The 110,020-nt window shown below is 48.2% G+C and carries 126 protein-coding genes, 1 pseudogene and 2 riboswitches (1 of these 129 only partly in view); of the genes and pseudogenes, 42 read left to right on the top strand and 85 right to left on the bottom strand.

The features are described from left to right. The 3 genes from ACTRXH_RS03820 to ACTRXH_RS03810 all read right to left on the bottom strand — a co-directional run. Positions 1-184: the beginning of a universal stress protein gene (locus ACTRXH_RS03820; RefSeq protein ID WP_474280655.1), read on the bottom strand. The gene continues 701 nt to the left of window position 1, outside the view; the window shows 184 of its 885 coding nt (coding positions 1-184); it begins with the start codon at positions 182-184; the stop codon falls past the left edge of the window. A 46-nt stretch (positions 185-230) separates the two neighbouring features. Beyond that, the gene (locus ACTRXH_RS03815) at positions 231-557 is read right to left on the bottom strand and encodes a hypothetical protein (protein ID WP_474280653.1); all 327 of its coding nucleotides are present in this window, start codon (positions 555-557) and stop codon (positions 231-233) included. 64 nt (positions 558-621) lie between these two features. Next, positions 622-1,077 carry a hypothetical protein gene (locus ACTRXH_RS03810; protein ID WP_474260798.1) on the bottom strand — a complete coding sequence of 152 codons (456 nt, stop codon included), beginning with the start codon at positions 1,075-1,077 and terminating at the stop codon, positions 622-624. Between the two features lie 185 nt (positions 1,078-1,262). Here ACTRXH_RS03810 and ACTRXH_RS03805 point away from each other — a divergent pair, with 185 nt between their 5' ends. Together ACTRXH_RS03805 and ACTRXH_RS03800 are read left to right on the top strand one after the other, a co-directional pair. Further along, entirely contained in the window at positions 1,263-2,156 is an 894-nt protein-coding gene (locus ACTRXH_RS03805) for a universal stress protein (RefSeq protein WP_474280651.1), read from the top strand. Between the two features lie 278 nt (positions 2,157-2,434). Further along, entirely contained in the window at positions 2,435-3,433 is a 999-nt protein-coding gene (locus ACTRXH_RS03800) for a thermonuclease family protein (protein ID WP_474280649.1), read from the top strand. Between the two features lie 72 nt (positions 3,434-3,505). On the opposite strand, the gene ACTRXH_RS03795 is transcribed toward ACTRXH_RS03800, so the two are convergent. The 3 genes from ACTRXH_RS03795 to ACTRXH_RS03785 form a co-directional block, all read right to left on the bottom strand. Beyond that, positions 3,506-4,150 (bottom strand): C40 family peptidase, encoded by a 645-nt coding sequence (locus ACTRXH_RS03795; protein WP_474280647.1) that lies wholly within the window; start codon positions 4,148-4,150, stop codon positions 3,506-3,508. Between the two features lie 148 nt (positions 4,151-4,298). Beyond that, a complete protein-coding gene (locus ACTRXH_RS03790; RefSeq protein ID WP_079476428.1) occupies positions 4,299-4,505 on the bottom strand; it encodes a hypothetical protein in 207 nt (68 codons plus the stop codon). 92 nt (positions 4,506-4,597) lie between these two features. Continuing rightward, positions 4,598-4,804, bottom strand: coding sequence for a hypothetical protein (locus ACTRXH_RS03785; protein WP_474280645.1), 207 nt, complete (start codon positions 4,802-4,804; stop codon positions 4,598-4,600). Between the two features lie 302 nt (positions 4,805-5,106). Here ACTRXH_RS03785 and ACTRXH_RS03780 point away from each other — a divergent pair, with 302 nt between their 5' ends. Then, a complete protein-coding gene (locus tag ACTRXH_RS03780) occupies positions 5,107-5,418 on the top strand; it encodes a hypothetical protein (protein WP_474280643.1) in 312 nt (103 codons plus the stop codon). 37 nt (positions 5,419-5,455) lie between these two features. Further along, positions 5,456-6,367: a hypothetical protein gene (locus ACTRXH_RS03775; RefSeq protein ID WP_474280641.1), complete on the top strand. Its 912-nt coding sequence runs from the start codon at positions 5,456-5,458 to the stop codon at positions 6,365-6,367. A gap of 373 nt (positions 6,368-6,740) precedes the next feature. Here the strand turns inward: ACTRXH_RS03775 and ACTRXH_RS03770 are convergent, their stop codons facing one another. Together ACTRXH_RS03770 and ACTRXH_RS03765 are read right to left on the bottom strand one after the other, a co-directional pair. Then, the gene (locus tag ACTRXH_RS03770) at positions 6,741-7,157 is read right to left on the bottom strand and encodes a hypothetical protein (RefSeq protein ID WP_474280639.1); all 417 of its coding nucleotides are present in this window, start codon (positions 7,155-7,157) and stop codon (positions 6,741-6,743) included. Positions 7,158-7,349: 192 nt separating this feature from the next. Beyond that, positions 7,350-7,523, bottom strand: coding sequence for a hypothetical protein (locus ACTRXH_RS03765; RefSeq protein WP_474260790.1), 174 nt, complete (start codon positions 7,521-7,523; stop codon positions 7,350-7,352). 292 nt (positions 7,524-7,815) lie between these two features. Between ACTRXH_RS03765 and ACTRXH_RS03760 the strand changes: the two genes are divergently transcribed. Both ACTRXH_RS03760 and ACTRXH_RS03755 read left to right on the top strand, forming a co-directional pair. Beyond that, positions 7,816-8,370: a hypothetical protein gene (locus ACTRXH_RS03760; protein ID WP_474280637.1), complete on the top strand. Its 555-nt coding sequence runs from the start codon at positions 7,816-7,818 to the stop codon at positions 8,368-8,370. A 187-nt stretch (positions 8,371-8,557) separates the two neighbouring features. After that, positions 8,558-9,109 (top strand): DUF4352 domain-containing protein, encoded by a 552-nt coding sequence (locus ACTRXH_RS03755; protein WP_474280635.1) that lies wholly within the window; start codon positions 8,558-8,560, stop codon positions 9,107-9,109. Positions 9,110-9,235: 126 nt separating this feature from the next. Here the strand turns inward: ACTRXH_RS03755 and ACTRXH_RS03750 are convergent, their stop codons facing one another. From ACTRXH_RS03750 to hflX, 14 genes are all read right to left on the bottom strand, one after another. Then, complete coding sequence (locus ACTRXH_RS03750; RefSeq protein ID WP_474280633.1) at positions 9,236-9,385, bottom strand: hypothetical protein; 150 nt, start codon at positions 9,383-9,385, stop codon at positions 9,236-9,238. Next, complete coding sequence (locus ACTRXH_RS03745; protein ID WP_474280631.1) at positions 9,386-10,258, bottom strand: DnaA ATPase domain-containing protein; 873 nt, start codon at positions 10,256-10,258, stop codon at positions 9,386-9,388. Then, positions 10,146-10,991 (bottom strand): DnaD domain-containing protein, encoded by an 846-nt coding sequence (locus tag ACTRXH_RS03740; RefSeq protein WP_474280629.1) that lies wholly within the window; start codon positions 10,989-10,991, stop codon positions 10,146-10,148. Before ACTRXH_RS03740 ends, ACTRXH_RS03745 begins: the two co-directional genes overlap by 113 nt. 174 nt (positions 10,992-11,165) lie before the next feature. After that, positions 11,166-11,405: a hypothetical protein gene (locus ACTRXH_RS03735; protein WP_474280627.1), complete on the bottom strand. Its 240-nt coding sequence runs from the start codon at positions 11,403-11,405 to the stop codon at positions 11,166-11,168. Positions 11,406-11,460: 55 nt separating this feature from the next. Continuing rightward, a complete protein-coding gene (locus ACTRXH_RS03730; protein ID WP_022794716.1) occupies positions 11,461-11,598 on the bottom strand; it encodes a hypothetical protein in 138 nt (45 codons plus the stop codon). Between the two features lie 505 nt (positions 11,599-12,103). Further along, positions 12,104-12,619, bottom strand: a complete 516-nt coding sequence (locus tag ACTRXH_RS03725) for a hypothetical protein (protein ID WP_474280624.1) — start codon at positions 12,617-12,619, stop codon at positions 12,104-12,106. Between the two features lie 24 nt (positions 12,620-12,643). After that, positions 12,644-13,630, bottom strand: a complete 987-nt coding sequence (locus ACTRXH_RS03720; RefSeq protein ID WP_474280622.1) for a DUF6731 family protein — start codon at positions 13,628-13,630, stop codon at positions 12,644-12,646. 722 nt (positions 13,631-14,352) lie between these two features. Beyond that, a complete protein-coding gene (locus ACTRXH_RS03715) occupies positions 14,353-15,540 on the bottom strand; it encodes a spr1629 family repressor/antitoxin (protein WP_474280620.1) in 1,188 nt (395 codons plus the stop codon). 28 nt (positions 15,541-15,568) lie between these two features. Continuing rightward, positions 15,569-16,354, bottom strand: coding sequence for a spr1630 family ClpXP-sensitive toxin (locus tag ACTRXH_RS03710; protein ID WP_474280618.1), 786 nt, complete (start codon positions 16,352-16,354; stop codon positions 15,569-15,571). A gap of 567 nt (positions 16,355-16,921) precedes the next feature. Beyond that, positions 16,922-17,470, bottom strand: a complete 549-nt coding sequence (locus ACTRXH_RS03705; protein ID WP_474280616.1) for a hypothetical protein — start codon at positions 17,468-17,470, stop codon at positions 16,922-16,924. A 213-nt stretch (positions 17,471-17,683) separates the two neighbouring features. Beyond that, positions 17,684-19,030, bottom strand: a complete 1,347-nt coding sequence (gene glnA, locus ACTRXH_RS03700) for a type I glutamate--ammonia ligase (protein ID WP_322524915.1) — start codon at positions 19,028-19,030, stop codon at positions 17,684-17,686. 88 nt (positions 19,031-19,118) lie between these two features. Continuing rightward, the gene (locus tag ACTRXH_RS03695; RefSeq protein ID WP_322524914.1) at positions 19,119-19,514 is read right to left on the bottom strand and encodes a MerR family transcriptional regulator; all 396 of its coding nucleotides are present in this window, start codon (positions 19,512-19,514) and stop codon (positions 19,119-19,121) included. Positions 19,515-19,699: 185 nt separating this feature from the next. Next, on the bottom strand, positions 19,700-20,932 hold the full coding sequence (locus tag ACTRXH_RS03690) for a methionine gamma-lyase family protein (protein WP_474280614.1): 1,233 nt from the start codon (positions 20,930-20,932) through the stop codon (positions 19,700-19,702). Further along, on the bottom strand, positions 20,929-22,218 hold the full coding sequence (gene hflX / locus ACTRXH_RS03685; protein WP_474280612.1) for a GTPase HflX: 1,290 nt from the start codon (positions 22,216-22,218) through the stop codon (positions 20,929-20,931). Before hflX ends, ACTRXH_RS03690 begins: the two co-directional genes overlap by 4 nt. 109 nt (positions 22,219-22,327) lie before the next feature. On the opposite strand from hflX, the gene ACTRXH_RS03680 reads away from it, so the two are divergent. Next, positions 22,328-23,287, top strand: a complete 960-nt coding sequence (locus tag ACTRXH_RS03680; RefSeq protein ID WP_474260778.1) for a tyrosine-type recombinase/integrase — start codon at positions 22,328-22,330, stop codon at positions 23,285-23,287. A gap of 21 nt (positions 23,288-23,308) precedes the next feature. On the opposite strand, the gene ACTRXH_RS03675 is transcribed toward ACTRXH_RS03680, so the two are convergent. Then, on the bottom strand, positions 23,309-24,589 hold the full coding sequence (locus tag ACTRXH_RS03675) for a hypothetical protein (protein ID WP_474280610.1): 1,281 nt from the start codon (positions 24,587-24,589) through the stop codon (positions 23,309-23,311). A 359-nt stretch (positions 24,590-24,948) separates the two neighbouring features. Between ACTRXH_RS03675 and ACTRXH_RS03670 the strand changes: the two genes are divergently transcribed. Then, positions 24,949-25,281 (top strand): YrhK family protein, encoded by a 333-nt coding sequence (locus ACTRXH_RS03670; RefSeq protein ID WP_474277717.1) that lies wholly within the window; start codon positions 24,949-24,951, stop codon positions 25,279-25,281. Between the two features lie 106 nt (positions 25,282-25,387). Here the strand turns inward: ACTRXH_RS03670 and ACTRXH_RS03665 are convergent, their stop codons facing one another. Further along, positions 25,388-25,510, bottom strand: coding sequence for a hypothetical protein (locus tag ACTRXH_RS03665; protein ID WP_474277674.1), 123 nt, complete (start codon positions 25,508-25,510; stop codon positions 25,388-25,390). Positions 25,511-26,066: 556 nt separating this feature from the next. On the opposite strand from ACTRXH_RS03665, the gene ACTRXH_RS03660 reads away from it, so the two are divergent. The 6 genes from ACTRXH_RS03660 (at position 26,067) to ACTRXH_RS03635 (ending at position 30,981) form a co-directional block, all read left to right on the top strand. Beyond that, positions 26,067-26,390 carry a hypothetical protein gene (locus ACTRXH_RS03660; protein WP_474277672.1) on the top strand — a complete coding sequence of 108 codons (324 nt, stop codon included), beginning with the start codon at positions 26,067-26,069 and terminating at the stop codon, positions 26,388-26,390. 48 nt (positions 26,391-26,438) lie between these two features. Continuing rightward, entirely contained in the window at positions 26,439-26,666 is a 228-nt protein-coding gene (locus ACTRXH_RS03655) for a hypothetical protein (RefSeq protein ID WP_474260772.1), read from the top strand. A 53-nt stretch (positions 26,667-26,719) separates the two neighbouring features. Continuing rightward, positions 26,720-27,622 carry a universal stress protein gene (locus ACTRXH_RS03650; RefSeq protein ID WP_474277670.1) on the top strand — a complete coding sequence of 301 codons (903 nt, stop codon included), beginning with the start codon at positions 26,720-26,722 and terminating at the stop codon, positions 27,620-27,622. Positions 27,623-27,831: 209 nt separating this feature from the next. Then, positions 27,832-29,028, top strand: coding sequence for a GTP-binding protein (locus ACTRXH_RS03645; protein WP_474280608.1), 1,197 nt, complete (start codon positions 27,832-27,834; stop codon positions 29,026-29,028). A gap of 63 nt (positions 29,029-29,091) precedes the next feature. Next, entirely contained in the window at positions 29,092-29,877 is a 786-nt protein-coding gene (locus ACTRXH_RS03640; RefSeq protein WP_474280606.1) for a ZinT family metal-binding protein, read from the top strand. Positions 29,878-29,922: 45 nt separating this feature from the next. Beyond that, on the top strand, positions 29,923-30,981 hold the full coding sequence (locus ACTRXH_RS03635; RefSeq protein WP_474280604.1) for a metal ABC transporter solute-binding protein, Zn/Mn family: 1,059 nt from the start codon (positions 29,923-29,925) through the stop codon (positions 30,979-30,981). 55 nt (positions 30,982-31,036) lie between these two features. Here ACTRXH_RS03635 and ACTRXH_RS03630 read toward each other — a convergent pair whose 3' ends face one another. Then, on the bottom strand, positions 31,037-33,586 hold the full coding sequence (locus tag ACTRXH_RS03630; RefSeq protein ID WP_474280602.1) for a heavy metal translocating P-type ATPase: 2,550 nt from the start codon (positions 33,584-33,586) through the stop codon (positions 31,037-31,039). Beyond that, entirely contained in the window at positions 33,576-33,947 is a 372-nt protein-coding gene (locus ACTRXH_RS03625; protein WP_474280600.1) for an ArsR/SmtB family transcription factor, read from the bottom strand. The genes ACTRXH_RS03630 and ACTRXH_RS03625 overlap by 11 nt, the downstream gene beginning before the upstream one ends. Positions 33,948-34,187: 240 nt before the next feature. Here ACTRXH_RS03625 and ACTRXH_RS03620 point away from each other — a divergent pair, with 240 nt between their 5' ends. Further along, positions 34,188-35,525 (top strand): alkaline phosphatase, encoded by a 1,338-nt coding sequence (locus tag ACTRXH_RS03620; RefSeq protein WP_474280598.1) that lies wholly within the window; start codon positions 34,188-34,190, stop codon positions 35,523-35,525. Between the two features lie 131 nt (positions 35,526-35,656). Here ACTRXH_RS03620 and ACTRXH_RS03615 read toward each other — a convergent pair whose 3' ends face one another. From ACTRXH_RS03615 to ACTRXH_RS03605, 3 genes are all read right to left on the bottom strand, one after another. Further along, complete coding sequence (locus ACTRXH_RS03615; RefSeq protein ID WP_474260764.1) at positions 35,657-35,941, bottom strand: hypothetical protein; 285 nt, start codon at positions 35,939-35,941, stop codon at positions 35,657-35,659. Positions 35,942-36,508: 567 nt separating this feature from the next. After that, positions 36,509-36,721: a hypothetical protein gene (locus ACTRXH_RS03610; RefSeq protein WP_474280596.1), complete on the bottom strand. Its 213-nt coding sequence runs from the start codon at positions 36,719-36,721 to the stop codon at positions 36,509-36,511. A gap of 54 nt (positions 36,722-36,775) precedes the next feature. Beyond that, positions 36,776-37,207, bottom strand: coding sequence for a hypothetical protein (locus ACTRXH_RS03605; protein WP_474280594.1), 432 nt, complete (start codon positions 37,205-37,207; stop codon positions 36,776-36,778). Positions 37,208-37,399: 192 nt separating this feature from the next. Between ACTRXH_RS03605 and ACTRXH_RS03600 the strand changes: the two genes are divergently transcribed. The 4 genes and pseudogenes from ACTRXH_RS03600 to ACTRXH_RS03585 all read left to right on the top strand — a co-directional run bounded on the left by ACTRXH_RS03600 (position 37,400) and on the right by ACTRXH_RS03585 (position 40,873). Beyond that, a complete protein-coding gene (locus ACTRXH_RS03600; protein WP_474280592.1) occupies positions 37,400-38,554 on the top strand; it encodes a DUF418 domain-containing protein in 1,155 nt (384 codons plus the stop codon). Positions 38,555-38,816: 262 nt separating this feature from the next. After that, a pseudogene (locus ACTRXH_RS03595) lies at positions 38,817-39,131 on the top strand (peptidoglycan-binding domain-containing protein); the annotation flags it as partial. A gap of 3 nt (positions 39,132-39,134) precedes the next feature. Beyond that, positions 39,135-39,899 carry a DUF1541 domain-containing protein gene (locus tag ACTRXH_RS03590; protein ID WP_474280753.1) on the top strand — a complete coding sequence of 255 codons (765 nt, stop codon included), beginning with the start codon at positions 39,135-39,137 and terminating at the stop codon, positions 39,897-39,899. Between the two features lie 131 nt (positions 39,900-40,030). Continuing rightward, entirely contained in the window at positions 40,031-40,873 is an 843-nt protein-coding gene (locus tag ACTRXH_RS03585; RefSeq protein ID WP_474280590.1) for an HD-GYP domain-containing protein, read from the top strand. A gap of 26 nt (positions 40,874-40,899) precedes the next feature. Here the strand turns inward: ACTRXH_RS03585 and ACTRXH_RS03580 are convergent, their stop codons facing one another. From ACTRXH_RS03580 to ACTRXH_RS03520, 13 genes are all read right to left on the bottom strand, one after another. Next, a complete protein-coding gene (locus tag ACTRXH_RS03580; protein ID WP_474260758.1) occupies positions 40,900-41,094 on the bottom strand; it encodes a hypothetical protein in 195 nt (64 codons plus the stop codon). 45 nt (positions 41,095-41,139) lie between these two features. Continuing rightward, a complete protein-coding gene (locus ACTRXH_RS03575; protein ID WP_474280588.1) occupies positions 41,140-41,844 on the bottom strand; it encodes a response regulator transcription factor in 705 nt (234 codons plus the stop codon). 100 nt (positions 41,845-41,944) lie between these two features. Then, positions 41,945-42,280: a four-helix bundle copper-binding protein gene (locus ACTRXH_RS03570; RefSeq protein WP_474277715.1), complete on the bottom strand. Its 336-nt coding sequence runs from the start codon at positions 42,278-42,280 to the stop codon at positions 41,945-41,947. A 90-nt stretch (positions 42,281-42,370) separates the two neighbouring features. Next, positions 42,371-43,771 carry a sensor histidine kinase gene (locus ACTRXH_RS03565; RefSeq protein ID WP_474280586.1) on the bottom strand — a complete coding sequence of 467 codons (1,401 nt, stop codon included), beginning with the start codon at positions 43,769-43,771 and terminating at the stop codon, positions 42,371-42,373. A 134-nt stretch (positions 43,772-43,905) separates the two neighbouring features. Then, positions 43,906-44,133: an SHOCT domain-containing protein gene (locus tag ACTRXH_RS03560; RefSeq protein WP_474260753.1), complete on the bottom strand. Its 228-nt coding sequence runs from the start codon at positions 44,131-44,133 to the stop codon at positions 43,906-43,908. Positions 44,134-44,511: 378 nt separating this feature from the next. Continuing rightward, positions 44,512-45,546 (bottom strand): zinc-binding dehydrogenase, encoded by a 1,035-nt coding sequence (locus ACTRXH_RS03555; protein ID WP_474260752.1) that lies wholly within the window; start codon positions 45,544-45,546, stop codon positions 44,512-44,514. Between the two features lie 246 nt (positions 45,547-45,792). Further along, positions 45,793-47,523: a PrpR N-terminal domain-containing protein gene (locus ACTRXH_RS03550; RefSeq protein WP_474280584.1), complete on the bottom strand. Its 1,731-nt coding sequence runs from the start codon at positions 47,521-47,523 to the stop codon at positions 45,793-45,795. Between the two features lie 65 nt (positions 47,524-47,588). Continuing rightward, the gene (gene pdxA / locus ACTRXH_RS03545) at positions 47,589-48,584 is read right to left on the bottom strand and encodes a 4-hydroxythreonine-4-phosphate dehydrogenase PdxA (RefSeq protein WP_474260750.1); all 996 of its coding nucleotides are present in this window, start codon (positions 48,582-48,584) and stop codon (positions 47,589-47,591) included. Then, the gene (locus ACTRXH_RS03540) at positions 48,581-49,870 is read right to left on the bottom strand and encodes a four-carbon acid sugar kinase family protein (RefSeq protein ID WP_474280582.1); all 1,290 of its coding nucleotides are present in this window, start codon (positions 49,868-49,870) and stop codon (positions 48,581-48,583) included. Before ACTRXH_RS03540 ends, pdxA begins: the two co-directional genes overlap by 4 nt. Before the next feature lie 71 nt (positions 49,871-49,941). Beyond that, positions 49,942-50,916: a 2-keto-3-deoxygluconate permease gene (locus ACTRXH_RS03535; protein ID WP_474280580.1), complete on the bottom strand. Its 975-nt coding sequence runs from the start codon at positions 50,914-50,916 to the stop codon at positions 49,942-49,944. Positions 50,917-51,253: 337 nt separating this feature from the next. Further along, a complete protein-coding gene (locus tag ACTRXH_RS03530; RefSeq protein ID WP_474280578.1) occupies positions 51,254-51,526 on the bottom strand; it encodes a hypothetical protein in 273 nt (90 codons plus the stop codon). A gap of 80 nt (positions 51,527-51,606) precedes the next feature. Then, on the bottom strand, positions 51,607-52,356 hold the full coding sequence (locus ACTRXH_RS03525) for a helix-turn-helix transcriptional regulator (protein ID WP_474277653.1): 750 nt from the start codon (positions 52,354-52,356) through the stop codon (positions 51,607-51,609). Between the two features lie 240 nt (positions 52,357-52,596). Continuing rightward, on the bottom strand, positions 52,597-53,670 hold the full coding sequence (locus ACTRXH_RS03520) for an aldo/keto reductase (RefSeq protein ID WP_474277651.1): 1,074 nt from the start codon (positions 53,668-53,670) through the stop codon (positions 52,597-52,599). Positions 53,671-53,918: 248 nt separating this feature from the next. On the opposite strand from ACTRXH_RS03520, the gene ACTRXH_RS03515 reads away from it, so the two are divergent. Continuing rightward, complete coding sequence (locus tag ACTRXH_RS03515; RefSeq protein ID WP_474277649.1) at positions 53,919-54,461, top strand: GNAT family N-acetyltransferase; 543 nt, start codon at positions 53,919-53,921, stop codon at positions 54,459-54,461. Between the two features lie 243 nt (positions 54,462-54,704). Continuing rightward, complete coding sequence (locus ACTRXH_RS03510) at positions 54,705-54,995, top strand: hypothetical protein (RefSeq protein ID WP_474277646.1); 291 nt, start codon at positions 54,705-54,707, stop codon at positions 54,993-54,995. A gap of 79 nt (positions 54,996-55,074) precedes the next feature. Here ACTRXH_RS03510 and ACTRXH_RS03505 read toward each other — a convergent pair whose 3' ends face one another. The 5 genes from ACTRXH_RS03505 to ACTRXH_RS03485 all read right to left on the bottom strand — a co-directional run bounded on the left by ACTRXH_RS03505 (position 55,075) and on the right by ACTRXH_RS03485 (position 60,672). Beyond that, entirely contained in the window at positions 55,075-56,718 is a 1,644-nt protein-coding gene (locus ACTRXH_RS03505; RefSeq protein WP_474277643.1) for a catalase, read from the bottom strand. A 192-nt stretch (positions 56,719-56,910) separates the two neighbouring features. Further along, the gene (locus ACTRXH_RS03500) at positions 56,911-58,644 is read right to left on the bottom strand and encodes a SulP family inorganic anion transporter (protein WP_474277641.1); all 1,734 of its coding nucleotides are present in this window, start codon (positions 58,642-58,644) and stop codon (positions 56,911-56,913) included. 368 nt (positions 58,645-59,012) lie between these two features. Further along, on the bottom strand, positions 59,013-59,579 hold the full coding sequence (locus tag ACTRXH_RS03495; RefSeq protein ID WP_474277637.1) for a hypothetical protein: 567 nt from the start codon (positions 59,577-59,579) through the stop codon (positions 59,013-59,015). 47 nt (positions 59,580-59,626) lie between these two features. Then, a complete protein-coding gene (locus ACTRXH_RS03490) occupies positions 59,627-60,046 on the bottom strand; it encodes an RDD family protein (protein ID WP_474277634.1) in 420 nt (139 codons plus the stop codon). A 113-nt stretch (positions 60,047-60,159) separates the two neighbouring features. Continuing rightward, on the bottom strand, positions 60,160-60,672 hold the full coding sequence (locus tag ACTRXH_RS03485) for a GNAT family N-acetyltransferase (protein ID WP_474277631.1): 513 nt from the start codon (positions 60,670-60,672) through the stop codon (positions 60,160-60,162). 155 nt (positions 60,673-60,827) lie between these two features. Then, positions 60,828-60,932: riboswitch (glycine riboswitch) on the top strand. A 3-nt stretch (positions 60,933-60,935) separates the two neighbouring features. Continuing rightward, positions 60,936-61,013, top strand: a riboswitch (glycine riboswitch). 78 nt (positions 61,014-61,091) lie between these two features. On the opposite strand from ACTRXH_RS03485, the gene ACTRXH_RS03480 reads away from it, so the two are divergent. From ACTRXH_RS03480 to ACTRXH_RS03470, 3 genes are read left to right on the top strand one after another with little or no spacing between them, the layout of a single operon-like run. After that, complete coding sequence (locus ACTRXH_RS03480) at positions 61,092-61,589, top strand: serine dehydratase beta chain (RefSeq protein WP_474277629.1); 498 nt, start codon at positions 61,092-61,094, stop codon at positions 61,587-61,589. Further along, entirely contained in the window at positions 61,586-62,470 is an 885-nt protein-coding gene (gene sdaAA, locus ACTRXH_RS03475; RefSeq protein ID WP_474277627.1) for an L-serine ammonia-lyase, iron-sulfur-dependent, subunit alpha, read from the top strand. The genes ACTRXH_RS03480 and sdaAA overlap by 4 nt, the downstream gene beginning before the upstream one ends. A 36-nt stretch (positions 62,471-62,506) precedes the next feature. After that, entirely contained in the window at positions 62,507-62,647 is a 141-nt protein-coding gene (locus ACTRXH_RS03470; RefSeq protein WP_474277625.1) for a hypothetical protein, read from the top strand. Between the two features lie 441 nt (positions 62,648-63,088). On the opposite strand, the gene ACTRXH_RS03465 is transcribed toward ACTRXH_RS03470, so the two are convergent. After that, positions 63,089-63,571: a universal stress protein gene (locus ACTRXH_RS03465; RefSeq protein WP_474260727.1), complete on the bottom strand. Its 483-nt coding sequence runs from the start codon at positions 63,569-63,571 to the stop codon at positions 63,089-63,091. Between the two features lie 271 nt (positions 63,572-63,842). Here ACTRXH_RS03465 and ACTRXH_RS03460 point away from each other — a divergent pair, with 271 nt between their 5' ends. Continuing rightward, positions 63,843-63,980: a hypothetical protein gene (locus ACTRXH_RS03460; protein ID WP_474260726.1), complete on the top strand. Its 138-nt coding sequence runs from the start codon at positions 63,843-63,845 to the stop codon at positions 63,978-63,980. A gap of 51 nt (positions 63,981-64,031) precedes the next feature. Here the strand turns inward: ACTRXH_RS03460 and ACTRXH_RS03455 are convergent, their stop codons facing one another. From ACTRXH_RS03455 to ACTRXH_RS03440, 4 genes are all read right to left on the bottom strand, one after another. Beyond that, positions 64,032-64,604 (bottom strand): nitroreductase family protein, encoded by a 573-nt coding sequence (locus ACTRXH_RS03455; RefSeq protein ID WP_474277623.1) that lies wholly within the window; start codon positions 64,602-64,604, stop codon positions 64,032-64,034. A gap of 41 nt (positions 64,605-64,645) precedes the next feature. Next, positions 64,646-65,512, bottom strand: a complete 867-nt coding sequence (locus ACTRXH_RS03450; protein WP_474280576.1) for a pirin family protein — start codon at positions 65,510-65,512, stop codon at positions 64,646-64,648. Between the two features lie 131 nt (positions 65,513-65,643). Further along, a complete protein-coding gene (locus tag ACTRXH_RS03445; protein ID WP_474260723.1) occupies positions 65,644-66,081 on the bottom strand; it encodes a MarR family winged helix-turn-helix transcriptional regulator in 438 nt (145 codons plus the stop codon). Between the two features lie 68 nt (positions 66,082-66,149). Next, positions 66,150-66,605, bottom strand: coding sequence for an Lrp/AsnC family transcriptional regulator (locus tag ACTRXH_RS03440; RefSeq protein ID WP_474280574.1), 456 nt, complete (start codon positions 66,603-66,605; stop codon positions 66,150-66,152). Positions 66,606-66,790: 185 nt separating this feature from the next. On the opposite strand from ACTRXH_RS03440, the gene ACTRXH_RS03435 reads away from it, so the two are divergent. Then, positions 66,791-67,693, top strand: coding sequence for a DMT family transporter (locus ACTRXH_RS03435; RefSeq protein ID WP_474280572.1), 903 nt, complete (start codon positions 66,791-66,793; stop codon positions 67,691-67,693). Positions 67,694-67,706: 13 nt separating this feature from the next. Here the strand turns inward: ACTRXH_RS03435 and ACTRXH_RS03430 are convergent, their stop codons facing one another. From ACTRXH_RS03430 to ACTRXH_RS03380, 11 genes are all read right to left on the bottom strand, one after another. Then, positions 67,707-68,579: an SDR family oxidoreductase gene (locus ACTRXH_RS03430; protein WP_474280570.1), complete on the bottom strand. Its 873-nt coding sequence runs from the start codon at positions 68,577-68,579 to the stop codon at positions 67,707-67,709. Positions 68,580-68,668: 89 nt separating this feature from the next. Further along, on the bottom strand, positions 68,669-68,812 hold the full coding sequence (locus tag ACTRXH_RS03425; protein ID WP_474277607.1) for a hypothetical protein: 144 nt from the start codon (positions 68,810-68,812) through the stop codon (positions 68,669-68,671). A 46-nt stretch (positions 68,813-68,858) separates the two neighbouring features. After that, positions 68,859-69,365, bottom strand: a complete 507-nt coding sequence (locus ACTRXH_RS03420; RefSeq protein WP_474277605.1) for a GNAT family N-acetyltransferase — start codon at positions 69,363-69,365, stop codon at positions 68,859-68,861. Between the two features lie 186 nt (positions 69,366-69,551). Beyond that, positions 69,552-70,568 carry a hypothetical protein gene (locus ACTRXH_RS03415; protein WP_474277603.1) on the bottom strand — a complete coding sequence of 339 codons (1,017 nt, stop codon included), beginning with the start codon at positions 70,566-70,568 and terminating at the stop codon, positions 69,552-69,554. Continuing rightward, complete coding sequence (locus tag ACTRXH_RS03410; protein WP_474277601.1) at positions 70,565-71,794, bottom strand: glycosyltransferase family 2 protein; 1,230 nt, start codon at positions 71,792-71,794, stop codon at positions 70,565-70,567. The genes ACTRXH_RS03415 and ACTRXH_RS03410 overlap by 4 nt, the downstream gene beginning before the upstream one ends. 1 nt (position 71,795) lies before the next feature. Then, on the bottom strand, positions 71,796-72,572 hold the full coding sequence (locus ACTRXH_RS03405) for a hypothetical protein (RefSeq protein ID WP_474277599.1): 777 nt from the start codon (positions 72,570-72,572) through the stop codon (positions 71,796-71,798). Between the two features lies 1 nt (position 72,573). Continuing rightward, positions 72,574-73,707: a non-hydrolyzing UDP-N-acetylglucosamine 2-epimerase gene (wecB, locus tag ACTRXH_RS03400; protein ID WP_474277597.1), complete on the bottom strand. Its 1,134-nt coding sequence runs from the start codon at positions 73,705-73,707 to the stop codon at positions 72,574-72,576. Between the two features lie 141 nt (positions 73,708-73,848). Continuing rightward, entirely contained in the window at positions 73,849-74,517 is a 669-nt protein-coding gene (locus ACTRXH_RS03395; RefSeq protein WP_474277595.1) for a 3D domain-containing protein, read from the bottom strand. 469 nt (positions 74,518-74,986) lie between these two features. Beyond that, a complete protein-coding gene (locus ACTRXH_RS03390) occupies positions 74,987-75,424 on the bottom strand; it encodes an Hsp20/alpha crystallin family protein (protein WP_474260708.1) in 438 nt (145 codons plus the stop codon). 139 nt (positions 75,425-75,563) lie between these two features. Further along, positions 75,564-75,845 (bottom strand): hypothetical protein, encoded by a 282-nt coding sequence (locus tag ACTRXH_RS03385; RefSeq protein WP_474277593.1) that lies wholly within the window; start codon positions 75,843-75,845, stop codon positions 75,564-75,566. 655 nt (positions 75,846-76,500) lie between these two features. Beyond that, complete coding sequence (locus tag ACTRXH_RS03380; RefSeq protein WP_474277585.1) at positions 76,501-77,136, bottom strand: FMN-dependent NADH-azoreductase; 636 nt, start codon at positions 77,134-77,136, stop codon at positions 76,501-76,503. Positions 77,137-77,384: 248 nt separating this feature from the next. On the opposite strand from ACTRXH_RS03380, the gene ACTRXH_RS03375 reads away from it, so the two are divergent. Then, a complete protein-coding gene (locus tag ACTRXH_RS03375; RefSeq protein ID WP_474277583.1) occupies positions 77,385-77,744 on the top strand; it encodes a winged helix-turn-helix transcriptional regulator in 360 nt (119 codons plus the stop codon). A gap of 57 nt (positions 77,745-77,801) precedes the next feature. Here ACTRXH_RS03375 and ACTRXH_RS03370 read toward each other — a convergent pair whose 3' ends face one another. Next, the gene (locus ACTRXH_RS03370) at positions 77,802-78,689 is read right to left on the bottom strand and encodes an SDR family oxidoreductase (RefSeq protein ID WP_474277580.1); all 888 of its coding nucleotides are present in this window, start codon (positions 78,687-78,689) and stop codon (positions 77,802-77,804) included. Between the two features lie 184 nt (positions 78,690-78,873). Between ACTRXH_RS03370 and ACTRXH_RS03365 the strand changes: the two genes are divergently transcribed. Then, the gene (locus tag ACTRXH_RS03365; protein WP_474277578.1) at positions 78,874-79,425 is read left to right on the top strand and encodes a DUF7010 family protein; all 552 of its coding nucleotides are present in this window, start codon (positions 78,874-78,876) and stop codon (positions 79,423-79,425) included. A gap of 104 nt (positions 79,426-79,529) precedes the next feature. Here ACTRXH_RS03365 and ACTRXH_RS03360 read toward each other — a convergent pair whose 3' ends face one another. Beyond that, the gene (locus ACTRXH_RS03360; protein WP_474277576.1) at positions 79,530-79,841 is read right to left on the bottom strand and encodes a hypothetical protein; all 312 of its coding nucleotides are present in this window, start codon (positions 79,839-79,841) and stop codon (positions 79,530-79,532) included. A gap of 284 nt (positions 79,842-80,125) precedes the next feature. On the opposite strand from ACTRXH_RS03360, the gene ACTRXH_RS03355 reads away from it, so the two are divergent. Then, positions 80,126-80,560: a VOC family protein gene (locus tag ACTRXH_RS03355; RefSeq protein ID WP_474277574.1), complete on the top strand. Its 435-nt coding sequence runs from the start codon at positions 80,126-80,128 to the stop codon at positions 80,558-80,560. 118 nt (positions 80,561-80,678) lie between these two features. Here ACTRXH_RS03355 and ACTRXH_RS03350 read toward each other — a convergent pair whose 3' ends face one another. From ACTRXH_RS03350 to uxaC, 11 genes are all read right to left on the bottom strand, one after another. Next, on the bottom strand, positions 80,679-80,975 hold the full coding sequence (locus tag ACTRXH_RS03350; RefSeq protein ID WP_474277572.1) for a DUF4282 domain-containing protein: 297 nt from the start codon (positions 80,973-80,975) through the stop codon (positions 80,679-80,681). Positions 80,976-81,161: 186 nt separating this feature from the next. After that, positions 81,162-82,490 carry a TrkH family potassium uptake protein gene (locus tag ACTRXH_RS03345; protein ID WP_474277570.1) on the bottom strand — a complete coding sequence of 443 codons (1,329 nt, stop codon included), beginning with the start codon at positions 82,488-82,490 and terminating at the stop codon, positions 81,162-81,164. A gap of 286 nt (positions 82,491-82,776) precedes the next feature. Next, positions 82,777-83,406 (bottom strand): class F sortase, encoded by a 630-nt coding sequence (locus ACTRXH_RS03340; protein WP_474277568.1) that lies wholly within the window; start codon positions 83,404-83,406, stop codon positions 82,777-82,779. After that, positions 83,375-84,211, bottom strand: coding sequence for a DUF4397 domain-containing protein (locus ACTRXH_RS03335; RefSeq protein ID WP_474277565.1), 837 nt, complete (start codon positions 84,209-84,211; stop codon positions 83,375-83,377). The genes ACTRXH_RS03340 and ACTRXH_RS03335 overlap by 32 nt, the downstream gene beginning before the upstream one ends. A gap of 238 nt (positions 84,212-84,449) precedes the next feature. Further along, positions 84,450-86,402 carry a fructose-specific PTS transporter subunit EIIC gene (locus ACTRXH_RS03330; RefSeq protein WP_474280568.1) on the bottom strand — a complete coding sequence of 651 codons (1,953 nt, stop codon included), beginning with the start codon at positions 86,400-86,402 and terminating at the stop codon, positions 84,450-84,452. Positions 86,403-86,460: 58 nt separating this feature from the next. Beyond that, the gene (locus ACTRXH_RS03325) at positions 86,461-88,407 is read right to left on the bottom strand and encodes a BglG family transcription antiterminator (protein WP_474277563.1); all 1,947 of its coding nucleotides are present in this window, start codon (positions 88,405-88,407) and stop codon (positions 86,461-86,463) included. Positions 88,408-88,744: 337 nt separating this feature from the next. Beyond that, positions 88,745-89,749, bottom strand: coding sequence for a sugar kinase (locus tag ACTRXH_RS03320; RefSeq protein WP_474277561.1), 1,005 nt, complete (start codon positions 89,747-89,749; stop codon positions 88,745-88,747). A gap of 3 nt (positions 89,750-89,752) precedes the next feature. After that, entirely contained in the window at positions 89,753-90,382 is a 630-nt protein-coding gene (locus ACTRXH_RS03315; RefSeq protein ID WP_474277559.1) for a bifunctional 2-keto-4-hydroxyglutarate aldolase/2-keto-3-deoxy-6-phosphogluconate aldolase, read from the bottom strand. A gap of 11 nt (positions 90,383-90,393) precedes the next feature. Next, positions 90,394-91,239 carry an SDR family oxidoreductase gene (locus ACTRXH_RS03310; protein ID WP_474277556.1) on the bottom strand — a complete coding sequence of 282 codons (846 nt, stop codon included), beginning with the start codon at positions 91,237-91,239 and terminating at the stop codon, positions 90,394-90,396. Between the two features lie 3 nt (positions 91,240-91,242). Continuing rightward, positions 91,243-92,280, bottom strand: coding sequence for a mannonate dehydratase (gene uxuA, locus ACTRXH_RS03305; RefSeq protein WP_474277711.1), 1,038 nt, complete (start codon positions 92,278-92,280; stop codon positions 91,243-91,245). A 14-nt stretch (positions 92,281-92,294) separates the two neighbouring features. Further along, entirely contained in the window at positions 92,295-93,692 is a 1,398-nt protein-coding gene (uxaC, locus tag ACTRXH_RS03300) for a glucuronate isomerase (protein WP_474280566.1), read from the bottom strand. A 113-nt stretch (positions 93,693-93,805) separates the two neighbouring features. On the opposite strand from uxaC, the gene ACTRXH_RS03295 reads away from it, so the two are divergent. Beyond that, positions 93,806-94,978: an ROK family transcriptional regulator gene (locus ACTRXH_RS03295; protein ID WP_474277550.1), complete on the top strand. Its 1,173-nt coding sequence runs from the start codon at positions 93,806-93,808 to the stop codon at positions 94,976-94,978. 8 nt (positions 94,979-94,986) lie between these two features. Here the strand turns inward: ACTRXH_RS03295 and ACTRXH_RS03290 are convergent, their stop codons facing one another. From ACTRXH_RS03290 to ACTRXH_RS03270, 5 genes are all read right to left on the bottom strand, one after another. Beyond that, positions 94,987-96,285, bottom strand: a complete 1,299-nt coding sequence (locus ACTRXH_RS03290) for a TRAP transporter large permease (RefSeq protein WP_474280564.1) — start codon at positions 96,283-96,285, stop codon at positions 94,987-94,989. Then, complete coding sequence (locus ACTRXH_RS03285; RefSeq protein WP_474277548.1) at positions 96,282-96,776, bottom strand: TRAP transporter small permease; 495 nt, start codon at positions 96,774-96,776, stop codon at positions 96,282-96,284. The genes ACTRXH_RS03290 and ACTRXH_RS03285 overlap by 4 nt, the downstream gene beginning before the upstream one ends. Position 96,777: 1 nt before the next feature. Next, a complete protein-coding gene (locus tag ACTRXH_RS03280) occupies positions 96,778-97,767 on the bottom strand; it encodes a TRAP transporter substrate-binding protein (RefSeq protein ID WP_474277546.1) in 990 nt (329 codons plus the stop codon). A gap of 36 nt (positions 97,768-97,803) precedes the next feature. After that, entirely contained in the window at positions 97,804-100,158 is a 2,355-nt protein-coding gene (locus tag ACTRXH_RS03275; protein WP_474277542.1) for a glycoside hydrolase family 31 protein, read from the bottom strand. A gap of 195 nt (positions 100,159-100,353) precedes the next feature. Continuing rightward, positions 100,354-100,545, bottom strand: coding sequence for a hypothetical protein (locus ACTRXH_RS03270; protein ID WP_474260682.1), 192 nt, complete (start codon positions 100,543-100,545; stop codon positions 100,354-100,356). Positions 100,546-100,731: 186 nt separating this feature from the next. Between ACTRXH_RS03270 and ACTRXH_RS03265 the strand changes: the two genes are divergently transcribed. From ACTRXH_RS03265 to ACTRXH_RS03245, 5 genes are read left to right on the top strand one after another with little or no spacing between them, the layout of a single operon-like run. Then, positions 100,732-101,532, top strand: a complete 801-nt coding sequence (locus tag ACTRXH_RS03265) for a hypothetical protein (protein ID WP_474277539.1) — start codon at positions 100,732-100,734, stop codon at positions 101,530-101,532. A gap of 4 nt (positions 101,533-101,536) precedes the next feature. After that, positions 101,537-101,917, top strand: a complete 381-nt coding sequence (locus tag ACTRXH_RS03260; protein WP_474277537.1) for a GntR family transcriptional regulator — start codon at positions 101,537-101,539, stop codon at positions 101,915-101,917. Next, positions 101,904-102,608: an ATP-binding cassette domain-containing protein gene (locus ACTRXH_RS03255; RefSeq protein WP_474277534.1), complete on the top strand. Its 705-nt coding sequence runs from the start codon at positions 101,904-101,906 to the stop codon at positions 102,606-102,608. The genes ACTRXH_RS03260 and ACTRXH_RS03255 overlap by 14 nt, the downstream gene beginning before the upstream one ends. A gap of 2 nt (positions 102,609-102,610) precedes the next feature. Continuing rightward, positions 102,611-103,534: an ABC transporter ATP-binding protein gene (locus ACTRXH_RS03250; RefSeq protein ID WP_474277531.1), complete on the top strand. Its 924-nt coding sequence runs from the start codon at positions 102,611-102,613 to the stop codon at positions 103,532-103,534. Between the two features lie 2 nt (positions 103,535-103,536). Next, positions 103,537-104,469, top strand: a complete 933-nt coding sequence (locus tag ACTRXH_RS03245) for an ABC transporter permease (protein WP_474277529.1) — start codon at positions 103,537-103,539, stop codon at positions 104,467-104,469. 88 nt (positions 104,470-104,557) lie between these two features. On the opposite strand, the gene ACTRXH_RS03240 is transcribed toward ACTRXH_RS03245, so the two are convergent. Both ACTRXH_RS03240 and ACTRXH_RS03235 read right to left on the bottom strand, forming a co-directional pair. Beyond that, on the bottom strand, positions 104,558-105,229 hold the full coding sequence (locus tag ACTRXH_RS03240; RefSeq protein ID WP_474277526.1) for a DUF1129 domain-containing protein: 672 nt from the start codon (positions 105,227-105,229) through the stop codon (positions 104,558-104,560). Further along, on the bottom strand, positions 105,230-105,556 hold the full coding sequence (locus ACTRXH_RS03235; RefSeq protein WP_474277523.1) for a PadR family transcriptional regulator: 327 nt from the start codon (positions 105,554-105,556) through the stop codon (positions 105,230-105,232). Positions 105,557-105,789: 233 nt separating this feature from the next. On the opposite strand from ACTRXH_RS03235, the gene ACTRXH_RS03230 reads away from it, so the two are divergent. The 6 genes from ACTRXH_RS03230 (at position 105,790) to ACTRXH_RS03205 (ending at position 107,904) form a co-directional block, all read left to right on the top strand. Beyond that, entirely contained in the window at positions 105,790-106,062 is a 273-nt protein-coding gene (locus tag ACTRXH_RS03230; protein WP_474277521.1) for a hypothetical protein, read from the top strand. Further along, on the top strand, positions 106,059-106,352 hold the full coding sequence (locus ACTRXH_RS03225) for a hypothetical protein (protein WP_474277518.1): 294 nt from the start codon (positions 106,059-106,061) through the stop codon (positions 106,350-106,352). The genes ACTRXH_RS03230 and ACTRXH_RS03225 overlap by 4 nt, the downstream gene beginning before the upstream one ends. A 34-nt stretch (positions 106,353-106,386) precedes the next feature. Beyond that, complete coding sequence (locus ACTRXH_RS03220; RefSeq protein WP_474277516.1) at positions 106,387-106,563, top strand: YqhR family membrane protein; 177 nt, start codon at positions 106,387-106,389, stop codon at positions 106,561-106,563. Between the two features lie 24 nt (positions 106,564-106,587). Further along, positions 106,588-106,944, top strand: a complete 357-nt coding sequence (locus ACTRXH_RS03215) for a hypothetical protein (RefSeq protein ID WP_474277513.1) — start codon at positions 106,588-106,590, stop codon at positions 106,942-106,944. A gap of 62 nt (positions 106,945-107,006) precedes the next feature. Beyond that, positions 107,007-107,201 carry a bacteriocin-like WGxF protein gene (locus tag ACTRXH_RS03210; RefSeq protein WP_474277509.1) on the top strand — a complete coding sequence of 65 codons (195 nt, stop codon included), beginning with the start codon at positions 107,007-107,009 and terminating at the stop codon, positions 107,199-107,201. Between the two features lie 115 nt (positions 107,202-107,316). Further along, entirely contained in the window at positions 107,317-107,904 is a 588-nt protein-coding gene (locus tag ACTRXH_RS03205) for a hypothetical protein (protein ID WP_474277505.1), read from the top strand. A gap of 31 nt (positions 107,905-107,935) precedes the next feature. Here ACTRXH_RS03205 and ACTRXH_RS03200 read toward each other — a convergent pair whose 3' ends face one another. Both ACTRXH_RS03200 and ACTRXH_RS03195 read right to left on the bottom strand, forming a co-directional pair. Then, positions 107,936-108,409, bottom strand: coding sequence for a peptide-methionine (S)-S-oxide reductase (locus ACTRXH_RS03200; protein ID WP_474277709.1), 474 nt, complete (start codon positions 108,407-108,409; stop codon positions 107,936-107,938). 523 nt (positions 108,410-108,932) lie between these two features. After that, on the bottom strand, positions 108,933-109,478 hold the full coding sequence (locus ACTRXH_RS03195) for a DUF1697 domain-containing protein (RefSeq protein ID WP_474277503.1): 546 nt from the start codon (positions 109,476-109,478) through the stop codon (positions 108,933-108,935). Positions 109,479-109,721: 243 nt separating this feature from the next. Between ACTRXH_RS03195 and ACTRXH_RS03190 the strand changes: the two genes are divergently transcribed. Further along, positions 109,722-109,847, top strand: coding sequence for a hypothetical protein (locus tag ACTRXH_RS03190; RefSeq protein ID WP_474277498.1), 126 nt, complete (start codon positions 109,722-109,724; stop codon positions 109,845-109,847). Positions 109,848-110,020: the final 173 nt, after the last annotated feature.

The raw sequence follows: 110,020 nt of genomic DNA, 5'->3' as shown, positions 1-110,020 counted from the left end.
TCTTTTTTTTCGTCTCGTCCCATGCTGACGGCACGTAATACTGAAACGCACTGAAATCCCGTTCATTAACCACATGCGCGAAAACAAGCGTGGCCTCAAACCTGCCGGCAAGCATCATAGCCGTCCGGGCGGCCCGTTTCGCTTCCTCGGATGGATCCACAGCAGCAAGAATTGTTTTATACATATCGCATCTCCTTTGTATGTTTATTTTCTGCCCGTTTTTTCAGCCTTCAGGACAGCGGCAGATCCGCTTCCGAAAAATAATACGTCACCATGCCGCCCTGGAACGTGCGCTCCACCGTTTCACACGGAGGCACCCGTTCAATTCCGATAATTTTAAACGTCCGGTTTCCCACCGTGACAGCGTCCGCAAGCTCCAGTTCGATATTTAAAAGGTCTATCCCCCGGGCACATTTTCGAACATTTTCCCTCGTGCCGATGTAGAGCACTTCCTCCCGCCGGTCCGGTTCGTCAAAAATATACACAAACCGTATATACTCCTCCTCCCTCACTTCTGCCGTGCTTTCTCCCGCATATTCGTAGTAGTGCTTCTGCATATTCAAGCAGTCCTCCTTTATTACTTGTACGCTTCGCAAACGCTCTCATTTTTGCCGTCAGTACCTACATAACCCGGAAGGTCCACGTGCCGGTCCGCCTCTGTTTTACGGCCGCATCCCCGGCCGGAAGGGCTGCTTTTGTCGTTAAGTAATAGTATTTCCGGAATACATGCAGCGTCCATTCCTCCAGGGTAAACGCCGTCTCCCCGTCCGCCGGGAGCCTGCTGATAAACGACAGCCCGTAAAAGTACCGCTTCATTTGTGCCGAAGCCTGCAGCGACGGCGTGTCGATCGCTATAAAGGCAGCGTGGTTCAGCGTCCCCGGAAGCGCATGCTCTGTCATTAACGAGTATTCCTGCCATTCATACGTATGAAAATAGTACACATAAAACGGAAGCAGGCAGGCGATTTCCTGGTTTCGCTCCGCTCTTCCGTTTAATTCCGGCAGGGTTTGCGGAATGGCCCCGCCGCATTCATTCAGCATTTCCTTCCAGACAATCTGCTTTAATCCATCCATCATACCGAAACTCCTTTGTGCTTTATTTTCAACGCCTCTTCAGGCTGGAATAGTTTTCACTTATAGCTGCTTATGAGGCCAGTATAAATTGAAAAGTCTCCGTTGGATGTGAGGTTCCTCACACGCAGGAAGAAAAAAATGAGCTAAACTATAGACACACCACCAAAAGCCAGAAGGGACTGATTGCAATGGCACTGCACTACGAACGCATCCTCGTCGCTCTCGACGGTTCGGACGAAGCAGAATACGCACTTCAAAAAGGGATTGAAACCGCCCTCACCTATGGAAGCGCGCTCGCGTTCTGCTATATTATCGATTACCACAATATCCGCGAGCTCCGCCGGGAGTCCCCGGATCTGTTAAGCGCGTCGGAACGTATTGGCACCGACATTCTGGACCGTGCTAAAAAAAGCGCGGAGGATCAGGGCGTGAAAAACGTTCTGACATTTATGAAGGAAGGGCCTCCCAAAGCGTTAATTCCCGGCGAAATAGCTCATGAGTTCGGAGCCGACCTGATTCTTTCCGGGGGTTCGGGAGCCGGTACGTTTGAAAAAAGGGTTTTTGGAAGCGTGGCCGCAAGCATCGTGCGCCACGCCTCATGCGACGTCTGGATTGTCAAAAAAGAAGAGCCGCCAAAGCCGTACAGCTCTATTCTGATCGCTGTTGACGGCTCCGAGGTCTCAACCAGCGCTTTGTATGCCGGGCTCGACATTGCCAAACGGGAAAAAAGCCGGGTTCAGGTTGTGTACGTGCTGAATACGCCGTTTATTTCGTCGGCCGAATACCATACCGAGGATATTGTTCAGATGTACAGGGAACGCGGAAAAGAACTGCTTGAGGAATACCGGAATTTAAGTGCCGCAGAAGACATTTCGGCGATTGATTTTTCCGTCGAATACGGAGCGCCGAAGGTAGTGATTCCAACCGAGGCAGCCAAAAAATTCGAAGCGGACCTGATCGTTGCCGGCTCCTCCGGGATGGGGCGCGCTGAGCGCCTATTTCTTGGAAGCGTCTCGGAGAGCCTAGTGCGGCGGGCCACCTGCGACGTGCTGATTGTGCGAAACGACTACCTGCCGAAATAATATCGGTGACGAACCCTGCGCTGCACAGGCGCAGGGTTCTTTTTGTTCTCTTCCAGCCTCAGAGGAAAAAGCCCCTTCTCTATATAAAACGTATACTTTTTATTGTAGTTTTATTCTGTTGCAAACAGGCAACGAAAAGCACTGCTGGATTAGTTATTTTCTTTTCACATGCTTTCTTGTACACTGTTAATAACTCTAATAACCGCTACTTTTTACGCAGATTACGTCCATCTATTTCCTATCTATATGCTAACCAATTATGCAGCGGGGTGATTCTATTGAAAAAACCAGTCAGGCTTTTGTCCTTTACCCTGGCGCTGACGCTCTTTCTTACTGCATGCAGCGAAGAGCCCGGCCAGGAGAGCGGCGGTAACGAATCGGAAGAACAGACGAGCGAACAAGCATCAGAAGAGGAAGGTGCTGCAGACGCCGGAGAGCAGGCAGAAGAAAATGACGAGAGTGCGGAGGACGAGGGCGCTTCCGGCAGTGAAAACGACGAAACAGCGGAAGAAGAACAGCCGGAGGACGCTTCGAATGAAGAGGACGCCAGCGACACTGAAGAAGCATCTAACGGTAATTCCTCTGATGACAGTGAAAGCAACGGTGAGCAAGCAGCAGACACCCAGTCCGACTCTGATGAAGAAGACACTAACGCGACAGTAACCAACGTTGTCGACGGCGACACCATTGATGTGGACTACGAAGGAGGCGAGGAACGCATTCGTCTCATTCTCGTCGACACACCGGAGACGAAGCACCCGCAGATGGGCGTGCAGCCATTCGGCCCGGAAGCTACAGAATTTACGACAAGCGAGCTGGACGGTGAAGACGTGCGGCTTGAGCTCGGCGTCGAAGAACGGGACTACTACGGCCGGCTGCTTGCCTACGTATTCGTCGATGGTGAAAACTTCAACCAGCAGCTGATCGAGGAAGGCCTCGCCCGGGTAGCCGTCTATCCGCCAAACACCGAATATCTTGACGAATTTGAAGCCGCAGAGGAGGAAGCAAGGTCGGCCGGCATCGGCATCTGGTCGCTCGAGGATTATGTGACCGACGACGGGTACGAGGAACAGGACGACGAATCACTGGAATCCTCCGGGGATTCCGGCTCTGCGGAAGAGTCCGGATCCTCCGACAGCGAAAGCTCCTCTGAAGACGTTTATTATGAAAACTGCGACGCTGCCCGTGAAGCCGGAGCTGCCCCTGTGCGCGAAGGCGACCCGGGCTACGGCGGCCACCTGGACCGTGACGGGGACGGCGTCGGCTGTGAAACGTAAATAAAGTAAAAATAAAAGCAGGTCCCGGCAGCATATGCCGGGCCTGCTTTCTATTTGTGGAAGCGGCCTCCCTTAACTCTGAGGCAGCACTTCCACATAGTTTTCATGCGTCGTAATATACGTGCCGGACAGGAGTTCAAACAGATCCGAGCGTTCCTCCATCGGCACGCGGCGCTCAATTGTAAACGCCTCTCCTTCGGTAACTTTACCCGCAACGGCTTCGCTGTCCCAGGACGGTTCGCTGCGGTAATTCACCTGGCTGGCAATCACCCGGAGCAGGTCTCCCTTTCCGCCGACGTTGGTGAGCGGCCCCGCTGTACTGTCGACAACACGGCGGGCCCCGACGTAGCGCGACTGCCAATAGTCCCGCGTGGAATCGGCGAATGCCACTCCGGTGGATCCCTGCGCGCCCAGAAACGTCTGTCCATCCACATAGAAGCCGACATGGGTCACGTCGTTATGGTTCAGATCCTCCGAGCGGGTATTCTTCCAGAACAGCAGATCTCCCGTTCGCAGATCTTCGTCTGAAATCGGCGTGCCTGTTTCCGACTGGCTGGCTGCGGTCCTCGGAATAATCTCGCCAGTGACGTACTCAATCACGTAGCGGACAAAGCCGCTGCAGTCAAAGGTGTCCGTGCCGTCGCCGCCGAATTCATATGGCGTGCCGAGATGATCCTCCCCGTACGTAATCAGCTGATGCCCCAATGTTTGTGCCAATGCTCATCATCCTTTCCTGAAGCGAGTAGGTGCCGGCTTTTTGCCGTCCTACACAGTAAAGGAACCCGAATGGTCTTTTTTACAACCATCCGCCGAAATTTTTTTAATCGATTGAAAAAAGCATCCGCCCGCAGGCAGATGCTCGCACTTAAATGAAATTGACGCTGACGCTTGTTACTTTTTTGCATTCCACTTCGGTGTTGAACCATTCGCTGAATGCTTCGGACATTTTCAGGTCCTGCTTTTTTCCTTTTTTCAGCTTTTCAATAATTTCATCCACGCTCGGGGTCTCGTTGGACTTCGGCACAATCAGCCGGTCCCCGTCTTCGATGAAAAAGATAATAGATGTGTACATAACGATCCCTCCCAAATTTTTAACGCCGCCATCCATTTTACATTTAATCACGGAAAACGACCACCAATTAAGAAAAAATGACGCCGCCGCAATCAGATTTGTCCGGCCCGGTGACGCTTCCAGCTGCAGGCGAACACCTCCCCTGCCTCCCACAAATCGCTTTCATGATGCCACCCCGAGCGGACCGGCGTAAATTTAATATAGTACCATTCCGGTCCCTGATGGTGATTTTGAAGCATCATTACACCCCACTGCTTCCTCGTCTCGCTGAACAAGCGCATACCTGGTTCGTAATTCACAGTAACCGCCCCTTTGCCTTCTTCATTTTAGCTGTACGTTCAAAAGGCAGTCCGCAGGCGTATTTGACAACCCCCTCCTCTATTTTCCTGTGATACAATAGGCTTAACAAATGACGGGAGGCGGAATACAATGGCTTCCATAATTGCCGCTTTAATTGTTATATACCTCGGCTGGACAGCTTACGCGAAAAAGAAACAGGCAAAGCAGGACTGACCCCGTGTGAGGGGAAACGGGGTTTTCTGCGGGCCGGCACTAAAATGGCATAGATGTGCCTGCTCATTCTTTCGAGGGGGGATGCTTAGTGGGCGTTTTTCTGATTAGTGTCGATTTAATCAACAACACCAAAACCAGCAACTACGACAATCTGCTTGATTTAATTACGCACTTGGCCGCAAACGACAACGCAAGACAGGTTACCCGGAACGTCATCGTGTTTGAGAGCTCCCGGGAGACAGCAGAAATCAGACAGGCGGCGGATGCCTTTTTAAGAGGCTTAAAAATCAGCGGCGAAATCTCTAAATACCATTTTATTTTAAGCAAAGTCAGCGAGCTTGAATTCAAATCGAAAGAAGAACATTTCTTAAAAATGATTAAACAGACGAACCGCCTGTAGTGACATTGGGATAAGCAGTATATCCAGGGGGAGTTTCATGCAGAAAAAAAGAAAATGGCGGCGGCTGCCCGGGCTCCGGACAGGCACGAGGTGGAAGCTTGTGACAGCCTCACTGGTTTACGCACTTCTTCTTGTCGGCGTCATCGCCGCTGTATTAGGGGGAGAACCGGCAAGCAACACGGAAGAGAACCTCCGTGAAGAAGAGACAGAAGCGGCGGATGAAGAAGCTGCGTTAAAAAGCTGCAGCGATTTTGAAGATGACCAACACTTATATGACTACTGGACGGAGCACGAATTCAGCTCTGAAAATGATCCCGGCGGTCTTGATGCTAATAACGACGGCGTACCCTGCGCAGTGCTGTCCGAAGACATGAATAAGGAATTTACGGCTTATGAAAAAGAACAGACCGGCGGGGCTCCTGAAGTAGAGATGCCTTCGTACACAGTGCACGCAGGTGAAAACGCCACGTACGATCATGGCGTTTACCTGAATTATTATGTAATCCTGGACGCAGATCCTGTGTCGATTGATGAAACGGACATTGATACCATCAGTGACGAAGTGATCATGGATATAAAAGACCAGGAAGAATTTCACCTGCTGACGATCAACTTTGTGGATGCCAAAAAAGCGATGGATTACGGCAGCTACATTTACGGAAAAACAGATTACTTCCCTAACGGGGAAATCGCGGCGGCAGAAAATTACGAATCTGGCGATTACAGCGACCACGAGATCAACACGTTTTATGGCTCCATGAACAATGAAGGCCTGCCGAAGCAGCGGGAGGAATACCCGACCAAAAAACAGCTGGACATGTACTTTTATTGGGCGGGGCCTGCGTACGACGAAGGCACGGGTACCAGCCCGGTAGAAGCTACCGCCGACAAATTTGGCGTTTCCGAAAAAGAGGTGGAGCGGGCCGTTCAAAAAGCGAGCAACCGTTAACAGCAGGAAGTCCGCTCTTTTAATATTTTTGACATTATTTCTATCCAAGGACTCATTAATGAATACAGTTCATCCGATAAAGTACTTGTGGGATGAATGTTTCATCCCGCTCCTGAGACCAGCCCCGTGTTCCCCGCGGGGCTTTTTTATTAACAGAAAAGCCTCAATCTGCAAAAAAAGGACTATTGCCTCGTGATTTTAAAATGTAAGCGCTTTAAAATTAAAATTGTACCACTTCTCTAACATCTCCCTGGATGAAAGCTACGACTGGAATTTGCAAAGGTATATTCCCTCAGTTTGCCCTGTGTACGCACAGGGTCTTTTTCGTTTTCATGCAGGAAAGCATACTAAGCAGAAAACCGGCTTCAGTGACTTACTCCAGTAAATAGCTTTGAAAGGTATAGGCGATGATTTTTTCCAGATCATTCTGTTCCAGCTCTTTTCCGTCAGCTGCATCAATTCTCCACGTGCCTTCGTTTCCATTCGATAAATACAGCGTGTCAAACGGTTTTTCCCCGCCTGCAATTTCCTTGTTATGCCTGTTTGTCTGAAAAACAGCTTTTGCATTAAATTCCTCGCTCTGTGCCCTGTCAAATTCCACGCGAAGATTGGTCGGCTCCTGGGTGGCATTGGTTTTGTCCCAGTTGCCGTATTCATAAACTACAGACGCTCCGTTATCCGCCTTTGTTTTATTCACAGGCACGTCGTGATCGTTTTCCAGCGTATCACTTGAACGATCCAGTCCCATTTCGAGTTCCTCTATCTTTGCAGTTATTTCTTCCTCTTTCATATAAATCCCTCCCACTACTAGTAGTGGTCACTATTGCCTTTAACCGGCCGGAAGAAACCTTTTGTTTTTTAAATTTGCTAATACGTACTCATTGTCACCGGCCGGGGTCAGATTAAGGAATATGCATCTTTTCTTTAGACACATAAAAAAGCGCTCCTGGCAGAGCGCCAAAGCATTGAAAATATTAGCAGCTTATACCTTGATAAATCCTGGTAAAAGAACCTCTTCGTCGATAACTGGTATCACAGCCAATGACGTTTCTTCTTTTGTGAGCAGGACTGAATTGCCGTTATAACTCGTGACCTTATACTCCTTTCCACTATTCCTATCGCGGTACGTGTCCCCTACCTGTATCGTCTTTGTCATTTCAATCCCCCTAAAATAGTAGTGTCACTCCATATCTTTCGCCAATTCCGGAGGATTTCCTTCTATTTCCTTACATTAATTCATAAAAAAGGACGATCGCAGGAGTACCGGAGGATTTTGTAGTGGCAACGCACGTTCTATTCCCGAATATATGAATGCAAAAGACCTAACAGATTTTTTAAGGTTTTTTGCCCTGCAAACAAAGGGAGCTGAGCAAAAGCATGAAAATCCAAATAGTAGTATTATAAATTAAACGAATGCTTTTATATTTCTTACAGGCTGGAGGGATTCGATGAAAAAGACAACTATGTTACTCGTCCTTGGAGCTTCTCTCGGTATTTTTTCAGCGGGCTGTAGTTGGGGGGAGAATGCTTCCCCGGACGAGGAGGAAAACAGCGAACAGGAAGCCTCTGAGGAACAACAAAATAACAATACGGAGGAGAGCACCTCCCCGGAGGAATCAGTGGCCCAGCCGTCTGAAGAAATCGATGTTGAGGAAAATTTAAAGAACGCGGCTGAACCGTATCATGAGGATATGCAGGAAGGCGCCCCTATCGTTGTGGAGGGCGAGATCACTCATGAATATTCGCCCCACGAAAACTTCAACCCCTACGACGAGCGTGTTTACAGAATGCACGCACCTTCAGAGGATAAACATACTTATTTAGTCACTGCCCCGGATGGCAGTTATTTGAAGATTGGTTTAACGATAGCTTTGTACGGCAGCTTCGATGGATTTGCCCCAAATACGGAAGTTCCATTGGTTTTAGGGGAGATTGCGGAGGATAGCGATATTGAGATTGAGAACGAACCGGTTCAGGATGTACAGCTCGAAGCGTCAGATTAAACAAATGTGGATGGCCAGACATTATCCGAGCTTATCATCTATAATAATCACCCATTTAATAAAAACAGAGCATATTGAGTAAAAAGTATTGCAGTATATGAAAAAAGTATGAAAAATAAATTGCCAATTACTCGTATCACTGGTAAAATTAACCTCGTTTCATTACATATGTAGGGGGTTTAATTTTATGGGTAAAATGTTTAAAGGCTGTCTGACAGGCATCGGTGCCCTGGTCCTGGTGATCATTATTATCGTGATCATTGTGGTGGCTACCGGCGGGGGCGGAGATGACTCATCCGGGGGAGAAAGCAGTGAAGGTTCTTCTGGCAGTAACGGAAGCTCTGAAGAGCAAACATACAGTGTTGGAGATGAGGTCGAAGTTGGCGATGTGACTTACGTCATTAATGGCATGGAAACTGCCTCTTCTGCAGGTATCGAAGGCTTAGAAGAAGAAGCTAGTGGCATTTATATTGTTCTCGACGTTGAAGTAACAAACAATGGAAATGAAGCTATAACCATGGGGTCTTCATACATTAAATTACTCAATGATGATAACACATATGAAGCTGATGACTTTAACTCAGAACTGTTTGTTGAAGAAATTAATCCAGATTCTACTGCTACTGGCGATGTAGTCTTTGACGTGAATGAAGATGTAGCAGAAGCTGAAGGCTTACAGGCCCAAGTCCAAGAAGGAGCACTTGGAAATAACTCTGCGAAGGTTAACTTAAACGAATAAAAATTGCGTGGTTCTATGAATGCAATGTAAACCGACTTATGAACGCCAAATAAAGGCCGCCAATAAGTCGGTTTTTTATTTTCGAAATAAGTTTCTAAGTATACCAAAATACTATGGGCATGATTTTTACCCTTTCACTACCAATCTTTGCTTTTCAAAATCCTGTTCCGCTTCTTTAAAGCGCTCCATGTTCCTCCGCACTCTTTCCTGCCTCAGCTGCTCCTCCGCTTCGTTCAGCTTTCTTCCCTGCATTACTATCCCACACGCTGGCACCATTTAATACACCCCTCTCAGTCGGTAATTTAAGTCATTCTTCGGTCCGGTGATCGTCACCAGGAAGGATTTGCACATCTGCACGATCCGGGATGCAAGCGCGTCGTCCACATCCACGAGCTCTTCCATGATCAGCTCCGTGGAAACGAGAATCGGCAGGTGGTTCAGATACCGGTGATTAATCACGGCGTACATCTGCTCGATCTGCCAGGCAGTCGCCCGGGGAATTCGCTGATACCCGTCCTTCGTCCACTGCTTCACTGGCTTAAACAAATCATCGATAAACAGCACATCCGCTTTTTTCATACGCTCCATTTTCCGCTCCAAAAGATTAAAGTCGTCCCTCAGATCGTTGAACCCTTCAACGTACGGAAAATACTGGACGGATACACCCTGCTGCTGTTCGCCCCCCTCCTCGATCTTTTTACGCTGCATCAGATTGTTGCTGAGCGCCGTCAGAATATGCGTTTTTCCGCAGCCCGGAGCCCCCATGATCAGCATGCTGTTCTCCCGCTGCTTCCGCAGATCCTGGTAATTGCTGTAATAGGCGAGCGCAGCTTCCTTCATACTCGCTACCTGCGGATCCACGTTGTCGGTTTGAAACTGCCCGAAGGTAACGTTCCGAAAGCTTTCAGTAATTTCACTGAACTGGAGCAGCCGCTGTGTCCGGCGCTCGCGAATACATGGGCAGATGACCCATTTTTCCATTCCCTCCGCCTTTTCCAGCCAGCCGGTCTGGTCCTTGCATACCGGGCACTGGTAATCATTCTCCCGGTCGGTGCCATCCGCCTCCGAGTGCGGATTGCTTTTCACTTCCGCTGCTTTCTTTTCGAGACTGTCGAGTACCTCCTGCATGCCTCTGGCTGTTCCGTCCATGTCGGCGTGCCTCCTTCTGCTGTTTTTTCGTTTCTTCGTATTCCTCTACATCATCAAGCGTGCGGCAGCTGAACCGCTGCCAATTATTCAGGATCCGTTCGGCATATTTCAGGCTTCGTCCGCCCTGAAGAATAGTGCTCTCTAATGCCCGAAGGACGATCTCCGGGGACATAGCCTCGCACCAGTCACCCAGCCGCTCCCGGTGATAGTCCGTCATCGTCCCGCCAAAATTCTCTTCGTAAAACTGAACAACGCTGCCGACGGCGCGGGAACTACTGTTTAATTCATCTGTCGAATTCAACTGCAAATCATCTGTTATGGAATCCGACACTTTGTCCGAATCCGGGTTAGTGACAGATTGTTCGGATGCAATAGAGCACTTTGTCATAATAGAATTCAACATTTTGTCGTAATCCAGTGCGTAGTGAAGCGTCGGCGCCCCGTTCGCTTTTTTCAGCCTGGTGGTGACCAGCTCTTTGTTGATCAGCTTATCGATCGACCCTTTGATTTTGCGCCGGGTTAATCCAGTCTCTGCCTCCCATTCTCCGTAGCTTTTATAAAAGAAGCCGTCGGTGCGCTTTGTTTTGTCGGCGTAGAACACGAGCTGATTTAAAACCAACGCCGTATTCAGATCGCCGTCCAAATATTCGATAAAGATACGCGGCACCGTGATTATATGATCCTGTCCGCTCATTTTTTTTATGATGGCCCGCAGTTCCTGATGCTTGCTCACGCTTTTCACCTCTTTGTGAATGTTAGAGAAAACATCGAATTGATTTTTCGTCTTCCCCATGTTGTATATTGTCTGGATGGGTCGTTTCGGGGGATTAAAAAATTATGTGAGATAAATTTTTTCTATGCCCTTGCCTGTTTCAACCCAGCCTCCAATTGGGCACAAAAAAACCCGCTACTCGGTATCGTAGCGGGCATCCCCCTCCTTCTTCCACATCGCGTCGATGATGGGTAATTCACTCAGGCGGGTAATAATATATTCTTTTTGGCGGTACGTTTGAATGCTGTGAAATAATTCCTCTTCGGTTTTAAATGAATAAATTTCTTCCCCGTAATACGCATTGACGATTTCCTTGTACGCTCCAATGAGAATTTCATTAGTTTTTCCACGTTTAGTGTAAGCAAAGTTACTCATTTTATCACCTTCTGCCTACACATTATCATAGTATTCTACCTATTTATCATTACATTTATTTTACAAAGTTTGGCTGCTCCAGCTGCTGCTGCAGCTCCTCCACACGCTCGGTGTATTCATCGTGCGGAACCTCGCCTTTATCGTACTCCTCCTCCAGCGCCAGTTTCTCCGTAATTAAATGGGCTTTATTCATTTTTATCATCCCTTATTTTTTAATTATGGTTCTTTACCTCTTTATAAAGGGGAAGCAAACATCTCAATACAATTTCGGGATAAAAGTCATATTAAGTGCAGGCATTATTATATTCTTTTCAGAAATTTGCCTAGTTTAGCACAAATCCTTTCTAAAATATTGACAATAATAATGATTTGAATTGTCGTTAGTGTAATATACTCCCAGCAATGGTACCTTTCGTGTGTTTGAATTTCGTACACCATTTCAAGATAAGTGTTGCTTGATCTTCATCAAACCAATAATCAAATTCCTGACTTTTTTATCGTTCTAAATCAATTATATGCCCATTTATGTTTCTGGCAAGCCATGATGTCACCGTTTAATACATCATTGTAGTATTCAAACGGGGAAAATGCAGCACTATATAGGTAGTGCTCGCATTCATTTATTTATTGTTATCCCCCGTAAGCAACACATCAAAAAAGCATCTACACGCAGATAGATGCTTTTAAAATAACAAGACTCATTTTGAACTCGGTGGTCTTTTTTTCATTTTTACATCTTGTAAAATAAGATCACTAATGATTTTCACAATAAAGAAAGCACCGAAAGTCATCCTTAAAAAGAAAAATGACCAAAATGTAAAACCAATTGCTTGAATAATATCATAATCAATATTCGGTATGGATATGGCAATTAGTGATATAAAAACCACAAATAGTCCATAATATAATTGACTTCGAATATTTTCATACAATCTCATATTAAGGTTTGGAAATTTTGTTTTCAAACGGCTAAAAAGCTCACTCTCTTTGAGTGTGATAAGCAGAGTTAAAAAAACACCTGTAACACCTAATATAATTGATGAAAAATTTATAGAGTTGATAATTAAAGTTTTCAATTGAACTAAAAAATTAAAATAACTTAAAACACCCAGAAGTATAGAGGATAATAAAGAAATTAAAAATTTATATTTTTCCCAACATTCACTTGGCAATTTACTAAATTTTTCGCTGTAGTTTTTTTTAGCATTGTTCAAATTAATTTACACTTCCTTCGCCAGTTATCCAGCAACTATTAAATTCCGGATAGCCGGCCGCCTTTCAGCATAAATTTCTCTCATAATATTGATTATCTGTTCATGACCAGGTGTTTGTCTTTCAGCTAATTCTATAGTTCTTAAATCTGTCATTCTAGGCTCAATTAAATTAATATGCTCGATTTGTGTATCTTCATCTTCTTTAAACGAGACGTTAATTTTAGGCCTTTGCTCTTCTGGTCTTTGCCTAAACTCTTCAACAGTTCGTCTAATGATATCTGAATTCAAAGAGGCTTCTGTCCCTGCTCTCCCCACACCAACAGTTATTTCAAAGTTCACACCTTCTGTTTCACCAATTAAATCAGCGGCTTTAGATAGCAAAGCATTTTCATCAAGTTGACCATCTAATTCAATTGCAGAACCTCTGATGCTGATTTTCCGATGATATTCCGACTCTAAAACTTCATATATTTTATCATTATCTACCAAGGGAGCTAACTTTATAAACATAGGTTCTTCGTCATTTTCTCCAATTTGTTCTAAAAACCGAAACCTCAATTCAGAGAGGTAGTTTTCAATTTGTGCCGTAGTTAAACTATATCTGTTGGATTGGATCATAAAAACTTGGTTAACTTCATCAAATAAAAGACTTTCAAATTCCCCGATATATTCGTCATCGTCAAGCAATATTTCTCTTTTAATTTCACCAATTCTTTTTCTAGCTGGTATATTAGATGACCTGTTTTTAGATAATTGAAATGTTTTAATTCCTTCAGTTTCAAATATTTCAAAAGAATCGGGTTCCAGATCTGCAACATCTTCACCTAAAACCATAGCTGTGTCTATCTGTTGATAGTTCACACTATAATGTTCTATAAAAGGAGTAGCATTCCATCGTATATAATTAAGTTCCCCAGGTTCACCTCTGTAATAATCTTGTTGTTCAATTTCTTGGTGCGCAGTTACTAAAACAGGTTCAAAATAATTGAACCTTAAATTTTTTCTTGGCATAATTGCTAACCCCCATTAAAAACATTGATTCCTATTTTACCACAAATAGGTAAAAAGGCACCCATAAATTGGACGCCTTTTTCTGTGGATATAGCTATATGAGGGGTCGTCCATTTGTTTTCATACTGCCATAATAAAGCTGTTATAGACCTTGAAAAGTTACACATGTATAACAGTTTACCTCCACACTAATTTCTCGATCGTTGCTAAGATAATTTCATCTCTCCAGCGAATGGCTTGGCGTTTGCTAATATGAACTTCTTGGGCGACGGGTCCCCAGTTCGTATGTCAATTCTCGGACCAATATCGGCAGCGGACTAAGTGGCGGTGATCATCCGGCAGTGCATTGTACACTTGTTTAATCGCATTCATAACTTCTTCTAGGTATTGCAGTTGCTTATTTGTCGATAACCGTGTAACAATATACTTCTTAGGAGAGATCGGGATAAAGGCTTCATAACCTCCGATATTTTCATCCGGTTCCTCGTTGTACGGAGAAATAATAGACTACCAAAGCACTGCTTTCTATTTCAAGGTAGAGTGATAGCTCGCCCTTACACTTCGGCTTTCTTAAAGGTAATCTGTATCGGCTGAATTGGGGTTCGAGCACTATGTTTAAAGTTCATGGTATTCATCCTTCAAAATAAAAAAGAGGACGCCAATCAAAGAGCACTATGGCTTTTCAATCAACGTCCTTCAGTGGACTGGTAGAACTAAATACATTAACGAGAGAGTTGAATTATATCCTTATTAAATTCTTTTTCATCTTCTTTTAGATGTTTTAAAAAAAATTCTTTCTTTATTCCCGTCAAGCTTTCTAAATAATCAATGTCCACCTTTAATAAATTTAATAGATAATCTAAAGTTAAATAATTATTTTCAAAAAGCAATTCTAAAATACTTTTCACTTTTCCTGGGCGAACTATTTTGATTTCTTGATCTAATGGTTCGATTTTTTTATAGTTGTAATTGTTAATTTTCATGTTAAAGTATCTAAATTGTTGATAACTTATAAGATTTAAATTTTTTGCTCGCATTGCCATTGCCTGTATTGATACTAACCATTTTCTTTTTAATTCAATATAGGATTTTGGATTTGATCTTTGTCTTAAAGGGATTGTTTCAAAATCTTTAATAAATTCATCTTTTGGTAATAAAAATTCACTAGCGAACAAGTTAGCCTCTGCTTCATATTCTCTGTAGATTTTTTTATCCAAAAAAGCAAACTCATATTTATAATGCAAAAGAAGATGCCCCAATTCATGAGCTATATCGAAATTTCTTCGTACTGCGGACTTTTTTAAATTACCCAATATTATTAAAGGATAATCATTCTTACTCCAAACACTATATGCGTCAACTTTCTCCCCTATAGCCTTTTCGAAAATATAAGCACCTTTCTTCTCCAAGGTAAACATAAGATTGCCGTTTTTATTATTTTCCATTCCCAAACTTTTTCTTGCTAATATTGCTATACTACGAATAATTTCTTTACGATTTTGATCACTTTTATTCAAGTAGTCAATTACTTTGTTACGTAAAGTCTGTATCTCATTAGATGGAAGATGTAATTCACGATTAATTATTTTTAAAAAAGACATCAAATGCCTCAAGTGCGTTGCTTCAGATTGTGTTTTTTGCACACTATTCATCTCATTAGACCTATAAGCTATATGATTAGTGTCAATACTATCCATAGATTCTCTATCTAGGAAACTTTCTGTATAGAAATATTTACTTTTAACTTTAAATATCTTTTTCATTTCGTTTACAATTTCTAGTTTTGGCGAAACTATTTCGTTTTCGTATTGCCATACAGCTTGTTCTGTGACCTGCATTTTTTCAGCTAATTCTTTACGAGTATAGCCGTTCAACATACGAATGTTTGTTAAGTTATTACCTACAAACATGATATTGACCTCCTGGCTTTTTTAGACACTAATTGTTATTCCCTTCCTCTTCGTCATCTTCAATTTCTTCTTCATGATATATTTCATATTCAGCCGCTGGTGTTTGCTCTTCAACTTCAATCTCATCTGCGGCTAACCAACTGAGTTCTTCTTCAGTAAAATCAACATTACTACTCTCAATGAATTCAGTTAAATCCTGGACTTCATAGGCTTTATTATCGTGAGGATTAGGCATAAACAAACTTATCTTTGAAATAGCATGATTACTGTCTATTTCATAAGTGATGATGTAAAACTGATTAAATTTTTCCTCAAGCTCTTTGGACTCAGATTCATCTAAGTCCCTCATAGTTTGGTCATCGATTAAAAGCAATTTATCTGGCTCTTTACCTCTATCTAATAAATTGGGTTCTTTTGGAAAAGCTACATCACTATTAATCTTCGCTAATCTGGATAAATAAGTTTCGTTTTCATCTGCATTTTTTGCGCTGGGCACACCTTTTCTTTTTCTAAAGTCTTCTTCGTTAAAGTATCTAGCATTCTTTATTATAAACATTCTTTTCTCTTCGCCCATAATGAATTGTAAGTACCCCCAAGTCAATCCGGCTCGAGCATGTTTATATATGATGCCATTTTCCTCACACTCAGAAGCAGTTTGATCATCGATATGATTACCTTTGACCCACGCATACGCAGAACTAATTTTCATGTTTCTTCTTTTATCTTCTCGTTCTTCTGCATAGTTTTTATATCCCTGCAATATTCCGTTTACAATGTTTTGGCTAATTTCATCATTAAATTGATACTTTTTCATCTTCATCACCTTTCCTTCAAGAATTGTATTAATATTCTACACCATTTTTAAAGAGAAAGTGATGAAAATCAAAAATTTTTAAAGTGAAATTCAAAACTTTCCCCCTCATCCAATTTCCCGCACTTTACTTTTCTCTGAGGTGTCTCAATCTTCATCTCTCCGTGTTCAGACAAAAAAGCGCAACGTACTCCCTTGAGAAACTACTAAGGATACTGGCATTTTGTTTTAGTATATCAAAATTTAGCTTAACTGTAACTCTATCCCAAGTAATATCGGCTATGCGTTCTGTCACACTGTCGCTCTTTGGTGACACAATACTCGAAGAGTCTTTCTCCGACTCTTCTATAAAGAGAGAGTTTTTTATATTCGCCTCCCCTTATGCCGATCCCGACATTAAGCAAACAACTGAGTCGGTCCCCACAAATCACTATAGTGATGCCAGCAGTCGGATCGGAGCTGTGTAATAGAACTATGCGTTGTTTTACGTAGCGTTGTTTGTCAAAATGCCTGTTTTATCCACTTTACTAAGACATAAAATCGACGTCTTACCTAGCGTCGATTTTATAATTATTTATTGCCTATTGAGCGTCTTAGAGCAGGGACTATAGTATCTTGTTGCTTTTTAAAGTCTTTTCTCAAGTATTCCATGATTTCTTTCTGCTTTTTTATTATGATTGGTCCGTACTGCGAGCTAGTGCTTTGATCAGCGAGTAAGTGTCTATTGTTCTCCACCGTTTGTACATATTCTTCATATTTTTGATTGATATTTTCCTTAAATTTGTCTATTTTTTTCCCTGATTTTGAATCTAATATTAAATTACTTTTACTTATATATTCGTTAAACTCTTTAAGGTCTTCTGGAAACTGGTAGTCCCAATCTATTGAATTTCCTCTCTTAGCATAAGGATCGTGTTGGTCCATATAATCAAACAGCTTCTCTCTTATTGCATTGATGCGCTCGTATAATTCTTTTACAACTTGAATTTTTTCATCTTGAATAGAACCTAACTGCATAAGTCTAAGATCTAATTCGTGTTGAACCCTTCTTTTTACTATAAACACCCAAATAGACAAACCAATTTGTATCAGTAAAATAATAGCACTACCCCAAAGCATTGATATCCCCCCAATGATTTTATCGCAATCATAACATCTTTTATAATTTTTCCCAGTACTTTAATAATTATTATGATACTTTAAGTATTCTTAAAAATTCTAGGGGGCAAATTGGGAACAAATGCTTCATTTTCGTGGGGGCAATTGCTTTTTATTCCTTTTATAAGACACAAAAAACCCTCCAGCCATTACGGCTGAAGGGTTTTCTCAATCTTAGTACGTGGAGAGATACTGCTCGCGTTCCCAAGGGTGAACCTGGCTGCGGAACATGTCCCACTCGATTTCTTTTGCTTCGGCGAAGTGCTCGATGGCGTGAGGGCCGATCGCGTTGACGAGAACTTCGTCGTTCAGCAGGTGCTGAAGCGCTTCGTTCAAGTCTGCTGGAAGGTCCTCGATGCCGAGTTCTTCGCGTTCTGCTTTTTCCATCACGTAGATGTTGCGGTCTGTCGGCTCTGGAGCGTCGAGCTTCCGCTTAATGCCGTCCAGGCCAGCTGCAAGCATTGCTGCGATGGCAAGGTACGGGTTCGCAGATGGATCCGGGCTGCGCGTTTCAATACGCGTGCTCATGCCACGGGAGGACGGAATACGTACGAGCGGGCTGCGGTTACGCAGGGACCATGCAACGTATACTGGTGCTTCGTAGCCTGGCACAAGACGCTTGTAGGAGTTGATGATTGGGTTTGTGAGCGCCGTGAACGCCTTCGCGTGCTCGAGTGTACCTGCTAAGAACTGCATCGCCGTTGTGCTCAGCTGAGAATCGGTCTTCTTGTCGTAGAACGCGTTCTCTTTGCCTTTGAACAGGGACATGTTGCAGTGCATACCGGAGCCGTTTACACCGAACAATGGCTTCGGCATAAAGGTGGCGTGCAGGCCGTGCTTACGTGCGATCGTTTTAACAACTAGCTTAAACGTCTGAATGTTGTCGCAAGCTGTTACAGCGTCTGCGTATTTGAAGTCGATTTCGTGCTGTCCCGGTGCCACTTCGTGGTGGGAAGCTTCGATTTCAAATCCCATGTCTTCAAGCTCAAGCACGATGTCGCGGCGGCAGTTTTCACCGAGGTCTGTCGGTGCAAGGTCAAAGTAACCGCCTTTGTCGTTCAGGGTTGTGGTCGGCTCGCCTTTTTCATCGTTTTTGAAAAGGAAGAACTCAGGCTCTGGTCCGATATTGAAGGCGTTGAAGCCTAATTTCTCTGCGTCTTTAAGTACACGCTTCAAAATACCGCGCGGGTCACCCGCAAATGGTGTTGGATCTTCGCCAGGCTTGCCCGGCTCATATATGTCACAAATTAAACGTGCGACTTTGCCTTTTTCCGGCGTCCATGGGAAGACGATCCAGGTATCAAGATCCGGAAAGAGGTACATGTCGGATTCTTCAATACGAACAAAACCTTCGATGGAAGAACCGTCGAACATCATCAGGTTGTCCAGGGCTTTATCAAGCTGGTCCACCGGAATCTCTACGTTTTTAATAATTCCTTGCAAGTCAGTAAACTGAAGACGGATAAACTTAACGTTTTCCTCTTCTGCAAACTTTAAAATGTCTTTTCTCGTGTTTGCCATGTTAATTGTGACTCCTCTCTAAAAAACTAGAATAGTGAATTATTATATCTTTCCCCCGGCCGCAGCCGGAAAAAAGTTAATCCTGCTGTTAGTCGAAAAACCGCGACAGCTGTCCCTGAATCATCGACGGCCGTGAGTATTTACCTGCCATCATCACTTCCTTGCGGAGGTGCTTGCGCAGTTCACGGTCGGTCATATCGTGATTTCTGGGTGCTGATGGCTGCTTCGGTTCCTCTGAATACGTTTTTAACTCATAGATTTCCTTGATGCCTGAAAGGTTTACGCCCCGCTCCATCATCGCTTTGATTTCAAGCAGACGATCCACGTCGCGGAAGGAAAACAACCGCTGGTTGCCTTCGGTCCGTGTCGGAAACACCAGGCCGTGTTCTTCATAATAACGAATCTGCCTTGGGGTGAGTTCCGTCAGTTTCTGGACGATACCAATCGGAAATAAAGGGGTATTTCGGCGTACATGATCATTCATGCGTTACGCCCCCTTTCGTTGAAACTAAGTATATCCTACATGATGTAAGCTTTTCCGTCAAGTTCATGTAAGCTATTTTTACATCAAAATTTTCAGAACTTATTGTATCTTTTACATTTTCACCTATTTTCCGGCAAATGTACAGAAAAAACAGGCTCTCTCACGGAGAACCTGTCCTTCTATCGTTATTGTATCGCTTGTAACGCTTCGCTTACGGCAATTTTCACGTGCGTATACGTTAATCCGCCCTGAACGAAGGCCGTATACGGTGGCCGGATCGGGCCGTCAGCGGAAAGCTCGATGCTCGATCCCTGGATGAACGCGCCGGCAGCCATGATCACTTCATCGCTGTAGCCGGGCATGGCGCTCGGCTGCGGGGTCACGCCGGAGTCGACCGGGGAATACTTCTGCACCGCCTGGCAGAACCGGATCATTTTGTCCCGGTCGCCAAACTGCACGGACTGGATCAGATCGGTCCGCTCCTCCCCGGAGGCCGGTGATGCCTGCAGGCCGGCGTCCTCCATCAGCGCTGCTGTCAGCACCGCTCCCTTATGAGCCTCCGCCACGACGTGCGGCGCGAGAAACAGCCCCTGAAACATTTCCTGGAGCATGCCGAGCGTCGCGCCGCCTTCAAGGCCGATGCCGGGTGCGGCAAAGCTTGCGCCCGCCCTTTCAATCAAATCGCTTCTGCCGGCAATATAGCCGCCGGTACGCGTGATGCCGCCGCCCGGGTTTTTAATGAGAGAGCCCGCCATCAGGTCCGCGCCGATATGGCCCGGCTCGGTCGTTTCCACGAACTCGCCGTAGCAGTTATCCACAAACAGCACAATGTTCGGATACGCCGCTTTAAGCTCCGCCATGTACTTCTTCATTTCCCCGAGGCCAATCGACGGACGATCGTCGTAGCCGCGCGAGCGCTGAAACGCAATCACCTGCGTGTCCGGCGTCACCGCCTCGTGCACGGCGCCCATGTCCACCCGGCCGCCGTCGAGCGGCACCACGTCACAGCCGATGCCCCATTCGTTCATCGTCCCTGCTTCGCTGCCGTCGAGGCCGATCACCGTGTTCAGCGTGTCATACGGCGTGCCGGTCGCATACAAAAGCCGTCCGCCCGGACGGAGCGCCGCAAACAGCGCCGTACTGATCGCATGCGTACCGGAAATAAACTGCTGGCGCACCATAGCTGCTTCGGTGCCGAACACATCGGCGTAGACCCGGTCGAGCACCTCGCGTCCGGTATCGTCATAGCCGTACCCGGTCGAGTGCTGAAAATGAAACGCCGACACGTTGTGCGCACGGAAGATATCGAGCACCCGCTGCTGGTTCACAAGCTCGCGTTCCGAAATGGCTTCAAGCTGCGGCGCAATCCGGCGCTCGGCCCGCTGCAGCTGCTTTTGTTCCATCGTATCGCGTGTCATTTCGCCCCGGCATCTCCTTTAGCATACTGCTTGATCTCCCGGTGGATCGCCTGGTCACTCTGCACGTACCCGGAAAGAATCCAGCTTTCGTTTTCTTCGTCGAGCGTTTCCTCGCGCACGACGGTTTCATGCTTGAACCGCTGCATCACGTGGCCGTCGGCGAGCGGAATTTCCACGTGGTACGGCTGAAGCTGCTCGAGCAGCACGTTCTCCATCGACTCCCGCAGCAGCTCCACGTCTTCGTCCTTACGGGCCGAAATGGAGATCGACGGTTTGTCCACCGCGACGACCGGTCCGTCCTCGGCGGCGTCGCGCTTGTTGACGACCGTGAGCGCCGGAATGTGGCTTGCCTCGAGCTCCTTTAAAAGCCGGCGCACCGTGGCCGCCTGTTCAGCAGCCCTCGGGTGCGAGCCGTCAATCACATGAAGCAGCACGTCTGCTTCCTTTACTTCCTCAAGGGTCGCCTGAAACGCCGCAATCAGCGCCGTCGGCAGGTCCTGAATGAACCCGACCGTATCGGTGACGAGCACCTCCAGACCGGACGGCAGCTCCACCCGGCGCGTTAACGGGTCAAGTGTCGCGAACAGCGCGTTTTCCTCGAGCGTATCCGCTTCGGTGAGCGCGTTTAAAATCGTGGATTTGCCGGCGTTCGTGTAGCCGACGAGTGCAAACTGCAGCACGTTCTTTTCCTTGCGCCGTTCGCGGTACTGCTCGCGGCGGTTTTTCACCTGCTTGAGCTTGCTTCGCACGTCGTCCATCCGCTTCTGGATATGACGCCGGTCAGTCTCAAGCTTCGTCTCCCCCGGTCCGCGTGTACCGATTCCGCCGCCGAGCCGGGAGAGCGATTCGCCCTGCCCGCGGATGCGCGGCAGCATGTAGTTCAGCTGCGCAAGCTCCACCTGCATTTTCCCTTCGTTCGACGCCGCACGTCCGGCGAAAATATCGAGTATCAGCTGGGTGCGGTCAATAATGTATAGTCCGGTCTGGTTTGTAATCGTGGAAATCTGGCCGGGCGAGAGCTCATCGTTGAAGATCAAAAGATCCGCCTCCTGCTCTTCAGCAGTCGCCACCGCTTCCTCGAGCTTGCCTTTGCCGACGTACGTTTTCGAATCGAGCGAGCGCCGGTTCTGCGTCAGCACAGCCGTGACCGTTCCCCCTGCCGTTTCCACGAGCTGTTCAAGCTCGGTAAGGGACGCTTCAAATGTTTCCTGATCAGTATCATCCTTATGAACGGCAATTAGTACAACCCGTTCTTTATCTACCTGTTGGTTCTCAAATTCCTGCAATAGTTTAGATCCTCCTGTTTTTCCTGTCCTCTACATACTATAATATGGGTTAAGTGCCAAACAAACAAGCCGCGATGCTTGATCGACAGACAAAGCAGGAGGAATGATGATGAATTTGCAACCCGAGCTTCTTCCGGACGGCATGCAGGCCTTTCTTTCCTTCCTGCAGTCCCGGGGGCGCAAGCCGAGCACGCTGAAGCGCTACGAATACGACCTGGCCGACTTTCACCGGTTCATCGATGTAGTGCTCGACGGCGAGGAAGCGGCCGTCAAACCCGACGACATTACCACCTATTTTCATATACTGGCCGAGGAGCGCCACTACCAGCTCCGGACGCTGAAGCGCATCCAGACTGTGCTCGTCCGCTACTTCCGCTTTCTCCGCGATACAAAACGGATCGCCTCCAACCCGATGGCGGAGCTTCCGGTCGATGACAGCGTCTGGAACGTGTTAAAGGAGGAAGAGCTGATTGCCCCGAAGGAAATGAAGCGGCTCATGGACACGCTCGAGTCCGATTCCGGGCTGTCGGATAAACAGCAGGCCGTGCGCCCGATGCTTGCCCCGCGAAACATCGTGATTTTAAGGCTGTTTTACGACTACGGCCTCCGCATGCACGAGCTTGCCTCAATCCGGATCGAGCACCTGCACCTGACCCGCGGGGAGCTCGACATTACCGAAGGCAACCCGCGGACGCTCCAGCTGACGAAGGAGCTTCAGAAGCAGCTTTACTATTACCTCGACGTGATTCCGCAGGCGGTGCGGCCGTCCTTTGACGGGGAACCGCTGTTTGTGGCGTTCGACTTTCAGCGCCAGACGTACCGCTGGAGCTATGAAAACGATCAGCCGAAAAATTTAACCGAGGTCGCGATTCAGAAAATGATCCGCGAGGAACGAAAGCGCGCAGGCATCGAGCGGGCGATTTCCGCCACTCATTTCCGCAACAGCTATATCGTGCGTGAACTGGAGAACGGCGTCACGCCGGAAGCGCTGATGGACCGGCTCGGGCTGCAGTCCATGCTGACACTGACCAAATATATCCGCTACGTTAATGAAGAAGCTGCCGGCTGAGCTGGCAGCTTTGTTTGTTGTTTATCGCTCCCGGTTTCTATCCTCTCGTTTTTCCTCTTCCCTTTCCCGCTGCACTTCTTTTTTCCGCTGCAGCTGCCGGTGGCCGTAAGTCCCCGTAAGCACCGTTTCCTCATTTTCAAGCCCTGCGCCGAGCGCTCCGATGCATGTCGCAAGCGACGCTGCCAGCCAGGCAAGCGACAGATAGTACGGGAGTTCGACGTTTTGGCCTACACCTAAATTGGACTCGAGCATCGACGTCGGGATAAACAAAAAGACGGCAAGAAAAAACAGCAGAAACAGGATGCAGTAATAGCATATTACCCCGAACCCGATCGTCAGCACTGTCGCCGAGTTATACAATCGCCTGATCTCCTTTGACCGGTTTCGGGACGGTTTCTCTAAAAGACCATGAGCCAAAAGCATCCATACCGTTAACGAGGTTAAGGCCACGGTCATTAAGGTAATGGAGCGCCACGGCCCGTATGCTTCCCCGAGCTGCCAGAGCGTAGGAAATATTAATGCATAGGCGCCTGTGGCAAAGGCGATGGCGACTACACTTTTAAAGGCGGTAAACACCTTCAGCGGATTGTTTGCCCGCGCCATCCCTGTGACCACCCGGGTATACCCGTTGATATTCGGACGTGCGACGTACCGCGTATCTGACGTATCGTTACTTTCATCCGGCCGGATGCGGTACACCGGGGCAACCCGTTCCACCAGGCTGTCCCCGAGCAGCTGCCGGGCTCCTGTGTTCCGTACGTACCTTCCCTGCCTGCTTCCCATCGAAGCCTGCTTATCTTCCTGGCGGTCCCTTGCCTCATCGGAGCTTCCGTAATGCATCTCGCTCGTCAGCTGAAGAAGCGCCTCACGGACGCGGCGCATGATCGGCAGCGCCCCGAGCGTCGGGATGGACAGCTGGGCAATTTGACGTTCCACGTTAGCTTCGGCGACGAGAAAATCTTCATCCCGGAACAGCGGCAGGTCTGTCAGACATATCACATAATCCCAGCCGCGCCGGTCCTTAAGCGTTTGTGCTTCGTCAAGAATAGAGGCTGCTTCTTCGGCAGAGCCCGTTAATGGATCCACCACCACTTTAATGTCCCAGGCATAATCGTCATCCACTTCACGCGAAAACAGCTCGGCAAGCTCCGGGTACAGAACTTCGATCGTTTCGGAAGCAGCGCCCGGCGCCGGCACGAGCCCTACAATAAGAGAGGGCTCTGCGGCATGTTCAGAGGCATCCTGCGAAGATTCATCGTCCGGTTTCTTTACATTATCTGCCCGCTCGTTGGGTAGGGACATGATATTTACCTCCTATAGTCCATGATGTATATCATAAAAAATAAGCCGAAAAAGAGACTGATCTCCTTCCCGGCTTATTAGTAGGCGTTTATCCTCTAATTACTGCCAACGTTATAGCTCCGGCCCTGGTAAAAAACCGGATTTTTTATTAAAGCCTATTTTCCTTTGAAGACTTTAATGTATAGCTTCCCAGGCCTTCAGCAATTTAAACTTTTCAGCCTTCCGCCAGGTCTTCTGCCCGCAAATACACCAGCTTATGTGCAGTGCCTTTTTCAAAATAAAAACGTTTCATTCCCCGGGAATTCGTTAATATCCATATTGGATGCATTAAAAAATAAAAAGGAGGGCTTTTAGTGCACATGGAAGAAACAGAGCATAACAACGTGCAGGAAAACTCTTCCCGCGAGGCGTATGTGGAAAGCCGAATGAAAAACCATACTCCTTTTTTCAAAAAAATCTACCACACGCTCTATACGATCAACGATTTTCTTTTAGGCTTATGGTTTTTTATCGGCAGTATCTGCTTTTATTTTGAAGGCCCGTGGCGCATTCTTGGGGTGACCCTGTTTGTGGTGGCGAGCTTTCAATTTCTTATTCGGCCGTCCATCCGGCTGATCCATGAATTCCATGCCCGGAAGCATTACGGAAGAGAATATGACCGCAAATACCATCCGGAAAAGCAGGAGTCCTAACACCTCCGCAGCTCCACCAGCTTTACTCCACGCTTTTCCCAGTCGACAGGAAAGCCTCTGCAGCATTGCGCAGCCGGGCTTTCTTTTTAATTTTTTCTGCTGCATTTTACACGTATTCCAGAGCCAGCAGGACCGCAGTAAGACCAATGGCTGCGGCGGCCAGTGTCCCTCCCTGCACGAACCACTCGTACCGGTAATCATCGGGATTATCGCTTTCCCGCTTCCACATATGTACGCTTATCCCCGTATAAATGGCGTAAAACAGTAAAAAGATGATATAAATGGAAGGCTCAAAAAACTCCTGGAAGACGTTTACCAGGACGGTTCCCGCCAGAAACAAAGCGGAGAAGGTGTACCTGATGACAACGTGCATCCTGTTCGCATAGCTTTTCTTTCTCAGGCCGCCGTTTCTCTTGATGTACCACGTCTGGCTCAGCCAGTAAACTGTTCCATACTGCCATTATTTTTACACAGAATCCAATCTTTATTAGACGCTTTCAGTGCCATAACTTCTTCTTATTTCTTTTGCCACGGGCCTTCATTGAATAAAATTCACCTTTGCATTAAAGCATACATTCGGTAAAGTAATTATTTTATCTGTGCATTTAGTCGTGAGTAATTGCTGAGGGACTTTTTATCGATGCAATTCCCTATTTTCAGTGTATACTGGTAATTACAGAGGTATTAAGACCCTGGCACTTATTACTGCTTTTTACATAACCTATATGATTTTTTTATCCTGGCTCGCCTAAGCCGCTAATCAACCACCGGAAGGAGTACTTCGTATGAATCTCTCGGAACAAAAACATCCGCCTGAGCCCTTTCAGGCAGAACGGTACTCGCTCGTCCGATTCGTCTATCTTGCAGAGAATGCAGAACAGCCGAATAAACTGTGGTTTATCGGCAGCGCCCTGGAATTGCAGGAGGAGCTTTTTCTCGAGCATTACACAGAGGTCAGCTTCGAATTGGGAGAGGAAATTCGTTTCCGGCAACTGGTGATGCGCGTGGTGGCTATTGAAGCCGTGCCTCTTTCCTCCTGTCCTTCATACTCGGCGGATGAAAAATTGATTACGTACTATTTGGCCTCGGAGGATTTCCCTCTCATGTGATTTAACCCGCGTCAATGCTTCTCTATACTTTGAAAAAGGGGGAGAATAATGAAACAGCTGATCGAACGTGTGCATAAGGCCGCCCGCACGTATTCTGTTCTGGATTTTGGCGTTTTAAAAATATGCTTGTTTGCGATCGGTCTCTGGACCGGTATAGTGTACGCACGGCCTCTCCGCTCCAGGCTTTGTTTTATACAGAGCACTGCCCTAACCTCCTTCATTTATATTCTGTACACTACCTTTCGCAAAATGTGTACCGGCAGTAACGGAAAATAAGCAGCCCTTTCCACCAATTCACAGATGATGGATGCAAGAAAGGAAGAAGCCTTATGTCCCTCCCTTACCAGCGGATACTTGTCGCTCTTGACGGCTCGGAGGAATCGAAAGCTGGCCTCGCCAAAGGCATTGAGACTGCCCTGGCGTACGGCAGTACGCTCGCCCTCTGTCATATCGTCGACTACCACAGCATCAAAGAACTGCGGAAGCAGTACCCGGATTTAATGCTTCATGCCCTGAATAAACAGGGAAGCGCGATCATCACCGAGGGGAAGGAAACAGCTGAAAACGCAGGCATCGAAAATGTACGCATCTTTATAAAAGAAGGCATACCCAAAACGATCATCACCGGAGATATCGCAAAGTCGTTTCAGCCGGACCTCATCATCTCCGGCGGCTCGGGTGCCGGCACCTCTGAAAAAAAGCGGTTCGGCAGCGTCTCTGCCGGCATCGTCCGGCGTGCTTCCTGTGATGTATGGATTGTAAAAAACAGCGATACTTCCGCGGTGTACCGTTCGGTATTAATTGCTGTCGATGGCTCCGACGTTTCTAAAAGCGCCTTTTTTGCCGGACTGAACATGGCACAGAAACACGAGAGCCGCACGCAGGTCATTTACGTCCTGAATACCCAGTCCCTCTCATCGCTTGAGCCCTACACCAAAGACATCATCAGCGAGTATAAAGCGCGGGCCAATGAGCTGCTCGAGGAGTACCAGACGTTAAGTCAGGCGGAAATCCATGACCTTCAGTCTGTGCACTACTCCGTCGAATACGGCACCCCGAAAACAGTGATCCCAAGCGAAGCTCCCGGCAAATATCAGACGGATCTGATTGTCGCCGGAGCTTCGGGAATGGGTCGCACGCAGCGTTTTATTCTCGGCAGCGTTTCTGAAAACACCGTCCGCCGCGCTTCCTGTGATGTTTTAGTCGTGCGGAATCAGCATCAGCCAGAATGATGAAGTCTTCTCCATTTATTAAAAATTTCATTCTGCGACAGCCTCTGGTGAACCCCTTTTGTACAGGGGTTTTTTCTTTTTGCCCTGATAGTCTTCTGTAAAAAAATGCATAAACCGCCGTTGACATCACGAAAAATATTTTATAAAGTAATTGAAGCGCACAAATCGTAACAATTACGATTTATATTACACATAAGGAGGCGTCAGCTATGTTTTCACCCATCCCGGTAACTGTCCTGAGCGGCTATTTGGGCTCAGGCAAAACGACCCTGTTGAACCACCTGCTTCACGAGCAGTCGGATTGGAAAGCAGCCGTAATCGTAAACGATATGAGCGAAATCAATATCGATGCCGATCTGATTGAACGCGGCACTTCTCTCTCCCGCACTGAGGAAAACCTGGTGGAAATGTCGAACGGCTGCATCTGCTGCACGCTTCGGGATGACCTGCTTCAGGAGGTTCACCAGATTGCGGAGCGCGGCGGCGTGGATTATATTTTGATCGAATCCACCGGCATCAGCGAGCCTATTCCTGTCGCCCAGACGTTTACATATCAGGATGAGGCGTCGGGGATCGACCTTACCAGCAGCTGCCGGCTCGACACAATGGTCACCATGGTCGATGCAGCCCGCTTTTGGGCCGATTATACGTCGGGCGAAACGCTGCAGGAGCGCAGGCAGAGCACCGGAGACGATGATGAGCGTGAAATTGCCGACCTGCTGATTGAGCAGATCGAGTTTTGCGATGTGCTGATTTTAAACAAAACAGACCTGCTGACCCAAAAGCAGATCGAGCATTTAACAGGCATGCTTCGAGCTCTTCAGCCAAAAGCAGAGATTATTAAAACGGCGTATGGCCGCGTCGATCCCTCCAGGGTCCTGGGGACAGGGAAATTTTCATTTGATGAAGCTCTCCAGGCCCCGGGCTGGCTGCAGGAGCTCGAACAGCAGCACGAGCCGGAAACGGAGGAATATCATATCTCCTCCTTCGTTTTCCGGAGCCGGGTCCCCTTTCATTCTGAGCGGCTGCTGGAATATTTAGAGGCCTTCCCCCACCAGGTGATCCGGGCCAAAGGCATAATCTGGTGCGTCACCCGCAATGAGACAGCGCTTTTACTTTCGCAGGCCGGCACCTCCATACAGCTCGAGCCGGTGTCGTACTGGGTCTCCTCCCTTCCTGCCGGTGATCAGCAGCGCGTGCTCGAGGAGCAGCCGGAGTTAAAGCACAATTGGGACCCGGTCGTCGGTGACAAGGGCACCGAGCTGGTGATTATCGGCCAGCATCTGGATCAACAGAAAGTGACCCGGGAGCTTACGGCGTGTTTGTTAACGAACGAGGAACAGCAGCTGGACGGAAGCACCTTTTACGATCCTTTCCCCTGGCTTGTTTCTCCGAATTCCCTTTAATACATGTATATTTTTTAACCAATAAATCGTAATGATTCCGATTAAATACAGGGAGTGATATTTATGAAAAAATTTCCATTAAAAGGGTTGAGCGCCCTGACTGTCAGCGCGATGATTATTACAGGATGCGGTAACGCCTCGGAGGAAGGCTCCGGTAGCGAAAATGCTGCGGAGTCCGAGGAGCAGAACCAGGAAAATGACGATGAGGACGCAGGCAGCCGGGAACATGATCACGACCACAGCCATGATCACAGTCACGATGAGGAAAAAAGCCACAGCCATGATCACAGTCACGGCCAGGACTCCGAATCCGAGCGCATTTACGACGGCTTTTTTTACAATGATGAAGTAGAGGATCGTTCCTTATCCGACTGGGAAGGTGACTGGCAGTCCGTCTATCCGTATTTGGAGGACGGAACCCTCGATGACGTGTTCGCCCATAAGGCAGAGGAAGACGAAGAAATGTCGGAGGAAGAATATAAGGACTACTACGAGGAAGGCTATCAGACGGATGTCGACCGCATTACGATTGAGAACGGCACCGTTACCTTCTTTAAGGACGGCGAGGAAATGAGCGGCGAATACGTTTCGGGCGGCCATGAAATTTTAGAGTATGAAGCGGGCAACCGCGGGGTCCGGTACATCTTTGAACTCGATGAAGGCGACGAAGGCATGCCACAGTATATCCAGTTCAGCGACCACGATATCAATCCGACCGATGCCGGCCACTATCACCTCTACTGGGGCGATGACAGCGACGAACTGCTCGAGGAGGTGGAAAACTGGCCAACCTACTATCCCTCAGACATGGACGGTGAAGAAATTACTCATGAAATGATCGCGCATTAATCATTCCCCCAGCCAGCATACTGCTTACGAAAGGAACGAATATAAATGATGAAGCAAATATCTTTGAGTACTACTATTATAGCAGGAGCTTTTCTCCTTCAGGCCTGCAGCACAAGTGACGACAATCAACAAAACGCCTCCGGCGATAGTAATGAAGAACAGCAGGCGCAAAACGAAAAGCTCGACGTCTATACGACCCTGTTCGCCTGGGAGGATTTTACGAAGCAAATCGGCGGTGACTATGTAAACGTGGAAAACGTCGTCCCTCCCGGCTCCAATGCCCATTCCTTTGACCCGACACCCCAGACCCTGACCAGTATTGCCGAGGGCGATATGTTTATTATGACCGGCAGTGGGATGGAAGGCTTCGCGGATGAAGCGAAAAGTACGGTAGACGGCGAAAATGTGAAGGTGCTGGAGCTCACAAATAACATGGACCTGCTGGAAACGTCGGAGGAACACAATCACAGCCATGAGGAAGAAAGCCACGATCATGACCACGGTGACGAGGACCACGATCATAGTCATGATGAAGACCATGACCACGGCCACGAGGAAGATCATGATCACAGCCACGGCGGCGTCGATCCGCACGTATGGCTCGATCCGGTCCGTGCCCAGGAGGCTGCGGAAAGTATTAAAAACGAGTTAGTCGAGCAAATGCCGGAGCAGCAGGAAACGTTTGAGGAAAACTATGAGGCACTTGTATCTGATCTTGAGGATATTGACCAGAGATTCGCAGACGTCGCTGAAACCAGTGACAACAACCAGTTTATTGTGTCCCATGCGGCTTACGGCTATTGGGAGGAGCGTTACGGCTTCGAACAAATCCCGGTCAGCGGCATCAATGCCCAGGATGAGCCTTCCGTCCAGGAAATCAACGATATTGTCGCCGTCGCGGAGGAAAACGATATTCACACGGTGCTGCTGGAGCAAAACATCCCGTCCAAAACGGCTGAAACCGTACAGGACGAAATTGGCGCAGACGTCGCCTACCTGCACAACCTCTCAACCGTAATGGAAGAAGACATTGAAAACGACGCCACCTATGTATCGTTAATGCAGGATAATATTGAAAGCCTCGAGCAGGCCTTAAATCAGTAAACAGCAAAAAGCCAGGCGGGCGTCCGCCTGGCTTTTGTACCTATATTACAATCATTTATCCCCGCAGCCGGAACAGCCTCAGACTGTTCGCGACAACGATGAGTGCCGCTCCGGTGTCACTGAGTACAGCCATCCAGAGCGTTAACATGTCCGGCACAATCAGCGCCAGTGCGGCCACTTTAATTAGTACCGCAAACCAGATATTCTGCTTTATGATGCGAAGCGCCTTGCGGCTGAGCCGGATCGTATACGGCAGCTTCTCGAGGTTGTCCGCCATCAGCACAATGTCGGCCGCTTCCATCGACGTATCCGCCCCGGCTCCTCCCATGGCGATACCGATATCCGCAGTGGCAAGCGCCGGCGCGTCATTGATGCCGTCGCCCACCATGCCGACTCTCCGTCCTTCCTGCTGCAGCGTTCGCACTGCTTTTGCTTTATCCTCCGGCAGCAGCCCGGCCATATACCGGTCAATGTTCGCCTGGCCGGCAATTTTCGCGGCGGTGCCTTCATTGTCACCGGTGAGGACAGTCAATTCACGGATGCCGTTTTTGTGAAGCGACCGTACCGCTTCCGAGGACACCGGCCGGATTTTGTCGGCGACGCCCACGTAGCCTAAAACGCTCTCTCCGTCTCCGATTAAAACGACGGTCATGCCTTCGTTCTGCAGTTTCTGGATTTCCTCCTGGAGCTGCTCTGTCTGAATGCCCTGTTCCTTCAGCCACTCGGGCTTCCCGGCAGCATACGCTTTGCCCTGGATCGTTCCGGATATGCCTTTTCCAGGCTCCGCGTAGAAGTTCACCCCTTCAAGGGAAGACACCTTTTGTTCCTTGGCGTGCATCGTAATCGCGCGGGCGATCGGGTGGTTGGAGTATGCCTCCAGGGTCGACGCAACCGACAGCAGCCGGTCCGCATCGCCGTCTTTGGCGTATACTTTTTCCACGACAGGCCTGCCTTCGGTGAGCGTCCCCGTCTTATCAAAGGCGAGGGCATTCAGCGTGCCGGCCGCCTCGAGAAAGGCTCCGCCTTTAATCAGCACGCCCTGCTTGGCCGCATTACCGATAGCAGACACGATGGCGACAGGTGTCGAAATAACGAGCGCACACGGGCAGGCCACAACAAGCAGCGCCAGTCCGCGGTATACCCAGTCCGCCCACCCGCCAAAGCCAATTACAGGCGGTACGACAATAACGGCGATCGCAGCGGCAAACACAATCGGCGTGTACACGGCGGCAAACCGGTCCACGAAGCTCTGGGTCGGTGCCTGCTGCTCCTGCGCCTCTTCGACTAAATGAATAATCCGTGCAAGCGTCGTATCCTCTGGACGTGCGGTCACCTCGACCTCCAGGCTGCCGAAGTCATTCAGCGTGCCGGCATATACTTTATCTCCGAATGCTTTATCGATCGGGAGCGATTCCCCGGTAATCGGGGACTGGTCGACCATCGATTGTCCTTCGCGAATCGTGCCGTCCAGAGGAATCTTTTCTCCCGGCTTAATGAGCATCGTCTGGCCAAGCCGGACCTCCTCCACCGGGCGCCGGGTCCATGTGTCCCCAGCCTTCACCCAGGCCTCCGCCGGCGCCAGATCCATCAGATGGCTGATCGATTTGCGCGTTTTAGCAACCGAGTACTGCTGCAGGGCGTTGCCGAGCGCAAACAGCCAGACGACAAGCGCCCCTTCAAAGTATTCCCCGATGAGCGGAGCGCCGATCGCAGCTCCCATCATGAGCACGTTCATATCAAGAGACCGGCTTTTAATGGCAAAATACGCGCTTTTCGCCGGCTTGTAGCCTCCGACGACAATAACAGAAAGGTACAGCATGATTGAAATGATCGCCGGGACCGGCATCAGCGAACTGGCAATACCGGCCAGCAGGAGCACGCCGGAGACGATCGTATTCGTCATTCCGCGCAGCGGAGAGGCTTCCGGCCGGCCCGCAGACGAACTGCGATCGTTGACTGGCTCCGCTTCAAACCCGAGCCGGCGGACCTCCTCTTTCACCGTTTCCTGCGGCAGCTCGTGATCGAGCGTCATCTTTCCCGTCGCGAACTGCACCTGCACGTCCCTCACGCCGTCGAGCTGCGCAAAGTGTTTGCTGACGGTCGCGGCGCACGAGCCGCAGTCCATGCCGTAAATGTTATAGGCCTCTCCGGTATCTGCTGCCGGCAGCTGGGTATTATATCCGAGCCGCTGCACCGTTTGCCTGATCATTGCCGGAGCCAGCGTCCCGTCGGTGGACACCTGCATGCTTCCGGTCGTGTACTGCACCTTTGCCTCCTGCACCCCGGGCAGACGGTACACGCCCTTTTGCAGTGTGGACGCACATGAAGGACAGTCCATCCCCTCTACCTGAAAGGTGTATTCGTTCGCTGGAGCATTTTTGCCTGGCTCCCTCTGGTCTGTGTGCGCCTCCGGGGTGCAGCAGCTTCCCTCCTCGTTTGCATCATCCGAGCTGCAGCAGGACGTTTCTTCGACCGGGGTTAAATTGATCGAAAAGCTGCGGGAGCCAGTGCCCGTTACTGATGAGGAACTGGTATTTTCTTCGCTGCAGCACGAGCATCCTTTCTCCTCTGATTTTCGTTCAAGGGTTTCTTCTTTAGATGCCAAGCGGCTTCTCCTCCATTCCCGGTGCCATGCCTCCGAGCAGGTGAGTAATCTGATTTCCGGCGAGTGTGTAGAACACCAGCTTCCCCTCCCGGCGGTAGGTGACGGCGCCTGCCTGGCGGAGGATCCGCAGATGATGAGAGACCGTGGCCGTCGAGGTTCCCAGAATATTGGCCAGATCACAGCCGCAAAGCTCGCCTTCGACGCTGAGGGCGTAGGCTACCTTGTACCGGGTTTCGTCGGCAAGCACTTTAAACCACTGCGAAGCGCTGCGCGCATCCACCTGCCCGACCTGATCCTGGACGCGGGCCACCTTTTCCGGGTCAAAGCAGTATATTTCACACTGATCGTTAGTTTTAGCCATACAAATCTTCCTTTCATTCTTACAATTAAATGTTTGTTTAATTGAATCTTATACTTCTTTGATCAAACAGTCAAATATCTGTTTAATTGAAGCAATAAATTTCAAATGTAAATTATTTAACATATTTCCATTATTTCCTTTACAGGAAGTTTAAACACCGCTAACACCTGCTTCATAAAATAACCCTATAGTGGGGGACGTGGAGTTGTCCACGGCTAAAACTATTTAGGGGGTCATTGAATGATGAAGTGGAAGCGTCCGACGAAAGCAGCCTTACTGCTGGGGGCAAGCGGACTGGTTGCAAGCACCGCGATGGCATCGGAAAACGACAAAAAAGACGATTCAGCCGCAAGTACAAAACCGGCTGCTGAAGAAGCGCAGGCACAAAACGTTATTCTCATGATTCCCGACGGATTCTCGGACAGCGTATCGAAAAACTACAGTCTTTATAAGGACGGCGAGCCGGTGTGGGAAGAGCGGGACATGACGACCGGCAAGGTGGACACCTCCTCTGCTGACGCTGTCGTGACGGACTCTGCGGCTGCCGGTACGGCTTATGCCATCGGCGAACGGACGAATAACGGAATGGTCGGCATGACACCGGACGGCGAATCCAAATCCTCAATTCTGGATGAGGCGGCCGACATGGGGAAATCCACCGGGCTCGTAGCGACCTCGACAATTACCCACGCAACTCCGGCTGTGTTTGCTTCCTCGGTGGATGACCGGAACAACTACACCGAAATCGCGAAGCAGATGACTGAAAATGATAACCTGGACTTAATGTACGGCGGCGGCCGGGAGCACTTCCTGCCGGAAGCGGAGGGCGGCATCCGGGAGGACGGCGAAAACTACATTGACCACGCCACGGACGCCGGTTTTGAATATGTGGAAACCGAGCGCGCCATGAATGATGCAGACGGTGACCGGATCCTCGGGCTGTTTGCCGATGATGCCATGAATACTTCCCTGGAGCAGAGCCCCGTTCAGCCATCCCTTTCAGAAATGACCTCCTCGGCGATTGACCACCTGTCCCAGGATGAAGATGGCTTCTTTCTCATGGTGGAGGGCAGCCAGATTGACTGGGCCGGGCATGCCAACGACCCGGCATGGATGATGTCTGATACCGAAGCTTTTGAACAGGCGGTCGAGGAAGCGACGGCTTACTCCGAGGAGCACGAGGACACGCTCGTCGTCGTGGCGAGTGACCACGACACAGGTGGAAGCGCCAGCGAGGCCACGGAGGACAACCATCCATCGCTTCTGAATAACGTGGAGGCCACCGGCGCAGACATGCAGGAACAGGTGCTTCTCGGTGAGGAGACTCCCTCCGAAGTATTTGAAGAGCATACCGGGATGACCTTGACCGGTAAGGAACAAACCATGGTGGAGGAAGCCGAAACGCTCGAGAGCGGATTTAACCACGTATTGAGCGAACGCGCCGGCTTCGACTGGACGAGCACGGACCATACCGCGGTGGATATTACCGTTTATGCTGAAGGCCCGGGCGAAGAAGCCTTCTCCGGAAATCTGCAGAACACGAAAGTATTTGACGCCATGCAGCAGGCAATGAAATAACTCACCTTTTCAGGAAGCGGCCTCCAAAACGGGGGCCGCTTTTTTGCGCATATAAAAAGCAGAGACCCCCCGGAAGGAAGCCTCTGCCTGTCTATCATTAATCTTCATTTAAATACTTCATTCTATTTTTATTAATTATCAAAAGCCCACTTCCACTTTTTAAGTCTCAGTTTCACCCGTTCGAGCAAATTGCTTCTATATGAAGCGGTTTGTGGTTTTTCAACAACGCTCAGGAAATTCCAGCCGCCCCGGCCGTTATCTGCATAAATCCATTGCGTTTTTTTATCGTAGTAATAGCGGAAGCCGTCATTGTCCTTCAAGTGCAGTGACCGCTCTCCTTCCATTACTACATGTAAGTATCCGTCACACGTTAACATAATGTCGTCCAGCGTGATATTTTCGCATTGCTCCTGCATAAAAAATACCCCTTTCCATAGCACAAAGCTATAGCACGATTCGCATGCTTCTTTGTTTCCCATTACTTTTTACGTAATGTCTTTTCCGCTCCCCCATCGTCATATTTGTATAATGCGCGCCTGCTTAATTTCCTTCGTCTTCCAGCTCCGTTGTCTGCTCACTTTAATATCTTTATATATAACCTCTGATGAATATAAGTAAACATGATAATTATGATAGCGTGTTTATTCAGTGACAGGCAGGGAGTTTACTGGAATAATATGCCGGGTGAGAAGCTTGGCTGCTTAGTATTTTTATATACTCTCACAGGTTTATTAGTGATTTCAACAATGCACATTTGAAAAATATCCGCAACCGATAAAAACTGGAAGAAGTCCGCCAGGAAATGGAATAATTAAATTTTTTATGCAGTAAACTGAACGTTTGTTATAGCTGGATATTTATCAGACATCTACTGCAGCATTTAGACTCCGAAGGTAATAAATGGCATGATAAGCAGTCAAAGCGTAAGCCAGCTTCTCCAGCATAATAACGCCCTCTTCTTTATTAAGTTTGAGGTATTGGCACTAACTACTCGATGCGCTCCCCGTCCAATAGAAAGCTCCTAACGCAATCAGCGGGGCCAGCGGCAGAAGCAGTCCGCCTCCGGCTAAGTACAGCAGTGGAGCTACTGTGCCCAGGGCTCCGACAAACACTCTCATCCGTGATCTTTTCTTTCGGCCGCGAACCCACAGCCCTGCTCCTGCAGACACGATACAGAGCAATATAATAGTAACCATGCATACTCTCCTTTGCTGGTACGTGCTTCTGGATAATATACGTAAACAGCCACGTCAAAATATAAATACGGCCCATACCAGTATAAGCAGGCCTCCCCCGATCACTGATCCCCCGTTAACCAGCAGCTCATAGCGGTAATCGTCTTTATTGCTGCTCTCTTTTTTCCATAAATACGCGCTCCCTGTAATGTAAATGACCAAGCAGCCAAGAAGCAGAATTAAAACCAAAACCCAGGGCAGCAAATCAGAGACATTCGCAAATATCAAAATCACAAGGTTTGCTGTCACAACCCCAAATGTCAATTTTCGATGAGTATCATTGGCGTGCCTTTTCTCTCTTGGATGTCCGTTTCGCCTGATATACCATTTGCGGGCGAGCCAGGGAACCAATACTCCAATGACAATAAAAATTGATAAAAGCAGCAGCAAAAAGCGTAAAAATATAGTATCAGCAGTCAATAGATGCTCCTCCCCTTTATCCATCATTTCGTTTATCATCCCATAATATGGAATTTCTTCCAAGCGAATTTACATTATTTTTGCCTTTGAGCGTTAAAGTACAGGGCTTCATACTTTCTTCACATTTTTCTCTTACGATATTAAGGGCTTGATGTAAACGTTTTGTATCTTACCGGCTTCTTAGAGAAAAATTTTCCTTATAAGAAAGAAGGATCTTCAGTGACTACCACATATCCTAATAAGCAAACCCAACGCATCAGCACACTCGATCAAATACGCGGCTTTGCCTTGTTCGCAATTTTTATCGTCAATATCTTTGGGCTTGCGCTAGTGAACCCCGCAAATCCGACCTGGCTAGGTACCTCCATTGACACAACTGTCGCCATCGTATTTAAGGACAGCGCCCGGCCGCTGTTTGCAATGATGTTTGGCATCAGTCTCGTGCTTATTTACAGACGACTGCATACGAAGGGTACGAACCCCTATCCTACCCTTATACGGCGGCTCGTGATCCTGTTTTTTGTCGGTGGACTGCACGGCTACTTTGTATGGGCGGGCGACATCCTGCTTATGTATGCTTCCGCGGGACTCATGCTGCTCCCCTGTCTCCGGCTCCCAACCAACTGGCTGCTCGGGCTCGCGTTTTTGTTCTGGCTCGGCTACTCCACCGGCATCGACCTGCTGGACGGCTACACGTCTGTGCAGATGAACCCGGCGCAATGGTTGAAGGACGCCCTGCCCACAGACCGGACTTATCCGACCGGCGTCGAATATCTGTTGATTGAATGGTCATCGATGATCGATCATCTTGGCTATTTCTTTTTTGGAATGTACGCCTACCAAAGCGGCATCTTTTCACGTACGCAGGAGAACCGGGACCGCAAATGGCTGTTCACCCTGGGATCTCTTCTTATCGGCATTATCGGAAAAACCGGCATGTATATCGGTGCCGGCACCCCCCTGCTTCAGCATCTGGACGATTTTTATGCCTTCCTCGTAAGTGTGGGAATTGCTCAGGGCCTGCTTTTGATAAGCACAAGCAGCAAAGGCACCTTTACTGTGCTGACGTCGTTTGCCGCTGTCGGGAAAATCACATTCACCCACTATCTTCTGCAGTCGGTCATTTTTGTGAGCCTGTTCCGGGAGAGCGGCCGCACGTTTTTTAATGGTATGGGCATATGGGAGCCTCCAGGCTACGTATTCGCGTTCATCATCGGAATGCTGGTGTTTGCAGCACAGATGCTCGTCAGCCCGCTGTGGCTGAAGTATTTCTACTACGGCCCCTTGGAGTGGATTTGGCGGACCGGCACACACATGAAATGGGTGCCGATAATTCGCAAACGTCCCCATCGCGATCAGGACTTCCGTTCCTGATACCTGCCAACAACTAAAAACATAAAAAACTGCTTCCAGATAATCATGGAAGCAGCTTTGCTTTAATAACAACACTGCAGTACATTTACGCTTTGCCTGCAGGCCTGGCACATAGTGATTTGCAGAAAACCGGCCGCGCACAATTACAGGAAGAGAAAAAACTTGAAATAAAGATTTTTACGGGATCTTCACAGTTTCTCCATACCTGAGAGGTACAACTATTAGCGTACCCACTTTTATACACCAAGGAGGAAAACAATACATGAAAACACACACAAAATGGGCGGCTACGGCAGTTACTTTTGGCCTTTTGCTTGCCCCGGTAACGATCGACGCTTCTCAAAGTGATTCCCCGGATGCTGACACTTCCATGTCTAACCACCATGAAGAGATGTCTTCTTCCGGCATGATGGAGGAAGGCATGCAGGGACCAATGGTGCACGTGCTCCAGCAAACGCTGCAGGATTACGGGATTTCCACCAAAGCGGACGGCCTGTTTGGCCATGAAACGAAACAAAGCGTAAAAAGCTTTCAAGAACAGGCGGGTATCGAAACGGACGGCATTGTAGGCCCCCAAACCATGATGGCGTTTCAAAGCCACATGACCGAAAACACGCAGCTTTTACGCACTGGAGATACCAGCATGCACGTATACCATGTTCAGCGCCTATTAACCAATCAGAACATTGAAACTGAAACAGACGGGATATTTGGTCCGGAAACACAAGAGAACATTAATCACTACCAGCAGGAGCACAACCTCCAGGTTGATGGTATCGTCGGCCCGGAAACTAAGGGGCACATGATGGAAAACATGGATCATCAAGGCCATCAGCAAATGAGGGGCATGATGAACAATGACCGGAACGATTCTCATCACCGAATGAGGGACTCCATGGAAGGACACAGCGGTATGAATCATTCCAGTTCGGGAGAGGTGCCGGAGGATCTGCAGCAGGCGAAAAACCCTAAATTCGAGGAAGGCGATAAAGCAGTAATTAAAGCCAGCCATATGAAAGGCATGGAAGGTGCCACCGCCACTATCGCCGGTGCTTACGACACCACCGCCTATGCAGTTACCTTTCAGCCCACAGATGGCGGAGAACCTGTGGAAAATCATAAATGGATCATTTATGAAGAATTAAGTAACGCAGGAGAAGGATCGCTACAGCCGGAAGACACAGCGGAAATTGAAGCCACTCATATGGAGGGAATGAACGGAGCCACCGCCACTATTGACAGAGCTGAAAGCACTACTGTTTATATGGTCGACTTTACCACGACGGACGGTGAAGAAGTAACAAATCACAAATGGCTTACGGAAAGTGAACTAAGCAGCCACTAACCGGTGTTTTGCAGAAAGTGGCATCGCTGTCAGACCAAAAGCCCCTTCAGCCAGGGGCTTTTGGTTTATTTAAACCGCCGAACGAGGCTCCAGTAATACTTATACCCCACAGAAAATGAGGTGAGATAGATATGCCGATCAGTCCTGAAGACCGCCGCTTGTTTTTGAAAAATACATCAGGCCTCGATGACGGCTTTCGTTTAGGCGGAAAATTACAACAGCCCTCCCATTATTATTGGCTGGAGCATCTTTTCCATTCGCTGATGAAGGACCAGGGTGTTCGGCAGTTATTTCAACAGCTGGCAGCCTGGGATATGTATACCTACCGCCACTCGTTTGACGTCTTTCTTCTCGGTTCTTTGGCTGCCCGTCAGCTGGAATGGCCAAATATACGTGAAATAGCTTGCGGGCTGCTGCTTCATGATATTGGCAAAACTGCTATTCCCCGTACTGTCTTAACAAAACAAAAAGCCCCTACCCTGGCCGAATGGAAAATGTTAAAAAATCATGCCAGACAAGGGTATAACATATTAAAAGACCGCGGATTTTCTGAATCTATTTCTTCCATGGCTTTCCGGCATCACGAACGCCTGGACGGGAGCGGCTATCCGAGTGGAACCCCGGCATCCAAACTTGCAGATGCTGTCCGGTTGTTATCTGTGCTCGACGTCTATTCCGCTCTATCGCTGGACCGGCCTTACCTTCGAGCTGTATCCCCGCTTCAGGCAGTGCATCTATTACGAAAGGAAGCCGGGCCGCTGGATCCTGAATATATTCGCATTTTCTGCGAATTTCTCGGGATCTTTCCTAAAGGCGCCGCCGTCCAATTAACGAACGGTGCCACGGCAGTTATCGTCGATATTGATGAAGCTCTTCCCACCCTGCCGCTTGTGAGAGACATTCGAACACATGAAACCTATTACCTTCCTGTCGATCAAACCGTACAGATCAGCCAATGGATAGATCCGCTTTAATACACGCAGTCCTCTTTCTAAATTCCTCATTTTTTCATCAGCGTGTAATAAATAAGCAGGAAAGCACCAAGCGGCAGAAATACCCAGGAGCACACCAGAAACAATTGATGCATAAACGTATGCACGTTCGTAAAAGGCGCAGCCCACGCTGCAGACATCGTCAAGCAGCCCAGGCCAACAATGATTAATACTCCTGCCGTTATCCATTCCAACCACTTCATTGTCCTTTCCCCCTTCCCTCTTCTGATTGCTCTGGCACAGCTGTGCTATGATTCTTCAAACTTATATCCGATGCCCCAGACAGTGTGAACAGGATTTTTTTCGTGATAGAAGGCGTTTAGCTTGAGCCGGAGATTTTTCATATGTGTATCTACTGTACGCACATCCCCCATGTAATCCATGCCCCAAATCTGCTGGAGCAGCAATTCCCGGCTGAACACCCTCCCCGGCTTCACAATCAGTGTATGAAGCAGCTCAAATTCCTTCGGGGTCAATACGACTTCTTCATCCGAGACAAACACCGACCGTTTCTCCGGATCCACCCGCAGCGACCCCCGTTCAATTTCCTGTGACGATTCATATGATAAGGGAAAATCATACGAACGACGGAGCAGCGCCTGCACGCGGGCAAGCAGCTCTTTGGCTTCAAATGGTTTGGCCAGATAATCATCCGCCCCCAGCTCCAGACCTTCCACTCTGTCTTCAAGCCCTGCCCGGGCTGTGAGCATCAAAATCGGCACCGCACTGGAGGACCGGATAGTTTCACAAACCGCCCAGCCATCAGTGCCAGGCATCATAAGATCTAATATTAACAGGTCATATGACTGCTTTCGCCACTGGTTTAACGCTTCTTCTCCTCCGGCTGCCTCTGTAACTTGATAGCCTCCGTGCTGCAAGTAGATCCGCAGCATCTGTCTCATTGGAAACTCATCATCCACTACCAGAATGCGGTAGGTTTCCTTATGCTTCATTTTTTCACTTCCTTTTACCTTCAGCAGTCTATGTACATTGTTAATATAATAATAGAAGAAAACCGCTGGACGTGGTCCAACGGTTCCCCGTTCCTTAATGCTATTTTGCCATTTGTTCGCATGCTTCTGCACAGCGGTAGCACGCATCCGCGCAATCTTTACAGTGCTGATGATGATCGCCGTGCTTCGCGCATTCATCCCCGCAGGCACGGCAGATTTTTGCGCAAAGGGCGCAGATTTCTTTCGCAAATGGACTATTGCTTTGCATCGCTTTTGCTGCAAAGGCACACATATCTGCACATTCACGATCGAGACGGATACATTCTGCCATCATCTTCACATCGTCTTCTTTCAGGCAGTCATCAAAACAGCGGTTGCATTGCTCCATGCATCGAAGACATTCTTGTACGCATTCTTCGTAGGTCATTGAAACCATCCTCTCTTTTTGATTTTCCCTCTCCCGCCTGCCTGTTTTCATTGTGCCCGCTTAATGTGAAGAAACTGTGAAGAGCATTGAATTATTTCTTTACTGCGCATTTTTTCCGGGCCGGGCAAACGTTAATATAAATGACGTGCCTTCCCCCGGGACACTCGAAACCTGAATATCTCCATCATGAGCATGCATTAACTGCTTCACAATCGCAAGTCCCAGGCCCGTGCCCCCGCCTTCACGGGACCGGGACTTGTCTACACGATAAAACCGGTCGAAAATAAATGGCAGTTCCTTTTTTGGGATTCCTATTCCTGTATCTGTGACTGTGATGACCGGCTGATGAGTGGAGCTGCGGCCGCCATGAATTGAGATACTTCCTTTTTCAGTATAACGCAGGGCATTTGTCATAAGGTTCATGAACACCTGCTCCAATCGCAGTTCATCTCCGTGGACGATCAGTCCTTCCTCTACGTCCATGTCCAATTCCAGTCCCTGCTGGCGGGCCGGCAGAGCAAAGCCTTTAACAATCCGTTCAAGCATTGGGGCTAACGCCAAATCCTTTTTGGTTAATTTCATATGTCCGTCATCCATTTGCGCCAAATCGAACAATTCTTCCACCAAACGATTTAACCGCTCAGCTTCTTCGGAGAGAATCGTAAGGTATGCATCTTCCTCCTCCTCCTGATCGTAAAGTTTTTCCTTCAGAATGTGGGAATAGCCTTTAATATATGTGACCGGCGTCCGTAACTCATGGGAGATATCCGCTAAAAAAGCTCTCCGGGCATCCCGGTACTGTTTTAAATCTTCAGCCAGATCATTAATTGCTGTACCAAGTGATCCTACCTCGTCTTTAGGCGGATGGTGGACCCTCACCTCCAACTCCCCTTTTGCGATTTGCCGGGTTGCTTGTTCCATCTGCAATAAAGGAAGTGTGAGCCGCCGCACAAGAATAATGATACAGGCAAACGCAAGAAGGAAAGCTCCGATGACGGCAAGCGTAATAAGACGCTGGACCTCCTGGATTTCCCCTTCTATCGCAGATTGAGATGAGAAAAGATAAATGCTTTCTGACTCAGCGCCACCGTCCTGCAGGGCACTGCCGACTACAAAATACTTTTCCCCCGTCGCTTCGTCGGTATATTCCCGTTCTACCGTCCCGCCAGCACGTATTTCTTCCCGTTCCCCGTCCGGAATACCGGAAGTGAAATCACCGGTATTTTCTCCAGCATGACGGCTTGGTTGAAAGGAGTTATTTAACACATAGGCGTCCTGGTGGTCTTTCGTTAATGTTTCCAGCACTCCGGTCGCAATCGTGCCATTTTCTTCGTACATGGATTCGTAATGAGAAACGCTCTGCTTCATTTCTTCCACTTCATGCTCGAAGAAAAAACCGGAAATCACTTCATGGATGACGAAAGCGAGAGGGATCAATACTACTAAAAACAATGAGAACAAAATAGCTGCTAATTTTATGGTAATATGTCCGGAAAACATTCGAAGCATCCTGCGCAAATTTTCACATCCCTTCCCTATGTAACGGGCCATGCGTCCGGTCCAGGTATAACAATATCCCGAAGCGAAATGAGGGGGAGCCCTCTTCCATGATGAAAAAGGCTCCCAGGCGGCATTCATTTATTGTTTTGAAGAACACGCTTTTTTTGCTCAAATTCTTCTTCCGTCAGCTCCCCGTTGGCAAAACGCTGCCGAAGTGTACTTAATGAAGTATCGTTGCTGCTGTTTTGCGATTTTACTGCTAATCGAACGATAACATAGATACCCACAGCTGCAAGCACGATGAGAAAAAGCATCCAAATCCACATGCCAAGAGACATTACCGCCATGCTTCCATTCATCATAGTTACCCCTCCTCTTATTTTTATTATATACCCTAATAGGGTATATAGAAATACTTTAAAATCAATGAATTTTTACCAATTCGTGAACGGATTAAAAATTAATCTAGACGTACCTATATAATGACACCAACATGTAAAGAAAACGTGAAGATGATTAATTTGAAAATATCTATCTTGTTTATACTTGTATCCAAGGACTATAATGCTGCTTCCTTAATATAAATCCCCAGTCGTATATTTACTGGCCGGGTAACGTTTTATGTTCCAATGATGAAATATATGTTTAATACCAGTGATACAAAAAAATAGCTCTTCATAGAACAATTAAAGGGAAAACACAAATGAATGTGTCTTCCCTTTAGCGGTTATTCGCTTATCTTACGGCTTCACCAGTACTTTAAGTGCTTCACGGTCATTCATCGCCCGGTAGCCTTCCGGCACGTCTTCGATTCCCATCGTGACATCAAACACGCGGCCCGGATTGAGGGTGCCGTCGAGAATGTCCGGCAGCAGCTCGTCCATGTAGGCACGGGTCGGAGCTGGGCCTCCCGTCAATGTAATATTGTGACGGAAAAGACTTGTAAACCCAACCGGCGCCTCCTCATACTGCGGCGCGCCCACACGGCTGATTACACCACCCGGGCGGACAGCGCCCACGCTCATGTCATAGGCCGGCATCAGCCCGACACACTCAAGCACGACGTGGGTTCCTTCACCGTTCGTCAGCTCGCGGACTTTGGCAATGCCTTCCTCCCCGCGCTCTGAAACGACGTCTGTGGCACCGAATTCCACTCCGAGGTCGGTACGTTCCTTATGGCGTCCCATTAAAATAATTTTCGGTGCGCCGAGCTTTTTCGCAGACAGCACAGCAAGCAGGCCGACGGCTCCATCACCCACCACGGTGACGGTCGTATTTTCGTTCACACCGCCCATAACGGCTGCATGGTAGCCGGTGCCGTAAACGTCCGAAATGGTCAACAGGGACGGAAGCAGCGGTGAATCGTCATCGATGTGGTCCGGCAGCTTAAACATGCTCCCCTGCGCCTGCGGGATGCGTACATATTCCGCCTGGCAGCCGTTCATAAATCCGCCGTTCACGCACGACGTCTGCAGTCCTTCCTGGCAGTACGGGCACGTATTGTCCCCATACGCGAATGGTACGACGACGAGATCGCCCTGCTTAAAATCTGTTACGCCGGAGCCCATTTCATCGATGCGGCCAATCACTTCGTGGCCCATCGGCTCGCCTTCCCCGTGATCATGGGCATGCATGTGACGGTACGGATGCAGGTCACTCCCGCAGATGCACGCAGCAACAACCTTCAACACGCTGTCCGTTGGCTCCTGCACTTCTGGCTTCGGTACGTCTTCCACACGGACATCGCCCGCTTCGTACATGATATTTGCTTTCATAGCTGATTCCCACCTTGTCATAAATATGTTTGTGCTTATTCTCACTTCTCTAAATTTTCTAGATGAGTGATGCGTACAGTGTAACCCGGGAAGTGGGATTTAAAGCAAGAAAAAGGGGTTACCCTTCTTTACGTCATAATCTTCCTGTCATTTCATTTCCATAAAAAAACACCTCCATCTGCCGGTTTCACTTGGAAAACGACGTTAGAGGTGTTTTACTTATTCTTATTTCGTTCCATTTAACCTTCAGCTTTTGAGCTTACGCCATAATGTTGATCGGTTAATGTTCAATCGTTTGGCAGCCCGGGTCTGGTTCATGTTTTCTTCCTGAAGCACTAAGTTGATCACTTGTTTCTCAATGTTATCCAGTGGCTGATTCAGATCCAGCACTTCACCCCTTCCATCAGTGGATTCAGCATTAGTCAGAATGGCTTCTCTGGAAATATACGGACCGTCGGAGTTCCGTACACCCACTTCAACCAGTTCCTGCAGTTCATGCAGATTCCTCGGCCAGTGATAGGCTTTCCATTCTAACAAAAGGCCGCTTTCCACTCCCACAATCTGTTTCCCGTATTTTGAATTGTTTCTGGCAATGAATGTGCGTATATATTCCGGTAAGTGCTCGATTCTCTCACGTAAAGGAGGCAGTGAAAGCACCAGGCTTTCTTTTTGAAATTTCTCTTGAAGCAAAGGCAGCTCAGTTTGCCTGGCAGCAAATATAATTACAGAGGCGGAAGCAGAGGCAATTTGAAAAAGTTGTTCAAGCCTATCTTTTGAAAGAGCCTCCCAACTTTTAATGTAAAATGTGCCACTTCCCGATACAATCATAGCTTCGAGCCGCTTCATCGCAATTTCGCCGAAATCTTCGTCCAGTCTTACTTCCCATTGATTTTCAATATAGTTATTACGGTAATGATGCAGCGCGGTAGCAATGGAACGCTTACCCGTCCCATTTTCCCCTTGGATAAAATATACGGATTCAGTAAACTTTTTCGCCTTTTCCACCACGGAACGTACTCGTTCATCAGCTGTAGAAATTTGGCCAAAGGAAACAATGTCTGATTGTAACGGCTGAATGGATAAACCATTTTGTTCTATTTTGTATCTGTTTTCATCACTGATTTTCAAAAAATACAGTCGTTCTTTTCCTTCAACTAAAAATTCTCCTTCTACAATTACACTGCGTCCCTCAAAAACGAACGTCTCCTGAAGAAAAGAATAATTCAGCATTTTTTGATGCAAGCTCTGCAATGTATTGCTCTTCTCAGCATTTTGATTTACATACGAGGTCAATCGAAAGAGATTTAAAAATGACTGATTGGCAAATATTAATTCCCCGGTATCTTTGATTAAAGCAATATTTTCCGGTAAATGCTCCAGTAAATGATGATAGCTTCTGTTCATCGAGTCCTGATAAAGCATTAGCCTTCCAACTTCTTTTGCCTGAAAGACAGCCTGTTCCACAGACTCCGGCCCAGAGGTTATCATAATCCCCTCCAGCCCAAAACGCCGGGCTGTCGTCAAAGTTACTGTATCTCCAATAATAACTTGTATGTTTCGGCTGATAGCATTTTCTACTGCCTGATGCACCTCTAAAGAGCTGTGAATAACCTGATAGGAAATGGATATACCCAATAGTTCCGCCACCTGATTCACCCCATGGCAGACGTTGGGAAACCCGATTAACTCTATAGGCTCTTTAGAGTCTTTGAAGAGCAGCAGCGTACGCAGTATATCGTAGCCGGAAACATCTATTTCAACTACTGGAAGAGAAGTTCGTTCACGCAAAATTTGTGCCGTTCCGCCCCGGCTGATCAATACATGGTAGTTTTGCTCCTCAAACTGGCGGGCAGGTTCTACAGCTTCTTCCAGATCAGCTAACTGTACGTCTATAATCACTTCCTGGTGAGCTTCACTCACCTTGTTTGCTACTTCTTTTAAGCCTTGATACGGAGCTATAATCCCTATTTTCAACATTTTCTTACTCCCTTTAATGCAATTTCTTCATATTTTACATGAAAATGCAAGATTCGGAGAACAAGTTATTTAGGTGCCAGCTCCGCAGCGATAGTGAGCGCTTCAAGAAGACTCCGCTCATCCGCGATATTTTTTCCGGCTATGTCAAAAGCTGTCCCATGATCGACCGAGGTTCGTATGACCCCGTAATTTAAACCAACCGTAATATTCACCCCAGCTTCAAGTCCAAGAACCTTCACCGGAGCGTGGCCCTGGTCGTGATAGCATGCTACGACAACGTCAAAATCGCCCCGGCCTGCACGAAAAAACAGCGTATCTGCCGGATAAGGCCCTTCCACGTTGATATTTTCCTCCTGAGCCTTCTGAATGCCAGGGAGCAGCTGCTTTTCTTCTTCTCCATATCCAAACAAACCGTTCTCCCCAGCATGTGGGTTAATACCGCATACAGCAATTTTAGGATTGGAAAAGCCGGCCTTTGAGAGTGTGCTGTGAGCGAGACGAATGACGTTATACGTGCGTTCGGGCGTTATTGCTTCAATGGCATCCTTCAATCCCAGATGGGTTGTGAGATGAATAACCTTCAGATTGGGCGCAGAAAGCATCATGGAATAATCCTTCGTGCCTGTCAAATCAGCAAGAATTTCTGTATGTCCCGGATAATTGTATCCTGCTCCCTGAAGAGCTTCCTTATTTAACGGAGCCGTACAGATAGCATCAATACGCTTCTCCATAGCAAGCTGCACTGCTTTTTCCAAATATAAAAATGCATGCTTGCCCGCCTCGAAGGATAACTTACCAAAGGGAAGATCAGGGTCTAAATCACCTACCTGGAGGCAATTAATTACTGAAGGATCCACTTTCGCCTCTGAAGGATCTGATATGGACACTACTGTCTGGCCGGTATTCGTAATTTTTATTACGTCTTCAAGACGTCCGGTGTCACCGATGACCACGGGCGTGCAATATTCATAAACAGAAGCACCTGCCAGAGCTTTTACAATAATTTCTGGTCCTACTCCTGCAGCATCTCCCATCGTAATTCCAATAACTGGCTTTGTCATTTTAAAATTTCTCCTCTCAGTGTTTCGATCGCATGAATGAACGTACTTTCCGTACCAAAAGCCCCTGCTTTCGTAATGGCGATAGGATTATAATACCCGCGTAGTCTTCCCACGGGTATACCAGGTTCAAATTCCTGAAACAATTCAAATTCTATGCTTTCCAGTGAAAGGCACACCGCTCTGGCTACGTCCCCGCCCGTCATTAAGATCGAATCAAACGTTTCAATATCGAAAATCAGGCGTGTTAACCTGCCCAACCCTTCAGCAATTTTTTTCGTGGCTTCCGCCATCGGGATATTTATTTCTTCCGCTTTTTCTTTAACATTCTCTACAGCCATTTTAGTCGTATCCGTGGAAATAAGCATTACTGGATGACTACGCTCTGAAACAGCCTGAAGAATTTCTTTTATGGAAGGATCATACTGCCATCCGGGATCCAAAAAAATTTCCGGCGGTACCGACCACCCGGGGTAATCCGCCTCCAGGCGGGCTTTCTGTTTTTGAGTTATACTGCTGCGGCTTCCAGCTACAACCAAAACGGACTCACACTCATTTAACCTTTCTGCTTTTTCAGAGGAGGCTTCGCTCCCGCTTAATCCGCAAACATCAGGTAAAAATTTCATGAGGCCGGCAGAACCAGCCCAGATAAAATCGTTCCCGGTGGCTGCAAGCACCCGGCTCTGGCTTAACATCAGCTCCTCCGTTTCCCCGTCGAAGCTAAGATATACTACGCCTTCCCCTTTCAGACGTTTAAGCAGCTCTGCAAGTTCACCAGAGTATAGTTCATCTTCATTTAGATGATAAGCTTTATAACTGCTTTGCAATTGAAGAAGAGCAGTAACTTTTGAAGAACTGACGCTCTGATTAGGAAAAGTAGATATGCCGGTTTCCTTTAAAGCTTTGTCATTTACATATAAATTTCCATTTCTAACTGTTCTTCCATTCTCGGGATAAGCAGGGTTGAGCAGGATAAAATCCGGTAAAAACGCATCATACAGCGCGTCCAATTCATGTCCAATGTTCCCTCTCATCGTAGAGTCAATTTTTTTATACATTAATGCCGGGGGATTCACAGTAATTGGCCCGACAGATTCTTTAACCGTCCGGTAGGCTTCTTCGGAGGTTATTTCCCTCGAATCTGTGTCAATGATAAGTGCTTCTTTATTTACAAAATCACTTGTATCGCTTGCATTAATGGCAACAGAGGGGCGGTAACCGTATTGAACGCACTGTACCCCCGAGTCATTCGCTCCCGTTAGATCATCAGCGATTATACATATATCCATATTAAGATCACCTCGTCTGGCAAAAATAAGAGGACTTCATGTTTTGAAATCCTCTCATTTTACGTTAAATGTCATTGAAGATACGTTTGAAGCTTTCCTTTTTTCTCCAAACGCTTTACAAGAAAGCCTACATAAATAAGCAATAGTATAGCAGTAGTCACGACACTGGCTGCCACCTGGACGGTAGCCACGGATTCCACACTGGCGAAGGCGGCATTGGCGGAAGCTATCGCTGCCGGAGTCGCAACTGAGTTACCTGCTGAGGAGCCCTCCGAAGCCCCTACAATCGGGTTCCAGTTGAACAGCTTGAACACCCAGTAGCCAGCGGTTCCAGTTAGAAATACAGTCATAAATCCAAGGACGATGCCGCCGAGTCCCCCCGCTAAAATGTCCGCAAAGTTAATTCCCATACCCAGCGCGAAGGCGAAAAACGGAATCAGCATGTTGCTCCCAGAGTCCAGAAAGTCTCTCATTTCTTCATCCAGATTTCCTAAAACCGCCCCAATCACAATTGGCAAAAGCACCGCAACGAAATCAATGACCGAAAATAAACCATCTACAAAGCCCATTGCACCAAAAATCGATAACGCCACCATCGTAAGAAAAGGGCCGTCATTAAGCGCCAGTATGGAGTAGGCCGCCCTGTCGTCTCCTTTGCCGTACTGCCCGACAAGCGCTACATACAATCCACCATTACTATTTGTCATGGCTGCGATAATAGCTAAAGGGGCAAGCCCTAGAAATAAACCATCCGTACCGGCAAAAGCATAAGCAATCAAGCCGAAAGCAGCCCCTACCGCCCATTTGACTGTCAATAACGTGACACCTTTACCTATCGTGGTTCCTACGTTCCTTACGTTTATTTGCGCTCCCGCACAAAGTAAAAATAATGCAATTAGCACTAACGCACCGTCAACAAAAAGTTCTTGAGTAAAACCTCCGATACGCAGCATACCAGGGAAAAAGGTGTTAATCAGGGCCCCAAGTAACAAAGGAACTACCATCATGCCTCCAGGAATTTTCTCCATATTCGCTTTAATACGCATTATACAACCTCCTTTTTATTTTTGCAATTTGCAACAGTATATATAATAGCGCTTACATGTTGAAATATAAAACATATCGACTATTTTTTCAACTGCAAATATAAAAATTCAAAAAACAGTTGCAAAATAAAACAGATCATATAGTATAGTCAAGCCCAATGGAAAATGGGCAAGCAATTCCTCGTCTGCTGCATGAAGCTCGGATTCGTTCAAACCTGTGCCACTCCTTCTATATGAACCATGAGAAGCAAACCGACTTTATTAAAACGAAGGAACTTACTGCCTTAGAAAGTTAAATACTTAGATGACAATAATATAAAAAAGCCACCTCTATTAGTTAGAGACGGCTCTTATGTATACTATCTATAAAATAACCAGCGATACTGGATGCGTCTTTTCGTAAAACTACCGCTGCTGACCCTGACGAAGTTCTCACCTTTTTGACAGCACCAGTCTGCTCTAATCCATTGACACAATCGTCTAGTTCCTTAGCGTGTACGGGCAATGAAAGCATGCGGGTTACCTGCCTCACCAGCGCGGACATTTCCATTTCATCATCATTTGCTGCCAGGCAGGTGAAGACCGCCTGTTTTAAATCCTGCGTGCGCATTCATTTTCCCTCTTTCTCTTTCTTTGCCAGAAGCGGCTAGCCGCTCCTATCTTTATCCTTGTTAGCTGCATTAACCTTTTTTACCGCTGGGCTGCAAATATACGATATTGCCTTGGCGTGCAGCCATGAATGCTTTTAAAGCACACCCCAAAATAGCTGGCGCTCGAAAACCGCAGGCGCTCAGCGATTGATTTCACCGGTTGGGCGGTCGCCTGCAGAAGGTATGCCGCCTCCTCGGTCCGTTTATAAGTCACGTAGTTCGGAATAGACGTCCCCAGTTCTTCGTTGACCAGCCGGGAAATATGACTATGGGAGATGCCGAGCTGATTGGCCAGTATCTCCGTGTTCAATTCCTGGTAGATCTGCTGATTTACGAGTGTAATAAACCTTGAAATAATCGGGTTATTGTAGGACTGGAAATCATCGTTCCAGGTCGTATCAAGCATACCGTCTACCAGCACGTTGATTCCTTCATAAAAATCCTCTTCCCGCTCCCATTCTTCCATGACATTGATCAGGGCTACCGAGGCGGCAAGCGCCTTTTTATTATAAGAAAATGTCTGGGTGTACCGGTCCAGAAAGCCGCCAATCAGAAAGAAGTAATACTGCTTCAGCACCAGCAGGCGTTTGTCGTCCTCCGGCTCCAGCAAAATGATCCGGTAAATGGCTGCCAGTTCTTTTTTGGCCTCGTTTTTGCGGCTGCGGAAGATGCAGTCGAAAAAGCGGTTCTGTGCCATATACAGCTGCACCAGATCTTCGTTTTCAGCCTGTTCCATTTTCTCTATCTCCCGATCATACAGCGAACGGAACCGTTCATAATTCATGCTCATCGCAGATGTTCCTTTGTCTTATGTATTAGTCTGTCCTTATAAACATACTACATTTCGCGTTCATAATCTATTAATTATAATTCATAAAATATCAATAATTCATCTTTTCTGTTAAAAATAGCGGATTTTCTGTAACCGCCCGATAGATTTTCTTCCCTAAAAGATATTCAAGCTTAAGTAATTTAAAGCACAATAAAAAAAATGTACCGGCATCGGATATTCTAATGCCGGTACATTTTTTTATTGTTCATCCATCCCCATCGACTTCTTGTATCCTTCCAGATACGGCATTTCGGAAGGGCTCCCCATCTCAAAGCCGCCCATTGTCCGGTGCCACAACGGGTAAATCGGTGCCGGACGCGCGACGGATTCGATCCGGTCATGCTCATCCTGCGTTAAATACATATCTGCCGAAGCCAGATTTTCGCGCAGCTGCTCTTCGTTGCGGGCTGCGATCACGATCGGGCCGACATTCGGGCGATGCTTCACCCACGCGTAGGCGATTTGCGGCACGGTGGCGTTTCGCCCTTCGGCTACTTCCTCGAGCGCGTCAATCACCTGATACAGGCGTTCTTCATCCTGAATCCACGGCTCCGGCCACCCGCCGCCCTGGCGGGTATTCGCCGGTGCTTTTTTGTTCCGCCCGATTTTCCCCGTCAGCAGTCCTTCCCCAAGCGGGCTCCAGATCATTGAACTCACGCCAAGCTCCCGGCCTGCCGGCAGCAGCTCATATTCCGCTTCACGAGCCTCCGGCGTGTAGTAGATCTGCTGAGTGACCGGCGGAATGTAGCCCGGACGCTCTGCGACGGTAAACGTTCTTGCCAGCGCCCATCCGCTGTAGTTAGAAACGCCCCAGTACCGGATTTTTCCGGATTTCACGAGGTTGGTCATTGTTTCCACGGTTTCCTCCACCGGCGTGCGGCCGTCCCAGAGGTGGACAAAATATACATCCAGATGATCGGTGCCCAGCCGTTCCAGCGTCCGATCGATGGACGCTTGAATGTTGCTTCGGGATGCACCGAAAGCGTTCGGATCATTATCAAAATGAAAGCCGGTTTTGGATGTCAGAAGCACTTCGTTCCGCCGGCCTTTAATGGCAGACCCCAAAACGCGCTCGGCATCGCCCTTCGAATACAGATTCGCGGTATCAAACATGTTCATGCCTGCCTCAAGCGATATATCCACGATACGGCGGGCGTCCTTTTCATTAATGCTTCCGGTCGCTTCAAAGCCGTTCGTTCCGCTGAAGGGAATGGTTCCGAGTATATACTTCGGCACGCGCAGGCCAGAGTTTCCAAGATAAATATATTCCATAGTTAAAGCCTCCTGTGTGTTAAATCATTCCTCTGACTGTCCGGTCACCTTCTGTACTTTCAATTACTTTGTTCTTATACCTTGAATGATTTTTCTGCAAACATTTGTAAACGAATACTTTTTAAATTCAGACCAGGATAAAATGCTTCAGCTTTTGATGCTTTACACTCGCTTCTATGGTATGATTTTATTTAATTTCCTTTTATTGGATTAAAAGTTTGCATTGCCGCGTTTTAGGAGGTGACATTATGAAGGAAAAACTGGAGACCGGACGGCTGCTGATGAGAATTCCGGATCCTTCCAGGGATACAGACACTGTTTTCCAGGGCATCCGGCAGTCCCATTCCAGTCTTAAAACCTGGATGAGCGCCTTTCAGGAGCCTCCAACGCCTGCGGGTACTGAAGCCTTTTTAACGGAAGCCTGCGCACAATTTTCCAAAAAGCAGAAGCTGCGCTATCTTTTATTCGAAAAACAGCACTGTTCCTTCGTCGGAAGCGTTGTTATTCAGGAAATTGACTGGCACATTCCGCGCTGTGAGCTTGGCTACTGGATCCTGGACCCTTATCAGCGCAGAGGATTTGCACTCGAGACTGTCATGGAAGCTGTCCGTTACGCTTTGGAGGATCTGGGAATGAACCGGATCGAAGCCTGGACAGATGAGCGGAATTATCCAAGCACCGCCCTGCTTGAGAAGGCCGGCTTTCAGTTGGACGGCATATTTAAAAATGATGAACGGTCCGCTGACGGTACGTCTTTAATAAATTCTGCAGTGTATTCGATTACTACTTAGGACAAAGCTTACAGCCTACATCGTTTTAAATTAGCACTTTTGGCATGAGTAATTATTATAAAAAAGGGGTATTTCTTCAGATACGGGGATTAACCCTGTATAGAATTGCTTATAGTTACAGCTGACTGAATAATATTCATTTTTCTCTGCACCTGATTCAGGTAAAAGAAAAAATGCTTTTTAGGGTTTCCATTCTATGGATTGGAACGCCCTTTTCACTTTATTAAAGGAGTTATTTAAAATATGTCTTCCATCGTATTCGGTTATACTTTTTATGAACAGGAGCTGATCATCGGGACAGCGGTGAGCCTGGATCCTTACCTTCACGGACAGGAAGTACACATGTTTGAAAGCATCGACAAATTGTTTCAGGCGCTTCATCCATTCGCGGTGAACGGGACTCCTGTATGTTTTCTGTCTGATGCCCGTGTGTTGAAAGCCCCGTGGGCCTCATATGATCTAAGCCACAACACGAAAACGCCGCCATGCTTCCATACGTTTGACGACGATAACGGCCAGCCGCTTTTCGAATAAATAACGGAAAATTAATAAAGAGCTGAAGCCGGAGGATGATCTCCAGCTTCAGCTCTTTTATTGTTTTTAGGCTTCCCTCTTAGTAAGGGTCCGACGGAATACCATGCTCTTCAGCCTGCTTGACGCCTTCTTCTGTTTTCGTGGCGCCTGCCGGTCCTCCGTGCGTGGCGTCCTGGTCAGCGCCGTCAGAGGAGCTGCTGTTTTTCAGCCCTTCTTCGACCCGGCGGCCGTAATCCTCATCGCACTTTTTAAAGTGGGCAATCATTTCCTCCTGAATTTCCTTTTTACACGGAATCAGGTTATCAACGAGGTTTTTGATTAATTCATCTTTTTCCCATTCCTTAAACTTACGGAATGTTTCTCCCGCCTGCCGGTAAGGATTCTGGCGGTCGATGGCTTCTTTTTTCACTTCTCCTTCGGTATAAGGAGTGTGCGGCTTGCCGCTCATCTCCGCTTCCTTCAGATTATTCAGCGTGGAAGGCTCGTAGTTCACGTGCGGATTCTGTCCTTCGTCATTATCGACTTTATACGACATCTGTCCGCCGCGCTGGTTGGTGGCGACTTTTTTCTTCGCCTGGTTGATTGGCAGCTGCAGATAGTTCGCACCGACGCGGTACCGCTGCGTATCGGAGTATGAGAACGTACGTCCCTGCAGCATTTTGTCATCGGAGAAATCCATGCCGTCGACAAGGACCCCGGTACCGAATGCCACCTGTTCCACTTCGTTGAAATAGTCCTCCGGATTGCGGTCAAGCACGAGCTTGCCGACCGGGATCCACGGGAACTGCTCCTTCGGCCACAGCTTCGTATCGTCGAGCGGGTCAAAGTCGAGCTCCGGATGATCGTCGTCGCTCATTACCTGCACGCGAAGCTCCCATTCCGGATAATTGCCTTCCTCGATCGCTTCGTACAGATCCTGGGTGGCGTGGTTGAAGTTTTTGCTCTGGATGCTGTCCGCTTCTTCCTGGGTCAGGTTGCGGATGCCCTGAACCGGTTCAAAGTGATATTTCACGAGCACCGCTTCTCCGTCTTCGTTCACCCATTTGTACGTGTTCACCCCGGAGCCCTGCATCTGCCGGTAGTTGGCCGGAATGCCCCACGGGGAGAATAAAAACGTCAGCATGTGCATTGATTCCGGCGTCTGCGACATAAAGTCGAAGATCCGCTCGCTGTCCTGCACGTTCGTTACCGGATCGGGCTTTAATGCGTGAATGACGTCTGGAAATTTGATAGCGTCCCGGATAAAAAAGACCTTCAGGTTGTTGCCGACGAGGTCCCAGTTGCCGTCCTCTGTATAAAATTTCACGGCAAATCCGCGCGGATCACGGAGTGTTTCTGGGGAAGTCCCGCCGTGGATAACAGTGGAAAAGCGTACAAACGCAGGTGTCCGCTTGCCTTCCTCCTGGAAGATTTTTGCGCGTGTATATTTGGAAATCGGTTCATCGCCAAAGGAACCGTACGCTTCAAAATAGCCGTGGGCGCCTGCGCCACGGGCGTGCACTACCCGCTCCGGTACACGTTCGCGGTCAAAATGGCTGATTTTTTCAAGGAATTCATAGTTTTCAAGCGTTGTTGGCCCGCGATTACCGACGGTTTTCGAGTTTTGGTTGTCCCGGACAGGATGACCCTGCCTGGTCGTGAGTGTTCCGTCTTCATTTGTATTCTGCTTATCGTTGTTTTTTTCTTCGTCTTGTTCGCGTTCATTATCGCGATCTTTACTCAATGTATATACCTCCTTTATAAATCTATTGATTTTTACCCGGGGTTATTATGATTTAAACGATTTTTTTGAATTTTTTAAATTCAAGGTATATAGCTATATACCCTAACACAGCAGTCTTTCAAGGAGTATATAATATTCCTGAGACCAGAACGAGGCCGGCAGGATCCTCTTCCCTGCCGGCCTCGTTCTTTGTTAAATCATGTAGTCCCAGGAGTCCTGCTTCGGCTCCGCGGGTGTTTTAAACGGGACGTTGCCCTCGTGTTCCAGAAAGCCTTCGAGGGTCTGGTATTTAATTGCTTCAGCGTATTTTTCATCCCATCCGGCCCGCAGCAGCAGATCCCGGACAGGTCCCTTGAGCTCGACAAACCATACCTGCACGTCCGGCTCCCGGCGGAACATTTCAATGATCTGTTCGAGAGCGCCGATGCCGGTCGTGTCAATGTCATTCACCCCGGACATATCAATCGCGGCCTTCAGCCCGCCGCTCTCTGTTTTACGGCGGTCCTGAATCGTTTTTTCCACCATTTTCACAAAATAGCCGACGTTCGAAAAATGAATACGCGTGTCCGCCCGGACGAGCACCGTACCCGGCACCCGCTTAGCATTCGGGAACCGCTGCAGGTCCAGATAGCTGTGGGTATCCTCCTCATAGCCGATCTCCACGATGTTCGGCCGGGAAATGTGGCGCAGCAGCAGCAGGATGGAAAAACCGATACCGATTAACAACCCCCACTGAATGCCGACGAGAAGCGTCGCAGCAAACGTCACCACCCATATCCATCCGTCCTCCGGCTTCACCCGGAAGGCGTCCTTTAGTGACCGGATGTTAATCAGCCCGGCGACCGAAACGAGAATAATGGCTGCAAGTACCGCGTACGGCAGAAAGTAGAATAAAGACGTGAAAAAGAGAAGCGTGACAAGCACCCCGGCAGCGGTAATAATCATCGCCGCCTGCGAAGCTGCTCCTGTACGGTAGCTGATGGCACTTCTTGAAAAGCTTCCGGTCACCGCGTAGGAGGAAAAAAACGGACCGGCAATATTGGCATACCCGATCGCCCGGATCTCTTTGTTCAGGTTCACACCAAAATCGTTTTTATCGCTCAGCGTTTTTGTGATCGCAAGCGTCTCCATCATCGCAATCAATGCAATCGTCAGGGCAGTCGGGATTAACACCTGCACATCCGCAAGGTTAAAGCCCGGCACGGTAAAATCCGGAAGGCCCTGGGGCACTTCCCCGACGACACTCACTCCCTGGTTGTCGAGGCGGAAAATCCCGACTGCCGCAATGCTTAGTACGACGACAATCAGAGAAACCGGGAGATTGCGTTTTACTTTCCGGCCCCCGATCAGAACCAGCAGGCTCAAGGTTCCAACGAGCAGGGTCGGGATATGTACCTGGGGCAGATGAACGATCACATCCCGCAAAAGCGGGATAATCTGCGTCTGGCTGCCGACACTGATCCCCATAAACTGCCCGAGCTGGCTCATGCCGATCGCAATCGCCACCGCCGAGGTGAAACCGCTGATTACGTTCGGCGAAATAAATTTCACAAACGCGGCGGCATTCAGCAGGCCAAGCGCTACCTGCATCACCCCGACCATGACCGTCAGCAGCAGCACGAGTGCCACGTAATCCGGCGTCGCCGGCTCAGCGTACAGCGACACCCCGGAAAAAACAAGAATCGACGCCATCGCCACCGGCCCGATAGCCAGATGCTTTGATCCGCCGAACAGGGCGTAGATTAAAAGCGGAAGCAGCGAGGCATACAGCCCCATCACCGGCGGCAGGCCGGCGAGAACGGCGTAGGCCATTCCCTGCGGCACAATCATAATAAAAATCGTAAAGCCCGCAGCCATATCCTTTTTCAGCGACTGATTATTGTATTCCTGCGGCATGCTTAATATGTTTTTTGTCCTCCGGCGCATAAATCCTTCCTTCTTTCTCCGTGAACTTGCAAAGTGTTCAATCTCTCTCTTATAAATCATGAACCATAACTGCTTAAAAGAAAAGCCCGCGCCGTACCTTTTTGTAAAAACAGACTAACGCCGCCAGCAACACAAAGGCAGACACCCGGAGGTCCCTGCCTTATTTTTCCCATTCGTTTTTCAGCTCTTCTTTGATTTCGGCTTTCAACTGCTCATATGCGGCTTCATCCATCTGTTACTTCTTTACACGAAGCAAACGTTTACCAAATGCTTTTATGTTGAAAGCAATCATCAGCAGAGCGCCGACGATCAGCATATCCATAAGCAAGTCCACGGCTCTTCCCTCCTCAAGACAACGTGACTTCAACCTAGCCGCTGTTCTGTAAAAAGGCTTTAATTTGTTCACGGTGCGCGTCGGTGTCCGCCCTGGCCTCTTCTGAATAGGAGAGGGAATAGGTGCCTCCCTTCGCGTAAAACGTGTACGTAATCGGCCCACTCTGGATATCCCGGCCCACCGGACGTCCCCCAATACTGAGCACGTCATCGTGAGCGCCGAATACCATCTGATCGCCCGCTTCGTAATTTAAAATAATGTGAATGTCGTTGCTGTTGATGCCGTACACAAGCCGTGTACTGTAGTCCTCTTCATACCGGTGCCGGTTGCCCGCGTCCTGAAAATAAGGAAGAAGCTCGTCCTCTTCTTCCTCGCTGTACCAAATCTCCACTTCCTCGGGCTCCCCCTCTTCATTCTCGTTAATCTGCGCCCTCGAAACCGGTGCATCGTTCAACAACGGAAGCGGCACTTCTTCTCCCCATTCCGTTTCTATATTTCCAGGGACCTCTTCCTCTTCCTCCGTATAGTAAGAAGGTACGGAACAGGCGCTTAAAAGGATGAATATGCCAGCTGCCCCGGCAGAAAAGATCTTTTTTATCATGTATTTCCTCCGCTCGCATGATTGGCGTTACCATCCCGATAGTAAAGCTACCGGCTTTTTTTCACCACCCGGGTGCCCGCAAGAAAATCGTGCAGGGCCCGTTTGTCCTTACGGACAAGCACCATAATTATACTCGTGATCATCAGTATGTATAGAGTAATTCCGTACAAAATATTAGCTACGAGCACGCGCATCAGCATTGCCCCGATGCCAAGCTTCCTTCCGTCCATTTTCACAATCTGAATGCCCATGGCATACTTCCCGACCGTCTGGCCCTGCCATACTATCGGCAGAATCATGGAATATAGAAGCGATCCGGCACCGGAAAATATATCGACATTCACTTCATCGGGGTTGATCCATAGCATGGCCAGCATACTAATGAGAAGAATGGGGAAAGAAAGCAGGAGGCCGTCAATAACAATAGCGAGCAGCCTGCTGCCAAAACCGGCAGGTTCCTGTTGCATACATACACTCCTTTAATCACTCTTGTTGTAAGCTCTTCTTTTCTATTTTTTCATAATAATCTAATTTTTGGAAGTGACAATCTCCCTGGTTCCTTAATTTTCCAACGAGGTTCTCAGTCTGTCGGGAACAACGCAGTGTTCAGCCGGCCCATCACCAGCACATTGTAAAACGCGCCACGGGCAAAATGGGCTTTACGGAGCGTACCTTCTGGTTCAAACCCGCGGCTTTTATACAGCTGTACTGCGCGCGTGTTTTCTTCCACCACATCGAGCTCCAGCCGGAATAAGCCTAAATAATTATCGGCGATATCCAGCAGATGATCAAGCAGACGGCTGCCGATCCCCCGGTTCTGAAACTCATCGTGCACCGCCATGGCAGTCATGCCGTAGTAATGCAGCTTACCGCTCAGCACCTCCAGAGAGCCGATACCGACGACCCGGCCGCCGTACTCGGCAACAATCACATGATCGTTCGCCGTCAGCCCTTCAATAAATGACTGGCTGGAGGTTCTTCGCTCCGAAGGGAGTCCCAGCGTATAATGCATGACAGAAGGCTGGCGCCGGAGAATATTAATGTCTTTTTCATCTTCTGCCATGACGGGGCGCAGAATAATTTGTTCGCTCATAGTCGCATCCCTTCATTTCTTTCGGTAAATTGGTTTATTATTCCAGGCTAACAGGCTGCATCCAGTATATCGCTCTCATGCCAGCTGTCAAAAAATAGGTTTACTTTTCCAGACCGGATGTTTACACTAAAAGTAACAAAATATTGGTTTTGCAGATGAATGTATTGGGAGAGCCTGTAGAATATTACAGCACCGAAGGAGCAATTCTTCCCACCAGCCGGGAAGAAAAAACTCTCAGGTACCAGGACCAGTACAGGATGCACCTCTGGAGAAGGTATGCGTACCTGCCGAAGAAGAAAATTCTTGTCAAAGAATGAAATCTTTCAGGCACACAGACAGAGAAACGGCGATTCAGGCCGTTTCTCTGTCTTTTTTTGCATTAATGTAATCGTTTTCAATTCAAATTTGGAGGAATCGCTATGGAGTTTGACAGCTGTTTTGATATTATCGGCCCGATTATGGTCGGTCCCTCGAGCTCTCACACAGCGGGGGTCGTATCGATCGGGAAATTTGTGCACGACTGGCTGGGAGAGGTCACAGATGTGACAATCACGTTCTACGGCTCTCTCGCCTCCACCTATCAGGGACACGGCTCGGACAAAGCCATAATCGGCGGCCTGCTCGGATTATCCGCCCACGACACCAACGTCCGGAGTGCGTATGCGCTGGCCAAAGACGAAGGCCTTCGTTACGACTTCCAGTTCTGTCCGGGCACTCCAGGCGGATGCCACCCGAACACTGTACATCTTCAGGCATCGTCCGGCATAGAAACCGTCCGCGTATCCGGCGCCTCCATCGGCGGCGGAGTGGCCTGCATTTATGGAATTAACGGTCATGACACCAGCATTAATTTGGGAACGGGTCCGGATATTTTATCGATTGCAGCCCGCACGAAAAAGGAGGCGTCATTTATATGAACGATACCATTGAAAGTATTGTACAGGAATGCATGGCTCAGGACATTTCCATTGGCGAGTGGATGCTGCGCCGTGAGGTTCGCCGCTCCAATTTTTCCCGGGAGCAGATTTTCGGACGCATGCAGGAGCGGCTGCAGGTAATGAAGCAGGCGGTCCGGGACGGAGTGAGTGACATTACGGAAACAGAGAGCAGGCTCTCGGGCGGTGATGCTTACCGGATGCATCAGTATAATCAAAACACCGACCCGTTATCCGGACCGGTCATCAGCACGGCGATGGAAGCAGCGATGGCCACGTCGGAAAGCAACGCAAAAATGGGCCTTATCGTCGCAACTCCCACGGCCGGGTCCGCAGGTATACTACCGGGCATTCTGGTCTCTCTCCAGGATAACCGCAGCATCGATGATGACACCCTGACGATGGGGCTGTTCACAGCAAGTGCCATCGGTTACGTATTTGCGAATCACGCCTTTATTTCCGGCGCGGCAGGCGGCTGTCAGGCGGAAATTGGCTCAGCGACGGCCATGGCTGCGGGCACGATTACGGAGCTGCAGCATGGCTCCCCGGAGCAGGCAGCCCACGCCACCGCAATAGCAATGAAGTCCCTTCTCGGACTCGTATGTGATCCGGTTGCCGGGCTCGTCGAAGTGCCGTGCGTGAAAAGAAACGTCATCGGCACCTCCATCGCTTTTTCAGCGGCCGATATGGCTTTAGCGGGCATAACCAGCCGCATCCCCTGCGATGAAGTTATTCAGACGATGCATACGATCGGCCGCGACATGCCGGGCAGCCTGAAAGAGACTGCTGAAGGAGGGCTTGCCCAGACCCCGACGGGAAAAGAAGCCGCCCGGAGGTTGTTTCAGCGGCCCTGCAGCTTATGAATCCCGGGCTCTAAATTCCACATAAGAGGTGAAGCTATGAACGAACGCCGTTTTTTTCAAATCTGGTTCGGTACTCTCACTCTCGTCAGCTTATTGTTTACGTACTGGGCTATAGCGGTTTCCGCCCTTCTTTTAGGCATTTTCTGCTTTATTTCTCCAAGGCCCAATGAAACGTAAATCCCTGAAACAACTCAAAAACGGCTTGATTATGGCTCCCGCCAGGCTCAAGCCGTTTTCTTTACTGTTCATATTCTATTTAAATTCCAGGCATTCTGCTTTCTGTTTCACCCCTGACGTGCTATTCTTACTATAAGTCCCTATAAAGGAGGTCATTGCCATCGACCATTTTGCATATGTACTTCAACGTCCCAAAAACCAGGTATACATAGGAACAGCCGCCGATATCCGCTCACGCTTCGGCAGCTCGGAACCCGTTTATTTTTGTTCCGAGGATGAACTGCTCGCCAGCTTAAACGCCTTTCGCGATGAAGAGCTTATCATCACTACCGTTAGTGACCTTCCAGTGATTAAACAAAAATGGGACGATAAAAACCAATACACTCTTTAATGACGCACAAAGATCCCCGGCGGGATTACTCCCCCCGGGGATCTTTTGTTTTACTGAAGCGGTGCGGTGTGCGCTCGCTGGATCGAAGCGATCGCCGGGTCAACGACATGAACGTCGCAGGGAGCGTGCTTCACCACCGTTTTTGTGGTGGTGTTTCCCTGTATCGCCTGGCCGAGGGCATTGCCGCCGGACTGCCCGAGAATGATAAGATCCGGGTCAACCCTTTCACAGAGCTGGTTCACGAGACGTTTTTTCGGCACTCCATTGTCCAGGACGGTCTTTACCCGCGGTACGCCTTTTTCTTCGGCGTTTTTCCGGTACGCTTCAAGCCGGTATTCTGCTTCTGCGTGCAGCCGCCTGATACCGATCGGGTCCATCCATCCGAGCGAGGAATATTCATTATAATGAAACACATAGGCGAGCGTCAGGTCGGCATCGTGCTTAACCGCGACACGGCACGCTTCGTCAAAGGCATCAACATTAGGGTTACTGAGCACATCAAGCGCTGCCAGGATATGGCTGTATTGTTTCAATCCATTTCACCTCTTAAATTTTTATAAAATAAAAGCCAAAAAGCACAGAGGTCTCCCTTTAGTACTTTTTGGCTTATGTTGCAGGCTTATGGATTCCCGACATTTCCGCCGCTATGGCTTGTATTTGTTACCATATTCCCAGGCGGTTTCAATACTCAAACTAAAAATATTGTGTTTTTATAATTTTCATTCATTTTCACATATAATTCGAGGTTTTAAATAATTGTTAAGCGGATACAATATAATTGAAATATGGTTGCAGGAGGATCGCATGAACAAACATCATCTTTTAAACCAGCTTAATGCTCTAAAACAGCAATGGGTCCAAAAAGAAATTTCTCTTCGGGAATACTTACAGCAGCGTTTGAATCTGCGTCAGCAGCTGAACAAAAGGCACGATGAAAAATAACAAAAAGCAGGCAGCGGGAGGAAGCCGCTGCCTGCTTTTTATATGCCGCTATTATTCCGTTATCCAGGTGGTCACCTGTTCCACCGGCTTCCGGTGCCCTTTCTTCATCTCCCGCATCGGATAGCCGATATAAATCAGTCCGAGTACTTTTCCCCGCCGCCCCAGGCCGAACAGATCGTTCATTTTCGGATGATAGCAGTGCGCCCCGGTGCGCCAGAAGGCCGCCAGCCCGAGGGCATGCGCAGCGAGCAGCATGTTCTGGATCGAGGCGTATACTGCGCCGTACTCTTCAAGCGTATCCACCCGCTCTTCCTCAGACGGCTCGGCTGCCACTGCAATCACGACCGGTGCACGCATCGGCTTTTCCTTCTGCTTTTCGAGATTCTTTTGCTTTTCCATTTTTTCTTCCGGCGTCATACCTTCCGCGGCAATGGCGGCCATCGCTTCCCCGAGCTGCCTGCGCCCGTCACCGGTCATGACGAAATACTGCCACGGCTCCGTTTTGTGGTGAGACGGCGCCCAGGTGCCGGCTTCGAGCACCTGCGCAATGATATCCTCCGGTACTTCAGTTTCTTCTACGAGTCCGTTACTGCGGCGTGAATGAATTGCTGTCAGTACATCCATTCTGCTCCATCTCCTTCATATTGAATGACACTCTGTTCAGCTTACTCTGCGGGCGGGCCGAATTTTCCCTCGTGAAAGTCCCGGTACGCCTGCCTGATTTCTTCCATACTGCTCATCACAAACGGACCGTACGGTACAATCTCTTCACGGATAGGTTCACCGGAATACACGAGCAGTCTCGTCCGGCGCTTATGGGCTTTAATGCGGAGCGTCGAGAGCGCTTCCGGATCTCCGTTATCCTCGAAGGTGAGCGTCGCCACGTCATGCTTGTTGACGGTACCATCCGCCACATCGGCACTGCCGGAGAGCGTGTATAAAAAGGCATTATGGTTTTCCGGCAGATGATGCACGTATTCCGCCCCCTCCGATAAATTAATTTCGGTCAGCGTGATGGGGACGAGCGAGTTCAGCGGCCCTTCTTCCCCGGCGACGGTCCCGGAAAAAACCTTTAAATTTCCGCCGTCAATCTGTACGGTCGGAGCCTCTTCTCCGTATACATTCTGGTAGATGGTATCGGTATTTCGCTGGTCCTTCGGCAGGTTCAGCCACAGCTGCAGGGTATGGGCGATATCATTTTCCACCCCGTCCTCTGCATGGCGGGCCGCCCAGCCGGCATTCATATACTGCACGTCGCCGGGCTCGAGAATGTCGCGGCCGCCGCCGTTATCAATGTGCTCAAGCCGTCCGTCCACCACATACGTAACGGTTTGAAAGCCACGGTGCGGATGATCCGGGAACGTGCCCTTCTTAAACCAGTCCTCGGCCATTAAAATGAACGGATCAAACTCCTTCCACCGGTCCACCGGCAGCACCCATCCCTTCTGAATGGAAGGAAAACCGAATTCCTCGTACTGTACCGTCCATTTATCACGGATCCTGCGCTGAAACGAATGCTGTTGATGCGCCATGAATAATCCCTCACTTTCAATTTAGTATGCATAGCAACTATTTACTCAAAAAATATATTCAATTCATTTAATCTGCATCTTTAGTACAACATATTTTTCCGGCTCCTGCAAAGAATCTACTCCGAGAGCCCCTACTCCCCCCAGAGACTCCCCGAAACATTTTTATTTATTTTGGCAAGCGTCTGTTCAAGCGCTTTGAGCTCTTCTGTGCTGATTCCCTTCGTCACGGCAGCGTTGAACCGCTCGGCTGCCGGGCGTACCTTTTCCTGAAGATGCCTTCCTTCTTCTGTCACAAACAGCTGCATGGCCCGCTGGTCCTCAGTCCCCGCCGCCCGCCGCACGAACTGCTTTTTTTCAAGCTGGGCGGCCATCCGGGCAACGTTGGTTTTATCCTTCTGCAGCTTGCGGGCTATATCGTTCTGGGTGCGGCCGTCTTCTTCCCATAAAAGCATCATGATAAGGTTCTGCTCCGGAGTAAGATTAAACGCCTGCAGTTCTTCTTTAATAAAGCTCGTTAATTTCAAATCGGTCTGATGGATCATAATGCTGATAAAATCTTCGGTATGCATCTGAATCCCTCCGTTGACTGATGGATTTGGGCAATGAATTTTATTTTAATTAAGTCCATAAAAATGCTTTATTTCCTGAGCGGCAGCACCGTCGAAGCCTTGACCTCCCGGAGCACGATGCTCGTCTGCAGCTGGGAGACGCCTAGCTGGTTCAGCTCCCGGATAAACGCCTCTAGCTCCTTGCGGCTGCGGTGGATCGTTTTCAGCATATAATCAAACGAGCCGGTCATGCAGTAGCACTCCATCACCTCCGGCATTTCCGATAAACGATGTTCGAGCTCGTTTAACTCCTGCGTCTGGTGAATGCTCGTACTCATAAATACCGTGCACAAAAGATCATACCCGAGCTTTTCCTGGTTGAGGAGCGCCGTATACGAATCAATATATCCTTCCTGCTCCAGCCGTTTGACCCGGGCGTGAGTCGCCGGCGCCGAAAGGCTCACCCGCTGGGACAGCTCCAGGTTGCTGAGCCTCGTTTCCGTCTGCAGTAAATCAAGAATATGTACGTCCACATCGTCTAACATGCGTTTTCCTCCTTAATAATATTCGTTTATCAAGTGCTTTCTTCTCCTTAAACAAAAATAAATTCTTTTTCATGATCGTTTTATTAATAAATATTTTGTATTTATCAATTTATACAAAATAATATTTTATACAATCATTTTACATGATACATTTATTTCGTACAATATTACGGGAGGGAACAATCATGAAATACACCGCACTGCTGCTGCTCGCAAGCCTATGCTGGGGGAGCAATTTCATCGTTGGCGAAGGCTTGACCGCCTACGCTTCTCCCGTGACGCTGACGATTCTGCGCTACGGCATTGCTGTTTTCTGCCTGCTGCCAATCATTGCGCTCACAGAAAAACGCCTGCTTCCTGACAGAAAAGCGATTGTACCACTGCTTCTGATGGGAATTACAGGCGTCGCACTATTTAATATTCTGCAGTTTACCGCGCTTGATTCATCCAATGCCACCAGCGTAAGCATTATCTCGACGATGAATACGCTGTCGATCGCCCTGTTTTCAGCGCTTCTTCTCCGTGAACGGCTGCGCGGCGCACAGATCATGGCCATGCTCATTTCCACCGCCGGCGTACTGCTCGTCGTGAGCGGCGGAAGTCTCACTGGCTTCTCTTTTGCCTCCGGCGATGTGTGGATGCTTGCGGCAGTTCTGGTTTTTGGGCTCTACTCAATCTGCAGCCGCTGGGCGACCACCATGGTGTCTCCGATGATGTCGGTCTGCTACTCCGGATTGTTCGGCGTACTCCTGCTGCTTCCAGTCAACGGCTTTCAGATTCCCGTCCATCAGATCGATGCCGCATTTATCGGATCGATGCTGTTTTTAAGCATCATTGCCACGATTGTCTGTATGGTGCTGTGGGGAATAGGTGTGAAGCATCTGGGAGCGACAACCTCCGGGCTGTTTTTAAACTTTAATCCGCTGTTTACCGCCCTGCTTGCCTTTATCCTTTTTGGCGAACACCTCACCTGGGCGCAGGCGGCAGGCAGCGCCATCGTCATCGGCGGATGCACCGCGTTTTCCCTTTTCACGAAAAAACGCGGGAGGCTGCTATCAGCTCCCGCGCTCCAAAAGCGTACAGCTTGAGGCGTTGTCGTAATTAAGACTCGGCTGGAAGTGTCCGCACGAGATGTTCAAGCGCGTCATGCATCGGCGTGGCCGGACGGCCGAGCAGCTTTTCAAAATCATTGCTTTCAATGTCGAGCGATCCGCTGCGGATGCCCTGCTGGATGCTTACAAGCATTGGTACAACCGCCTCCGGCATCCCGGCTTCCTTCATGATTTCCGCGTATTCATCGTCATCCACATGCTGCACTGGAATTTCTTTTCCGAGCACGTCTCCGAGTACGCTTACGAGCTCGTCCTGGGTGTGCGGACGGCCGGAAAGCTCGTAAACCGACTGCTGTACACCCTCTCCAGCGAGAGCCGCGGCCGCTGCTTCTGCGTAATCGAGCTGCAGCGCCCATCCTGTCCGGCCGGTCCCGGCAGCAGTAACCCACGGCGCCCCGTTCATGGCTCCCTGAATACCCGGCACTTCATTCTCAAGGTACCAGTTGTTGCGAAGAAATGCGTGCGGAATGCCGGTTTCAATGATTGCATTTTCGGCTGCTCGATGCGGCGGAGCCAAAAACATCGTGCTGCTTTCTGCATGGCCGATGCTTGTGTAGGCAATAAAGGAAACACCCGCCCGCGCCGCAGCTTCCACCGCGTTCGTATGCTGTCGGATTCTTGTATCATTATCTCCGTCTGTTGAAATAATCAGCAGCCGGTCCACGCCGGCAAACGCTTCGTCCAGACTTTGCGGATCGTCAAAATCGCCGCGGCGCACGTCCACCCCTGCTTCCTTCAGATCTTGGGCCTTGTCCGGGTTCCGGACACTGACGGCCAGCTGATCAGCCGGCATCTTTTTCAGCAGCGACTGCATCACCTGGGATCCTAATTTGCCTGTTGCTCCGGTTACTAGTGCTTTCATTTGTCATTCCTCCATTTCTATTGTTAATTATAACCAAAACAGTTACATGTAGTACAACAAAACGACTGTCTTTTTAAATTTTGCCACAGCTATCCCAGCGTTAAGATCGCGAGCGCTGTAAGAAACAATGCATAGCTGCTGTAAACGGCAATTTTCCTCACCCGGCTGTTGGGAATAAAGCTGACCGCTGTCAATACACCGGCGAAGCCCAGCACCATGAGCATGATAAGCATGTTCTTCCTCCTTGGGCTGCCCGGTTCGCAGCTGTTTTTCTTCTATTTAAATAGCGCGCCTGTACCGGAGCGATACATAATCTTCGTCTTCCGTGTTCGCATACCCGATACGCTCTCCTTCGTACGTAAAGCCTCTGGCTTCATAAAAGGGAATCGCCAGCTGGTTGTCCTTCTGCACCGACACCCACTGCTCGGCCGATCCCCATTTCTGCTGCTGGCGGGTTACCGCGCCGAGCAGTTTCGTGCCGATACCCTCATTCCGGCGGGCCGGGTCCAGATACAGCACATACAGTTCGGATTCCTTCTCCCCAGTCATGCCACCGCCCGCAGCCCCTACTACTGTTTCATTTTCCAAAGCTGTAAAATAGCCGCCCCAGTCGAGGCTTGTATGCTTCACCTCATCGAGCACTCTGGCTTCATTATAAAACTCCCGGCACACCCGATCGAGATAATCATCGCTGCACAGCTTTCGGTACGTCGCCCAGGTCGCTTTCGTACAGACAGAAATAATGCCGGAGACATGTGAGGGTCCGGCCTGTTTGATATGTATCATCTTTTTCCTCCGGCATAACGATTTTATTAAAGCTTTTCTTTTGGTCTCTATCATATTCTAAACGTTTTTCCTGCTTTTTAATATATGTTACAAGGGAAAGATTAGCAGCAGGTGCCCTGAGTCATTACTAAAGATAAACCTCCGACGGTAAAGCATCCGTCAGAGGCAGTTGGTAATATTTTCTTTTTATCTACTGTCCTGTGCCTGCTCCAGCCGTTCGAGCGCAATTGCTGCCAGCATGTAATCGAAAAAATGGGTATCCTCTGCTGGGCTTGAAGCCTCGTAAAGCTCTCTCAACGGCTTCTCCCATTTTTCTGCTTCCTGAATGCTGCCATTATCAATTTCCTGGATTAAAAGCAGGGCATACACGCTTGCCGCCTCATAATTAACGGATGGTTCCTCTGAGGTCCGGTCGTAACGGCCGTAAATTTTACCTTCCTCTTCGTACTTTTCATCAATCCACTGTGCCAGCGCTTCCTTTTCAGGTGCTTCCGGGTTCATCTGCTGCATAATCAGCACCTGGTCAATCATATTCACTTCCTCCAGGTTGTACGCCTCCGGCTGCTGCTCTACAGCATTATACGATTCCAGATAAAACACGCTGCCGCTGTCCTCCGCACGCTGAATGATCTGAAGTTCCTTCAGCGGCCACCCGAACTGCTTCCATATTTCAATGGAAAAATAACTAAAATGAATTTCCGGTGATACCTGGTGCTCCTGCCAGTCGTAATAATCCCGCCAGCTTCCCTCCGAAAAATTACTGGCTCTCAGGCCGTCCTGAATCGCCCTGGACAGCTCCGTATAGCTGCTATTATTAAACTCGGCGCCAGCCTGATCGAGCACGGAGGCAATACGAACGTCATCAATCAACGCATTGGTGAATGTATTGCTCCCCTTCTTCCACTGAACCAGCTTCCCGGAAGGAACCTTTTGCAGAAGCGGTTCCAGCCGTTCTGCTTCGTCCTGAAAAAGTTCCTCCCGGCCGGTCAGCAGCAGATACTCCAAATACAGACCCTCCGCTTCAGATAAATACTCCGCCCCGCCGGTCTTCGGGTAATTCTGAATTAAGCCATTGTCGCCCCGATACTGCTCCTCCACCGTACTTACTACCGTATCCGTCTGATTGTACGCGTTGATGAAAGCAAACACCGCTGCAGCCATCATAATACTGGCTATCCCTATCATTAATTGTTTACGTGTCACGAGCTCCCGCCTTTAAACCGTTCCGTTTTGTCCCATTTAATCACTTTATGGCGCAGACGGCTTCCCACATAGGCATAAAAGCTTTTAGCGAGCAAAATCAAAAACAGCTGAGCGTAGGTGAAATACATCACGCTTCCTACGGCGACCTGCCTGGTCGTCACATCCCGCTCCAGCACCTGGGCGCTGAAAATCTGGCTCGTGTAAACAATATAGCTCATAAACCAGATCATCAAAAGCGGAACTGTAATCGCTGTGGTAAAAACATCAAAAAGACTGAGCACAAATAAAATATTGGATAAAAACAACAGGAGCACAAAAAACAGGTAGGTGATAATATGCTGAACCGAATGCAGCATGGTCGTTCTGTTCCAGAACGAAAAATCCTTGAACGATTTTTCGAGCAGATAAATGTTGCCAATTAACCAGCGCGTGCGCTGACGCAGAAAAATGGAGATCGTTTCCGGCTCCTGTTCCCACGTCTTAGCCTCCGGCACTACCGGGAGTCTCCATCCTTTCGCCGCCACCCGGATGGTTAATTCCGCATCCTCGGCGAGAGCATATTCATCGTAGCCGCCAAGCTGTTTCATCGCGTCTACTTCAAGCAGCATATTCGTACCAGCCAGGGACCCCATTTTCCACCAGTACCAGCGGCCGCTCTGCATCAGCAGCTGAAACACCTGAAACTCAAGGGCGATCATCCGCGTCAGTAAATTTTTCCTGGCATTGATCGTTTTCACATAGCCTACCGCTCCTACTGCCCTGTCGGTTTGTTCCGCAGCCTCCACCAGCTGTTTAACCGCCCCGGGCTCCGGCTGATTATCGGCATCATACACAAGAAAATATTTCGTGTCGATAAAGCTCAGGCCGTAGTTCAGCACCCGCGACTTTCCCTTCGGCTCCCCCGGGGGAACCTGAATGTAGTGAATACGGGAAAACATCCGGCTGTAAGCAAGGCCGATCTCTTCCGTTTCATCAGATGAATTGTCATCAAGCAGAAATACCCGAAGCTCCCCGGGATAATCCAGCGCATTCATCGCCTTCAGCGTTTCCTTCATAACCACACCTTCATTATGGGCAGGGATAAATATCGAAACGGAAGGATAGTCATTCAGTTCTTTATAAGGATACAGCCGCCGTCTGTGAATAACGCCGCCTACCGCCAGCCACGAATAATACAGCAAAAGGGCCCAGAAAAAGCTCATCACGCATATAAAAAATATTGTCACTTCAGGCCCCCGCCTTCTGCTGTTGTAAATGCTCCCGCGTTGCTTCGAGACTGTAGCTCTGTATTTCGGCGTAACGCAGCTCATACGGTGGTTCTATCATTGATACCTTTTCCTTGCAGTTTTCGTTAATCCGCTCGAGCACAATGCGCAGCCCCTTTTCATCCGTGTTCTGCAAAAACATCGTAAAGCTTTGGTCCCCGTTATTGGTTACCAGATCAAACCGGCTCCGGATCGAATCGATTAACACGCCGCTCATAACCTCCTGCAGTGCATCCTGCGTGTAGACAGAGCTGCGGAGCATGACTTCAACGAGAAATCCCTGCTCCCGGCGCCTTTGCATACCTGTTAAAAACAATTCCGCCTGATTGTTAAATTCACTGTTGGAAAGCATCATCAGCTCACCCTGGTATTTTTCCAGCTCCCTTACTTTCTGGCGCAGCGAATGGTTTTCCTCCACAGCTGTTTTCACCGAAACGAAAAACAGCCAGAACGAAATAACAAAGATGCTGAAAAGAATATGATGAAGAATTAATTCCTCCTGGGGAGGCGCTGCAGCAAAAAACATGCTCCACCCCGTCAGAAAAAATCCATACACCAGTACTGACACGAGGGCAGCGGGAAAAATCAACCGTGTGGGAAGTAAAATTACGACCCCCAGCAGCAGGCCGATGACAGATGTCACCATCAAACTAAGCACGGAGCTGCTGAACCATATCAGCGCCAGCATAGACAGAGCCATAAGACCGGACAACAGCACCATAGACTGAATAATTCTCATATTATTCTCTCCCCGCAGCCTGCGCGGAAGCGTAGTGCTTTTCCAGCATGCTGATAATTCGTTCTGCGGCTCTGCCATCGCCATACGGGTTAATGCCGCCTGCCATCTGCTGATAGCTTTGTTCATCGGTTAAAAGGTTCACGACGCACTGAACAATGGCTTCACGATTTGTTCCAATAAGCTTTAACACGCCTGCAGCAACCCCTTCCGGGCGCTCGGTCTGATCCCTGAGCACAAGCACCGGCTTATTCAGGGAGGGTGCTTCCTCCTGAACGCCTCCGGAATCTGTCAAAATAAGCATCGAACGGGAGGCAATATTATGAAAATCAACCGTATTTAGCGGCTCTGTTAAATGGATCCGCGGATGGTTTTGAAGCATTTGTTCAGCAAGCTCACGAACAGCAGGATTTTTATGAACCGGAAACAGGATATGAATATCCGGAAAAAAGTCGAGAATATCGTGCAGGGCCAGGAAAATATTCTTCATATTAACGCCGAGGTTTTCTCTGCGGTGCACGGTAACCAGTATAAAATCATGCCCGTTTATATGCTCCAGCAGTTCATGCTTATACTGCTTCTTTAATGTGAAACTTAAGCAGTCAATGCCCGTGTTGCCGGTCACATGTATGCCCGCAGCATCAATATTTTCCGCCAGTAAATTTTGTTTGGCTAATTCCGTCGGTGCAAAATGCCAATCCGCCAATCTCGACACCAGCTGTCGGTTCATTTCCTCCGGATACGGCGCATATTTATCATATGTACGAAGCCCGGCCTCGATATGCCCGATATCTACCTTTTGATAAAAAGCCGCCAGACTGGCAGCTAACGTCGTCGTTGTGTCCCCGTGCACCAAAACGACAGTAGGCTGTTCGCGCTGCATGACCGGCTCCAGACGCTCCAGTACTTTGGAGGTAATACCTGTAAGTGTCTGGCTTTTCTCCATCACCTTCAGGTCTACATCCACCTGCAGCTCAAACAGCTCCAGCGCCTGCTCAACCATTTCTTTATGCTGACCGGTCGTTACCAGGGTCAATTCAAATTGCTCATTTCCTGAAATTTTATGTACGAGCGGAGCCATTTTTATAACCTCCGGCCGGGTTCCGACTACACACATTATTTTGCATAGATCACTCACATTCGTGCCTCCAGTATAATATTTTCGGTATAAAATATTATACTGTTATTAACAAAAATTTCCTATGATACAAACCTATTGAACTGTGACACAAAAAAATCCTCTCCAGCTCTGGAGAGGATTTCTGCTTAGTGCTATTGATTAGTCGACTACTGTTACTTCGACGTCCTGACGGCCGAAGGAATAAGCGTCAGATTTAGTCGGCACGTGGATGTCAATGCGGTCGTTATTAATCGCACCGCCAGTGTCTGCTGCTTCATACGTACCCATGCCTTCGATTTTCACTGTAGAACCGAGTGGGATAACGTCTGGGTCCACAGCGATAACGTTCGCGTCACGGTCGTTGTTCAGGTTAACGCCAGTTGCCGTGATGCCGCTGCAGCCTGCACATTCAGCTGTGTATGCCGTAGCTTCCATGGTCATTGTGTCGCCACCGCTTGTGCTGTTCGAGGACTCGGAAGTCGAAGCGCCTGCTACTTCTTCGCTGGAGGAATCAGATGAGCTGGATCCACCGAGAGCTGCCTGTGTTTCCGGACCGGCTACGCCGAAGTAGTTGCCGGCAGAAGAAGAAATGCCGTTATCTGCCTGAAAGTCTTTGACAGCACTTTCTGTTCTAGGTCCGAATGTGGAGCCGGTGTTTCCGTGGAAATAGCCTTTTTCCTTCAGCGTGTCCTGAAGCTCCGCAACAGAAGAGTTAACGTCTCCTCTGTCCATTTGGCCGTGGTCGCTGATGGATGCGTCCGCTGCCTGTGGTGCTCCGAATACGACGCCTGCTGTAATTGCTGTTCCAAATAATGTTTTTTTCATCATGTTGATTCAACCTCCGAGGTAAAAATATTTTTTTCGTCCCGATGACGATGCCCAATGAATTGTTTGCCTATATGATTACTTACCTTTACGTCACTATTGCATGAATTAAGTTGGTTGTTAAATGTAGTTGATTGCTGAATTACTTATGTGCTTTCTCTCAAACACAACGCTTCCGATTATGACGCGGGGTCCTGAAAATATCAACAGCATTAATTTAGTTGTAATCTCCTCTTAATAAACTTTCATTTTATGTAAAAAAAGCAGACCCAAGGGCCTGCTTCGAAGCTTTAAGAAGATATAAACAGCGGTTTACCCACCAGAATTTGTCACAAAATATTACAATCAGATTACCGCCTTCAAAATGAAGGCAGGTAATTCTTCTTGATTCAAAGCATTTAACACGGTTGTGCCAGTATTTTCAGCATATTCAAGTGCAAAAACGAATATTTACAGTTTGTCTGTAATATTTCTATTGAATATCGATTTGTTTTTTATTTACAGACCGTTTTTCTTCTTTTGGAAGCTGCAGCTTCAGTACGCCGTTTTCAAAAGAAGCCTGGATATCGTCATCCTTAACATTCTCAAGTGTTATACGCCGGCGGAATTCGCCGTAGCTGCGTTCTCTGTGCACGTAGTCGTCATGGTCAATGTCCTGCTTTTCCTCCCGCTTCGCGCTTATCGAAAGCACCGGTGCTTCATATTCCACCCGGATATTTTCCTTTCGAAAGCCAGGGAGCTCCGCTTCGACTACGTATTCTTTGTCTTCTTCACGAACATCCAGCTTAAACTTGTTCATGTCCTGAAGCGGCTCCAAAAAGCGGTCATTCAGCAAATCTCCAAATCCAAAACCACGGGACAGGTCCGGGAAAAACCCACGATTACGGCGATTAGGTGTTAAATCTGCCATCATGCATTCCTCCTTATTCGAAGTAATGGTGTTTTCATTATTAATTATATACGCTCATTATGGATATTAAACTATTTTCCGCAAAAAAAATTTAGAAAAAACATCCCTCCCGGCGATAGGAAAGGATGCTTCAGAGTTACTATTTCTTCAGCTTTTTCGGCAGCTTGCCTTTTGCTTTTTTCTTCAGGAGCTTTTTCTGCTTCGCCAATTTTTTCGGTGTGCTCTTCTTTTTGTTTAAAATATAACGCGGTTTTTTCGATTTTTTCTTTTTATCCTTTTTCTTGCCTTTATCATCGTCATCCGGCGTCAGGCCTTTTTTAATCTTACGTGTGATAAGCGGAAGGGATCCGCCGATCAGACTGCCTGTAGCTACCCAGCCGTAGCCTTTATTTTCCTTGTTATTTTCGTTTTTCTCTGCCATGTAATCATCTCCTTTGATAGTTGAATTGGCTAGTAACGTTTGTACTTTATAAATGCTCCCGCTTAAAAAAGCAATTGCTCATACATATCTATTTTCCGAACTATTAATATTTCAAACAAATTTTCACGATAAAATGCCTTTTCCACCTCTATATTTGCACATAAATATGGATATTTCCCTTTATTTTTAAAAGCAGGAACGCTCCGTTATGTCTTCATTTTTCTTCGAATCAATTAATTATCTCCGCGAGCACAAAGCTTATCGTGCTCATAAGCAGAAGCCCCGCCAATATTCTAAACCATGTCGCTTCAGCCCCATTGATGCTTTCCTTTGCCCCACCAATGTAATTCCATATGAGCAAAACATTGGCTATCAATAATAACGGGTAGGATAGGGCGGTGTTACCCAGATAGTTTTGTCCGGTGAAAGCCAAAATGTTGATGACAAAAACCCAAATAAAAAATCAGACCATTAAACAAGAATATCAGCGTCGTGCGTATTCGATTGTGCCCCGGTTCCATGCCCTTCCCCTACTTTTTATAACCTAAAATATTACAAAGTATTGCAGCAAAAATTTCCTTTTCTGCCTACCTCTCCTATGTTTTCCCACAAAAAAAACGCCGGCAGTTTCCTGCCGGGCGGGTTGATTGATTCGTTATACTTTTTGGTACGCTACGCGGGAAGCAGCTTCCGCAACTTCCTTGAGTCCAGCGTCGATGATTTCCTCTGCCTGGTCCGGGTTGGCATTATGGCCTTCGATTACTACTTCATCTACGATATCCATACCATACAGACCGCCAAAAATGTTCTGCATGTACGCAAGCGCCATATCCATGCCGGCCATTTCCGGAGCGGAATACACGCCGCCGCGGGCGTTCAGAAAGATTACTTTTTTCTCTGGCATCAGCGGAATCAACGCACCTTCCGGGCTGTATTTAAACGTGTAGCCGGCTTCAGCGATATAGTCAATAAAGGTCTGAAGCTTAGCAGGAATTGTCAGGTTCCACAGCGGAAAGGCAAATACGACCAGATCAGCAGCGCTGAAGGCGTCCTTTGCTTTCTGCTTGGCGGCAAGCACCCGGCGGTCCATCTCGGTTGGCTCCCCGTCTGTCGCAAGGCGTCCGAAAGCGTCAAAGAAGTCCTGGCCGAAATACGGGGTATCCTCTTCAAACACGTCGTAGGTCTCGACGTTCAATGCGCCCGCATTCTGGACGTTTTCCAGAAACGTTTCGTACATTTTCGTGGAAATGCCATCCGGGCGGTTATTTGCTTTTACTAGTAATACGTTCACAGCTATCCCTCTTTTTCTTAAATGTTTAATTTTTCTCTGCTCCTATTATTTTAGTCGCTCCGTTCGCGAAAACAAGTACGCACTTAAAAGTGGTATAGTTCCCTTGAGGGTACCAATGACGGATTTCAAAGAGCGTAAGCAAAAAAGTTCGCTTTCATGGTGGAACATGGTAGTATGTACATACTGAATTGCATGCAAGAAAATACTTACATACCTGCTTTGTAAAATCATACTAAGGAGTGGCATTAATGAAAAAAGAAGTCGAATTCTGTCAGTTTCAGGAGGCGCTCGGTATCCTAGTCGGAAAATGGAAGCCTGTCATCCTTGTGCATCTCCTTAATGACGGCACGCAGCGCTTCAGCGTATTAAAACGAAAAATGCCGGGCATCACCCAGCGCATGCTCACCAAGCAGCTGCGCGAGCTCGAGGATGAAGATATTATCCAGCGCGTCATTTATCCGGAAATTCCGCCCAAGGTAGAGTATTCCATTACCGAATACGGTCGGAGCCTGGAGCCGATACTCGAAGCGATGCACGAGTGGGGCAGCTCCCACGTTGCCCGCAAGCAGGCAGAGGAGCCGGAGACCCAGGAGGAAAAACTCTCCTAAAAATTAAGCACCCATCTCCCGCTAATCCGGGAAATGGGTACTTTTCGTCTGTATTTATTAATTTGCGTTCAAGCCGCCGGTCGCGCTGTATACGTGACCGGTCACATAGCTTGCCTGATCGGAGGCGAGGAATACGTAGATGCCGGAAAGCTCCGCCGGCTGACCGGCACGTCCAAGCGGTGTCTCCGGCGTTTCTTCCCCAAATTTCGGGATATTTTCAGCCGGCTGGCCGCCGGAAATCTGGAGCGGAGACCAAAACGGTCCCGGCGCGACCGAGTTTACCCGGATGCCCTGGGAGGCTACCTGCTTGGCCAGTGCTTTCGTAAATCCGATGATAGTACTTTTGGTCGCCGCATAATCCAGAAGCATTGGCGACGGATCGTAGCCTTCCACGGACGTCGTTGTGATGATCGATCCGCCCTCCGGCATATGCGGCAGTGCTTCCTGTGTCATCCAGTACATGGAAAACACGTTCGTTTCAAACGTGGAAACAATCTGCTCCGTAGTAAGATCTGCAATATCTTTCACGGCCTGCTGTTTGCCGGCAACAAGCGCGAGAATGTCCAGTCCGCCGAGTTCATCCACTGCGGACTGTACGAGTTCGCGGGAGAACGTTTCGCTTCTCAGATCTCCCGGCAGAAGAACCGCTTTACGCCCGGCCTGTTCAATCATTTCTTTTACGTCCTGGGCGTCCGGCTCCTCGTCTGGCAGATAGTTGATCGCCACATCAGCACCTTCACGGGCGTACGCAATCGCCGCCGCCCGGCCGATGCCGGAATCGCCGCCGGTAATGAGCGCTTTTCGCCACTTCAGCTGTCCGGTGCCCTCATAGCTGCTTTCGCCGCAGTCCGGCTGCGGATTCATATATTTCTGCACACCAGGCGGGTCCTGGTACTGCTTTGGATAATCGTCATGATAATACTGTTTACGTGGATCCTGTGTCATGCTGAAAATCTCCTTTATTTACATAACTTATATACATGGTTTTTCATTTCCTTTTCATGACAAATTGAAACATTCAATAGTATTTTCACATAAAAAATTAACGGACCGGTTGCTGTCCCACCTCCCATAAAAGACATTTTGTGGTAAGCTTAAATTCATTATATTGCGTAGCGGAGGTGAAGCTGTGGAGGTTCAAGCTTGCAGAAAAGATGTGTCGGTAAACGGGAAAAAAGGTATTGCTTTTTTAATGGCTGCAGTCTTGATTTGGGGATTGATTACAATTGTTTTTGTCCTTTCCTTCGATTTATACACTAAAAACATTCTCATGCTCTGCTCCTCAGGGCTGATGCTTCCACTGGCGATACTGTTCTCCCGCCTCCTGCGGGCGGAATGGAAGTTTGATGAAAACCCGCTCGGGAGTCTCGGTCTCAGCCTGAACCTTGCGCAGTTAGCCTATTTTCCATTGATTTTTTGGGCCATAGCGGCCAGTCCCACTGATACCGTACTAATTTTTGCCGTCATTACCGGCGCGCACTTTTTCCCATACGGATGGTTTTACGACGGGCTTCCCTATTATGTGATGGCCCCGGTCAGCACTATTAGTGTAACCATTCTTGCTGCCGCGCAGAATGATGGCGGCCGGTGGCTCGTGCCTGCTGCCATGGTTGTACTACTTCTCATTTTGATATGGTGGCTGACACGGGATTACCGGCGGAAGCTTGATTCACACATATAAAAGACTCATGACCCTTCGTTCTGGAAGGATCATGAGTTTTTAACTGTCATCAGTAATTCATAAATCACTATACTCGATATCGGGTAGTACTTTTGATTTGAGACTTAGTAATACTCTGATTCGGTCGACCATGTTTCCCCCTGGTCCACCATATCGAATGTGTAATTATAGGCAAATTCACCGTAGGGCTCCTGCACCCATACCTTCCCCGAGACCGAATACGTTTTACCATCGTCTTCAGCATAAATATCTGTATGCTCAATGCCTGAAATTTGGTTTAATGTATAACCATTTTCATGAATTTCATCCTCAATTAATCTTGTCGCTTCATCATAAATGTATTGCTCGTCATATCCCCCGCCGCAAGCCCCTAACAAAAACACCAGACTAGTTATCAAAAGCAGCATTCTCTTCATCCTGGAACCCCCTCATGATATTTTACCCAACTGCAACTAAGATAAATTACCTACATACTTATCATACAATTTTTGGAATGTGATTGAAATATTAATTTGTCACTTAATTGTAAAAATTACAAATATTTTTGGGAGCTGCAGTTTTCCCTTATCAAGCAATGAAGTTTTCAGGAATAGATTGAAACAGGCAGGGATTTTAATACCATGAGTAGAAATCAGTAGCACGTTTGAAACACCCATTTGAAGAAAAATATTTATAATTCTGTAAAGGGAGTGTGCGTGCCATGACTGGTGTTGAAATCGATATGGTAGTAACTGACAGCTTAAAAGCCCTGGAGCTGTACGAAAAAATACTTGAGATTGAAACAATGGAGGTATCAGACTTTCCCCGGGGTGAAAATGAAGTACTTTTCACTCTGTATGATGTCCCGTTCCATCTATTGGATGAAAACCCGGCCTTCCATTTGACCGCTCCCACCCCGGACGACCCAAAAACACTCTGGTTCAACATCACAGTTCCAGATATCGAGGCGACCTACGAAAAAGCCATCAACGCTGGCTGCAGTGAAGTACAGCCGGTCACGAATCTGCCTGATCACGGCGTAGCAAATGCTGTTTTCATGGATACCTTTGGTTATATCTGGATGCTGCATCAGGTGTATGAGGAAGTGAGTTTTGAGGAGCGCAAGCGGCTCTGGGAGGAAAAACGGGCAAATTAACAAACCTGTAAAATTCAGCTGCTGATCTGCAAATACTAGAAAAACCGCGTCTTTTTTAGACACGGTTTTTCTGATTTTTATCATATCAATCATTCGCAGGAATAATAAAATGAATATGTTATAAGTCCCGGGGATTGCTCGATTCAAATTTTGAAAGCTTCGTATTGATTTCATGCAGCGACTCCTGCATTTTAAAGAACACAATCAACAGTTCGCAGTAGATTCTGGTAAATAACGGTCCGAGCACAAGAGTTATCAATCCAAGCAACACCTGGGAGCCTCCGCCAAAATCACTGGTAACACCAGCGCCGATTTGGAATATCCCAATCAGAACCGACAGGCCCACCCCGATAAAAAAGATTATTTTAATAATCATCGGTGTAATCATCTTATTAAAGTTCAAGAAACTATACATTTTTTCACCTCCTTTTTATAAACGAATGACTATATTACCATAAAAATTCCTTAAATTATATGTTTTTCTGTTTTATGTGCAAATTTTACGCAAACTATAGTCCCGGTATTTGAGCACACGTACAAGCAGACGCCCACCGAAGCTTTTCGGGAAACGGCTGCTTTTTTAAATTACAGGCTGCAGGATTTATCCGGTAAAAATATCGCCCTGCGGGTAACGCACGTGCGTTTTTTTCGGCTTGGCCAGTGAAAAGGCGAGCGTCACTGAGCCTATCCGGCCGACAAACATAATGAGGATAATTACTACTTTTCCAATCATGCTGAGGTCCTCGGTGAGTCCCATTGTAAGGCCGACCGTACCAAATGCTGAGAACACTTCAAATACGATGTATTCAAATGAAGCCTGCTCGGTGAGCGATAAAATAAATATCCCCGAAAACACTACGGCAAATCCAAGTACAGTAATCGCGAGCGCCCGTTCAATAATGGCCGGAGCGATGCGGCGGCGGAAGGCGGTTAGATCTTCCTCTCGTTTAATGTACTTCACCGCAGCCAGAATGATTACCAGAAATGTTGTCAGTTTAATCCCGCTTGCTGTCGAAGCGCTGCCGGCACCGATGAACATAAGCATCATAATGAATACGATTGTCTGAATCTGCATATCGGCAATGTTGACGGTATTAAATCCGGCAGTCCTCGGCGATACCGCCTGGAAATAGGATGTCCACAGCTGCTCCCCGAGCGAAAGTGATGTCGTTGTCTGTGGATTAATATATTCAAACAAAAATACAATAGTCACGGCTGCAACGTTCAGTGCCAGTGTACCGACGATCATCAATTTCGAATGGAGCGTCAGTGTGCGGAATTTCCGTTTTTCCCACACATCATACAGTACCGTGAACCCGATACCGCCGATAATAAACGAGGAAGAGATCGCAATATTCACCGCTGGATTGCCGGCGTACTGCATCAGATTGCTGTCCCAAAGAGCAAAGCCGGCGTTGTTAAAGGCGGAGACCGCGTGAAACACGCTGTAGTACAGGCCTCTGCTCCACCCGTACTCCGGCACCCACTGGGTGGCTAGTGCGGCGGCTGCAAGCGATTCCACGCTCAAAGAAAAAATGACGAGAATCTGCACAAGCTTCACGACTCCGCCCAGCGCCGGCTGATTCAATGACTCCTGAACGAGGAGCCGGCTGCGCAGACCAATGCGTTTACCGAGCAGAAGCACAATAAACACCGTAACCGCCATAAACCCAAGCCCGCCAAGCTGGATCATGACCATAATTACGGTCTGGCCGAACACCGTAAACCCGTTTCCCGGGCTGACCGTTACCAGGCCGGTTACGGTCGTTGCAGAGGCTGCCGTAAACAAGGCATCAATTACGCTGATCGGGCTCGTGACGGATACAGGAAGCATTAACAGCGCCGTCCCCAGGGTAATGACAACAAGAAAGCCCGAGGCAAGAATCTGCGGAGGCGTCATGCTCCGCATTAACCATGATAGAAAAGTCATTTCACATCGCTCTATTCTGCAAAAGGTAGTACTGCGGTTGGGAAACTATTTCTGGCTTGAAAAATATTCCTTCTGTTTTTTCTATCATACAAAAATCTCTGCTGTTTAACTATATTTTTTTTATCTGCTTTTGCTCTCTCTTCGATGCCTACCCGCGCCCCTCCCTGCCACCGGGTGTAACCTGCCAAAATAGAACAACTGTCGTTAAACACAAAAAAACCCGAATCGTGGACACTGGTTACTGTGTCCACGATTCAGGCTTTGTTTAACCAAAAGCAGGCTTTCACTATTCATCCACCACCGAGGCGGTGACCACCAGTCTCTCCCGATGAGTGCCGGCGTCATTGTCAAACTCTCCAGTGCATGTGATCAGCTGCAGCGTCCGTTCGCTGGAGGCGCCAAAAATCTGCTGGATGGGAGCATCGTCATACGGATAAGATGCGGCTGATTCCACTTCAAACGTAATCGTTTCTCCATTATCACCGGTTACTTCGATTAAGTCTCCCTTCTTGAGTTTATCGAGATGGTAAAATACCGCAGGACCGGAGCGGTCATTCACATGGCCTGCGATGACCGCATTTCCCTGCTGTCCCGGTTTAAACCCCGGCGAAAACCAGCCGGTGTCCTCCCCGTTATCCGGTACTTCCATGCCGCCGTTTTCCGTGTATCCCATATCATCCACTGCCGCTTTTAGATCAATTGAGCTTATTCTGATTTCTGCCGGTGAAATCGACTGAGCTGATGAAACTGTTTGTGTTTCTGTCCGCTTCCCGATTTCCGAAGCTTTTGCCCCTTCTATTGACGCTTCTGAATATGCCGTTTCAGCTTCCGTAAATTCCTCTGAGCTTCCGGTTAAAAAAAGAATCAGGATAGCGAAGAGAATGCTATGAAGAAGCGCCCGCGCGGCGGCGTGCATAGTACCCAACCCCGAGACCAGCTGCCAGCAGGCCAGCCAATCCATACATCATCATGTTATCTGTTCCAGCTGCTCCAGTCTGTGGCATTTCAGATGGCATACTTTCACTGGAAGGGGTTGCCAGTATAATTGCATCAAGTTCCGGATCGCCCTCTGCAAAACCAACCGCAAGCACGGAATAGTTCATGCCTTCTTCAAGCTCTGTTCCAGCAAGGTCGAGTACTACATCCTCGGTTCCTGTTGGACGTACTTCGAGATCATAGGATCCGGCTTCCACTTCCATATAATCCGTCACTCCGGTAAACGGAGCGTCTTCAAACAAAATGTCTCCGTCTGTTACCGCGACATCAACATTTGGAGCGTCAGGAGAAAAGTGTGCGACTCTTACGTTCGCCATTCCCTCTGCTGCTTCCTGATTGTCCTCGAGCACGCTCAGCTCAATGTCTTCCAGCGTGTTTATGGCTGCTGCTGTGTAAGCTTCGCCCTCTTCCACATCAAGTGTACCGGACAATACAGGATCGCCTTCGCCTTCTTCACCAGCAGCAAATATTTCTACCTCGCGCTCACCTTCCGGTACTTCCAAATAATCAGTTGCATCCTTGAAGGCCGCCCCTTCGACTACAGCCTCTCCATCAACGTAAACATCAACCTCGGGTGCATCAGGAGAAGCGTGAACAATTCTTACCATCCCGCTGTCTTCCGAGCCGCCTTCCTCCGTATCATGACTGTCGGCCAACGCTGTGCCTCCTCCAGCTAAACTAAACACCAGCGCACCAGTTAACATGGATCCAGCAACCTTTTTCATTTCTCCGCCTTCTTTCCAAAATAGGATGTGTTTCTCCGGGGCGGGTACTATGCAACCAATTATCAGAAGCATAGTTGGTTTTACTATATCCTTTTTTGCTATGCTTCAAACGTTGATTTCACAATTTTCAAACAAATATTTCTGCGTAAATATAAAAAGTCGCAACGGCTGCCAATAGAATGAGAAAAGCACCCTGCTGTCAGGATGCTTTTCTCAGGTTGGACTTATTTAATTGCCATTATTGGATCGTTTTTAACAGTTCGTAAGCTTCCTCGTCAGATGCAGTATTTAATAACTGCTCCCGGAAGGAATCATCCATCAGCTTTCTCGACAGCATCTGGAGTATTTTCAGATGATCCTCTCCCTGTCTCTCTACAGGGACAGCAATCATAAATATTAGATTGGCTTCTGTCTTATCCGCACTGTCCCAGTCGACGCCCTGCGTCTGTCTTCCAAAGGCTACCGCAGGCTCCTTCACAGTATCCGATTTTCCGTGAGGTATAGCAATTCCCATTCCAAGTCCTGTACTGCTTTCTTCCTCTCTCGCCAGAATCGCGTTTTTGAACATTTCCTCTGATTCCACTATCCCCTGCCGGTCGAGCATGTGTATCATTTCATCCACTACTTCATTTCGCGTCTGGCCATGCAGGTTTGTATTTACAAGATCAGGCGTCATAATATCTTTTAACTGAGTAATCTGCTTATCCTTATTATGATGCGTTTCCGGAGCAGGAGCCGCTTCTGCAGAAGTTCTTTCAGCGACCTCCGTGGAATTATTTTCCTCAGGAACCCCGGCGTACGCTACATCCCGTTTCAGGGTGTTAATAAGCAGCGCCGTCACGATGGTACCGACAATTGCAGCTACGAAGAACATGAGAATGTTATCCACCGCGCCGAGCACAGCAACGATAGGACCACCGTGGGCCACCCGGTCGCCGACTCCTGATAGCATAGCAATAACAGAGCCAGTCATCGAACCGACAACGATACTCGGTATTACCCGAAGCGGATCCTGGGCCGCGAATGGAATGGCCCCTTCCGTGATCCCAAACAGACCCATCGTAAACGAGGCTTTTCCTGTTTCGCGTTCGGCCTGCTGGTATTTCCTTTTGTTTAAAAATGTCGCAAGCCCCATGCCAAGCGGTGGAATACAAATGGCTACAGCAATGGCCCCCATGATTTCGTAATTTCCTTCGGCAATCATGGCAGCTCCAAATAGAAATGCTACTTTATTAAACGGTCCACCCATATCGACGGCAATCATTCCGCCCAGTATCAGTGCAAGTAGAAAGGAACTGGCCCCCTGCATGCCCTCAAGCCACTGGGTCAATCCTTCAAAAATGCCCGCAACCGGTGCTCCGATAATGAAAATGAACAGCAGTCCGACCGCTAGTGAAGCAAGTATCGGAATGAAAATAATAGGCATTACAGGCTGTATGGCCTTTGGCACCTTGATTTTCTTAATACCGAGGGCGATATACCCGGCGAGAAAACCAGCAATAATACCGCCGATGAATCCGGCCCCGGCCTCACTTCCGTAGAAGCTTCCGTTAACGGCAATGTAGCCTCCGATAATCCCCGGAGCCAGTCCCGGCCGGTCCGCAATGCTTACTGCGATAAAGCCGGCCAGTATAGGAACCATAAAACTGAAGGAGGCTGCCCCGAGATTTTCAATCTGCTTCCAGAAGGAACCTTCAGGAATTTGTATCCCTTCAGGCGTCTGATTGCCGCCTAAAGCTAAAGAAATAGCAATAAGCAGCCCCCCGACCACAATAAACGGAATCATATAGGAAACACCATTCATTAAGTGCTTATACACGGGGTTTTCCTTATCTTTCTTTTTGGCTTTCACTGTTTCCGCATTTGGCATCGCACCTTTGTAAACGGATACATTTCCTTCCATAATTCGCTGAATTAAATCCTTTGGCTGGCGTATCCCATCCTGCACGCCTACCACCAGTAAAGGCTTTCCGCCGAAACGCTCTTTGGAGACTTCCTTGTCACTGGCAATAATAATGCCGTCTGCTTCCGCAATATCCTGCTCTGTCAGCTCATTTTCCACACCGATGGAGCCCTGGGTTTCCACTTTGATTTCAACGCCAAGCTCGCTTCCGGCTTTCTGTAGATTTTCAGCCGCCATGTATGTATGGGCAATGCCAACCGGACAGGCGGTGACCGCTAGTACCTTCATCCGTTTCCCTCCTCTGTAATTTCTGTTTTCATCATAAAACGGAAATTACAAAAAATAATCATTCATTTTTACCGCTGCTCCGGTAATACGAATGATTATTAAAGATGCTCTCTACTTCTTCGAGCGTTTGTGCCTGGTTCAGCTGCTCAAGAATGCTCGCATCCGTGCCCATTCTCGAAATCATATGCATAAGCGAGCGTATGCTCCCCTGGTCCTTTTCGGCAATCGCAAGCAGGAAAACAATCGTCACCTGTTCCTTTCCCCATTCAATCGGTTTATTAAAAATTGCAAGAGACACCGATGACTCGTAGATCTCCTCCGGCGGGGCGTGCGGAATCGCAATCCCGTTGCCAAGCGACGTGGAGGATGTTCTTTCCCTCATTACCGCCCGCTGTGGAAAATCTTCCGACACGGTGCCCTTCCTCACGAGCTCCCGGCCGAGCTTCTCGATCAGCTCGTACCGGTGCACCGGCTCTATACCGATCGCTGTTTCCCCCTTTTTCAGCCAATCTGCCATGGAGCTGGAAAACAACGGCTTTTGCTCTTCGTATTGAAGATAGTTATCCAATTTCCTCCGGTCCTCCGCCTGGAGTAATGGAGAGATAACCAATACAGGCACCCTTTGGTTCGTCAGTTCTCTCGTGGATAAAACGAGATCAACCGAATAGGTTTCGAGCATATCATCAAGCTTCTGCGCTGCGATGCTGCCGATCACCTCCATCCCTTTATAGTTCTGTTCAAGCTTCGCTTCAAGCAGATGGGACATACCGACTCCCAGTTCACAAACGATCAGGACTTTCTTTTTCTGCTCCCGTTTTTTCTGAAGACGTTCAACAGACGCCTGGAAATGAAGCACCAGATAGGCAGCTTCATCCTCCGGAATGTAAATGCCATAGCTGTCATTCACTTCTTCAAGCGCCATCACCACCATACTGAACATATAGGGGTACATTTTCTTTATTTCCTCAAGCATCGGATTTCTGATCGCAAACCCATGCATGACGCGATGGATGGTCGAAGGCAAATGAACCTTCAGCCCCTCTAGAAGAATTAAATCCTCTTTAAAATTGGTCATCGTCAAAATCTGCAGCTGGGTCGTGAGCTGTTCGAGCATACCTTTCATTAATGCTTCTTTATTGCTGTTTTTCCGCAAAAAGTAGGAATCCGAGCAGCTGATCAAATGAAGCGTAAAGTATACCTTCTCCGATTCAGGAAGCGATAATTTCAACTTGTCTTTGATAACCTCTGCGAGCTCTTCCGCCATCGTATATTCCCCGGCATCTCTAGCCTCTTTTCGCTCATTTTCCTTCATCACAATTGTCGAAGACTGCCTCACACGCTTCATCATGATGAGCGCATGGATCATCAGGCTTTCCCGTTTTTCGGCTGATATCTCCCAGTTCCATGCGTTTAACCTGTCAGCAATTGCTTTTCTTATAAAGCTGACCTCATGCTGAGGGAAAAGCCGGACAAGCGAGTCCGAAGCCGTTTTATCCTTTGCTACAAGCTCAGATAAATGAGCAACAGCACTTCGTCGCTTCAATTCGTCTCCCGCGATGGTGAGGCCGAGCCGCTGTCTCGATATCAGTTCAAGCCCAAACGTTGCCAGCCAGTCCGAAATGACCGCCATGCTTTCTTTAATTTCTTTGACTGACATAAAGAATTCTTTTGCCAGCCCCTGTATGGTCTGGGGCTTTTCTTCGACGAGCAGACGGTAGCCTATTTCCACCAGGTGATCGGTCTCTTCATGCGAGGATCTTTTATGTAAAAGGCTTAAAATATGATGTTTTTCTTCTTCCGTAATGACTACTTGAACGCCGAGACCGGGTTTTCGCAGAAGCTTGGCCTCCGAGTGTTCACCGAGAAAATAGTGCAGCGTTTTCATATCATTCCGTACGGTTTTTTCCGAGCAGTGTAACTCTTCTGCCATCGTCTGAATATGCGTAAAAGCCTCCGAATGAAGCAATAGTTTCTGCAGCAGCTTTATCTGTCTTTCATTGAGCATCGCTTTATCCCCCCTTCATCTGTTTTTTTTCAGGTTCATCCATCCTTAATATATCATCCATTATAACTTTAGTTTTTTTGTTTGGGAGAGTCAGGTTAATTAAATTTTGGCATCATCCCTTCGGCTGTCTTTAAAAAAAGACTGTGGACCCATGCCCTGCACCACTATATTAAAGACGATGGATGTTTTAAAGCAGGGCCTGTTACAAAAAACAGCCTGTTCAGGACCCGGCACCGGGCCGGATCCTGAACAGGCTATGATTCAAAGCCGCTTACATCGGCAAACCACTTTACGTTAAAAAATCAGCAGAAACGTGGGCCGTTTATTTTTCCGATTTTTACCGTTTCACATCATTTCCCTGGTTCTGTACAAACTGAAGCACGTAGGCCTCGTCAAACTGGTTACTGTCGCCGTACACCATGTGCTTGAGCACGCTTGAACCGGTCGCAAATTCAATGACCTGCTGCGGCCCCCAGTCCTCCTGCAGTACCCCGTGCAGAATGCCGGAGGCAAAGCTGTCGCCGCCTCCGACCCGCTCCAGCAGATCAAACGAATGCGTGGCACTGGCATGCAGCCCGCTTCCATTATAGTAGTAGCCGGTCAGGCTGTTCGAACTGGCCGATGCCGCCGTCCGGTGCGTGCTTGCCATCAGGGAAATATTATACGTACGGGCGGCCTCTTCATAGAACCGTTCGAGTTGCTCCGGCGAAAACGCTTCGTGCCCGTCCATCCCTAACAGATACACAAAATCCTTATGGCCGATGAAGCAGACATCCACATACGGCAAAATTTCTTCAAAGGAGGCTTTCGCTTCCTTCGGGGACCACAGCTTCGCGCGGAAGTTGCAGTCAAAGCTCACATGCACCCCGCGACTTGAAGCCTCCTGTACGGCGGTCATCGTCAGGTTATGCATAGCCGGGCCAAGCGCGGGCGTAATGCCGCTCACGTGAAACACCTCTACCCCGGCAAGCAGCTGCTCCCAGTCGAGATCAGCATCTGTAAGCTCCCACACAGATGAATCCTCCCGGTCGTAAATTACTTCCGCGGGCTTGACTGAATAGCCAGCTTCCACGTAGTACAGCCCGAGACGACGGCCCTGAGCCACAATCATGTTCGTGTTGACGCCAGCTGTACGGAGACGGCGTTTGGCGGCCTCCCCCATCGCATTTGCCGGGAGCGCCGTCAGAAACGCGGTCTCGTGCCCGAACTGGCTCATGTTCATCGCCACGTTGGCTTCGGCCCCGCCAAAATACACGTGAAAATCGTTGGTCTGGACCAGCCGCTGGTGGGACGGGGGAGTGAGACGCATCATGATTTCGCCCATCGTCAGGATTCGCGCCATCGGTTACACCTCCTCCGCGAGCCGCTGGAATTCGGCGGCAAGGCGGGTGACTTCGTCGTAATCGCCAGTCTTGGCCGGTCCGGTAATCGATCCCCCGGCCCCTATCATGATGGCACCGGCCTGCAGCCAGTCCTGTACGTTATCCAGGTCCACCCCGCCGGTCGGCATCAGCTGCACGTACGGCAGTGGTCCGCGGATCGTCTTGATGAACGAGGGCGCATACATTTCTCCCGGAAACAGCTTCACCACCTGCGCGCCGTAGGCGAGTGCTTCCGTGGCCTCCCGAACGGTCATCACGCCCGGCAGATATGGCACCGCGTAGCGGTTGCACAGCTTCGCCACCTCAGAATCAAAGGACGGGCTCACGATAAACGACGCGCCCCGGACAATGGCGAGCCGGGCGGTTTCGCTGTCGAGGACCGTTCCCGCCCCGACTACCACGTCCGGATACTTCTGTCGCAGCTTCCGCAACACATCATCGGCCTCCGGCACGGTGAAGGTGACTTCAAGCGTTTTAGAACCGCCCTTCACGCAGGCATCTGCGGTTGTCAGCGCCTGGTCCGGACTGTCGCCGCGAACGACGACCGCTACTTTGTTTTCGATCATTTGATTTAGGATATGAAATACTCTCATTATTTTCTCCTTTATACTCCAGAATAAGCGGAAAACCCACCGTCAATTGGTACGACAATGCCGTTCACAAAGCCCGAGGATTTTTCATCAACGAGCCACAGCAGGGTGCCCACCAGCTCCTCTGGCTCCCCGAAGCGCTCCTGCGGCGTCTGGGACAGGATTTTTTCCGCTCTCGCACTCAGCACGCCTTCTTCCGAAAACATCAGCTCCCGGTTCTGGTCCGTCAGGAAAAAGCCCGGTGCCATGGCGTTTACCCGCACGCCGGATTTGGAAAAATAGACGGCAAGCCACTGCGTGAAGTTGCTGACAGCCGCCTTTGCCCCGCTGTAGGCAGGGATTTTTGTGAGCGGCCGGTACGCATTCATCGATGAAATGTTAATGATCGAGCCCGGCCGGTCATACACCATGTCGCGGGTAAATACCTGCGACGGAATCAGTGCCCCGAGAAAGTTCAGCGAAAACAGCTGATCCACCGCAGCAGGATCCAGGTCAAAAAACGTGCCTCCGCTGTCTGGCGCTTCCGGATCGAAGTATTCCTGTCCGGTCGTCGCCTTCGGATTATTACCGCCCGCTCCGTTCACGAGAATATCACACGGCCCGAACCGGCTTTTTACATCTTCGTAAATGGTCTCCATCGCCTGCTTATCCGTTACATCGCCGCTGTAGCCGGCGGCTTCTCCCCCGCCTTCGATGATCCGTTCGGCCACCTCTTCGACCTTTTCTTTGTTGCGGGCAATGATTGCCACTTTGGCTCCATTGGCAGCCAGCGCCTCTGCCATCACAGAGCCGAGCACGCCGCTACCGCCTGTGATGACGACAACCTTATCCTCCAGTGGAATTTGAAATGGTGTTTGCATCGTTTATCTCCTTTCCCGCTCAGCATCGATAATGCCATTAAGATATGCCGCACCGAGCGCGCGGTCATATAAACCGTAGCCAGGCCGGCCTTCTTCGCCCCAGATCATCCGTCCGTGATCCGGCCGGATCGGGCCTTCGTAGCCTACTTCGATCAGCTTCTTCATAACGCCGACCATATCGAGTGATCCGTCGTGCACGGAATGCGACGTTTCCTGGAACGATTTTTCGCTTGTCCATCGTACGTTTCTGGCATGTACAAAATGAATGCGGTCCTTCATATGTTCAATCATGCTTATTAAATCATTATCCCGGTCCGCGCCGTAGGAGCCGGTACAGAAGGTAATCCCGTTGTGCCTGCTGTTGACACGCTTCAGCATCGTCATCACATTGGCTTCGTTTGTAATAATGCGCGGCAGGCCGAAAATATCCCAGGGTGGATCGTCGGGATGGATCGCCATCAGCACGTCTTCTTCCTCCGCAACCGGAATGATGCGCTCCAGAAAGTAAATCAGGTTTTCCATCAGATCCTCTTTGGTTATTTCCTTATATTCCTCCATAATGACCCGCAGATCATCCTTCTGGTAGGACAAATCCCATCCGGGGAGTGTCAGGCTTCCGTCAAGCGGATCAATCTGCTGAATCAGGTCCTCATCATACATGAGGGAATGGGAGCCGTCAGGAAGCGGTGCGTCGAGCTTTGAGCGGGTCCAGTCAAACACCGGCATAAAGTTGTAGCAGATGGTCTTAATGCCTTCTTGGGAAAGATTGCGGATCGTTTCCTGATACTTTTCAATCCAGCTGTCTCTCGTGCTTTTACCCATTTTAATGTCTTCATGGACCGGGACGCTTTCCACCACGTTCCATACGAGTCCGCTCTGTGCGATTTCTTCTTTAACTTCCCGGATTTTCTCCTGCGGCCACGTTTCGCCCGGCGGCAGATCATATATGGCAGACACTATCCCCTTCATCGCGGGAATCTGCTTGATTTGTTCGAGCTTGACGGGGTCTTCGGTCCCGTACCAGCGAAAGCTCATCTCCATCATTCATTCCTCCTTTAAATTGAAAAATATTTTTTCGCGTTATAGTAGCAGATATTTTCGACATACGTACGTAATAGCTTCAAGTCATGCGGCGCTTTTCCTTCTTCCACCCAACTACCAATTAAATTGCATAGAATGCGCCGGAAATATTCATGGCGTGAAAATGACAAAAAGCTTCTCGAATCGGTCAGCATACCAATGAAATTGCTGATTAAGCCGATATTTGCCAGAGACTTCATATGGCTTTCCATTCCGTCAATATGGTCATTGAACCACCAGGCGGTGCCCACCTGCACCTTGCCGGGAATGTCGCTGTTTTGAAAGCTGCCGGCAATTGCCGCGAGCGTATTGTTGTTATTGGCATTGACGCTGTACAGTACGGTTTTCGGAAGCGCTCCTTGTTGTTCAAGCTGATCAAGAAATGCAGCAAGCGGACGGGCAGGCAGCTGGTCATGAATCGCGTCAAAACCCGCGTCCCCGCCGAGCTTCTGAAACATAGTGGTATTCGTATTGCGGAGCGGATGCAGGTGGAGCTGCATTACCCATTCTTTTTCCGCATACCTTTCAGCCAGATGCAGCAGCGTATACGTTTTGTATTGGGCTGCCTCCTGCGCCGTAACCGCCTCTCCGTTCAATCGTTTTTGGAAAACGGCTGCTGCTTCCGCTTCGCTCGCTGGTTTATACACCATTTCGGTCAGCCCGTGATCGGAGCTGCGGGTGCCGAGTGCATCAAAAGCTTCGATTCTTTCATCAAGGGCGGCTAAAAGCTCGCCGTAGGAGGAAATGCTTTTCCCTGTCAAATCTGCCAGCTGCCCGACCCAGCCTGGGAAGCTGTTCTTTTCCAGATGCAGTGCCTGATCGGGGCGATAGGAAGGAGAGACCTCAAATGGCAAATCGCTTCGCCCGAGCTGCTCGTGGGTGGTTAACGCGTCTGCCGGGTCGTCTGTCGTTCCCAGGAACACGACGCTGTCCTTCTGGAGAAGCGACTGGGTAAAAAACTCCGGTGACTGCAGCTTTTCCCGGGTTTCGTTCCAGATTCCCTCCGCCGTGTTCTTGTCTAACAGCGTATGGATGCCGAAATATGAGGACAGCTCCAGGTGCGTCCAGTGGTACAGCGGGTTCCCGAGCGTATTCGGCACCGTTTCTGCCCATGCCAGAAATTTTTCGTAGTCGCTTTTGTTTCCGGTAATGTATTCCTCCGAAATCCCGTTCGCCCGCATGGCTCGCCACTTGTAGTGGTCTCCGCTCAGCCAGATCTCGGCCAAATTATCAAAATTTTTGTCGTTTAATATTTCGCCTGGCGGCAGGTGATTGTGATAATCGATGAGCGGCAGATGCTTCGCATAATCATGATACAGCGTGCGTGCCACTGGTGACTGAAGCAAAAAATCTTCGTGAATAAATGCAGTCATGGTCTCATCTCCTAATTAATTTGTTTACTATGCAAACTATTAAATTTATACTTTTAACACAGAAGCATTCGTATTACTACCATACGCAGCACGAATAGAAAGAGGGATCTACCTTGCATAAAGGTGACTGGAACTATATCCGAAACTTAAACCGACGGCTGATTCTTGAGGAAATCGTGAAGAATGCTTCCCTTTCCCGGAGTGAGCTTGCAAGAATTACCGGCTTAAATAAAGCAACCATTTCCACGCAGATTAATGATCTGCTCGAGCAGGGGCTCGTGATTGAAACAAGAACCGAAGCACTCGAGACTCCCGGCCGGAAGCCCATTATTATCGAAATGAACGAACGAGCCGGCTTTACGATCGGCATTGATATTGATGAACTGAGCACCAATATCATTTTTTGTGACCTGAAGGGCCGCCGGCTTCATCAAAAGCAGCTGCATCTGGACACATATCATTTTGAAAGCATGCTTGAAGAATTAATTCGACAGCTGCAGACAGAAATTGATGTATTCCGGAGCGGCACCTCTGATGCTCCCCTTGCCGGAATCGGCATCGGTATTCACGGCATCGTAAATAACGACAGCCAGATCGTTTACACCCCGAAGCAGGAATGGGTGGATCTCGACGTGAAGACCCGGCTCGAAGAAGCATTTGACACCCCCGTTCATGTGGACAACAGCGCCAACTTGGCAGTGTATGCCGAACATGTTTACGTAGAACACGTACCGGACCTGTTCTGCCTGACCCTGTATTCCGGCATCGGGCTTGGCATGGTCAAGGATTCGGTCATTTACCGCGGGCATCAGGGCTTTGCGGGTGAAATCGGCCATATGATTATTGAGCCAAACGGCAAGCCCTGCCCTTGCGGCAATCATGGTTGCTGGGAGCTGTACGCTTCCAATAAAGCGTTTTTTAAAATGCTTCACGATAACGGTACAGACTTTCATACCCAGGAGCAGGTGCAGAAGCATTTGGAAACGGCCAACGCCGAACAGGTGATTAACGACTACATTTTCTACCTTTCAATCGGGGTAAATAATGTGATTAACATTTTCAATCCGGAGCGCATCATCATTAACAGCCCGCTGTTTGCCTCTAAGCCGGAGCTTTTGGACCGGGTCGAGGCATCTCTGCAGTCCAAGTTCAACAACTACGAGCAGCTGAAAGTCTCGAGCCTGAACGAAGATGCCTGCGCTCTCGGCGCCGCAGCGCTTGCGTTCAAAAAGTTTCTCGGCGTGCACCACGTGGACCACTCCGCCTCCTTTATCAAAAAGCAATAAATATAAAGCTACATCAGATCAAACAGCTGAGGCAGGAACAGGCTGAGCTGCGGGATAAAGGTAATGGCTAGCACCATGACAATCAGTATGATGAAATACGGCACCAGCGCTTTGATGACGCTTTCGAGTCTTGCGTTAGCTACACTTGTACCAACAAATAATACGCTTCCGACCGGAGGAGTAATGTTGCCGATACAAAGGTTGAACGCAATAATAATGCCAAAGTGAACGGGATCGATGCCAAGCTCGGTAACGACCGGTAAAAAGATCGGTGTGAAAATAAGCACGGCCGGCGTAATATCCATAAAGGTTCCCATGACGAGCAAAATCACGTTGATGAGCAGAAGAATTACGATCGTATTCGCGCTGATTGAAAGAAGCGCGCTGCTGATCCCTGCTGGAATCTCGGTATAGCTCATTACGAGCGAAAACAGGGATGATGCCGTAATTAAAAGCAGAATCATACCGGTAATTTCAATGGTTTCCTTGAAAATGTTTTTAAATTGCTCTTTTTTCAGCTGCTTGTATAAAAGCGACAGCAGCAGTGCGTAAATGACTGCTACCGCCGCGCCTTCGGTGGCGGTAAAAATACCGGCAACGATCCCGCCGATAACGATGATAATCAAAAGCAGACTTGGAATTGCGTCAAAGATGATAAACATTTTATTCTTCCAGCTGACTTTCTCGGATACTGGATATTTATGTTTTCTGGCATATACGTACGCAATCGCCATAACAGAGAGGCCCCATAAAATGCCTGGAATGTAGCCGGCCATAAACAGCGCTGCAATCGAAGTTCCTCCGCTGATCAGGGAATACACAATCAGCATCGAGCTCGGCGGAATTAAAAGTCCTGCCGGTGCCGACGCGATATTAGTCGCGGCAGAATAGCTCAGGGAATATTTCTGTCTCATTTCCATCGGGGTCATGATTTTCCCCATCGCAGCCGCCGCTGCGACACTTGAGCCCGAAATCGAGCCAAACAGCATATTTCCGACGACGTTCGTATGGGCGAGCGACCCTGGCAGCCTTCCCACAATAATTTTTGCCAGGTTAATGAGCCTAAACGCGATGCCTCCGTTGTTCATAATAATACCTGCAAGCACAAACAATGGAATCGCCAGAATGGTAAAGTTGTCTACGCCTGTCGCAAGGCGCTGGGCGGTAATAATGATACTGACGTCAAATGGAATGACAAGTGAAATGGTTACCATCGCACTCAGCAGAATCGCGAGCGCAATCGGCACTCCGAACACGAGCAGTATCCCGAGCGATGCAAATAATAAAATTCCGGCTGTAACTGTCATCCTTTTTCCCCCTCACTGGCAGTGCCGATCCGGCTGCTGCCACGAAGCATATCAATCAGCGCGTACATAACGATACATACGCCTGAAACCGGCACGGCGCTGTAGACAAACAGCATGGACATCCCTGTTGCCGGGGCCGTTTCCGAGTATGTATACGTCAGCAGAATGATGCCGCCGATGATCATCGGTACTATCCCTAAAAACACCCATAAGACATTGATCGCAAGGTTAATCAAGCGCTGCGAACGTTCCCGGAACTTTTCCACCAGAAACACAATGGCAATGTGCTTTTTCTGTCCAAACACGTAAGCAGCCGTCAGCAGCGTAAACCAGATGAGCATAAAGCGGATGATTTCTTCGCTTGTGGTACTCGGCGCATCCAGGACGTACCGGGTAAACACCTGCCAGATCGAAAGTAAAGCCATGCAGGTAATTAATACGGCGTTAACAATTAATAGCGCACGGTCGAGAATCATTTTGACCTTTTGCATCCTACTCGGCCTCCTTTATTTTATTGTAAATATCAGAGGTGTCCGGATCGTTCTGGAATTCTTCATGCAGCGGCTGAACCTCGTCAATAAACGATTGTTTATCTACTTCATAAAACTCTACGTTCATTTCCTCTTCGGCCGTAGCCTTGGCTTCTTCTACTGTTTGATTCCAAAGATCTTCATGATAGCTGGTTGATTCTTCTGCAGCCTCTTCAATGACCTCCAGTTCACTATCTGAGAGGTCTTGCATCGTATTTTCATTAGCAATCAGCACGTCGGGAACGATAGCGTGTTCGGTGTAGAAATAGTTTTTCGCCACTTCCCCGTGGTTGCTGTTCGTAAGCGCCGTCGCATTGTTTTCGGCGGCATCAATGACACCTGACTGCAGCGCGGTGTATACTTCCCCGTAGCTCATCGGCGTTGGGGTGCCTCCCATCGCTTCGATCATCTGTACACTCGTCTGACTCGGCTGCACTCTCGTTTTTAAGCCGCTCATATCCTCGCTTGTTTCGAGCATCGTATTTTTCGTATAAACGTTGCGGACACCTGCATCATAATACGTCAGCCCGCGGAACCCTTTGTCAGCAGATTCCATGTAAATGTCGCTGGTCACTTCTTCATCGTTCATGACACGCTTAAAGCTTTCCTGGCTTTCAAATAAATACGGCAGGCTGAAGACGGAATACGCCGGTTCAAAGCTTTCGAGGGCACTCCCGCTCACCTTGCTGAAATCCATGGCGCCGGTCTGAGTCCCTTCAATTACTTCCCGCTCGCTTCCAAGCTCCCCGTTCGGGTAAATTTTAATGCTCATGTCTCCATCCGATTTTTCCTCCACAAGCTCGGCAAACCGTTCAAGCGATTGGTGCACCGGATGGTCCGTCGGCTGGTTGTGTGCGAGCGTGAAGGTCTGTTCTTCCTCCCCGCTTGCACTCTGGCAGCCTGTCAAAGCAATCAGGGCCGTCATCGTAGCAAGACTTATCCATTTTTTCACTGTTGTTTCCCTCCTTTAATTAACGTTCAGCGATACTCACTTCCATGAAAACCACGTGTCTGCTTTTCCGTTAATAATAACCTGCCTCGTTTCATCCTCCGGAAGCTGGAAGTGCATAGACGTAAAACCATTCCTGTACGACCCTTCCTGAAGGACTTCAATGTAAATACCGCCTTCGCCAGGCGTCATGGTACATGTAATCGAAAGCTCGTCGGTATCGTGACGCTTGTCGTTGTCGTCGTAATACGTAAACGATGTCTGTTCACCGTTTTGGCCCGGATACACATGCATGTCGATCCGGCTTTCGGCTTCGTTTTCCACCGGCAGCAGGCTGCCGCCCTTTACCATTACCGGCGTATACTCGAGCGGAGCAGGAACCGTGACCCTGCGTCCCCCTTCGTACCACTGCCCGGTATACATGTCGTACCACCCGTGCGGATGAGCAGGCAGGTACACTTCACGTTCACGCTCTCCCGGACGTACAATGGTGCATACTAGCAGCTCTTCGCCCAGCATGAACTCGTCGTTTTCGACATGCGTCGCTGCATCGTCGCCAAAGTCAAAGAAGGTTGGCTTGATCACCGGCTCGTAGCTGGCCGACGACTTGTGAAGAAGCGAGAATATATACCCGGACAGCTTCTGGTGCCAGTGAATGGCGTCGGAAACCTTGTCGACAATCTCCGGGTACATCCACGGTTCGTTCACCGTCTGGTCGTCATTCCAGGAATGTATTGTAAACCGCGGATAATAAATGTTGCTCTGAATCCAGCGCAGAAAAAGCTCCGGCTCCGGCGCGTCGCCGGAGAAACCGCCCGTATCATGTCCGAAATTGTAAATGCCGGAAAGACTTAAGCCGATCGCCATTTTAATGTTGTACTGGAGCGTTTCCCAATTAGAGTAGTTGTCTCCGGTCCACGTCTGGGCGTACCTGCTGAGGCCCGCGCTTCCTGCCCGGCTGATCAGGTACGGGCGTTTTTCACTGTCAAACTCGGTCTGGGCTTCGAGCGAGCTTTTCGTCATCAGCATCGGGAAAATTGCGCGGTAGTCCTGAAACCTTCCGCCCTGGCCAAACAAATGAACCACTGCTTCAGGATCCCAGATTTCAAACTCGTTGTTGTCATTCCAGGTGGCGTCGATCCCGTTTGCAAGCAGTTCCTTTTTCACGTTTTCTTTCCACCACTCAATGGTCTGCCTGTTGGTAAAGTCCAGATAGACGCCCATATCGTCCCAGAACTGCTGCAGGAGCGGCCGGTGTTTTTTGTCGAGAACAATGTAGTCGTTGTTAAGTACTTCTTCATGCTTTGGGTGATCGATCAACAGGCTCGGTTTAATGTTGGCAATGATGCGGACGCCGTTCGCATGAAAATCTTCAGTAAATTTTACCGGATCCGGAAATTTTTCATAGTTCCAGTTGAAGACGTACCGTTTATGGTCAATGGATGTATATCCTGAGGAGAGGTGAAAGGACTCGCACGGCATGTCGTGTCTCTGGCAGTCTTCTACAAAGTTCATCAGACGCTCCTGAGACCTTTCTTCATCGGTATAGGTCATTGTTGACCCGGAGTAGCCGATGCTCCATTTTGGCATCAGTGCCGGACGGCCAGTCATCCAGGAAAAGCGGCGGGTGACCTCAGCTGTCGTTGGCCCGAGAATGAAGTAGCAGTCCAGAAAATGAGAGCTGGATTGAAAAAAACGGTACTTTCCGTGGTAGTTGTCCTTTTCCCGGCCCATGTCGAAAGCGCATTCATTATAGTCATCGTAGTAGAGTCCAAAAGCCACTCCGGTTTCCGGCGAATGCGTAATATAGTACGGAATATGCTTATATAGCGGGTCCGTTTTTTGGGCATCGTAGCCCATTGCGTCAATGTTCAGCATCCGGAAGCGCTCCCCGTACTTATTGACATTTCCTGTTTTTTCCCCGAGGCCGTAGTAACGCTCTCCTTCATTTCGTTTTAAGTAGTGGGCTGTCGGCGCCGTTTCAGCAATCTGAAACCCGTACGCCTGGGTATTTCGGTCTTCGGCAATCAGCTTCTCTTTTTCATCTGTTTTGTCGAACCAGCTGCAGTGCAGCTTCGTTTTATTGATCATCAGCTTAAGTGAAGCCGTTTCAATTACATATTCTTCAGGATTCTCTGACGTTTCATAGGCCGGGAGCGAAAAATAATCAGTGATTCGATTCCGGTCGAGTCCTTCAAACGGCATCTCCGTGTCTCCCGGGGCCACTGCCCATGTATGTATATCCATCTCCGGCTGTCCCTTCGTCAGTGTAACGCGGAACAATTTTTCTTCGAGTACATAAACGCAAAAGTACATTTCCTGCACATCGGATTCAAAAATAAGCATATTGTTCTTTTGAGCAGATAAATAAAACTGGTCTTTCGTCGTTAGCATATGTTCACCCTCTTTGGATTAATCACTTGCCCAAATAATTAATTTGTAGTGTAAACAAATTAATTATTTACTTTATGATAAGGCTTTCCTGAACGTTTCGCAACCCCGATTTTCTTGATGATTTATTCTGTTGTTATATTAAAAAATGGTTCCCCTCTCTGCCTAGGGGAACCATCGTTATGCAATACTGCGCTGCTACTCTTCTGTTCTTTTCCTGTGATAAAAGAAATTGCACAGAAAAAGCACCGCCACGACCGCAGTCATAAACAAAATACCTTCTATCCTGTACGTTGCATCGTAATGGGTCTGGTCTAGTAGAAGCACCAGGTTCCATGAAACAAATAAAAATATTCCATACAAATAAAGAACGGATTTTGTACTTTTCATCCAATCCCTCCATCGGCTAGTATTGCTGACTTTTTTCTGTTCCCTTCCCCTTTTCGGCTAAATCGTTAGAATTGAACTTTATTAAAAGATTTTTAAGAAATGACTCTCCGTTATAAATATTGTTGACGTTTCTTTTGTACCAGTGTACTATTTAATTAATACACTAATACAAAGGAGCTGTGCTTTATGACAAGCTGGTTACAATTGTGGAAAAAAGAGTTTGCGCTGACGCGATCCGTCTTTTACTGGTGCCTGGCGCTGATATTTTTCGTCGTCATCTTCGCCATCGTTATGAACAGCGGAAATTTTTTCTCGGTAAATTCGAATAACCCTGCCGAAACGGTGGGAAGCGTGGTGTTAGGTTCTCTCAGCGCAGGTATTCTTGCCCATTTTGTTTATCTTCCCATCTATGTGATTGTCAGCCTGGAGCTCGAACGCCGTCAGCTGCACCTCTGGCTCTATCAGCCGCAGCCGGTGACTAAATTGCTCAGCGCCAAATATGCAAGCGGCCTCGCATGCGCTTCTATTTCGCTTTTTATTAACGGCCTTCTGCTTCTTATTGCTGCCTGGCTGACCCCTGGCCTCCCTCCCTTTTTCGGCCTGCTAGAGGAAGGGATAACATGGCTGCAGGTGCTCGCTTTATGCCTGCTTTGTTCGGTTTTTGTGCTTCTCGTCTCTCTTTACTTCAGTGTTTACCTGTTATTTATTTACTCGTTTGACTTTGCGTTTCGGCACACCATAGGTAAAGGGCTTCAAATCGTGTTGGCGGTAGCTGCCGTGTTTCTCCTGAGCCTCCTTGCCAGTTCAGGACTCGGTGATGTGTATCAGGCGATCACCAGCTGGGGCCAGTTTTCGCTCACCGGACTGGTGAATGTGGAATTTTTTAATCTCAACCTATATGCCGGCGTCATTCTTTTTCATACCGTGGTTGGCGCAGTCCTCTTTATCCTGTCCGCTCAGCTGATTGATAAGAAAGCGGAGGTATAGGCTCATGGCTTACACATTTGATAACTCCAGGCCCATTTACCAGCAAATCATTGATACGATCCACGGAAACATCATCCGGGGCGAATGGCCGCCTGGCACGAAGCTTCCTTCCGTCCGGGCGCTGGCTGTCGATTTTGGTGTGAATCCAAATACCGTATCCCGGACATACAGTGAATTAGAAAGGACAGGAGTGTTGGAAATGAAACGGGGACAGGGAACCTTTGTAACCGAAAGCGAAGCAACCATTCAGCAGTTAAAGCAGCATCTGATGCGGCAGCGGATTCAGGAGTTTATGAACGAAATGGAAAGCCTCGGCATGAGCAAGGAAGAAATTCGCCAGGGCATTGATTCCTACCGAAAGGATGAGGACCATGATAACCTTTGACGGGGTAACGAAGAAATTTTTAAGCCGCACTGCTCTCGAAAACGTGACGATCGAAATCCCTTCCAAGGGAGTAACAGGCGTGGTCGGCGAAAACGGAAGCGGTAAATCAACCCTTCTCAAGCTTGCCGGCGGGCTGCTGCGTCCGGACAAGGGATCGGTTTCTTATAACGGACAGCCGGTCTCACGAAAAGACAGCTCCCGGATCGCCTATTTATCGGAAAACGACCATATGTACGCCTTTTTCCGGATCGACCAATTAATTGCTTATCAGGCTTCCCAGTTTCCTGATTTCAACAAACAGCGCGCTTATGACATGCTGTCGTTTATGAATCTCGATCCTGCGCAAAAAATCAAAACGCTCTCCAAGGGCAACCGCGGCCGGGTAAAAATTGTGATTACGCTGGCCCGGGAAGCCGAGCTGCTTCTCCTCGACGAGCCGCTTTCGGGACTCGACCCCATCGTACGGCGCTCCATCATCCAAAGCCTCGTATCCTTTGTTGATGTCGAAGCCCAGGGCGTCCTGATCAGTACGCACGAAGTGAGTGAAATGGATCCCCTGCTCGACCGGGTGCTCGTCCTCCGGCAGCAGCACGTGCTGGACCTTGAAGACAGCGAAGCGATACGCGAGCGTTTCGGCGTTGATACAGCCGGATGGATGGAGCACATTTATGCCAGGGAAAGGAATGTTTAATCATGAACCAGCATCCCGTACTGCAGTTGGAAGGACTCACCAAGTCCATTCAAAAAACAACCGTCGTCCATCCCCTTGATTTACAGGTGTACGCCGGAGAGGTGTTTGGATTTATCGGGCCAAACGGAGCAGGCAAAACGACCACCATCCGCATGATTCTTGGCTTGATTAAAGCCACCGGGGGCGACATTTATATCGCTGGCGAGAATGTGCGGACCAATTCTTTAACCGCTATTTCTCACGTCGGCGGCATCATTGAAAGCCCGGAAATGTATGATTACTTAACGGGCGAGCAAAACCTGAAGCACTATGCCCGGCTTGCCGGTAATGCTTCAGCCAACAACATTTGGGATGCCGCCGAACGGACGGGTATTGCTTACGCCTTAAAGCGAAAACTAAAGACCTATTCCCTTGGCATGAAGCAGCGCCTGGGGCTTGCGCAGGCACTGCTCCACCAGCCAAAGCTGTTAATATTGGATGAACCGACAAATGGACTGGACCCCGCGGGTATCCGGGAACTCCGGCAATATTTGCGGCAGCTCGCTGAACAGGAGCAAATGGCAGTATTCATCTCCAGCCACCAGCTATCGGATATGGAGCAGATGTGCGACCGTATCGGGATTATTCACCAGGGACACCTGGTGGATGTCCAGCCGGTCCAGTCCTTTATACAGGGAGACCATCAAAAGCAGGTTGTCACCATTGTTACCGATCAGCCCCGTGAGGCTTCCATGGTGCTAAAACCATTTACACAGGAGCAGACGACCGTGATGGACGCTTCCTCTCTCCGGGTATCTCTATCGCCCGACGATGTTCCTCATTGTATAGCCACACTGGTCGAGCACGGCATCCGTATATACGAAGTCTCCGTGCATCACCATTCACTCGAGGACCAATTCTTGAAAGTAACCAATGGAGGGGTGTAAGCATGATGTGGGCTATCTGGAAAAATGAAAACATAAAATGGATGCACAAAACAAGCACCTGGATCATTGGGGGACTGGTGGTGCTGATGATTATCGGCGCGGCCCTGCTCAGCAGATGGAACGGAGTCGAGGAAGAGTCGCAGTGGCGGACCGATTATGAACAGGCACTAACGCAGTACGAGGAAGGCGGGGAGCAGACCGGAGCCTCTTTAACGCCGGAGCTCGCTGCTGAATATGAATACCGGCTGCAGGAGAACATTCCTCCACTTGCTGCATACGGGCAGTGGAATTATGTAGATGAAATGACAATAATGATCTCGTTTATTACCCTGTTTTCCATTATTGTTACATCGACGCTGGTCGCCAGCGAATTTCAGACGGGGTCGGTGAAGCTCTTATTTATCCGGCCAATCCCAAGATGGAAACTGCTCATAGGCAAATACCTTTCCGGAATGACATTTGCGGCCCTTCTCACTATGTTTACACTCGCTTCCGTATACATCACAGGCGGTCTGGTGTTTGGCTTTTCGCCACTCGATGCACCTTATCTTTACAGCAGCGAAGACCTGCTGGAGAGAAACGCAGCGATTCACATGCTCAGCACGTTTGGTCTTGGCTTCATCCAGACAGCTGTCATGACGCTATTTGCCGTGATGCTTGCCTCTCTGTTTCGCAGTAATGCTATGGCCATCGGCGTCAGTGTGTTCAGCATGTTTTTCGGAACCACCGCCACCAAATTACTGGCACAGCTTAATGAAAGACTCGCGTCCTACAGCCTGTTTGCCAATAATGATCTTACGGTTTTCATCAGCGATAATGTTCGCCAGTTCGTTGATGTCAGCCCATGGTTTTCAATCATTATCTTGAGCTGCTACACGTTATTGTTTATAATGATTGCATTAGTCAGCTTCACTCAAAGAGACGTAGCTATCTAATCCAGGGCCCTGATTTGACCGCCGAAAGAAAAAATATATTCTAAAAAAAGGCAGAACTTCATCGTTCTGTCTTTTTTATGATTGTATGCTACGTTTTTCTCCGCAACAGCTCGCCTATCAGCAGAAAAACCACGCCAGCTATTCCAAGCCAGTACACTGGAATAGCGACGGTCGGCCCTAGCGCAGGCAGCCAGAAATACATGGCAAAGAAAGCTCCTCCTGGTATAAAACCTAGCATGACACTTGATAATAGAAATTCCTTTATTTTCGAAATGTTCCGAAAGCAGGACCACTTGATATAGCGAAACACACTGTAGGCCACAGCCGATAATATGAGCGTCTCCAGGATAATGAATATCGCAGCTTTACCCAGGCTGTATGACTTGAATGGCTCTATTTGATGAAAACCATATGAAAGAATCGTTTGAAGTACTCCGCTAAAGAACAGATACACCCCTAAAAAATAACAAATGCCCATTACAAACAACGTCATCATTTCTTTGGGCACTGTCTGAGGCAGCTCGCCGACAATATCTTCCGCATATTGCTTCGGATCGGAGCCGAACAGCTCCGTACTGTCCCTGCCCTCTGCCTGCAGAACAAGAAGATAATCCAGTAATTCCATCAGCACCTCTTCGGTTTCCTGGTCACTCTTATCAAATGAGAGACGGATATATACCAGCATATCCTCATATACTTTTTTATTCTCTTTAGTTAGCTGCTCCCGCTTTTCGTTGTTTTCCTCCACCAGCGTACTCACTTACGACTTCTCCTTGTCCAGTAATTGATCGACGGGCTGCTTCAGGGCATTCCAGTTTTCCCGGAACGCCTCCAGCGAAGCTTCGCCCTCCGGGGTCAGCGTATAGTATTTCCGGTTCGGACCGCTGCCTGAAGCCTTCATTTCCCCGTGAATCAGCTTTTCCTTCTGGAGTCGCAGCAGGAGCGGATAAATGGACCCTTCCTTAACATCGATCCCCTGCTCCTGCAGCTTGACCGCCAGTTCATAGCCATAGACAGTTTCACGGGAAATAATAGCTAAAATACATCCCTCCAGAATCCCCTTCAACAGCTGACTTCGCTCATTCATTTGCTCACCTGCCTTGTATTACATGCTAGTAAATTGGTCAAAAACCTCCCGTACGCATTAACGCCAGGGCGAGTTAGCATAAGAAACATTCTGCTACCTTGTATAACAATATAGTTTTACCATAAGTTACATTTTTTGAAAAAACAATAGTAATTTTTCCAATCATCATAGGGCTTGTATTTTCGGTTCTTATGTTCAAAAATGGAAATAATTACAATCACAGGAGAGAGGCCATGCGTATTACTGTACATGTATTATATTTTGTTTTGCTCCTTTTTGTATGCGGATTGATCGGGTTTGGTTTATTTGGAATTGGTTTTACGAGTTCGCTCCGCCCTTCTGCGTTTCTTTTCTTCTTTTCCTTCAGCGTCATATGGACGGTCAGCTATGTAGGCCATCTTCACCTCGGGCGCTGGGATCTGCGTCTCGCCTTATGGGTATGTACAGTCCTTGGCCTGAGCCTACTGTTCGCTTCAGGGGCAGAAATAATGGAGGTTATTCGATGAAAAAATGGAATCTTGCCATCCTGCTGCTTTCCGGCATGTTTTTGGTATATGGCCTTGGATTGGTATCAATGTTCACCCTTGGCATTTTCAGCAGCATCAATCAATTTTTCAGAACCATGGGCATGGTCGCCGTTCCTCTCGTCCCCTTTTCCCTGTGGCTCTATCTGCTGTACCGGTTTCATGCCAAAAAAGACTATCAAAATTATTACATCGGTATTGGATGTCTTGCGCTTCTGATATTCGCTTTCATATACGATGTGCAGATGCTCCAGCGCTATGCTGCCTGGTAAGATTCTGGATTTTGCCAATAAGGAGGAAATAGAAATGAGCTTCGCCTGGAGAACAGGGTTACTGGCAGGCATTTTAACATTTGTGGTTTTATTTGTTTTAAACGTTCTTTTTCCTGATTTACCGCCTTTACTCGAATTTTCCAGCGATGCCATGATCGCTTTCCTTGCGATCGTCATCGCCTATACTGTCTTCGGGCAAAAAGATTCATGAAATTGACTATAAGGAGCAGTCACGATGAAAATGCTCAAAGTGTTAAAATATATACTGATGATTTGGCTCATTATTCACGGCCTTACAGCTATCGTATTAAGCCTGTTGATACTAACCGGTACTCATTATATCGATGTGCCTGTGTCTTCAGCGATATCCGCTGCCGTGGGCTCCGGCATCTACATCTGGGTTGACCATCAGCTCAAACAAAATTCTTTCTTAGTAATTGTTCGCGTATCCCACAATAAAAGTCTAAAAACCTTCCTGAACTTTTACTTTAACAAATATATCCAGTCATGCAATCTACCCAAATCGCCAAATGAAAGACTTATATCTTTGAGAAACTTTTCAACACCGATTAATAAAGGATTGCCACTTTAATATATGTATATTATTGTTTTAAATGTAATTAATTTACATAAAAGTCGAAGGAGTCTGAATCTATGCGCTATTTAATGTTGGCATTGGCTAATTGCCTGATTTTTATTACGGCAGGAGTTGTTCATCGTTTCTCCATAAGGGCGTTAAACATCCCGTTTGATCATGCGGTGTTGTACTGGGGATCGTTCATTGGAGTGGTGTTCGTTATTACGCTGCTGCTGGTTCCCCTCTTCAATAAACAGTTATCAGCAGTATAAAATGTCGTTGATGAGGCAGGCACGTTCAGCACTCATGGTGATATCATATGCTAGGCTGATGGATGTCTGCCTTTTATCTTTTATATTATTTTGAACAGTGTTAGGAGGGCTTTTCATGTTTACATCCATCCTTCAGCTTCCCTTCCAGCCCCGGAAGCAATTCGCTTTTTTAACAGATCATTACCGGCTCCCCCTGGTGGCAGCCATTATCCTGGGCAGCAGTATTTTACATACTTTTATTACGAATTATATTTTCCCCGATACTAATCAATCTCCAATCTTTTCCGATAATCTCTGGCTTTTAGTGTCGGAGACTCTGTTTGCGGGAATTTCTGTTCTTATATTACCCTTGATTTTGAAAGGCGCGGGCAGCATTCATAATCATCCCCTCTCCTATCAAAAAGCTTTTTGGGTGAATATTTTAACTGTTATTCCTTCTCTATTTCTGCTGCCAATTGCACTTATTGGATTGTTCCTGTTTCTTGCGCAGGGAAGTACTTCGTCAATATTTACGAGTGTCTATATAGTACTGGAATGGCTTTCTTTTGTTTGGGTATTTGTCGTTGCCGTCAGCACGATCCAGGTTGCGGCAAATACGACCAGACCGAAAGCCTTAACGATCGCCTTCACGTACTTATGTTTTACCGTGATAGCTGCTGTCGTCGCGGTTTTATTCCTGGGAGGCTTTTACGCAGCGTTCTAGCTTCCCCGCTGCCTGACCGATAAGAAGGGTTTCACCGATTATATTTACGCAATAACCCTTCCGGAATATGGCAATAATCGTCGGGATATTTATCCAGCCTGTCCTGATGTTCTTCGGCGCTTTTGATGTAATTGGCAAGAGGCAATACCTCAACCATTATAGCCCCGTAATCATTCCTCTCCCTGAGAAACGCCTTCGCCTCTGCTAAATGCTCCAGGCTTTCACTATATACGCCGGTTCTATATTTCTCCCCCACGTCCGGCCCCTGCTGATTTAAGCTGTATGGCTCAATGATTTCAAATAAATATTCCATCAATTCCCTGACGGTTATCACGTCCGGGTCAAATTCCGTTTTTACACATTCAGCGTATCCATCATAGTCACCGTTAAGAGTATGACTGCTTCCGTTCGCTCTGCCCGCCTCAGTAAATTCCACGCCAGGCAGCGTTTTTATAAATGCCTGCACGCCCCATAAACAGCCGCCGGCAAGGTATATGGTTTCCATATAAACACTCCTTTTGTTATCCCAGGACGTAGTATCTTTATAAATTTTTTCCATGATAATTCTTGTTTCGTTCGTATTATAGCCTTGTTTATGAAAAAAGGATGCCGGGCCTCTTTCTTCTTCAACCGTGGATAAATACATTTGATGCACGCTTTCTGCTTTTAGATCTTTTTCTAATTTTTGCATCAGTTCAGACCCTATGTAAGAACGTTTATGACTTTGAACCACGCATAATTCATTTAATTAATAGACCACACTCTGTTCCCAATATTCTAAATTACCTATAGCAAAACCTATCATTGAATCTTTTTGGAAGCATGCCATCCCTCGAAAACTACTCTAAAAGTACATATCATCAATCCGTGCTTTTACATACGTATAAGACCAATTCTCAAACCAGGGCGCTTTTGAGTCTGTAACTCATAAGCAGAAAAATTATCTTCATAAGTGATCCCCTTTTCACTTTCATGTTACTTGCATTAAAAAAACTATACTTTAAAGGTGTGGAACGGGTAAAAAAATACTAATCTGCCTGGCCCTTCATGAGTTCATATATCTTTCGTACTGTGTTAACATTTCGCACCGTTATCTGTTTGTACCTTTTTGTTCCGACGATTTTTGTCAGCCCGCTTTTGGTTGCCTCGTTTTTATCCACGGACCAGAGAACCGCTCCCGGAACATACTGCACTGTGTCAATACCAGGCTTAATGACCAAATGTTCAAGTATCGAAGCCTCATCGATTTCTTCCCATAAAAACAACACGTCGCTTTTCATTTCTTTGTCATTTTTCCATGTGGCTGGAATAGCCTCCATGACCCGTGTAATCTCATCGATACTTCGTACGACTACTTTAATGTGTAAACTGAAATTTTTGTATATGGCTTCTTCCAACACAAGGGGAAGCTCTTCTTTTGACAGGCTGTGATTTGAAAAAATGATGTTGCCGGTATTAATATAGCTCCTCACATCGTTCATTCCGGCTGCTTCAAATGTCTGCTTTAGGGTTTTCATGTCCATTTTATTTTTTCCACCTACGTTAATCCCGCGTAGAAGAGCGATATAAACCATACTTATCCCCCTGTTAACTTTTCATTTATTTTAGCACATTATTCAAAGACCTCATGGATGAACGTGCTGTCCATTCCTGATGCGCGTCCTAAAACCGTAACGCGACAAAATAAACGGAGAGTATCAATGAATTTTAAACGTCCAATGCTCCAGCAATAGCGCCCATTTATCTTTTTGCTATTTCCTAGTAGAATACAAAAAGGAATTATTTTACATTATATAGTGGATAAAGGAGAAACTTTTATGATGAACGAATGGCAAATAGGATTATTGACTGGTTTATTGGCAACGATTAGTTTCATTTCATTAGATATGTTTGCGTCGTTTTCTTATATCGTTGAAATGATAATCGCTTTTTTTTCACACTGACAGGCTCATTTGCAGGAAATAGGTTGTTGAATAGCATACGAAAAAATAAAAAAAGCTCTGGAGAGTAGCTATGAGCATTTTCATGTATCAGTTCATCTATTTTTAAGTTTTTGAATTTTAAGCTAGTCGTTTAAGGAGGAAATCATGAGGATATTAAGACTGTTTTATAAATT

It is taken from the genome of Marinococcus sp. LNHM5E3-2.1 (assembly GCF_056034365.1).
Note: the sequence above shows the minus strand (reverse complement) of the source record. Positions and strands in the feature narration are given on the sequence as shown.

Excerpts from the sequence above, each read along its gene's own strand:
- ACTRXH_RS03590 (WP_474280753.1), top strand. The coding sequence starts at position 39,135 with ATGATGGCGTTTCAAAGCCACATGACCGAAAACACGCAGCTTTTACGC.
- ACTRXH_RS03320 (WP_474277561.1), bottom strand. The coding sequence starts at position 89,749 with ATGGCGCGAATCCTGACGATGGGCGAAATCATGATGCGTCTCACTCCC.
- ACTRXH_RS03335 (WP_474277565.1), bottom strand. The coding sequence starts at position 84,211 with ATGAAAAAGGTTGCTGGATCCATGTTAACTGGTGCGCTGGTGTTTAGT.
- ACTRXH_RS03245 (WP_474277529.1), top strand. The coding sequence starts at position 103,537 with ATGATGTGGGCTATCTGGAAAAATGAAAACATAAAATGGATGCACAAA.
- ACTRXH_RS03620 (WP_474280598.1), top strand. The coding sequence starts at position 34,188 with ATGATGAAGTGGAAGCGTCCGACGAAAGCAGCCTTACTGCTGGGGGCA.
- ACTRXH_RS03480 (WP_474277629.1), top strand. The coding sequence starts at position 61,092 with ATGGAGTTTGACAGCTGTTTTGATATTATCGGCCCGATTATGGTCGGT.
- ACTRXH_RS03345 (WP_474277570.1), bottom strand. The coding sequence starts at position 82,490 with ATGACTTTTCTATCATGGTTAATGCGGAGCATGACGCCTCCGCAGATT.
- ACTRXH_RS03190 (WP_474277498.1), top strand. The coding sequence starts at position 109,722 with ATGATGAACGAATGGCAAATAGGATTATTGACTGGTTTATTGGCAACG.
- ACTRXH_RS03230 (WP_474277521.1), top strand. The coding sequence starts at position 105,790 with ATGCGTATTACTGTACATGTATTATATTTTGTTTTGCTCCTTTTTGTA.
- ACTRXH_RS03770 (WP_474280639.1), bottom strand. The coding sequence starts at position 7,157 with ATGAAAGAGGAAGAAATAACTGCAAAGATAGAGGAACTCGAAATGGGA.
- ACTRXH_RS03450 (WP_474280576.1), bottom strand. The coding sequence starts at position 65,512 with ATGGCGCATCAACAGCATTCGTTTCAGCGCAGGATCCGTGATAAATGG.
- ACTRXH_RS03205 (WP_474277505.1), top strand. The coding sequence starts at position 107,317 with ATGTTTACATCCATCCTTCAGCTTCCCTTCCAGCCCCGGAAGCAATTC.
- ACTRXH_RS03715 (WP_474280620.1), bottom strand. The coding sequence starts at position 15,540 with ATGTTTGTAGGTAATAACTTAACAAACATTCGTATGTTGAACGGCTAT.
- ACTRXH_RS03235 (WP_474277523.1), bottom strand. The coding sequence starts at position 105,556 with ATGAATGAGCGAAGTCAGCTGTTGAAGGGGATTCTGGAGGGATGTATT.
- ACTRXH_RS03670 (WP_474277717.1), top strand. The coding sequence starts at position 24,949 with ATGGAAGAAACAGAGCATAACAACGTGCAGGAAAACTCTTCCCGCGAG.
- ACTRXH_RS03575 (WP_474280588.1), bottom strand. The coding sequence starts at position 41,844 with ATGAAGCATAAGGAAACCTACCGCATTCTGGTAGTGGATGATGAGTTT.
- ACTRXH_RS03370 (WP_474277580.1), bottom strand. The coding sequence starts at position 78,689 with ATGACACAGGATCCACGTAAACAGTATTATCATGACGATTATCCAAAG.
- pdxA (WP_474260750.1), bottom strand. The coding sequence starts at position 48,584 with ATGACAAAGCCAGTTATTGGAATTACGATGGGAGATGCTGCAGGAGTA.
- ACTRXH_RS03425 (WP_474277607.1), bottom strand. The coding sequence starts at position 68,812 with ATGCTTATCATGCTCATGGTGCTGGGCTTCGCCGGTGTATTGACAGCG.
- ACTRXH_RS03760 (WP_474280637.1), top strand. The coding sequence starts at position 7,816 with ATGAAAAAGACAACTATGTTACTCGTCCTTGGAGCTTCTCTCGGTATT.
- ACTRXH_RS03375 (WP_474277583.1), top strand. The coding sequence starts at position 77,385 with ATGAAAAAAGAAGTCGAATTCTGTCAGTTTCAGGAGGCGCTCGGTATC.
- ACTRXH_RS03695 (WP_322524914.1), bottom strand. The coding sequence starts at position 19,514 with ATGAATGATCATGTACGCCGAAATACCCCTTTATTTCCGATTGGTATC.
- ACTRXH_RS03710 (WP_474280618.1), bottom strand. The coding sequence starts at position 16,354 with ATGAAAAAGTATCAATTTAATGATGAAATTAGCCAAAACATTGTAAAC.
- ACTRXH_RS03315 (WP_474277559.1), bottom strand. The coding sequence starts at position 90,382 with ATGAGAGTATTTCATATCCTAAATCAAATGATCGAAAACAAAGTAGCG.
- ACTRXH_RS03765 (WP_474260790.1), bottom strand. The coding sequence starts at position 7,523 with ATGACAAAGACGATACAGGTAGGGGACACGTACCGCGATAGGAATAGT.
- ACTRXH_RS03265 (WP_474277539.1), top strand. The coding sequence starts at position 100,732 with ATGACAAGCTGGTTACAATTGTGGAAAAAAGAGTTTGCGCTGACGCGA.
- ACTRXH_RS03815 (WP_474280653.1), bottom strand. The coding sequence starts at position 557 with ATGCAGAAGCACTACTACGAATATGCGGGAGAAAGCACGGCAGAAGTG.
- ACTRXH_RS03560 (WP_474260753.1), bottom strand. The coding sequence starts at position 44,133 with ATGATGAATGGAAGCATGGCGGTAATGTCTCTTGGCATGTGGATTTGG.
- ACTRXH_RS03430 (WP_474280570.1), bottom strand. The coding sequence starts at position 68,579 with ATGAAAGCACTAGTAACCGGAGCAACAGGCAAATTAGGATCCCAGGTG.
- ACTRXH_RS03680 (WP_474260778.1), top strand. The coding sequence starts at position 22,328 with ATGAATTTGCAACCCGAGCTTCTTCCGGACGGCATGCAGGCCTTTCTT.
- ACTRXH_RS03555 (WP_474260752.1), bottom strand. The coding sequence starts at position 45,546 with ATGAAAGCAAATATCATGTACGAAGCGGGCGATGTCCGTGTGGAAGAC.
- uxaC (WP_474280566.1), bottom strand. The coding sequence starts at position 93,692 with ATGACTGCATTTATTCACGAAGATTTTTTGCTTCAGTCACCAGTGGCA.
- ACTRXH_RS03635 (WP_474280604.1), top strand. The coding sequence starts at position 29,923 with ATGATGAAGCAAATATCTTTGAGTACTACTATTATAGCAGGAGCTTTT.
- ACTRXH_RS03460 (WP_474260726.1), top strand. The coding sequence starts at position 63,843 with ATGAACAAACATCATCTTTTAAACCAGCTTAATGCTCTAAAACAGCAA.
- ACTRXH_RS03615 (WP_474260764.1), bottom strand. The coding sequence starts at position 35,941 with ATGCAGGAGCAATGCGAAAATATCACGCTGGACGACATTATGTTAACG.
- ACTRXH_RS03330 (WP_474280568.1), bottom strand. The coding sequence starts at position 86,402 with ATGAAGGTACTAGCGGTCACCGCCTGTCCGGTTGGCATTGCCCATACA.
- ACTRXH_RS03535 (WP_474280580.1), bottom strand. The coding sequence starts at position 50,916 with ATGCGTATTAAAGCGAATATGGAGAAAATTCCTGGAGGCATGATGGTA.
- ACTRXH_RS03275 (WP_474277542.1), bottom strand. The coding sequence starts at position 100,158 with ATGCTAACGACGAAAGACCAGTTTTATTTATCTGCTCAAAAGAACAAT.
- ACTRXH_RS03440 (WP_474280574.1), bottom strand. The coding sequence starts at position 66,605 with ATGTTAGACGATGTGGACGTACATATTCTTGATTTACTGCAGACGGAA.
- ACTRXH_RS03565 (WP_474280586.1), bottom strand. The coding sequence starts at position 43,771 with ATGTTTTCCGGACATATTACCATAAAATTAGCAGCTATTTTGTTCTCA.
- ACTRXH_RS03515 (WP_474277649.1), top strand. The coding sequence starts at position 53,919 with ATGAAGGAAAAACTGGAGACCGGACGGCTGCTGATGAGAATTCCGGAT.
- ACTRXH_RS03385 (WP_474277593.1), bottom strand. The coding sequence starts at position 75,845 with ATGGCAGAGAAAAACGAAAATAACAAGGAAAATAAAGGCTACGGCTGG.
- ACTRXH_RS03790 (WP_079476428.1), bottom strand. The coding sequence starts at position 4,505 with ATGTACACATCTATTATCTTTTTCATCGAAGACGGGGACCGGCTGATT.
- ACTRXH_RS03455 (WP_474277623.1), bottom strand. The coding sequence starts at position 64,604 with ATGGATGTACTGACAGCAATTCATTCACGCCGCAGTAACGGACTCGTA.
- ACTRXH_RS03750 (WP_474280633.1), bottom strand. The coding sequence starts at position 9,385 with ATGGTGCCAGCGTGTGGGATAGTAATGCAGGGAAGAAAGCTGAACGAA.
- ACTRXH_RS03225 (WP_474277518.1), top strand. The coding sequence starts at position 106,059 with ATGAAAAAATGGAATCTTGCCATCCTGCTGCTTTCCGGCATGTTTTTG.
- ACTRXH_RS03325 (WP_474277563.1), bottom strand. The coding sequence starts at position 88,407 with ATGCTCAATGAAAGACAGATAAAGCTGCTGCAGAAACTATTGCTTCAT.
- ACTRXH_RS03500 (WP_474277641.1), bottom strand. The coding sequence starts at position 58,644 with ATGCGCCGGAGGACAAAAAACATATTAAGCATGCCGCAGGAATACAAT.
- ACTRXH_RS03310 (WP_474277556.1), bottom strand. The coding sequence starts at position 91,239 with ATGCAAACACCATTTCAAATTCCACTGGAGGATAAGGTTGTCGTCATC.
- ACTRXH_RS03580 (WP_474260758.1), bottom strand. The coding sequence starts at position 41,094 with ATGAAGTGGTTGGAATGGATAACGGCAGGAGTATTAATCATTGTTGGC.
- uxuA (WP_474277711.1), bottom strand. The coding sequence starts at position 92,280 with ATGGAGATGAGCTTTCGCTGGTACGGGACCGAAGACCCCGTCAAGCTC.
- ACTRXH_RS03755 (WP_474280635.1), top strand. The coding sequence starts at position 8,558 with ATGGGTAAAATGTTTAAAGGCTGTCTGACAGGCATCGGTGCCCTGGTC.
- ACTRXH_RS03220 (WP_474277516.1), top strand. The coding sequence starts at position 106,387 with ATGAGCTTCGCCTGGAGAACAGGGTTACTGGCAGGCATTTTAACATTT.
- ACTRXH_RS03570 (WP_474277715.1), bottom strand. The coding sequence starts at position 42,280 with ATGGTTTCAATGACCTACGAAGAATGCGTACAAGAATGTCTTCGATGC.
- ACTRXH_RS03215 (WP_474277513.1), top strand. The coding sequence starts at position 106,588 with ATGAAAATGCTCAAAGTGTTAAAATATATACTGATGATTTGGCTCATT.
- ACTRXH_RS03585 (WP_474280590.1), top strand. The coding sequence starts at position 40,031 with ATGCCGATCAGTCCTGAAGACCGCCGCTTGTTTTTGAAAAATACATCA.
- ACTRXH_RS03395 (WP_474277595.1), bottom strand. The coding sequence starts at position 74,517 with ATGATGAAAAAAACATTATTTGGAACAGCAATTACAGCAGGCGTCGTA.
- ACTRXH_RS03690 (WP_474280614.1), bottom strand. The coding sequence starts at position 20,932 with ATGACACGCGATACGATGGAACAAAAGCAGCTGCAGCGGGCCGAGCGC.
- ACTRXH_RS03270 (WP_474260682.1), bottom strand. The coding sequence starts at position 100,545 with ATGAAAAGTACAAAATCCGTTCTTTATTTGTATGGAATATTTTTATTT.
- ACTRXH_RS03350 (WP_474277572.1), bottom strand. The coding sequence starts at position 80,975 with ATGTATAGTTTCTTGAACTTTAATAAGATGATTACACCGATGATTATT.
- ACTRXH_RS03660 (WP_474277672.1), top strand. The coding sequence starts at position 26,067 with ATGAATCTCTCGGAACAAAAACATCCGCCTGAGCCCTTTCAGGCAGAA.
- ACTRXH_RS03645 (WP_474280608.1), top strand. The coding sequence starts at position 27,832 with ATGTTTTCACCCATCCCGGTAACTGTCCTGAGCGGCTATTTGGGCTCA.
- ACTRXH_RS03250 (WP_474277531.1), top strand. The coding sequence starts at position 102,611 with ATGAACCAGCATCCCGTACTGCAGTTGGAAGGACTCACCAAGTCCATT.
- ACTRXH_RS03655 (WP_474260772.1), top strand. The coding sequence starts at position 26,439 with ATGAAACAGCTGATCGAACGTGTGCATAAGGCCGCCCGCACGTATTCT.
- ACTRXH_RS03470 (WP_474277625.1), top strand. The coding sequence starts at position 62,507 with ATGAACGAACGCCGTTTTTTTCAAATCTGGTTCGGTACTCTCACTCTC.
- ACTRXH_RS03255 (WP_474277534.1), top strand. The coding sequence starts at position 101,904 with ATGATAACCTTTGACGGGGTAACGAAGAAATTTTTAAGCCGCACTGCT.
- ACTRXH_RS03420 (WP_474277605.1), bottom strand. The coding sequence starts at position 69,365 with ATGATACATATCAAACAGGCCGGACCCTCACATGTCTCCGGCATTATT.
- ACTRXH_RS03435 (WP_474280572.1), top strand. The coding sequence starts at position 66,791 with ATGAAATACACCGCACTGCTGCTGCTCGCAAGCCTATGCTGGGGGAGC.
- ACTRXH_RS03665 (WP_474277674.1), bottom strand. The coding sequence starts at position 25,510 with ATGTGGAAGCGGGAAAGCGATAATCCCGATGATTACCGGTACGAGTGG.
- ACTRXH_RS03745 (WP_474280631.1), bottom strand. The coding sequence starts at position 10,258 with ATGGACGGAACAGCCAGAGGCATGCAGGAGGTACTCGACAGTCTCGAA.
- ACTRXH_RS03625 (WP_474280600.1), bottom strand. The coding sequence starts at position 33,947 with ATGGCTAAAACTAACGATCAGTGTGAAATATACTGCTTTGACCCGGAA.
- ACTRXH_RS03550 (WP_474280584.1), bottom strand. The coding sequence starts at position 47,523 with ATGTTGAAAATAGGGATTATAGCTCCGTATCAAGGCTTAAAAGAAGTA.
- ACTRXH_RS03210 (WP_474277509.1), top strand. The coding sequence starts at position 107,007 with ATGCGCTATTTAATGTTGGCATTGGCTAATTGCCTGATTTTTATTACG.
- ACTRXH_RS03285 (WP_474277548.1), bottom strand. The coding sequence starts at position 96,776 with ATGCAAAAGGTCAAAATGATTCTCGACCGTGCGCTATTAATTGTTAAC.
- ACTRXH_RS03495 (WP_474277637.1), bottom strand. The coding sequence starts at position 59,579 with ATGATAAAAAAGATCTTTTCTGCCGGGGCAGCTGGCATATTCATCCTT.
- ACTRXH_RS03640 (WP_474280606.1), top strand. The coding sequence starts at position 29,092 with ATGAAAAAATTTCCATTAAAAGGGTTGAGCGCCCTGACTGTCAGCGCG.
- ACTRXH_RS03775 (WP_474280641.1), top strand. The coding sequence starts at position 5,456 with ATGCAGAAAAAAAGAAAATGGCGGCGGCTGCCCGGGCTCCGGACAGGC.
- ACTRXH_RS03290 (WP_474280564.1), bottom strand. The coding sequence starts at position 96,285 with ATGACAGTTACAGCCGGAATTTTATTATTTGCATCGCTCGGGATACTG.
- glnA (WP_322524915.1), bottom strand. The coding sequence starts at position 19,030 with ATGGCAAACACGAGAAAAGACATTTTAAAGTTTGCAGAAGAGGAAAAC.
- ACTRXH_RS03340 (WP_474277568.1), bottom strand. The coding sequence starts at position 83,406 with ATGCACGCCGCCGCGCGGGCGCTTCTTCATAGCATTCTCTTCGCTATC.
- ACTRXH_RS03390 (WP_474260708.1), bottom strand. The coding sequence starts at position 75,424 with ATGGCAGATTTAACACCTAATCGCCGTAATCGTGGGTTTTTCCCGGAC.
- ACTRXH_RS03260 (WP_474277537.1), top strand. The coding sequence starts at position 101,537 with ATGGCTTACACATTTGATAACTCCAGGCCCATTTACCAGCAAATCATT.
- ACTRXH_RS03540 (WP_474280582.1), bottom strand. The coding sequence starts at position 49,870 with ATGGATATATGTATAATCGCTGATGATCTAACGGGAGCGAATGACTCG.
- ACTRXH_RS03525 (WP_474277653.1), bottom strand. The coding sequence starts at position 52,356 with ATGAGCATGAATTATGAACGGTTCCGTTCGCTGTATGATCGGGAGATA.
- ACTRXH_RS03805 (WP_474280651.1), top strand. The coding sequence starts at position 1,263 with ATGGCACTGCACTACGAACGCATCCTCGTCGCTCTCGACGGTTCGGAC.
- ACTRXH_RS03200 (WP_474277709.1), bottom strand. The coding sequence starts at position 108,409 with ATGGAAACCATATACCTTGCCGGCGGCTGTTTATGGGGCGTGCAGGCA.
- ACTRXH_RS03360 (WP_474277576.1), bottom strand. The coding sequence starts at position 79,841 with ATGAAGAGAATGCTGCTTTTGATAACTAGTCTGGTGTTTTTGTTAGGG.
- ACTRXH_RS03650 (WP_474277670.1), top strand. The coding sequence starts at position 26,720 with ATGTCCCTCCCTTACCAGCGGATACTTGTCGCTCTTGACGGCTCGGAG.
- sdaAA (WP_474277627.1), top strand. The coding sequence starts at position 61,586 with ATGAACGATACCATTGAAAGTATTGTACAGGAATGCATGGCTCAGGAC.
- ACTRXH_RS03445 (WP_474260723.1), bottom strand. The coding sequence starts at position 66,081 with ATGCATACCGAAGATTTTATCAGCATTATGATCCATCAGACCGATTTG.
- ACTRXH_RS03720 (WP_474280622.1), bottom strand. The coding sequence starts at position 13,630 with ATGCCAAGAAAAAATTTAAGGTTCAATTATTTTGAACCTGTTTTAGTA.
- ACTRXH_RS03490 (WP_474277634.1), bottom strand. The coding sequence starts at position 60,046 with ATGCAACAGGAACCTGCCGGTTTTGGCAGCAGGCTGCTCGCTATTGTT.
- ACTRXH_RS03530 (WP_474280578.1), bottom strand. The coding sequence starts at position 51,526 with ATGCGCACGCAGGATTTAAAACAGGCGGTCTTCACCTGCCTGGCAGCA.
- ACTRXH_RS03610 (WP_474280596.1), bottom strand. The coding sequence starts at position 36,721 with ATGGTTACTATTATATTGCTCTGTATCGTGTCTGCAGGAGCAGGGCTG.
- ACTRXH_RS03405 (WP_474277599.1), bottom strand. The coding sequence starts at position 72,572 with ATGAGAATTATTCAGTCTATGGTGCTGTTGTCCGGTCTTATGGCTCTG.
- ACTRXH_RS03810 (WP_474260798.1), bottom strand. The coding sequence starts at position 1,077 with ATGATGGATGGATTAAAGCAGATTGTCTGGAAGGAAATGCTGAATGAA.
- ACTRXH_RS03675 (WP_474280610.1), bottom strand. The coding sequence starts at position 24,589 with ATGTCCCTACCCAACGAGCGGGCAGATAATGTAAAGAAACCGGACGAT.
- ACTRXH_RS03735 (WP_474280627.1), bottom strand. The coding sequence starts at position 11,405 with ATGAGTAACTTTGCTTACACTAAACGTGGAAAAACTAATGAAATTCTC.
- ACTRXH_RS03705 (WP_474280616.1), bottom strand. The coding sequence starts at position 17,470 with ATGCTTTGGGGTAGTGCTATTATTTTACTGATACAAATTGGTTTGTCT.
- ACTRXH_RS03485 (WP_474277631.1), bottom strand. The coding sequence starts at position 60,672 with ATGAGCGAACAAATTATTCTGCGCCCCGTCATGGCAGAAGATGAAAAA.
- ACTRXH_RS03730 (WP_022794716.1), bottom strand. The coding sequence starts at position 11,598 with ATGAATAAAGCCCATTTAATTACGGAGAAACTGGCGCTGGAGGAGGAG.
- ACTRXH_RS03605 (WP_474280594.1), bottom strand. The coding sequence starts at position 37,207 with ATGATGGATAAAGGGGAGGAGCATCTATTGACTGCTGATACTATATTT.
- ACTRXH_RS03195 (WP_474277503.1), bottom strand. The coding sequence starts at position 109,478 with ATGGTTTATATCGCTCTTCTACGCGGGATTAACGTAGGTGGAAAAAAT.
- ACTRXH_RS03520 (WP_474277651.1), bottom strand. The coding sequence starts at position 53,670 with ATGGAATATATTTATCTTGGAAACTCTGGCCTGCGCGTGCCGAAGTAT.
- ACTRXH_RS03510 (WP_474277646.1), top strand. The coding sequence starts at position 54,705 with ATGTCTTCCATCGTATTCGGTTATACTTTTTATGAACAGGAGCTGATC.
- ACTRXH_RS03355 (WP_474277574.1), top strand. The coding sequence starts at position 80,126 with ATGACTGGTGTTGAAATCGATATGGTAGTAACTGACAGCTTAAAAGCC.